Below are 113,523 nucleotides of genomic sequence, written 5' to 3' on the forward strand. Positions count from 1 at the left end.
TTTTCCTTGCAGACCGCGTGCTGGTGCTCACCCCCCGTCCCGCCCGCGTGCAGAATGTGGTAGCGGTGGACCTCGCCCGCCCGCGCCGACGGGATGTGGTGGTCAGCCCTCCGTTCATCCGCCTCAAGGAGCAGGTTCTCGCTTTGATCGCCCAGACAGCATCGGGCCAGAGGGGGAAAGGATGATAGGGTGGTGGCGGGAATGGCTGACCGCCTGGGGCCCCCCCTTGCTATTGGTGGGGGCGTCCCTGGCTGTGTGGGAAGGTCTAACACAGGGGCTGGGGGTTCCCCGATGGCTTTTGCCACCCCCCACGGCCATCGCTCAAGAGTTGGTCAGGCGAGCAGACCTTTTGGCCCGGCACGCGTGGATAACCATCCAGGAGGTGATATTCGGCTTCGGGGTGGCGTTGTGCACAGGGATAGCGTCGGCCGTGGCCATTGCTCACTGGCGGGTTGCGGAGCGGGCGCTGTACCCTTTGGTGGTCGTTTCCCAGACCATCCCTATCATCGCCATCGCCCCCCTTTTGCTCATCTGGGTGGGGTACGACCTGCCCATGAAAGTCATCGTGGTGGCTATCATCTCCTTTTTCCCTATCACCGTGAACACCGTGGATGGCCTGCGCAGTGTGGACCCCGACCTGGTGAACTTGTTACGGACGATGGGGGCCCGGCGCTGGCAGGTGTTCAGCAAGGTGAGCCTTCCCTGGGCGCTCCCCTATCTGTTTTCGGGAGCGAAGGTGGCCGCCACTGTGAGTGTGATTGGGGCTGTCATTGGGGAATGGGTGGGAGCCAGCGCCGGCCTGGGGTGGCTGATGACCCAGGCTGTCCCCCGCTTCCAAACACCTTTGGTGTTCGCCATTTTGGTGGTCTTGGGGGGTATGGGTATCGCCCTTTTCCAAGCCGTGGTGTGGGCCGAACGCTTATGCCTTCCATGGCATTACAGCATGAAGCGTGAGGAGGCGTTGAAATGGCAGTCACTGTGAGGAAAGTTTTTTCTGGGCACAGATGGGGAGTGATGTGCCTTATTGTGGTGCTGGGGATAGCCCTCGCCACAGGATGTCAACGCGCCCCCTCTCTGACCAAGGTGCGTGTCGCTTTGGATTGGTATCCCTGGGCCAACCATGCCGGCCTGTTCCTGGCCCAAGAGAAGGGCTATTTCCGTGAGGAGGGTCTTGAGGTGGAGATATACACCCCCGCCGACCCCTCCACTGTGTTGCAGACCGTCGGGGCCGGGAAAGACGACTTTGGGATCAGTTACCAGCCCGATGTGCTTCTGGCCCGTGCGCAGGGGGTGCCAGTAGTGTCGGTGGCGGCATTGGTTCAACATCCCCTGAACTCGGTGATGGCCCTGCGGGATTCGGGTATTCAACGCCCCCGCCACCTAGAGGGGAAAAAGGTGGGCTATCCGGGCATCCCGCTGAATGTGCCTCTGCTCAAAAGCATGGTGGAGAAGGACGGCGGAGATTTCAGCAAGGTGGAACTGGTGAACATCGGCTTTGACTTGGTGCCCGCCTTGGCAGGGCGTCGGGTGGACGCTATTATCGGGGCCTATTGGGTGCACGAGTCCATCGTGTTGGAACAGCAGGGCTTTCCGGTGAACATTCTGCGGGTGGAGCAGTGGGGTGTGCCCGATTTTTATGAACTGGTGTTGGTTACCAACGAGAAGACCTTGGCAGAACGCCCCGACCTGGTGAAGCGCTTTCTGCGTGCCGTGGTCAAGGGATACCGGGACGCTTCCCAAGACCTCGCGGGGGCTGTCGACACCCTCGCTAAGGCCAGCCCGCAGGTGGATACCAAGGTGGAGCGGGAGGGCATCCGCCTTCTCGCCCCTTTGTGGCAGGATGCCCCCGCCTTCGGCTGGCAGACGGCTGAGCGGTGGACCACTTTCGCCACGTGGATGCAGACAACGGGGCTATTGGAGCGCCCAGTGGACGCCAGCAAGGCCTTTACCAACCGCTTCATCCAAGAGTTAACACGGGAACGCTAGGAGAAAACAGCATGGGCCTCTCCGACACCCTGCGCCAGAACTACCACGCCCTATGGGAGCGCATGGTGGAGCACCCGTTTGTGCAGGAACTGGGGCGGGACACTTTGCCCATGCTCAAGTTCCAACGCTACTTTCTGCAGGATTACCTGTTTCTTAAGTCCTTCGTAACCTTGCTGTCTCTGACGGTTGCCAAAGCCCCCGATTTTCCCACGAAGCGCCGTCTGGCGGGCTTCTTAGCCCAGGTTACCGACGGCGAGGAGGGCCTCTTTCGGCGTGCTTTCCGCCAGTGGGGTATCAGCGAGGCCCAGGTGGAGGCCACCCGTCCTCATCCGAAAGTCGCACCATACTTGGCATTTATGGAGCGCATCGCCTACAATAGCCCCTTTCACTATCAGATGACCCTATTGGCGGTGTCCGAGTGGACGTATTTGGACTGGGCACAACGGGTGGTGCATAGATATGGTTTGCCCAAGACCCCCATATATAGAGAATGGGTGGACTTGCATAGCAATCCCGCATTCACCGAGTTTGTGGGATGGCTCCGCCAGCGCCTGGATGCTTTAGAACCGAGCCTGGCTCCTAATGCGCGTCAGGGTGTGGCGGGCGTCTTCGCGGCGACCTTGCTGCACGAAATTCACTTCTGGGATGCCGCCTATGAGGACGAAAGGGCGTGAGACCCCCAAGGAGGGCCTATGACGCAGCGTGTCCCCGTTGCCATGACTATCGCTGGCTCCGACTCCGGAGGTGGGGCAGGCATTCAGGCCGACCTCAAGACCTTCGCCGCTTTGGGGGTCTACGGCACGTGCGTGATCACTGCCCTGACCGCCCAGAACACCCTACGGGTAACGGCCGTGCACGAGGTGCCCCCCGATTTCGTCGCTGCCCAAATAGATACCGTTGTCTCCGACATCCCTCCGAATGCCGTTAAAACGGGTATGTTAGCCAACGCCGCCATTATCGGCGTGGTGGCGCAGAAGGTGCGCGAATGGCGTCTACCAAACCTGGTAGTGGACCCGGTGATGGTGGCCAAAAGCGGGGACCGCCTTCTGCGCGAGGATGCTATCTCTGCTTTGCAAACGGTTCTGCTTCCCCTGGCGACGGTGGTTACTCCCAATATCCCTGAAGCCGAGGCCCTCACGGGAATGCCCATTGCCACCCTTTCAGAGGCGCGCCAGGCGGCGCAGGCCCTGGTGCAGATGGGGGCAAAAGTGGCCGTGGTGAAGGGCGGGCATCGGCGGGGGCCGGCCATTGATGTGGTCTACGACGGCCGGGAGTTCCATCTCCTACGCGCCCCCCGTGTAGAGACCACGAGCACGCATGGGACGGGATGCACCTTCGCCTCCGCTATCGCGGCGGGGCTGGCTCAGGGGATGCCACCCTTGGAGGCCATCCGCCGGGCAAAACGCTATGTAACCACTGCCATGCGGCGCGCCTTTCCCCTGGGGCGGGGGCACGGCCCCTTGCACCACTTCTATCGCTTGTGGCCCCTGCTCGAGAGGTGAGGTTTAGCCAGGTTGCCTTTGACCAGCCTCCGGGTTGACACACGCCGGCATGGGTTGGCCTTTCAGGCCCGCCAGCAGGTTGGCCACGGCCAGGTTGGCCATAGCCTTGCGGGTGGCGAAGCTGGCACTGGCGATGTGGGGGGTGATGATACAGTTGGGCAGGGTGAGGAGGGGGTCGTTGGGGGGGATAGGTTCCTCCTCCGTTACATCCAAGGCCGCCGCCCAAATGATGCCGTCCCGTAGGGCCTCATACAGCGCTTTCTGATCCACTACCTTGCCCCGTGAAGTGTTCACGAGCACGGCGGTAGGCTTCATAAGGCGCAGTTGGGGAGCACCGATGAGGTGGTAGGTTTGGGGGGTCAGAGGGGTATGCAGGGTTACAAAGTCACATTGTGGCAGGAGCGCTTCTAGGGTGGGCACATACTCCAGACGGTAGCGGGCCTCCTCTTCCGGGGAACGCCGAACAGAGTCGTAGTATAAGATGCGCATCTCAAACCCCTGGGCGCGTTTGGCCACTTCCAGGCCGATCTGCCCCAAACCCACGATGCCCAAAGTAGCCCCGTGCACATCTTGCCCCAGCCACCCCAACGGTTCCCAGGTGCGCCACTTCCCCTGACGCACATCCCTGTCCCCCTGCACCACCAGGCGGGCGGCGGCCATTAGAAGCGCCCAGGCGAAGTCTGCGGTGGTTTTGGTGAGCACACGGGGGGTATGGCCCACCAGAATGCCCCGCCGTGTAGCCTCTGGGATGTCAATGTTGTCATAGCCGACGGCCATATTGCTCACTACCCGCAGGCGGGGCGCACCATCCATCAGTTCCTTGTCGATGCGCTCAGTGAGGAGGGTCAGGAGGCCATCACAGTCCCGCGCCTCCCGAAGAAGGACGGGACGGGGGACAGGGGTGTCGCTGTCCCATACACTCACCTGGCACTCCTGGGCTAGGCGTTGCACGACTTCAGGAAAAAGGCGGCGGGTAACATAGACCTTTGGACGCTGCATACGGGCCTCCCGAGGGGGTTTTCTCAAATCGTAGCGGAAACCCTACTTCAATGCCACTACCAAGGGCGTCTTGACACCTTTGCCGAGGTGTGGTACAAAGGTTCTACATCCACTACATAGACCTGGTCAGGTGCCCCGCACGGGGAGAATAGGGAAGTGCGGTGCGAATCCGCCGCGGTGGCGCCACTGTGAGCGGGGTTTCCCCGGCTGATGGCCACTGTTGCCGAGGCAATGGGAAGGCCTCAGCACATCTCCTTGCCCCGCAAGCCAGGAGACCTGCCTGACCAGAAAAGGTAACCAACCTTCGCTCCAAAGGGGGTTGCCTATGGGTGCTGTTTCGAGTGGTCAGGGGCCCAGCCTCTCCCTTCCTGCGCATGGAGGGGGGCTGAAATGGCCCAGGCCTCTGTAGCCCGGACGGCTGACGGGGCGCCACTGGGTTTGGCGGTGCGGTTGGGGGTGGGTGGAGGGGCACTAGGCCTTATTCTGGTGGGTGTGGGCCTGGCGTCGCTGGCCGTCGGGCCAGTGGCTATTCCCCTCGCCTCTATAGGCGCCATCGCTCTTTCGCCTTTAGGCATAAGCCTGGAGGCCCCCGACCCGACCCACGAAGCCGTCCTGCTGCACCTGCGCCTGCCCCGCATCGTGGTCGGGGCATTGGTAGGGATGGCTTTGGCCGTCTCCGGGGCCACGATGCAAGGGGTTTTCCGCAACCCTTTGGCGGATCCCGGGGTGTTGGGCGTTTCGGCTGGGGCGGCGCTGGGGGCGGTGGTTGCTATCGCCACGGGGCTTGGACAACGGTTCACTTTGGGCTTGCCGTTGTGTGCCTTCACGGGGGCGATGGGGGCTATGCTGGCGGTATATGCCCTCGCTTGGCTGGGGGGCCGCCCATCCCCCACAACCCTTTTGCTGGCGGGGGTGGCCATCAGCGCCTTCCTGGGTGCGCTCCTCTCCTTTGTGCTCATGGCCCTGTCGCCGTATAGCGACGCCTTGCGGGGGGCGCTTTATTGGCTTCTGGGCGGGCTGGAAGGACGGGGCTGGCACCACGTCCGTTTGGCGTTCCCCTTTATCCTCGGGGGCACCGGCGTGATAGTGGGCTTGGCCCGGGAGCTGAACCTGCTCCTGCTGGGCGATGATCAGGCGCGCGCCTTAGGGGTGCGCGTGGGCGTGGTGCGGATGCTCCTTTTGACCCTCGCCTCGCTGGTAACGGGTGTGGCGGTGGCGGTGAGTGGGAGCATAGCCTTTGTGGGACTGGTGGTGCCCCATGCTCTGCGCCTGGTGTTCGGACCCGACAACCGCATCATTTTGCCCCTCAGTGGTTTAGCGGGTGCAGCGTTCCTCGTATTAGCCGATACTATCGCGCGGACGGCGGTTGCTCCCGCCGAGGTGCGGGTAGGGGTTATTACCTCCCTGGTGGGGGCACCCTTTTTCCTGTTCCTTCTGCTTCGGATGAAACACAAAGGCCACATAGGCTAGTCAGGAGGGTGGTATGCGCATCGGCACTGTGCTCGGGATGATGATCCTTCTGGCGGTGTGGATAGGGGCGTGTGCCCGTCCCGCAGCTCCTCCTACACCGACGCCGTCTCCTCCACCACGCCTTACACCGACCCCAATACCGACCCCGACACCGACCCCTATCCCAACTCCAACGCCCAATGCTTGGGTGGGTGTGCGGGGGATTGTGGATCCCACCAACTTCGGCTGGCCGCGGGAGGTAGAGGGCCTGAACGGACGGGTCCGCATCCCCTCCAAGCCCCAAAACATTCATCCCCTTTCGGGTGGTCTAGCGGAAGTCGTGTATTTGCTGGTGCCCCCGGAGAGGGTGCCATCCATTAACCAGGCGGCTCAAGACGCAACCTACTCTAATGTGGCCCACCTTGCCCAAAGAGCGCGAGGGGTCGGGTGGGAGCCGGAGGCTATCATCGCCCAGCGCCCTGAACTGGTGCTGGCCGCCCGCTTTGACCCGGCCAATCTGGTGCAAGCCATTCAGCGGGCGGGGGTGCCCATTGTGCAGGTGCCTCAACGCTATGAAGTGGAGGGTATCTTTGAGGATATCCTTTTCGTGGGGTACGTTCTGGGCGAGGAGGAGCGCGCCCGTCAGGTGGAGCGCCTTCTGCGGGCACGCCTGAAGGCGCTGGAAGACGCCATTCCCGCCGGGGCGCCGCGCCCCCGTGTGTTATCGGTATTCTCTTTCGGAGGTCAGATCTACGCTGCCGCCCGCGGCTCCATCGCCGGAATGATCATCGGTATGGCAGGGGGCATCAATGCCGCTGCCGAAGCGGGCATCACGCCGCCTGGCATCATTAGTGTGGAGAGCATCGTGTCGATGAACCCCGATGTCATCATCATTCCCCAGAAGGCAGAGGATGCGGAAGCCTTCCGTCAGCGCCTTTTGACGGATGCGGCTTTGGCCAATGTGTCCGCTATTCGCCATAAGCGCGTTTATCCCGTGCCGCCCAAGTACTTTGGGACCCTGAGCCCCTTCAACATTCGGGGGGCCGAAGAGGTGGCTAAACTGCTCTGGCCCGATGCGCTAGGCGGACGGGAGTTTCCTCCCCTACCGTTGATGGAGCCCCGCACTGCCCTGCTGGTGCCTTCAGGGAGGTAGGTCGTGGCGATAAACGCTCCTGCGTTGGAAGTGCAGGGGGTGAGCGTCCAAGTTCAGGCTCGCCTGCTCTTGGAGGAGGTGAGCCTGCGGGCGGGGCGCGGGGAGTTCATCGGCCTCGTGGGGCCGAACGGCGCAGGCAAGACGACCCTTCTGCGGACGATTCTGGGCATCTTGCGCGCCCAGAAGGGAGCCATTGTGCTGGACGGTCAGGCCTTGAGCAGTCTGTCCCCCCGTGAGGTGGCGCGCCGGGTGGGCTATCTGCCTCAAGGGATTCCCGACACTTTCTCTTTCACGGCTTTAGAAGTGGTGCTCATGGGGCGCTACCCCCATCTGGGGCCATTCCAGGTGGAAGGGGAACGGGATAGGCAAATAGCCCTGGAGGCTATGCGCCAAACGGAGACCGAGGCCTTTGCCCAGCGTGCTGTAACTACTCTATCGGGGGGGGAGCGCCAGCGGGTGTTCCTTGCACGGGCTTTGGCCCAGCAGGCCCCGCTGCTGTTGCTGGATGAACCTATCGCCAACTTGGACATCCAGCACCAGGTGAAGGTCATGGGGATGGTGCGGGCGATGGCGGAGCACGGGCTGACGGCTATTGCCGCAGTGCACAATCTCGAACTGGCGGCGGCCTATTGCCACCGCCTGGTGGTCCTGCAGCGGGGTCGGGTCGTTGCCGACGGTTGCCCCCAACATATTCTGACGCCAGACCTGCTCCAACGCGTTTTTGGAGTTACAGCCCTGATCTACCAGGACCCCGCAACCCAACGATTAGTGGTAACGCCTACTGACACGATGCGCCCACGGGCGGAAAAGGGCCTGCGGGTGCATGTGGTCTGTGGAGGGGGGAGCGGGGCCCACCTCCTCTACCTGCTATGGCGGGAGGGCTACATGGTAACCGTATGCCCTCTCGGGGAAGGCGATACGGATCGGGTGGTCGCCTCCGCGTTGGGTATCCCTTTTATCCCCATCCCCGCCTTCAGCCCAGTGGACGACCAGGCCCATGAAAGGCATGAGGAGCTTGTTGCCCAAGCGGATGTGGCTGTGCTGTGTAGCGTGCCCTTCGGCCCCAACAACCTCCGTAACTTACAGGCGCTGGGAGGGGCACGACGCTTCATCTCTATAGAGGACGGCCTGTTCGCCACCCGGGATTTTACTGGGGGTGTGGCGGAGCGGGTTTTCCAGAGCCTTACACCCACCGCACGATGTAGGTCCCCTCGGGATGTGCTGACTTTTTTGCAGCAGTGGGAGGGGGCGCCTGCACCCGTAGGGAACGCGGGGGGTGCGTGCTAAAAAGGGGCACCGAGTCCCCTGCGGTGTGCGTGTGCGTATGCCCTAGCGCTTGACCCCCAGTTCGTCCTCCACCTCGCCGATGGCCACATCCAAAACGTGGCAGATAGCATCCACCTCGGACTTGGTGATGCACAGAGGCGGCGAAAGGGAGATGACATCGGTGTAGGGGCGCAGGTAAAGGCCCTCCCGCAGGAACTTGCTGTAGAAGCGGTCGCGCAGGTTGGCCTCCGGGGGCCAGCGCTCTTTGCTCTTACGGTCGCGCACCAGTTCTATACCTGCCAGAAGGCCTTTGCCCCGCACATCGCCGATAATGGGGTGGCGCTCCTTCAGGTCCTCCAGTTGCTCGAGCAGGTAGCGCCCCATGCGTGCCGCGTTCTCCACCAGTTTCTCTTTCTCCAGGATCTCCAGGTTCTTCAGGGCCGCTGCGGCCGCGACAGGGTGACCGCCAAAGGTGAGGATATGGCGGAACTGGGTTTTCTCGGAGCCGATGAAGGGTTCCACGATCTCCTTACGGGCGATGACCGCACCCATCGGGATATAGCCCGAGGTGATGCCCTTAGCCACGGTCATAATATCGGGCTGGATACCCCAGTGCTGGATGCCGAACCATTTGCCCGTGCGCCCGAACCCACAGATGACCTCGTCCACGATGAGGACGACGCCGTACTTATCGCAGATCTCGCGGATGCGGGGCCAGTATTCATCGCCCGGCACGGCGACACCTGGGGGTGCGGCGATAGGCTCCCCGATGAAGGCGGCAACGGTCTCGGGGCCGTGAAAAAGGATGAGGTCCTCCACCGCCTTGGCGCACTTCTCGGCGCATTCGGAGGGGGATTTGGCCCCGAACTCGCAACGATAGGGCAGGGGTTGGGGTGCATACAGCATCCCCGGATAGGCGGGCTCATAATCGGAACGGCCGGCAGCAGCCCCCATCCCGCCTCCCAACCACATGGCAGCACCCGTAGCCCCGTGGTAGGAGTGCTTGCGGGAGATGATCTTGTAGCGCCCCCGTTCGCCCCGCCGCACATGGTAGGCGCGGGCCAGTTTGAGAGCGGTCTCCACGGCTTCGCTTCCCCCGCTTACAAAAAAGCAGCGGGTGAGGTTCGGGGTGATTTGGGCGAGTCTCTCCGCCAGCAAGATGGTGGGCACGGTGGTGGTGCCGGCAGGATGGTATGTGAGTTTGAGCATCTGCTGATAGGCGGCGTCGGCCACCTCTTTGCGCCCGTAGCCGATGTTCTTGAGCCAAAGCCCCGCGAGGCCGTCGATATACTCCTTCCCGGTGATGTCCTTGACCTTAACCCCGTGCCCCTCGACAAAAATGCGTGGTTCCCCCTTTTCGGCCATCTCCGAAGGCTCTCTTAAGTAGATCCACAAATACTCCAAAGCGGTGCGACGCAGATGTTCTGCGTCCATCTGGTACTCGGGAAGGGTTGCAGTTTCTGCAACGGGGCCCCTCCGCGTGGGACGGCGTGCCATACCCCCTCCTTGCGTAGTCTGTGCCGGACTTGTGGCTTATGTTACACTCTCCTTCGCCTTCTGTCCAGGGCATGGTATAGTTTATGGACAGCCCCTTGAAGGGGATCAGAGGGGGCGGGGGGATTGTGCCCACCGTGCACGAGGTGAAAAACGGTTTTCAAGAAGGTCAAGGTGTGTGGGCAGGCGCGGGTGCTCGGAAGGTGGGGGTGGTGGTCTTCCAGCGAAGCGTGGAGGGAGGCCTGCGATATCTGCTTTTGCAACGCCCCGCCCGTAAGGGGGGATGGTGGACACTCATCACCGGCAGTGTGGAGGCGGGGGAGACCTTTGCCCAGGCCGCCTGTCGGGAGACACGGGAGGAGACAGGGATTGAAACCTTCCTTACGATGGTAGACCTTGGCTATACCCACACCTTTCATGCCAGAGGGCGCACATATATAGAGCCGTACTTCGCTCTGGAGGTGCCTGCCCAGAGCACCGTCCGTCTCAGTTTTGAGCATGTGGCGTATCGTTGGGCGACCCTGGAGGAGGCCGTCGGCCTGGTGCACTGGCCTCATTGGGCGGAGGTGCTGCGCCTCACGGCACAGAGAGTTGCGTCAGATTCCTGAAGGTCTATGCGCGTGGATGCCCATACCCACATCCTCCCTCCCTCAGTCCAGAATCTACGGGCCTATTGGGTTGAGCGGGATGCAACCTTCGCCCAGCTGTTTGCTCACCCCCGCGCCCGCATGGCCGGGGTGGAAGACCTCCTCGCAGCCCTGGACAGTGCCGAGATGCATAGGGCGGTGGTGGCAGGAATGGGGTGGACAAACTTGGCTCTTGCTCGCCAGTGCAACGACTATATTTTGGAATCCTATGCCCGTTGGCCCCAGCGCCTTATCCCCTTTATATCGATCAACCCCCTATGGGGTGAGGAGGCTTTGCGGGAGGTGGAGCGGTGTGCTCAGGGTGGGGCACGGGGTGTCGGGGAACTGCACCCCGACCCCCAAGGGTGGTGGGACACGGACGCCGATGCTTATCTGCAAGCGTTAGCGAGTCTCCTGCGCCAGTATCGCCTTATCCTCCTAGTGCACGCTTCGGAGCCGGTGGGCCACCTTTACCCAGGCAAGGGGAAGACCACCCCCGACCGCCTCCTGCACATTCGTCGCGTTTTTACGGGCATCCCTATCGTGTTTGCCCATATGGGGGGCGGATTGCCCTTTTACACCCTGATGCCCGAGGTAGCCCAGGCGCTACAAGACACCTATTTTGATTCCGCTGCGACTCCCTTCCTCTATACCCCGCGTGTGTATCGGAGTGTGGTAGACCTGGTGGGCGTGGAGCGTGTCCTTTTCGCCACCGATTTCCCCTTGTTGGGCTATCCCCGTGCCCTGCGCCACTTGGCGGAAGGGGGCCTTACACCCCAGGAACAGGCTCTCGTGCTCGGCGGTAATGCTTACCGCCTCTTGCATTCCCACGAGAGTAAGTGAGCCCTCATCTCGCCCCAACCCTTGCCGGCCAAGAATGCTATCATCCTTTTTAGGAGAGTAGGGGATGGGTGAGACCTTGCGCCTCTTTGTCGCTCTGGAACTCCCCGAGGCTGTCCAGCAGGCTCTGGCCTCGGTATGGACACCTCTGCGCAGGACGGAAAGGATGGTGAAGTGGGTAGATCCCGAGGGCATCCACGTGACCCTAAAGTTCCTTGGCGATGTGCCCGTTGAACGGCTTCCGATGCTCACCGAGCAGCTGAGCAGGGCTGCCCAGGCGTGTGGACCCCTGGCGTTTCGGGTGTCCAGGGTGGGGGCCTTTCCCTCCCTGGCTGCCCCACGGGTGCTATGGGCGGGCCTGGAAGGGGATCTGGAGTCGCTAGGTCGGCTGCAGCAGGCTGTGGAGCACGGCACCGTCTCGCTCGGTTTCCCCCGGGAGGAGCGTCGCTTCACCCCCCATCTGACCATAGGGCGCGTGCGGGAGGGCCTGCCGCCCCACGAGCGCCGGCGTATCGGGCAGGCCTTCGGACAGGTGGATCTGCCCCCCGACCTTTCCTTCGGCGTGGGGCGCTTGAGCCTAATGCAGAGTACCCTCACCCCCCAGGGGGCCCGTTACCGCTGCCTGAAGACCTGGCTCCTGGGTCAATCCCGCTCCACCTAGGGGCAGGCACAGCCGTATCTTGCTATCATGGTTTTCAGACGCGGAGAGCGCAAGGCGCCGAATGCCTTTATCCACCGCCCTTCTCACCCGTTTAGAGGCTCTGGCACAACGCATGGAGGCGCTGGAGCGGGAACTGGCCACGCCGCACGTGGCTCAAGACCCCCAGCGCCTTTCGGCATTGGCCAAGGAGCGGGCGTCTTTGGAAGAGGTGGTGGGCTTGTACCGCTCCTATCAGCGTGTTCTCAAAGACCTCGGCGAGGCCCGCGCTTTAATGCGGGAGAGCGAGGACGAGGCCTTACGCACCCTGGCCAAGGAGGAGTCCCAGCGCTTGGAGCAGGAGCAGGAGCGCCTGGAGCAGTCTCTGCGCCTTGCTCTTCTGCCTCGCGACCCCAACGACGAGCGGGATGTGTTCGTCGAGATTCGGGCAGGAGCCGGTGGGGAAGAGGCAGCCTTGTTTGCCGCCGATCTGTTCCGTATGTATGAACGCTATGCCCAGAGGAAGGGGTGGAAGGTCAGCGTGGTTGACCGCAACGAGACGGGCTTGGGTGGCTTTAAAGAGATTATCTTTGAAGTGCGGGGCAAAGGGGCCTACAGCCACCTGAAACACGAGTCAGGCGTGCACCGTGTGCAGCGGGTGCCGGTCACCGAAGCCAGTGGACGCATCCACACCTCCACCGTGACGGTGGCTGTGCTCCCCGAGGCGGAGGAGGTGGATGTACACATCAACCCCGAGGACCTGCGCATAGAGACCTTCCGCGCCGGCGGACACGGGGGACAGAATGTGCAAAAGGTTGAGACCGCCGTGCGTATCACCCATATCCCCACGGGCATCGTGGTCTCCTGCCAAGAGGAGCGCTCCCAATACCAGAACCGCCAGCGGGCCTTGCAAATTCTTCGGGCACGGCTTTACGAACTGGAGCGTCGGCGGCGTGAGGAGGAGGTGGCCGCCCAGCGCCGTCTGCAGGTGGGTACGGGCGAGCGCGCCGAAAAAGTGCGCACCTACAACTTTCCCCAGGACAGGGTAACCGATCACCGCGTCGACCTAACGGTGCATAACTTGCAGGCTGTCCTAGATGGGGAGCTAGACCCCCTCATTGACGCCTTGATGGCTCGGGAGCAGGCCCAGCGTTTGGAGCAAGTGTTAGCCTCTGCGCCTGCCCCTCCCGACGGGTGATAATGCCCTATACGACGGTTCGCCAGGCCTGGGCACACCTTCGCCGAGCCCTGGAGGACATCGGCTCACCTGATGCACCACGCGAGGCGGAACTACTCCTAACGGCCTCCTTGGGATGGGATACGGCTCGTCTGCTTGCCCACCCGGACGCTTGGGTGCCACCAGAGGTTCGGGAACGTCTTTTCGCCTGGCTGGCGCGCCGCTGGGCCCGGGAGCCGGTCCCCTACATTCTGGGGGAGTGGGAGTTTTACGGTCAACGCTTGGAGGTCTCGCCAGCGGTCATGGTGCCCCGCCCAGAGACCGAGGCCCTTGTGGAGTCCGCCCTTGCCTGGGCGGGAAAGCATTTCCCTAATGGGCGAGGCCTGCGAGTGGCGGACATCGGCACGGGGTCAGGGGCTATCGTTATAGCCCTGGCTTTGCACCTCCGCCACGCCGTTTTTTACGGAGTAGACGCTTCTGCCCCGGCCTTAGAGGTGGCGCGGCGCAATGCCCGTCGCTGGGGAGTGGAGGAGCGCATCGTGTTCGTCCACGGAGACTTGGCCCAGCCCCTCCCCTGTCCTGTCCATCTCATCACAGCCAACCTCCCTTACATCCCCTCGCCCCGCCTCGCCCATCTGCAGCCAGAGGTGGCTCGCTGGGAGCCGCGCATGGCTTTGGACGGAGGGCCTGATGGTACTGCCCTGCAGCGCCGTCTCCTCACTCTGGTGCAAGAGAAGTTGTGCAGCCCGGGACTTTTGCTCTTGGAGATGGACCCGGAGCAAGCGTTCCTGTTGCAGGAGGAGGCCCAACGCTATCTCCCTGGTGCCATGATTGCTTTTGACACCGATGCTGCTGGCACCTGCCGGGTGCTCCGGGTAGAGAGGGGGAGTTAGCGTTTCTTCCCGGCCGGCTTAATGACCAGCACCGGTACCCCTGCCTGGCGAATGACCGTTTCGGCGACACTTCCGAACACCAGGCGGCTTAGGCCACTACGCCCGTGGGTGGAGATGGCGATCAAATCGGCCTGCCCCTCTCGGGCGGCGGCCACAATTTCCTCCCCCGCATCTCCCCGTCGCACCTGGGTGGAGACCCGGAGACCTTTGCGGCGCAGGCGCTCAGCGGTGTGCTCCAGATACGCTTTGGCCCGCTCTACTTCGGCCTCCATAGCCTTGGTCAGGGCCTCAATGTGGGCGGGGGGGTAGGGGCCGACATCTGGTCCTCCCGCCAGACCCATATTGAGCACCTGGTTCACGAGGGGCACCACCTGCACCAGTGCCACCTCCGCCTGACAGAGAGAGGCGAGGGTCTCGGCGTGAGGAAGGACCTCCTCGGCTAAAGGCGAGCCGTCTAGGGGCACAATAATACGCTTGTATGCTCCCATTATCCCTCCTTGTAATGCCTATGCCCATGTAGGATACCGCATCGTTTCGCGCAACGCGCCGATGCGGAGAGATGCGCCCCGGCAGATTCATCTCGGCCGAGGGGAGTGGCTCCCTTCCGCTTGGGTTCCTGTGTCTTTTTCACTGGGAACTTCCGCGGACACGGAGAGGGGCACTGCAAAACTGAAGGTACAGCCGCGCCCCGGATGGTTGACAACCCATATGCGTCCCCCGTGCAGTTCTACCATCCCTTTGGCGATGCTTAGCCCGAGCCCTGTTCCACTCGTGGATGTTTCGGAGGGTGCAGAGCGGGGGTGCCGATATGCTTCAAACAGATAGGGTAAATCCTCCGCTGGAATGCCCCCACAGGAATCGCTCACGCTGACGACAGCATCGTCCTGCTCGCGTCCCAGGCGAAGGGTGATAGTGCTCCCCGCAGGGGAATACTTGTGGGCGTTGCTCAAAAGGTTCACGAGCACTTGTACGAGGCGTCGGCTGTCTACTATGCCGACCATAGGCTCGGGGGGCATATCTACCACCAGGCGCTGGCGCTTGGCTTCGAGGGAGGGCGTGATGATGTGGACCGCCTCCTGAACCACTTCTTGCAAAACCGTGGGAGATCGCTCCAGGGCCAGCTGTCCACTGCGCACCTTCGCGAACTCCAGCAAATCATTAATCAACTGCTCCAGTGTGCGCACACTCCGCTCCACATTGTTCAGCAGGCGGCTGCGGGCTGGGGAGGTGGGAGTAGGCTCGGTCTCCTTCAGAAGGCCCAAGGCCGCCTTAACACTGGTAACAGGCGTCTTCAACTGGTGGGAGATCATCCCCAGGAAGTCGGTTTTCATCTTGTCCAATTCCTGCAGGCGCTTGACCTGCTCCCGTTCCAGGGCAAACAGGCGGGCATTTTCCAACGAGATGGCGACTTGCTGGGCCACGGTGAAAAGCATGTCCAGTTCCGCCTGGCTGTAGCGCTCCCGGCCTTGGCGCGGCCCCAGGGCCAGCACCCCGGTCAGCCCGCTGGGGGTGCGGAGGGGAATCAGAATGCGCACATCCCACTCCTGCAGTTTTCGCCGTTCCTCTGGGGGCGTGGTGTGCAGGGCAGGGAGGGTATCAATGTGCCGTCGCCAGAGGATGCGCCCCTCGTGTGCCAGCCAGCGCACCACAGGGGAGGTGGCGGAAAGGGACGGCCCTTCCCCCTGCACGGGGGCGAAGTCCCCTTTGGGTGTGGGGAACAACAGCCAGACCCCTTGCGCACGGAGGGCGATGCGAATAATCCGTGTCAGGCTTTCCACCAAGTGGGGGAGGTCCACGATGCTCTGGGAGGTAGCGGCGAAAGTGCGTAGCAGGCGCAGATAGTCATACCGTCGGCCATACAGCCAGCGGTCGGCCACCTCTTGCAAGTAGCGCTGCAAGGGCTGAAAGGCCAGAGCCAGGACAAACAGCAGCAGAATTTGAATGGCGAAGGAGAGCCCCACCTGGCGCGCCAGCCACCGGCTTACTGCCAGTAACACCAGCAGGTATAGGCCGGCCACGGCTGCACTCGTGAGGAGATAAACTGCCCCCCGCTGGGCCGCCACTTGCAGGTCCAGTAAACGGGTGCGCATCACAGCGATGGCGGTAGCAATGCTAAACAGGAAGTATCCCACCATACCCAGGGGTATTGTCATAACCCCTACAGCGGTTAGATAGTCGGTTGCGATGCCGGCTAAAGCAACCACAGCCCCCACACAGAGGTACAGATACCGATTGCGTTCATCCACCGCCTCGGTCTGCTGATAGGCGGAGAGGAGGACCGCCATCCCCGCTACCACCACCAGTTGATGAGCCACCATCCAAGGCACAAAAAGGGGGCCGCCCACAGGCCCCCATCCGGAGGTGTGAAAAACGACGCCCTGCACCACCCAAGGACTGGGGCCCAAAGCGGACAAAACGGCCAAAAGGCCATACAGGGGCCAAACCTGCGCCACACGGGTGATACGCCTTGTGAGCAGGAGCACAAAGTGAAGCCAGGACACCCCAATAATCGGGAAGAAGGCGAAGGCGACCCGTTGCCACAAGAGGGCACTCTCGTTTGAAGGGCTTGCCCGCACAGCGAAAATGAATAGAGACCAAAAAGCCATCGCTCCCAGGAAGAGGGCGAAAAGGTAATATAAACCCGTCTTGCGGGGAGCGCGCAAGACCATGAGGAGGAGAGTGACATTAAGGGCCAGCGTTACAGCCGGGGGGGTTAAGTAGAGAATGCTGCGCAACCACATACGGCCTTACTGCAAGCCGGGTCGCTTGGGCTGCGGGCTCACGAGTTGGCATATGCACACGCCCACTCTCTCCTGCCTGAAGAATGGCTCACACAAACAAGCTACCCCAGGAAAAAAGACGAGTCAAGGTGCTTTGCCACACACAAATCAGCAATTCCGCTCCCCCATTCAGTTTGTGGCGGCAAGGCGGTATTGAGAGGTTAAGAAGGTCCTCCCTCAGGGCGCGGCATATTCTCTCTAGAGCCGTTCTCTGCTGGCTTAATGAACTTGTAGCCCGCCTTCCATTCGGTTACGATCATTCGCGGCTGTTGAGGGTCATCCCCCAATTTTTGGCGCAGGTGCTGGATGTGTACTTTGAGGTAGTTGGAGGCATCCGCATATTCGGGACCCCACACTTTGGTCAGTATCTCCTGATGAGGCACGACCTTGCCCGCATTTTTCACCAGAAGAGCCAAGATATTGAACTCGGTGGGGGTGAGTTTGACTCGTCGTCCCTCTACCCACACCTCTCGGGCAGCAAAGTCCACCTTCACCCCACCCGCTTCGAAGGTGGTCTCCTCTGCGGGAGCAGGGGTAGCGCGGGCGCGACGCAACACCGCCTGCACCCGCGCCATCAGTTCTATGTGGCTGAAAGGTTTGGTAATGTAATCGTCGGCCCCGGATTCCAGGGCTCGGGCGATATCGGTGTCGGCGTCCCGCACGGTTAACATAATGATAGGCACCTGAGAGACAGCCCGGATCTGCCGTAGCACCTGGAAGCCGTCCATAACGGGCAAGCCCACATCCAGGATGACCAAATCGGGCGCTTCTTCTTTCAGCAAGCGCAAACCTGTGGGGCCGTCCGATGCCGAAAGCACCGTGGTCCCCGGCCACCGCAGTTCAAAGCAGAGGGAGACGACCTCTACAACTTCGGGCGTATCGTCTATGACCAGCACCTTCATGGCTGTCATGGTCATTGTAGCACATGAAAACTGCCCTCGCGGGCAGAGTGATGCGAGCGCCCCCCTATCGTATGCCCGAATCTATGGGGATCAGGTGCGGGGATGGAGCAAAGCCATAAGGGTGTTGATATCCGCCAAAGTCTCCACACTATCCACTTTCTGCGCTACTGCCTCGACCTGTTGAGGGGGAAGCACCCCTCGGGCGCAGTCCTGGAACTTCTCCATTAAGTCCCGGTGGGAGAGGGGGCGTTGCGGGGTGCCCCGAGATACCTCGGCCATACGGGACAGAATGCGTCCATCGTTCAGGTGCACCTCCACCCGGGCACGGATGCGGGCAAAGCCCAGGGCCTCCAGTTCCGGGTCCAGGTAAGCCTCCACCTTCGAGAGGAAGTCCTGCACCTCACGACTCTGGACCACCTCATCCCGAAACTCTTGGAGACCTGCCTGCCTCCGCAACACTAAGATGCCCAGCATAAAGGGGATGGAGAACTTGGCTTGCAGGGCGTTCTGGGGGCGGGCATAGCGGAGAGCGGACAATACATTGCTTGTGGTGCCCAGGCGTATCTTGGCCACCTGCTGGGGGCGCAGGTCGTGCTCCAGCACCAAGTCCCGCAAGGTGTCCATGGCCGGGTGCAGGAGGGAGCCACAGGGGTAGGGTTTCACCGAGACGCCCGGGTCCAGGATGGCCCAGGGGCTGCCCAACTTCCCCGTCAGGAACTGGGGATCAGCCCCACCTCCCGCTACCTGAAAATAGCCCCACGGGCCGTCCAGAGCATTGGGGTCGGCGGTGAAGCCCAGGGAGGCCAACCGCGCAGCGATGAGGCCGTTCTGAGCGGCGGCTCCCGCGTGGTAGGGCTTGGTCATGGTGCCGAAGTTGGCACGAATGCCCGAGGCTTTGGAGGCGGCAATGCCCAGGGCCATGCGGGTCTGCTCGGGGTTCAGGCCCAACAGCACCGCCCCCACGGCTGCGGCCCCGAAAGTGCCGAAGGTGCCGGTGGAATGGAACCCTTGCTGGTAGTGGCGAGGGTGGATGGTCTCTGCCAGTTTGCACTCCACCTCGAAGCCAATGCAGAAGGCGTGAAGCACCGCCTGCCCATTGGCCGCCAGTTCCTGCCCTAAAGCCAAGGCTGCGGCCAGTACAGGGACAGTGGGGTGGGTCAGCAACCCATACACCCTGCTGGGATGCGAGGCCAACTGGGTGTCGTCGTAGTCTAGGGCGTGTCCGCTGACGCCGTTGGCCAGGGCAGCCAGTTCGGCGTGGGTGGTCATACTGGTACCGATGACGGTGGAGCGCCCGGGTGTCCCCAGCCCTTGCAGGTACCGTTGGAGGATAAGGGAGCAGGGCTCGGTGGAGCCCGCCACCATCACCGCCAGTCCATCCAACCAGCACCGTTTCGCCTCCTGGCGAACGGCAGTGGGCACCGCCTCCCAAGGGGTGGTGCAGATGAACTGGACCACCTGGCTGGTGAGGGTGCTGTCAGGGGTAGGGGCGTGAGCCATCCAGTGCCTCCCTTTATGGAATTTGCATGGTTCATATAATATACTGGCTTGTAATCCCTTGCGCTGAGGTGCATGCAGTGGAGGGAGGTGTAGAGTGGACAGCCGACCAGGGGGATGGAAGCGTGTGCTCTGGGGAAAACAGGCTCCAGTCGTCTGGGCCGTTGTGGCGTTGGGGGTGCTGGGTGCTCTGCCTGTGGTGGCGGGTCTGACCGTGTTGGCCCAGGTGGGTGGGCCATATGAGGTGCGATCCAGTGTCGTGGGTGCAGGTGGGGGGAACAGCACAGGGGGGCCTTTTTCTCTGCAGGGTACCATTGGCCAAGTGGACGCAGGCCAGATGGTGTCGGGGACTCTAGAGGTGCGCGGCGGATTCTGGCCACGGGTTACTCTCCCTACACCGACGCCCCCACCACCCCCTCCCAAGCCCTCCGGGGCTGACCTGGCTGTCTTCAAGTCTGCCAGCCCCGACCCGGGGCGTGTTGGCCAGAGCCTCACCTATACCATCCTGGTAACCAACGCCGGCCCCGGCGTGGCCACGGGCGTGCTCCTAACCGATACCCTTCCCAGCACGGTCAATCTGGTGTCCATAAGTGCGAGTCAAGGTTCCTGTATCGGCGTAGGGAGTGTAACCTGCAACCTGGGCAACATAGGGGCGGGGTTTAGCGCCTCGGTAACCATTGTGGTGCAGCCTACGGCGGCGGGGAAGGTGAGCAATACCGTGCAGGTGTGGACCTCCACGCCTGATCCCCAGACCAGCAACAACCAGGCGACCATCACCACCACCGTGAACCCCTAGGGGAGGAAAAAAACCTGGGGGTGGGGATAGTGTTCCCACCCCCAGTGCGGCGCATCGGGGAGCGTTCTCTACCCCGCTGGGCTGGGCGCGGTGAAACCCTCCATAGCCAGGAGGCGATTGAGGGCGTTGGCATAGGCGCGGGCGCTGGCCACCAGGATATCGGTGGACGCACCCCTCCCTGTGTACACACGCCCATTGTGTTCCACGCGGACCGTTACATCGCCCATGGCATCTAGGCCCTCCGTGATGGAGCGGACGCTATATTCCACCAGTTTGGGCTTGAGGCCCACCACCTGGGCGATGGCGTTGCACACCGCGTCCACGGGGCCGTTGCCGGTGGAGGTCTGCACCCGCACCGTGCCATCGGGGCCGGTCATGCGCACCGTGGCGGTAGGCACATCGGCGGTGCCGGTGTGCACCTGCACATGATCCAGGGAGAAGGCGACCGTTTCCCCCACCCGCCGATGCTCCGCCATCAGAGCCTCCAAGTCCCGATCGGTTACCTCGGGTTTGCGGTCGGCCAGGGCCTTGAAGTCCTGGAACACCTTGTTCAGCTCCTCCGGCGTGAGTTTGAAGCCCAGGGCCTCCAGGCGCGCCTTGAGGCCGGCCCGTCCACTGAGTTTGCCCAGGACGATCTGGCTGGCCTGGGGCCAACCAATGTCGGCGGGATCCATAATCTCGTAGGTCTGGCGCTCCTTGAGCACTCCGTCCTGGTGGATCCCCGAGGCGTGGCGGAAGGCGTTCAGGCCCACGATGGCCTTGTTGGGCTGAATGGGGAAGCCAGTGACCTCACTCACCAGCCTGCTGGTCGGATAAATCTCCCGCGTGTTGATGCCTGTGGTTACCCCGAAGTAGTCCTTGCGGGTGTGCAAGGCCATGATGATCTCCTCCAGGGAGGCGTTGCCCGCCCGCTCGCCGATGCCGTTGATGCACCCCTCCACCTGGCGCGCCCCGGCCTTGATGGCCGCCAAGGAGTTAGCCACGGCCAGGCCCAGGTCGTTATGGCAGTGGACACTCACCACCGCCTTATGAATGTTGGGCACGCGCTCAAAGACGCTGCGCACCAGTGCGGCGAACTCGGCTGGGATAGCATAGCCCACAGTGTCGGGGATGTTCACGGTGGTCGCCCCGGCCTCTATGACGGCTTCAAAAAGGGCATAGAGGAATTCGGGCTTGGTGCGGGTGGCGTCCTGGGCGGAGAACTGCACATCCGAGCAGTACTTCTTTGCCCGCCTTACAGCCTCCACCGCCATCTGCATGACCTCTTCCCTGTCCTTGCGCAGCATGTGGAGCATGTGAATGTCCGAAGTGGACAGGAACACGTGAATGCGGGGGTGGGCGGCCTCTTTCAACGCCTCCCATGCTTGGTCCACATCCTGGGGGTGGGCGCGGGCTAAAGAGGCGATGATGGGCCTGCGCACCTCTCGGGCAATGGTCTGTACTGCCCTAAAGTCGCCCGGGGAACTGGCGGCGAAGCCCGCCTCGATCACATCCACTCCCAGACGGTCCAACTGTTTGGCGATCTCCACCTTCTCCTCAACGGTCATGCCAGCCCCGGCAGCCTGCTCGCCGTCGCGCAAGGTCGTGTCAAAGATGATGACGCGGTCTACCATGTCTCTCCTCCTGATGTGTGGTGAAGGTCTTGCACAGGGTATGCCTCGTCCGACGCACGGGAGAAGGCAAAACCCAAAAAGGGGAAAGTAAGGGGAGAGGACGGCCTACGGCCGCCCGAGGGCTAGAGGAGAATAGCGCAGTGCGCCCAGGGAAGCCCTGCCATGACCCCCCTGTGGCGGCGAACTGCGCTGGGGACCTCCTGGTGGATGCTATGAACAGCCATCGCTAACTACACTACCATCAACACCGGCATCTGTCAATAGGGGGCCCGGGCTCGCCTGTCCATCCCCCCTCCTGGGGAGGAGGGTGCTCTCCCCCTGGTGGCGAATGAGTGCCACCAAGGCGCTGGCCACATTGGGACCTTGCCCGAGATCTAGAAGTTCCCCGCCAGCCACCGCCGTTCAAAAAGCACCTTGGCCCAGTGCCACCACCAAGCGGGGGGACGGAGGCGGATGTTGGGGAAACCCTCTTGAGTGTAGAAGATGCCCGACACGAAGCCCGCCTTGCCATAGCCCGTCTCCAAAAAGCAGGCCCCGTAGCCGTTGAACTGGGCCTGTTGGCCTCCCGCGATGGCGGACACCAGGTTCCGGGCGACGATTTTCCCCTGGGCGTGGGCGAACACCCCCGCCTTGGGAAGGGCAAAGCCCGTGGGAAGAGGTATGATGGTCACATCGCCCAGCGCATAGACATTCGGATGCTGAGTGCGGAGAGTGCCTTTGTCGACGGGCACCCAGCCCCTCTGATCGGTGAGGCCGGCGGCGCGCACCACCGCCGGCGCCTGATGGGGCGGGATAGCGATAAGCAGGTCGTATTCGGCCTGGGCACCGTTTTCAAAGGTGAGCACCCGCTTGTCGGGGTCCACTTTCGTCCAGCGGTGGCCTGGGACGAAGCGAATATTCCTCTGCTGGAGCATGCCCAGCAAGGCCTGCCCCGCCGCCGGCCCCGCCGCCTGTAAAGGCGTGGGCTCCGGGGTGTAAATGGCCACCGACGAGATGGTGCGCGCTCCCTTCTTGTGCAGCCAATAGTCCATCAGCAGGGCCAGTTCATAGGGCGCAGGGGGGCACTTGTAGGGGACGGACGGGATGACGATCGCCACCTTGCCCCCCGCGAAGGTGCGCACCGCGTCCCGCAGCCGCACGGCTTGGTCTAGCTCATAGAAGCTGTAGGCTGTGGGGAACAGGCCGGGAGCGGCCTCATAGGCCAGCCGTGCTCCCAAACTGACCACCAGGTAATCGTAGCCGATAACTTTTCCATCAGCCTTGACCGCCCCCCCTTTCAAGTCTATCTCCTCTACTGTGGCCTGCACCAGGTCCACACGCTTGTCCACCAGAAGGCGCAGGGGACGGCAAATCTTCTCGGGCTCACGCCATCCGAAGATCAGCCACAGAAGGGAGGGGGCAAAGCAGTGGCGGTCTTTCTGCTCCACCAGCACAATGCGATGCTCCGCAGGGAGCCAGCGGGCCAAGTATTTGGCAGTGGTGAGACCGCCTACACCTCCGCCCAAGATGACAACGGTCTTGCCAGGCATGGCACCTCCTTACAAGCGCACGACACGGATGGTGAAACGGTTGCTGGGCACAAAGGAACAGACATACTGGTGGACGCCGGGGTTCTGGAAACGATAGGTGAGGGTCTGCCCCGGCGGCACTTTGAAGGGGCCAACCCAGTGGGCCACCACATCCTCGTTCCGGAGGACAAGGGTGTCCCGGTAACCGAGCACCAGGGTCAACTCCTCAGGGAACTCCACGTAGACGGGGAAGTCTTCGGTGCGGCGCAGGCGCTCGGCTGTGCCCCTCGGCACCACGATGCGCACCTCGCGCCCCACCTGTTCCAAGGGGATGGTGATGCGGTCGTCGGTGGGTCGGGGGATAGGAGGGGGAGCCGTCCGCTCCAACAAGATGAACACTACCCCCTGCAGCACCAGTGGCAACACCAGAAAGAACCCTATCCCCACCGCCAGGGGGAGCCAGCGGCGCCGGGACCTCCTCTGAGCTTCGGGCGCGCCAACGACAACCTGCTCCATAGCCCCCCTCTGCCCGTGCCTACTGGGCACGCACTTCTACCGCCACATGCAGGGTGCCTGCCTTCTCAAACTTCAAGTCCAGGTGGAACTGATCGCCAGGCTTTAATTCCTTTTTGAGGTTCAGGAGCATGATGTGCTTGCCCCCGGGCTTCAGTTCCAGGGTCCCCCCGGCGGGCACCTCAAAGCGATGAGCGGCGTGCATGCGCGCTATCCCACCCTCCATCATGGTCTCGTGTAGTTCCACCTTGCCTGCAGTTTCTGGGGCCTCCGCACCTATGAGCGCGTCGGGGGCGGTGCCCGTGTTGCGGATGACCATGTAGGCCGCCCCTGCTCCCGCCATCGCAGGCGATGGGCGTGCCCACGCCCCTTCAATGACTATGGTTGTTGGTTTAGGAGTGGGTGTAGGAGCAGCCGCCCGGCACGCCCCTAGCACCACAAGGAGGCCCAACACTGCCAGCACAAGAAGACCATTGCGCACACTACCCCCCTTTGAGCAAGTGACGGATGTCCTGGACGACATAGCGTATCTCGTCCCCTTGCATCCCGAAGAACGGGGGAAAAGCGAGGCGCAAGCGCCCCGCGGGGTCTATCACGAACACAAAGGCGGTATGGGCCACTGTATAGCCCCCCGCCGAGCCGATGTCTTCTTTGTAATAGCGGACGCCATAGGCGTTGGCCACCAAAGCTACCTGCTCGGGTGTTCCCGTCAGGCCGATGTAGCGGGGGTCAAACCCTTTGACATAGGTGCGGAGCCGCTCGGGGGTGTCCCGCTCCGGGTCGACCGACACAAACACGAACTGCACTCGCTGGGCGTCGCCGCCCAGACGCTCTAATACCTGACGGACGGCGACCAAGGTTGCAGGGCACACATCGGGGCAGTGGGTGTAGCCGAAGAACACGAGCACTACTTTGTTACGGAAGTTTGCCAGGTGGAAGGGGTTGCCCTCGGTATCCGTCAGGGCCAGGTCGGGGGCAAGGTGTGGGGGGGTAAAAGTAGCACCGTAAAAGGTATAGGGCGGGGAGGCGCGCACCTGTAGGGCCAGGGCCGTTCCGATTGCCCCCAACACCACGATGGCTGTCCCCACCAGGACGAAGATGCGGGAGCGCATCGTTACCCCCCTCACAAACTATTATATTCCAACACCCCCCGCACAGTAAGGTGGGGATCTGACGCACTGCCCTCCTGCCTAGACCTTGACAGTGAGCACTGCCTGGCATAGCATAGGCCTGGCCCATATCCCCAAGGGTTCCCCCGGGCACGGAGGCGAGGATGAGCACCATCGTGCAAGAGTTCGTGCGCAAACACCCCAAGTCTGCCGAGGCCTATCAGCGCTCTAAAACCATCTTCCCTGGCGGTGTTACCCACGACACCCGTTATCTCACCCCCTTCCCCCTCTTCATCACCCACGCCTCCGGCTCCCGCAAGTGGGACTTGGACGGCAACGAGTATGTGGACTATGTGATGGGGCACGGGGCGCTCATCTTGGGCCATGCCCATCCCAGCCTGGTGCAAGCCGTAACGGAGCAAATCCGTAAGGGCACCCATTTGGGTGGCAACACCTTGGAGGAGATCCGCTGGGCTGAGGCTATCCGCCGTCTCATTCCTTCAGCCCAGAAGGTGCGGTTCCACTCCTCGGGGACCGAGGCGACCATGATGGCGGTGCGCCTGGCCCGCGCCTACACAGGGAAGAAGCGCCTCATCAAGTTCGCCGACCACTTCCACGGGTGGAGCGATGCCCTTTTGCCCTCGGCGGGCACTGCCCCCGGCGGCATCCCCGAGGAGACCTGGGCGACGGTGACCGTGCTCCCTCCCAACGACCTGGCCTTGGTGGAGAAGACCATCCGGGAGAAGGGGGATGTGGCGGCGGTGATTCTGGAGCCGACGGGTGCCCACATGGGGCAGTACCCTGTGCGCCCCGATTTCCTACGGGGCCTGCGGGAGGTTACCACCCGGTATGGGGTGGTGCTTATCTTTGACGAGGTGGTCACGGGCTTCCGCACGGCGAAGAACGGTGCTCAAGGGCGCTTCGGGGTGCTCCCTGACCTTACGACCCTGGCCAAGATCGTGGCAGGGGGGCTCCCCGGGGCGGCCGTGGTGGGTAAAGCGGAGATTCTGGACATGATCCAGCATCGGGGCGACCCCGATTGGGATACCCGTCAACGGGTGGGACACCCCGGCACCTTCAATGCCAACCCCCTGTCGGCCGTTGCAGGAGCCACCTGTTTGGAGCTGCTGGCCTCCCAACCCATCAACGAGCACGCCGAGCGCATGGCCGAACGTTTGAAGCGGGGTATCCGTGCCCTTCTGCAACGGATGGAAGTGCCCGGCTGTGCCTTTGGAGTAGGGGCGTTGGTGGAGTTGACCCTGGGCGTCCCCCACGATTGCCCGGGCGACTTCTGCCCCCTGCCTTTAGACCAGGTCAAACAGGCCACCCGTCCCGCCCTGCGCCAGGCCCTGCGCCGCGCCATGCTCAACAACGGCGCAGACCTTATGGGTGGAGGGCGCTTCATCCTGTCGGGCGTGCATACAGAACAGGACATCGAGATCACCCTGGACGCCCTGGAGCGCTCCTTACGGGCCCTGCGGGCCGAAGGACTGGTGTAAAACGCTGGAGATTGGTTGCCTCGGGACGCCCCCGAACCCCTCCGCTAGGTAGGAATAATCGGAAGAAGAACGTGGGAGGGACGGGAGGTGTCGTGCCAGAGGGTGTTCTCGGCCACGGTCCAGCGCCGTTCCTGCCCTAGGGGGTCGCCCGTATTAGGGTTGACATCAAACCGAGGGAAGTTGCTGGAGGAGATGTCCACCCGAATGCGATGCCCCGCCTTGAACAGGTTGCTGGTGGGGTAGAGGGGGATGACCAGTTCGTAAATCTCCCCTGGACGCATCAGTTCGGCCGGTCCCCGTTTGCCGTTGCGGTATCGGCACCGCAGAATGGTGTCTGTGAGGAGCAGGGCATACCCCTCCGGGTAACTGGCGCTGGGGGGGTAAACATCTATGAGTTTCACGGTTACATCGGTGTCCACGGCTGTGGAGGAGAACCACAGGCGGGCGGTCATGGGCCCTGTTACCTCCACATCCCGCTCCAGGGGTGGGGTCTGGAACACCAGCACATCCGGGCGGGCCGCCAAAGGCAGGTAGGGGGGCTTACAGCCGTAGAACTGGGGGCCCGTGCGTTGGTCATACCCCCCAGCGGGGGTGATCGGCTCCCGCCGCAGACTACCAGGAATCAGGCGTAGGTCTACTCCCGGAGGTAGAGGCTTGAGGTAGTCCAAGGAGGAAAAGTTGCCCCCAATGGTGGGCACAGGGTCGCGGGGATCAAAGCGGTATGTGGTGCAGGCGCGCTCCTCTTGAGGACGATGAGGGGACAATAAGCCATTAGGATGGAAGTAGAAAGGCGTATACCGCGTGCGGGCGAGGGGCCACTCCTTTTCGGCGCGCCATCGTCCCCCGTGCTCCAGGCGCCCCTCCCGTGTCTTCGTCCCGCTCCCGCCACCCATCACGAAGATCTTCACCGGGGGATCGTCCTCGGCCCCGTTGGAGATGCCTTTCACCCACCGGTCCAACCAGCGCAGGCGAAATGCCTCCACGCTGGGTAAAGCAGCCGCCTCGCCAAACTCCACGTCGCCCGCAAAGGAGACCTCCAACGTCCGCTCCCCGTGCGTCCAAGGGCCCATGATGACCTTGATGGGGCCTTTTTTGGCCTGGGCCAGGGCTTGGTAGGCCTCTAGGGTGGCCCGTGTGTAAGAGTCGTACCACCCGCCCGAAAGGTAAACGGGCACATCGGCGAAAGTCTCCAGGTATTCCTCTATGGCGAAGCCGGGTTGTTTCCAAAACTCGTTGTAGTCGCCCTGGGTATAGATGGCGAAGAGCCACTTTTCATAATTGGGCACCAGGGTAAGGGGGGAGAGACCGGGACGCAAGGGCAGGCGCTGAAGCCAGTCGCGGAAGTCGGCACGGGCCAGGGCTTGGTCTACCCATGCCTGGCTCTTGAGCGCCGTGTTGTGGTTGATGGCGGCGTGCCAGAAGGCCCACGCCATAAAGCGCAGTTCAAAGGCACCGTTGTGGCGCACCGAGGAGGTCCAGGCATTCCACCCCCCCATATTCGGGAGCATGCAGGCCAGCCCCGGCGGGCTCTGGGTGGCCAAGCCCATTTGCGTCCAAGCCATATAGGAGGTGCCGAAGGTGCCGATTTTGCCGTTGCACCAGGGCTGGCGCACCAACCAGGCGAGGGTGTCGTAGCCATCGGCCGCCTCCTGGGCCAGGAAGAACAACTCCCCCTCGGAGGCAAAACACCCCCGACAGTCCTGCAGCACCGCCACGTAGCCCTGCTGGGCGTAGAAGACACCGTGCCGTTCCCGTCGGTCTGGGTCGCTCTTGTTATAGGGGGTGCGCTCCACAACCACAGGCCAGGGGCCTGGGAGGGGCTGACCGTTGCGAGCCGGGAAATAGATATCGCAGGCCAGATGCACCCCATCCCGCATGGGCACCCGCACATTCTGGGCGACGAACACCTCATATTGGGGTGGAGGAACGAACTCCGTCATCGTGCCGGCTCCTTTTGCGTTGACGCAGCGATGCTACTGTATCAGGTTGGCATTGTCCAGGCAACGGGGATGCCCACTATGCTACACTGATTGGGGGAGAGAAACATGCCGGCGCGTGTGTTGAACGGTGCCCGCATCGCGGAGGAGATTCGCAACGAGGTAGCTGAGGGGGTGCGCCGTTTCCAGATGGCCCACGGTTTCCCCCCGGGATTGGCGGCGGTACTCATCGGCGACAACCCTGCCTCGGCCATCTATGTGCGCAACAAGCAGAGGGCCTGCCAAGAGGTGGGCATCTACACCGAGACTTTCACTTTGCCCACGATGGCCAGTATCCAGGAGACTCTGGCTCTCATCCAGCGCCTGAACGGTGATGCCCGCTTCCACGGCATCCTCGTCCAACTGCCACTGCCGCCCCATCTGGACGAGCGCAAAGTTTTGGAAGCCATAGACCCGAAAAAGGATATTGACGGCCTGCACCCCTTCAATGCGGGGCGTCTGCTGGCGGGCACGCCGGTGTTTGTGCCCTGCACGCCGGCCGGGATTCAGGAACTCCTCCTGCGGAGTGGATATAGCCCCGAGGGCCAGCACGTGGTCATCTGCGGGCGCAGTAACATCGTGGGCAAGCCCCTGGCTGTCTTGCTGATGCAGAAGACGAAGGGGGCCAACGCCACGGTAACCCTGTGCCACACAGGCACCCGCGACCTGCCCGCCATTACCCGTCAAGCGGATATCTTGGTGGCTGCCATCGGCCAGCCCCGCTTCATCAAGGCTTATATGGTCAAGCCGGGGGCGGTGGTGGTGGATGTGGGCATCAATCGTGTGCCCTCACCGAGCCAGCCGGGGCGGAGCATCCTGGTGGGGGATGTGGACTTTGAGGGGGTGGCGGAGCGCGCCGAGGCGATAACTCCCGTGCCGGGGGGTGTCGGCCCCCTCACCGTTGCTATGCTATTAGTGAACACCCTGAAGGCAGCGCGCTTGGCGGTGCACGGGGAGGTGTAGAACCTGCAATGGCTTCCTTGGAGCCTTTGGCCCGTCTGCTCCTGTTGGCAGGCATCGCTTTAGTGGTATTTGGGGGGCTCCTCTACCTGGTGGCCAAGGGCGGGGTGCCTTTTGTGGGGCGCTTGCCCGGCGACTTTTTCGTGCAGAAGGGGCGGTTCACCTTCTACTTCCCTTTGGCCACCTCCCTTTTGGTGAGCCTCCTATTGACCCTGGTGCTGACCCTGGTGGTTCGGTTTCTGGCCCGCTAATGCGCACCAGCGAATTTGATTACTACCTCCCGCCCCACCTGATTGCCCAGGAGCCTGTGGAGCCCCGTGACCACTCCCGTCTGATGGTGGTGGAGCGGGCGACGGGGCGCATCCGCCATCGGCGTTACTTTTACGAGATCGCCGAGGAACTGGCCCCTGGCGACTTGCTGGTGTTTAACGACACACGGGTAGTGCCGGCCCGCTTGTACGGCAAAAGGGCCGATACTGGGGGGGCGGTGGAGCTGCTCCTGTTACAGCGTCTGGAGCCGGGGCGCTGGCACGCCATCGGCCGCCCGGGACGCCATCTGCGCCCGGGGGCTCTGCTCCTGTTCGGGGAGGGGGAGCACCACGTGCGCGTTACAGTGCAAAAAGATGTGGGGGAGGGAGTGCGGGAGGTGCTCCTGGAGGGGGAGGAGTATCTGGAGCAGGTGGGCCGGGTGCCCTTGCCTCCCTACATCCACAAGCCTTTGACCGACCCCGAGCGCTACCAAACGGTATTCGCCCGTCAGCCGGGGAGTGTGGCGGCCCCCACGGCAGCTCTCCACTTCACTCCTACCCTCATGGAACGGCTCACCAGTAAAGGTGTGCACATCGCTTTTGTAACACTGCACATCGGCCTGGATACCTTCCGCCCGGTCCGCACCGAGAATCCCCGAGAGCACAAGCTGCACGGCGAACCCTTTACCCTTCCCCCTGAAACGGCACAGATTATTGCGAAAACTAAAGAAAACGGACGGCGCGTCGTGGCCGTAGGCACCACCGTCGTGCGGGTGTTGGAGCACGTGGCGACGGCCTACGGCCAGGTGCGCCCGGCCAGCGGGTGGGCAGACCTGTATATTTTACCGGGGTACCAGTTCAAGGTGGTGGATGCCCTCGTGACCAACTTTCACCTCCCTCGCACCACGTTGCTGATGCTGGTATGCGCGTTTGCGGGGCGCGATCTGGTTTTGCGGGCTTACCAGGAGGCGGTGCAGGAGGGGTATCGCTTCTACAGTTTCGGCGACGCCATGTTTTTGGACGGGGCCCCACAGGGTGCACCGCATCCTCTAGAAGGGGAGCACTGTCAGCCCCCGTAACAGCCCCGCTAGAATAAAAAGAGAGAACACCCCCAGGCTGTGGAGGCCTTATGCCCGAGACCATCTCTTACAGCGACTTGCGGCGCGGCACGGTGATTGAACTGGACGGGGAGCCGTATCAAGTGGTGGAATGGAAGCATGTGATTATGCAACAGCGCACCCCCGTTCTCTCCTTGAAACTGCGCCACCTCAAAACGGGACGCGTTTTGGAACGCAACCTCCCCGGCTACACCCGTCTGGTTCTGGCAGAGGTCGAGACCCGCGAATCCCAATACCTCTACTATGATGGGCACAACTATGTTTTTATGGATACCGAGACCTACGACCAATTCCCCCTCACTGCCGACCAGGTGGGAGAGGGTGTCCAATATATGAAGGAGGGTCTTCCCGTCAAAATTGTCTACTACCGGGGCCAGCCCGTTGCCCTGGAGCTTCCGAACTTCGTGGAACTGAAAGTAACTGAGACCTCTCCTGCCTTCAAGGGGGATACGGCCCAATCGGGACGCAAGCCCGCCACCTTGGAAACGGGCGCGGTCGTCAAAGTCCCCATGCACGTGAAGGTTGGGGACATCATCAAAGTGGACACCCGCACGGGTGAATATATCGAGACCGTGTCGTAGGGATTTTTGGACGGGGGAATGGCTTGCCCGTCTATACGGTCTCCCAAGTGGCCCGCTACCTCAAGGACACCTTGCAACGGGACGCTCTGCTCGGCGACTTATGGGTGCAGGGGGAGGTGTCCAACCTCCGCACCACCCCCACAGGCCACACCTTCTTCACTTTGAAAGACGCCACCGCAGCCCTGCGCTGTGTGGCCTTTAACCGCATCCTCGGAAGCCACCTGTTGGAAGACGGGCAGGAGGTGCTGGCTTACGGGCGTATCTCCTTTTACGAAGCGCGGGGTGATGTGAACTTTTATGTGGAAGTGGTTCGGCCTGTGGGAACGGGGGCGTTGGCCCTGGAGTTCGCCCGCCTGAAGAATCGCTTGGAAGCGGAGGGCCTCTTCGCTCGCAAGCGCCCCCTGCCCCCTTTCCCTCGGCGTATCGGCGTGGTTACTTCCCCGATGGGGGCGGTGTGGCACGATATCCAAACCACCATCCGCAAGCGCTACCCCATCGTGGAGCTGGTGCTGGCCCCTTGTCAGGTGCAAGGGGACGGTGCAGCGGACACTATCGTGGAGGCCTTAGAGGCCCTCGCCCGGGAGCCGGGTATAGACCTGGTCATTGTGGCGCGGGGTGGGGGGAGCCTGGAGGAGCTGTGGCCCTTCAACGAGGAGCGGGTGGCACGCGCCATCTTCCGCTGTCCTTTTCCGGTGATCACGGGGATCGGCCACGAGACCGATACCACAATTGCTGACCTGGTGGCAGACGTGCGCGCCCCTACGCCCACCGCCGCCGCCCAACAGGCTGTCCCCGACCGCACCGATTTGCTTCATCGCATAGACGCTTATTGGAAACGGGCGCAAGCCCTTTGGCACCGACGGCTCATCCAGGCCTCTCAGGGCCTGGAAGCCCTTACAGCGCGCCTGGTCCGTTGCGCACCCGATACGCACGCGCCCCGCCAGCAGGTGGACACCCTCCTGCGCCACGCGTACCGCGCTCTGGAGCGGTCGCTACGGTCCCGACGCATGGCTCTGAATGCCCTCATGGCGCGTCTGGAGGCTTTGAACCCTCGGCGCGTTTTGGAGCGGGGCTACGCCGTGGTTACACGTCGCGGGGAGAACCGCCCCATCACCCATCCCCGCCAGGTGGCGTCCGGGGATGCCCTGACAGTGTGGGTAATGGGGGGTGCCTTCGGGGCGCGGGCAGAGGGGTAACCCTGTATGCTATGATGAGCGTGCAAGAAAACAACCATGCCCCAGGAGAAGGCGCGCCCCGAGCCCCGCACCTTTGAGGAGGCCTTCGCCCGTCTGGAACGTATCGTCCAGCGTTTGGAGCAGGGCGACCTCTCTTTAGAGGAGAGCACCCAACTGTACGAGGAGGGAATTTCCCTGGCTCGCTTGTGTAACGAACTGCTCAACCGCGCCGAACTGCGCATCTCCCGCCTGCAAACCTCCTACGGGGAGCAGCTGCGCCTGGCCGAGGATTCCCCCACGCCCAATGACGAGGAGGAGGATGAAGCCCCACCCGATCAAGGCTGACTTCCATATGCACACGCGCTTCTCCCCCGATTCGCAGACCGCCCCCCAGCGTTTGGTGGCACGGTGCCAGGAGCGGGGGCTGAACCTGGTCGCCGTAACCGACCATAATACCATCGCGGGTGCACACGCGGTCGCCCGTATAGCCCCCTTCCCAGTGATCATCGGCGCGGAGGTGAAGACAGCGGATGGCGACCTGATCGGCCTTTTCCTTCAGGAGGAGGTGCCGAAGGGTCTTTCCGCTGTGGAGACGGCCAAGCGCATCAAGGCCCAGGGGGGGCTGGTCTTCCTCCCCCACCCCTACGATACTGTGCGCCGCTCCGTCATGCGCAAAAGTGTTCTGCCTGACCTCCTCCCCCTTGTGGATGCGGTGGAGGGGTTCAACGCGCGCAATGTGTTCAGCGGGGCCAATACTCGTGCCTTGACCCTGGCGCGGGAGCATCGCAAACCCATCGTGGCCGTGAGCGATGCGCATCATCCCCTGGAAATCGGGAAGACCTACACCCTTCTGCCCTTTTATGAGGGGACGCCGGAAAGCCTGCTGATGGCCCTGCGGGAGGCGGTGTTGGTCTGTCGCCCCTCGTCGCCCCTGGTGCATGGCCTGACGGTGTGGAGTAAGGTTCTCCGCCGTTTGGGGGTGGCCTGATGATAGAACTGGGGTGGTTCTCCACGGGGCGCGGAGAGGGCTCCCGCGGCCTCCTGCAATCGGTTGTTGAAGCCATCCAGAGGGGATACTTACAGGCGCACATCCGCTTCGTGTTCTGCAATCGGGAGCCGGGGGAGCACGAGGGCAGCGACAGGTTTATGGCCCTGGTGCGTTCCTATGGTATCCCCCTGCTGACTCTGTCCTCCCGCCGCTTTCGGCGCGAGTGGGGGGCCGCGACTTTTGATGCCGTCCGCGCTGACTATGACCGCGCTGTGTTACGCCTCATAGAGCCGTTCAACCCCCAGTTGGTGGTGCTGGCGGGGTATATGCTCATCGTGGGGCCCGAGCTGTGTCGACGCTATCCTATGCTGAACCTGCACCCCGCCCTCCCTGATGGCCCTCAAGGCACCTGGCAGGAAGTCATCTGGGCTCTTATCGCCCAGAATGCCACGCACAGCGGGGCTATGGTTCACCTGGCCACAGAGGAGGTGGATAGGGGGCCTGTTGTGACGGTGGTGCGCTTTCCCATTCAGGGTGGCAGGTTTGCACCCTTGTGGGAGCAGGTGCGGGGCCTGACGGTGGAGGAGATGCGCCAGCGGTGGGGGGAGGCGTTGCCCCTCTTCCAAGCCATCCGCCAGGAGGGGGTGCGTCGGGAGCGCCCCCTTTTAGTGGAGACTTTGCGTGCTTTCGCTGAAGGCCGTATCCGGCTGGTGAACGGGAGGCCAGTGCGGGCCAATGGGCAACCTCTGCCCTTGTGCTTGGACGAGGCGGTGGAGCGCGCTTTGGCGTCTGGGGTGCAGGGGGGGTAAGGAATCAGCGGCGGCTGGAGCGGGCTACCTCCGTAGCAGTTGCCCCCTCATTAAGGGTCTCCCCACATTTCCCCGATGGAGGTTAGGGGGTGTGGAGTGCCGGCTTTCGCCTTCGGGGGGTGGCCTCAGCCTCTCAGGGCTAGGCGGTTTTCCGCAGTTCCGGGTGGGGGAGCTCCACAAGGGAGCCGTTGGCATCCAGCAGAGTGGGGCGCTTTTTGCCCTGAATCACAGAGCCGTCGATGATGCAACGCCGAACGGTTTTCAGGGAAGGCAGTTCGTACATTACATCCAGGAGCACATCCTCAATAATGGAGCGCAGGCCCCGGGCCCCCGTTTTGCGACGCAGAGCCTCCTCAGCGGCCGCCTCTAGAGCATCGGGGGTGAACACAAGGTCCACCTTGTCCATAGCAAAGAGGCGTTGGTATTGTTTCACAAGAGCGTTTTTGGGCTGGGTGAGGATGCGGACGAGGTCCTGCTTATCCAGGGGGTCGAGGGCTACGATCACGGGCATGCGCCCAATGAACTCGGGAATAAAGCCAAACTCCATCAGGTCTTCGGGGATGGTGTAGCGCAAGATGTTGCCGTCGGGCAGACCCTTCTCCTGGGCGGTCAGGGCCGATTTGAAGCCTATAGAGCGCTTGTCCTTCAGCAGGCGTCGCTCCACGATGCGCTCGAGCCCCTCAAAGGCCCCGCCGCAGATAAACAGGATGTTGTGGGTGCGCACCTGGATGAACTCTTGATGGGGATGTTTACGCCCCCCCGAGGGAGGCACGTTGGCTACGGTGCCCTCCATGATCTTCAGGAGGCCCTGTTGTACCCCTTCCCCCGACACATCTCGGGTGATGGACGGGTTAGGCCCTTTGCGAGCGATTTTGTCCACCTCGTCTAGGTAGGCGATGCCTTGCTCCGCCCGAGCCACATCCCAGTCGGCCGCCATGACCAAACGCAAGAGGATGTGCTCCACATCCTCGCCCACATACCCCGCCTCGGTGATGGAGGTGGCGTCGGCAATGGCGAAGGGCACATCCAGAATTTTGGCCAAGGTCTGGGCTAAGAGGGTCTTGCCACTCCCCGTGGGGCCGATGAGAAGGATGTTGCTCTTCTGCAGTTCCACATCGGAGCCCCCTCCTGCGTCGGTGGAGTGGATGCGCTTGTAGTGGTTATAGACGGCCACGCTGAGCACTTTCTTGGCACGCTCCTGCCCTACCACATACTCGTCCAGTTTCTCGTAAATGAGGCGCGGAGTGAGGGGGGTGTGGGGTGGGACAGAGGGGGGCGTGGGGCGAACCGGGTGGGCCTCGTTGTGGAGCACTTGGGCGCACAGGTGGACACACTCGTCGCAAATAAGCACCTTCCCGGAGCCGGCGATAAGGCGCTTCACCTGGTTCTGCCCCTTCCCGCAGAAGGAGCACGAATAGTCGCTTCGCCCGCTACCACGCGTCGTCACAGGGGATACACCTCGCTAGGGGCGGGAGCACCAGCGCCCACCGGAGACCTGGCTATCCACTACCGAGTAGCCCCATCACCCTTGTGGCCACGGGTGAGCACTTCGTCCACGATGCCGTACTCCACTGCTTGTTCAGCAGTCAAGTAAAAGTCCCGGTCGGTATCCCGTGCCACGCGCTCGTAGGGCTGGCCGGTGTGGCGCGAGATGATTTGGCGAATCTTATCCTGCAGGCGTAGGATTTCGCGGGCGGCGATTTCAATGTCGGCCGCTTGCCCCTGGGCACCCCCCATGGGCTGGTGCATGTGAATAGTCGAGTTGGGTAAGGCGTAGCGCTTGCCTTTGGCCCCCGCACAGAGGAGCACCGTAGCCATGCTGGCTGCCAGTCCCACACAGATGGTGGAAATAGCGGGGCGAATAAGCTGCATGGTGTCATAAATAGCCAGGCCGGCGCTGACAATCCCCCCGGGGGAGTTGATGTAAAGGCTGATGTCCTTGTCTGGATCCTCCCGTTCCAGATAGAGAAGTTGGGCGATGACCAGGTTGGCAACCTGATCGGTTATGGGCGTGCCCAGGAACACGATGCGCTCCCGGAGCAGGAGGGAATAGATGTCAAAGGCGCGCTCGCCCCGTGCCCCGCTCTCAATGACCATGGGGATAACTGCCTGGGGGGGATTGGGCAAGGCGCCTGTGGACGGAGAGGGCGTCCAGATTCGGCTCTGTTGGGGCGTCCGCTCGTGTGCCATAGTGTCCACCTCACTGTGCGTGGGGTGCCGGGCCCCCCTGTGGTGGAGGGGGCTGTTCCGTAGTGGGCTGGCTGGCGATTTGCACCATGCGTTGCAAGGCCTTCCGCCGCGCGATGATGCGGGCAACAGCCTCCCTACCCGCAGGCTCCTGGAGAGCGCGGAAAAGCTCCCTATCTCGGCGCTGATTCGGGCGCGCGAGGCCTTGCAGTTCCGCCTCTACCTCCTGTGGCGTAACCTGGATACCCTCAACCTGGGCGATGCGATCCAGAAGATACCGTTCCTCAACCCTCCGCTTGGCTTCAGGGTAGAGTTCCTCGCGCATCTGATTGAGGGTCTTGCCTTGACTTTGGAGCCAACGTTCCAGGGTTATACCCTGGGCTGACAGGTCCTCCTGATAATGCTCTATGAGGTGCTCCACCTCCTGTTCCAACAGCAAGGGGGGCACTTCCACTTGGGCCTTCTGGCGCAGGGCCTCCAGGACGCGCCGGCGGTAGCGTTCGCGCTGGAGCGTCTCCTTCTCCGCTTGCAGGCGCTCTTTGAGGCGGGCCTTGAGGGCTTCTAGGCTGTCCACAGAAGGATCCACCTGGCGAGCGAAGGCGTCGTCCACGGCGGGCAAAACGGGTGCTTTGATATCCTTGACCAGCACCCGATAGGCGCAAGGCTTTCCCCGCAGACCCGGGTCAGGATAGTCCGCCGGAATCGGGAGGGTAAACTCCCGCACCTCCCCCCTGTTGGCACCTAGCAGTTTCTGCATAAACTCCTGGCCCAGCAGGAAACCGCTTTCGCCCACCACGAAAGGCAAGTCGGCCTCCTGGAACACCTGATGGCCTTCTACCACACCCGTGAGGGAAGCCACAATCATATCTCCCACTTGGCAAGGGCGGGCGACGGACTCCCAGGTGGTGTGGCGACGGCGCAGGGCCTCCAGGAGGCGTTGCACATCCTCGTCGGTGGCGTAGACAGGCTCTAGCGGGATGCGAATGGAGGTGTAATCACCCAGGTCCACCACCGGCTCTAAAGGGATAGTGGCCTTGAGGGTCACGGGGTTGCGGTTGACCACCTCTACATGGGGGGTGCCCCCGAGGGGGAGATCCTGCTCCCGCACTACTCTCTGCGTGACCTCGGGAGTGAGGAGGTCTAGAGCCTCCTCTAGCAGGCCCTCCCGTCCCACCAGGCGCTCCACCAACGGGCGGGGTGCTTTGCCCGGGCGAAATCCCGGGATAGCCAAACGCTGGGCGATACGGCGGTAGGCCCGTTCCAAAAAGGGTTCTACTTCCCGGGGCTCCAGTTCAATGGTGAGGACGGTTTGGCGACGCTCGGAGGTTTCCGGGACGACTTTCATAAGCCCTCCTGGGGTTTCGCGCTCCTGGTAACATTGTAGCACGGTGGGAAAGGAGACTTATCCGGTGGGTGCCTGTTCCGGGACAAGGTCACAGTAGGCCCAGCGTCCCCGCACCACCCGCTGGCCTGGGGTAAACAGCACAGGGTGGCGAAACAGGGGCCCCTGGTAGACGAAGGTGTGGAACTCCCCGTTTTCCCCACAGGGGTCAACACCTGGGGGTAGGTCGGCCAAGAGGTTCTGGTCAAACTCCCGACCCGCGAAGGAGGGTGGCAAGACCTGGGTATCCACGCATACCACAATGGCTTTGAAGCCCAGGCTCAACACCTCCTGGGCTACGAGGGGGGTGGGGCGCTTCCAGAGGGGGAAGAGGGCATGCCAGCCGATCTGGTCTAGCATCCGCTCCCGATAGGCGCGAACATCTTCGAGAAACAGGTCGCCAAAGGCGGCTATCCTCACCCCCTCCTGGGTGAGGGTGTTCAACGCCTGACGCATGGCCCCTTCATAGGTGTCGTTGGAAGCATCCTGGGGGATCCAGACCGGTCGCAGGGGGAGACCTATCGCCTGTGCCTGGGCCTGTAAGAGAGGGAAGCGGATGCCGCTCATGCTCACCCGCTCGTAGCCCTGGGTAAAGGTGGTCAAAAGGCCTACCACCCGGTAGCGGGGGTCACGGAGCAAATAGTACAGGGCGAGGGTGCTGTCCTTCCCCCCACTCCACGACATTATGACCTTCTCAACCATAGGTCTCCTCTCCCCGGTACTGTAATGGGAAAGGGATGGCGCAGGGAAGAGCGGGGAGTCTTGCGTAACAAGGAGAAGGGGTATGGTATAATCTATAGGCAAAAGACAAGCAACCGACGAGGAACAGCGTGGACAAGGGGCGCAAGGCACAGCTGATCAAAGAGTTTCAGACGCATTCTCAAGATACTGGCTCCACCGAGGTGCAAGTGGCGCTGCTCACCGAGCGCATCAACGCTCTCACTGAGCACTTGCGCCAGCACAAGAAGGACTTTCACTCGCGAGTGGGTTTGTTGAAACTGGTGGGCCAGCGCAGGCGTCTGCTGGCCTATTTGGCACGGGAGGATGTGCACCGCTACCGGGCCCTCCTGGCGCGCCTGGGCCTGCGGAAGTAACACCCCCAGCCGGTGTGCTTGTTCCTCGGGAGCGGTGCGGCAGGAGTAGACCCGCATGTCAAGGGAGTATCGTCGTTTCCAGTGCGAGGTGGCGGGACGCCTCCTGACCATTGAGACTGGCCATGTGGCGGAACAAGCCAATGGGGCCGTAACAGTCCGAATGGGGGACACCGTCCTCCTGGTAACAGCGTGTATGTCCCCCGCGTCCCGAGAAGGGACGGACTTCTTCCCCCTGACAGTGGACTACGAGGAGCGCCTGTATGCGGCGGGGAAGATACCAGGGAGTTTCTTCCGCCGCGAGGCGCGCCCCAGTCAGGAGGCCATTCTGGCGGCACGGCTAACCGACCGCGCCATTCGCCCCCTCTTCCCCAAGGGCTTCCGCAACGAGGTGCAGATCATCGCCACAGTGTTGTCCGTGGATATGGAACACCAGCCCGATATCCTGGCGGGCATTGGGGCCTCGGCCGCTTTGGCCATATCCGACATCCCCTTTGACGGCCCCGTGGGCATGTGCCGTGTGGCGGTCATTGGAGACCACGTGGTGCCTTTGCCCTCTTACAGTCAGTTGAAGGAGAGCGTGCTGGACTTGGCGGTGGCCAGTGTGGAGGATGCGGTGGTGATGTTGGAGGCCGGGGCTAAGGAGGTCTCCGAGGATGTTTTCCTGCAGGCGGTGCGCACAGGCCACGAGGTCAATCGGGTTCTCATCGCCTTCATCCAGGAGATGGCCCAGGCAGTGGGCCGGCCCAAGGCCCCCTATATCCCCGCCCCGAGCCCTGACCCTGCCCTGGTGCACGAGATTTTGGCTCGGTTTGAGGCCCAGGTTCGCCACGCAGTGTTTAGCGGAGCCGAAAAGGGGGAGCGCGTAGCCGCCCTGGATGCTTTGCAGAAGGAAGTTAGCACAGCCTTCCAGGAGCGTTTCACTCCTGAGCAGATTGGGTTGGCTTTCCATGAAGCGGTGCGCACCGTCTTCCGCAAGGGGGTTTTGGAGGAGGGGCGCCGCCCCGACGGTCGCGGCCCTCGGGAGTTGCGCCCCATCACCTGCCAGGTGGGCCTCCTCCCCCGCACCCACGGCACGGGTCTGTTCCGGCGGGGCCAGACCCAGGTGCTGACGATCACCACCCTAGGCTCTTTGGGGGAGCGCCAGGAATTGGACACCCTCAGCCCCGAAGAGACGAAGCGCTATATCCACCACTACAACTTCCCCCCCTACTCCACCGGCGAGGTGCGCCGTATCGGTTCCCCAGGGCGTCGGGAAATTGGGCACGGTGCGTTGGCTGAGCGCGCCCTTCTTCCCCTCATCCCCTCTGAGGAGGAATTCCCCTACACCATTCGCCTCGTGTCAGAGGTGATGAGTTCTAACGGCTCCACCTCCATGGCCTCGGTGTGTGGCAGTAGCCTGTCATTGATGGACGCAGGGGTGCCTATCCCACGCCATGTGGCCGGCATCGCTATTGGCCTGGTATCCGACGACAAGGGGCGGTATCAGGTGCTCACGGATATCCAGGGCTTGGAGGACCACGAAGGGGATATGGACTTCAAGGTGGCGGGCACAGAGCGGGGTCTGACGGCGGTGCAGATGGATGTGAAAATTCGGGGCGTGGGTGAGGCCATCCTTCGCCAGGCCCTGGAGCAGGCGCGAGAGGCGCGCGTGATTATCCTGGAGAAGATGACGGCCACTATCGCTCAGCCCCGCCCCACCGTGAGCCCCTATGCCCCCAAGGTGCTGCGGATGACTATCCCCGTGGACAAAATCGGGGCCCTCATCGGCCCTGGCGGGAAGACCATCCGCTCCATTATTGAGCAGACCAAGACGACCATTGATGTGGAGGACGACGGCACGGTGCTCATCGGCTCGCCGGACCCGGAGGCTCTGGAGCGGGCGCGGGCGGTTATCGCCAACATTATCCAAGAGGTGAAGGTGGGGGGCATCTATACGGGGAGGGTAACACGCCTGGCCCCCTTCGGGGCGTTCGTAGAGATCTTCCCGGGCAAAGAGGGGCTGGTGCCTGTGGCCGAACTGAGCGAACGGCGCATCTCACGCCCCGAGGAGGAGGTGAAGGTGGGTGACGAGATAACAGTGGTGGTAACGGAGATAGACCGTTTGGGGCGCATCAACCTCTCCCGTAAGGCGCTGTTCCGTCCCCCCGATACCCCTGCGGAGCCCCCTCCCCGCCCTGCCCCGCCTTCTCCGCGGCGTCCCTCCCCTCCCCCACGCCCCGCGGGGGGCCCCCCCAGCCGCCCCAGTCCCCCCGCTCCCCGCATCACACCCCCATCCCCACCGAGACGGGATGGCGGATGGCGTCCCGGCCCCCGGAGGGGACCATGAGTAGCCAGCCAGCGCCCCTACGCGTCATTGTGCACGGCGTGTCGGGGCGTATGGGGCAAGAGGTGCTCCGCGCTTTGGCGCGCACGCCTGACCTCCTCCCTGTGGGGGGTGTGCACCGAAGGGCCTCGGCTGATACTCTCCCATTGCCCGAAGGCAGGGGAGTTATCCTTCTGGCTCCCACGTTGGAGGCCTTGCTGGGGCGGGTGCACGCCCATGTAGTGGTGGACTTCACCACGGCCGAGGCATGCCTTCAGGCGGCGCGGGTGGCGCTGGGGCGGGGCCTGCACTTCGTTACGGGCACAACAGGCCTTACCCAAGACCATCTGGGGGAGATGGACCGCCTGGCGCGGCAGCACGGGGTGGGGGTGATTGTGGCACCCAACTTCGCCGTGGGGGCGGTGCTTCTTATTCATCTGTCCCGCCTGGTGGGGAGATATTTTGACTACGCCGATGTGATTGAGGCCCACCACGAGGCCAAGATTGACGCCCCCTCGGGCACCGCTTTGGCCATCGCCCGCGCATTGGCAGAGGGGCGGGGTTCCCCCTTTACCCGCCCCACACCCGAGAAGGAGCCCTTGCCGGGGAGCCGCGGAGCAGACCTGCACGGAGTAGGTATTCACGCCCTGCGGATGCAAGGGCGGCTGGCCCACCACGAGGTCATTTTGGGCACGGCCGGGCAGACGCTCTCCCTGCGCCACGACACCATCAGCAGGGAGTGCTATATACCAGGGGTGCTTTTGGCCCTGCGCCGAGTGCATGCATATAAAGGGCTTGTCTACGGCCTTGACAAGGTGATGGGGCTACCCTAGCATAGGCCCCAAGAGGAGGACAAGGGCCTTGCACAGTCTTCTTTGGCACCTTCTCGGCAAGCCCCGCTAGGCGGGGCGAAGGCAGACACTGTTCGTCCGTCCACTCTGACCTTATGGGTATGGAGGTGCCTCTGTGCAAGCCTGTAACATCGCTGTCCTGGGCGCAACCGGAGCCGTTGGGCGCGTCTTCCTCTCCCTCCTAGAACAGCGACGTTTTCCTGTCCGCTCCCTGCGCCTGTTCGCCTCGGCCCGCTCCGCCGGCCAGCGGGTGCGCGTCCTGGGGCAGGAGTGCATTGTGGAGGAGCCTACCCCCCAGGCCCTTCAGGGGGTGGACATTGTGTTCATCTCCGCTTCGGGGGAGGTGAGCCGCCGCTGGGCACCTCTCGCTGTCCAGGCAGGAGCGCTAGTAATTGACGATTCCTCCGTCTTCCGCATGGACCCTCACGTGCCCTTGGTCATCCCGGAGGTGAACGCTGACGACCTGGCCTCTCATCGGGGTATTATTTCCATCCCCAACTGCTCCACCACGGCGCTGGTGATGGCCATCTATCCCATCCATCGTGTCAACCCCATTCAGCGCATCGTTGTGGACACCTATCAGTCGGTCTCCGGGACGGGGCGGGCGGCCATGGAGGAACTGCGGGAGCAGACCCGCGCCCTCTTGAACGGCGAAGAGCATCCTCCCCGGGTGTATCCCCAGCGCATCGCTTTCAACCTGTTCCCCCACATTGACGCCTTTTTGGATAACGGCTATACCAAAGAGGAGTGGAAGATGGTGGAGGAGACGCGCAAGATTATGCACGCCCCAGATCTGCGCATCTCCGCCACCTGTGTGCGGGTGCCTGTGTTCCTGTGCCACAGTGAAGCGGTGCACCTGGAGTTGACCTACCCCATGTCCCCCGAGGAGGCGCGGGAGGTGCTCTCCGCTTTCCCCGGGGTAGAAGTGCTGGATGAGCCGAAGGCGGGGCGCTACCCCACACCCCTTCTCGGCGAGGGGCGCGACCCTGTTTATGTGGGGCGCATCCGGCGGGATGCCTCCCATCCACGGGGGCTAGCCCTGTGGGTGGTGTCTGACAACCTCCGCAAGGGGGCGGCTTTGAATGCCCTGCAGATCGCCGAAACGGTGCTCCAGCGCAACCTGCTCCCCACCGCAGGAAGGAGGTAGTGGCATGGGTGAGACCATCGGCAGGCTCCTGACAGCAATGGTAACCCCCTTTGACGACCAGGGAAGGGTAGATTATGCCCAGGCCAAGCGCCTGGCCCTTGCCCTGCTGGACTCCGGGAGCGATGGCGTGGTGGTAACGGGCACCACTGGTGAGTCCCCTACCCTCTCCCACGAGGAGAAGGTGCGCTTGTGGGCGGAGGTGAAGGCTGCGGTGGGCAAACGGGGACAGGTGGTGGCCGGGGCGGGCAACTACAGCACCGCCGAAAGCGTGGAGTTGGCTAAAGAGGCCGAACGGTGTGGGGTAGATGCGGTAATGGCCGTGGTGCCCTACTACAACAAGCCCCCCCAGGAAGGCCTCTATCAGCACTTCAAGGCCATCGCCAACGCCACCCATCTCCCCCTCATCCTCTACAATGTGCCCAGCCGCACCAGCCTGAACATGACGGCAGAGACCACCCTCCGCCTCAGCCACATCGACTCCATCATCGGTATCAAAGAGGCGTCCTCGGATATGGACCAGATCGCCCGCATCATAGACGGGGCCCGCCCTGGCTTCCGTGTATGGAGTGGAAACGACAACGAGACCTTCTACATCATGGCTATGGGGGGCTACGGAGTGATAAGTGTGGCCTCTCACTTGGTGGGGCGACAAATTCGGTCCATGATGGGCCAGTTGCTAGAGGGTAATCTGGAGCGGGCCGCCGCTGAGCACCGCCGTCTGCATCCCCTGTTCAAGGTGCTCTTCATCACCGCCAACCCCATCCCCGTCAAGTGGTGTTTGAACCGCGTCGGGTTCCGTGTGGGCAAGCCCCGCCTGCCCCTGGTGGAGCCCGACGAGAAGACCGCCCAGCAGATTGAGGCGGTGCTAAAGCGTTACACCATAGACTTGCCCATACCCGCCCAGGTTTAGACGCCTCCTACTGGCGAGTCCCTGAAAAAGCACCCAGTATAAAGGGTGCGCAAAGTGTTTCGCGCGTGCCAATGAATGGGCCTGGCCCCGGGCAACGGTAGGGGGAGGGGGACGACGCGCCTGGAGAGCGGTGCACTTCTCACCTGGTGGGGAGCATGAAGAGGTGTGTGCGTGTTCCACCCGTATCCCCCGCACAGACCCCATTGGTAGAACCCTCGAACCCTAGTTGGAGGCCACTTGGCATTGGGGGTGGAGTCGGGGTAAACTGGCTTTCAGAATACGGCACGAGGTGAAGACCGATTGGCTGTCTTGCCCATTCGTCGGCTGCCCGATCCGGTTCTCCGCCAGAAGGCCCAGCCCGTCCAGCGGATAGATGATGCCCTCCGTCGGCTTATCGCAGATATGGTGGACACCATGCGCGCCGCCCGTGGGGTGGGTCTGGCGGCCAACCAGGTGGGCATCCTGCTCCAGGTTGCCGTGATTGAAATACCTGAGGAAGGCTTCGTGCGGGTGCTCATCAATCCCCGTGTGGTGGAGCGGGAAGGTGTGCGGGAGTTGGAGGAGGGGTGCCTCAGCGTGCCGGGCTATCGGGGTCGGGTGAACCGCTCAGTGCGGGTGGTGGTGAAAGCCCAGGATGAGAATGGTAAGGCCGTGCGCATCGTCGCCGAGGACAACCTGCTGGCGCAGGCTCTGGAGCATGAGACCGACCATTTGAACGGCGTCCTGTACTTGGACCGCCTGGTGCGCAAGGATGCCATCTGGCGCATCCCCGAGGCCGAGGCAGAGGCCCCACCCCCTCAACCCGCCCGTCCCCGTGCCTAACTTGGGCAACACTCCCGTGGCCCTTTTGCGACGGCTTCAAGAGTGGTTCGGTTCTCGTCCCCAGGTAGGGGTCTATCTGGTGGGGGGCTTCCTGCGGGATGTGCTCCTCGGCCGGCCCAGCCACGATCTAGACCTTGCCATTCAGGGTGATGCGGTAGGCCTTGCCCGATGCCTGGCGGCTGACTTGGGAGCCACCTTTGTTCTTCTAGACGAGGCTAACGGCGTCGCTCGGCTGGTTTGGCACGGGGACGGCGCACGCTGGGAGATAGATCTGGCGCGTCTGCAGGGGGAGAGCGTGATTGCCGACCTGGGGCGTCGGGACTTCACGGTGGACGCAATGGCCGTTCCCCTTTCTGCCGCCCAGGGGGAGCCGTCCCAATGGCCCGTCTTGGACCCCTTTGGCGGGCGGGGCGATCTGCAGCGCCGTCGCCTGCGCCTGGTTGCCCCTTCGGCCTTTCAGGATGACCCTGTGCGCCTTTGGCGTGCGGTGCGCTTGAGCGCCCAGTTGGGTTTCACCTTGGACGAGCAGACTGTTGATGCGGCGCAAGCCCACGCGGCCCTGGTGGTGACGGTTGCCCCCGAACGGGTTCGCGACGAGTTTTTGAAGGTTATGGCGTTGCCCGGCTCCACCGACCACCTTCTCCTGGCCGACCGTTTGGGGGTGCTGTGCCAGACTATCCCCGAACTGGGGGAAGGGAAGGGTGTCGCCCAGCCTCCCGAGCACGCCTACGATGTGTTCCACCATAACTTGGCGACGCCGGGCCAACTGGAACGGGTGCTTTCCCCGTCCGCGCGTGCCCACGACCCTGTGGTGTCCGTCGTCCCTTGGCAGGAGGGTCTGGATGGCTACTTCGCCGAGGAGGTGGGCGACGGCCACACCCGTGCTACCCTTCTCAAGGTCGCCTGCCTTCTCCACGACATCGCTAAGCCGGCGTGCAAAAGCGTAGAGCCAACGGGGCGCATCCGATTCCTCGGCCATCAGACCCTCGGGGCGGAGATGGCCGAGGGAATCCTCCGTCGGCTGCGCTGTAGTGGGAAAGGCATTGCCCTGGTGCGTACCGCTGTGCAGCACCATTTGCGCCCCAGCCACCTGGCTCCTAAGGGGCAGATGCCTTCGCCCCGTGCCGTGTATCGTTATTTCCGGGACACGGGAACGGAGGGGATCGGCATCCTTTACCTGGCCATGGCCGACTTTTTGGCCGCTCGCGGGCCAAACCTGGTTTGGGACGACTGGAACGCTTATTGCGCAACGATAGGCTATGCCCTTCAGGAGGGCACCCGCCAGCCGCTGCAAACCCTTCCCAAACTGGTGGATGGCTACGATATCATGGCGGTGTTCGGCTTATCGCCGGGGCCGCACTTGCGTCCCCTGTTGGAGGCGGTGCGGGAGGCCCAGGCGACGGGAACTGTGCGCACCCGCCAGGAGGCCCTGGCCCTGGTCGCCCGCCTGCTGGAGACGGGCGTGCCATCCACCCGTAGGGACGACTCCCCTGCACGCGAGGAGGACACGTGAATCGCCAAGACCTGCGCCGTCTTATCATTGTGCTGATTGTCCTAGCCCTCTCTGCGGTGGTGGTGGCCGTTCCCCGCTGGGACTTGCGGCTTGGGGGGTGGCGCTTTGAACGCGGGGGAGAGGGCCCCTTGGGGCTGCGTCTGGGGCTGGACCTGCAGGGAGGGGTGCAACTGATCTACGAGGCCGATGTGCCGGCTCCCACCCCTGACCAGATGGAAGGGGTGGTCCGAACTATTGAGCGACGGGTCAACGCCTTCGGGGTCACGGAACCCGTCATCCAGCAGATGGGAAGCAACCGCGTGCTCGTGCAGTTGCCCGGCCTCAAGGAGGTAGAGGAGGCCAAGCGCCTCATCGGAGAGACAGCCAAACTGGAGTTCAAATGGCGCCACTTCAATCCCGACGGTTCCTGGGAAGACCGGGAGGTGGGCCTCACGGGGGATGACCTAGCCCGCGCCTACGCTGGCCCCCATCCCAATGTGCCCGGCCTGTGGGTGGTCAACATTGAGTTTAACAGTCGAGGGGCAGGCATTTTTGAAGACCTGACCCGCAGAATAGTTGGCACCAACGACCAGATCGCTATCTTCCTGGACAACCAAGAATTGGTGTCGCCCGTGGCGCGGAGCGTGATTGTGGGGGGGAGAGCCTACATAGAAGGTCGGGACTTCACGCCCCAACGGGCCCGCACCATCGCCATTCAGTTGGAATCGGGCCGCCTGCCCGTGCCCGTGAAAATTGTGCAGGAGCAGACGGTGGACGCCACCCTGGGGCGGGACGCCCTGGAGAAAAGCCTGGTGGCGGGCTATATTGGCACGGCTTTGGTGGCGTTATTTATGCTCCTATACTACCGCGTCCCCGGGTTGATCGCGGTGGTGGCGCTAGCCATCTACGGTGTGGTGGCCCTGGCCATCTTCAAAGTTATTCCCGTCACTATGACCTTGGCGGGAATTGCGGGGTTCATCCTGTCCATCGGGATGGCGGTGGACGCTAATGTGTTGGTGTTTGAGCGAATGAAGGAGGAGTTACGGGCGGGGCGGACCCTGCTGGCAGCCATTGAGGCCGGCTTCAACCGGGCGTGGCCCTCCATACGGGATAGTAACATCTCCACCTTTATCACCTGCGCCATCCTCTACTGGTTCGGGAGCCGGCTGGCGGCGAGTTTAGTGGTGGGGTTCGCTGTAACCCTGTTCATTGGGGTGGCGGTAAGTATGTTTAGCGCCCTGTTCACCAGCCGTACCCTGTTACGCCTGGTGGCACTGACCCCCATAGGCAGGGTGAAGCGCGCCTTCGTCCCATTGGCGGAGCCTGCCGCGCCACAAGGCATAGAGCCTGCAAGCAGGAGGGCGTAGCGTGGATTTCGTCAGCAAGCGCTGGTGGTATTTCGGATTCTCCGCTCTGGTCATTTTGGCGGGCATTGTGTCCATGCTGATACCCCCGGCCTTCCGAGTGGGCATAGAGTTTACGGGAGGCTCGGCCCTGTCCATCACTTTTGATCAGCCCGTCAGCCAGTCGTCGCTCCGGGATGTGCTGACCGCGTTGGGACACCCAGAGGCGGTGATTCAACGCACCGGTGAGCGCTCCTTCCTGGTACGGACAGCTTTCTTGAAAGAAGGTCGTCCTGCCCAGGGCGACCAGCCTGCCGTCCCCTCCGAGTCGGAAACCATCCGTCAGGCCTTGGCGGAACGCTTGGCTCCCATAACTGCCATGGAGATAGCGTCGGTGTCCCCCATTGTAGCGGGGGAGACGGTGCAACGGGCCATTATCGCCGTGGCGGTGGCAGCGGTGGTCATCCTGTTTTACATCTGGTTCGCCTTCCGCCGGGTGCAGAAGGCGTGGCGCATGGGCGTGGCGGCGGTCATCGCCCTCATTCACGATGTCCTGGTAACCCTGGGGCTGTTCTCGCTTTTGGGCAAGTTCTTCAATGTGGAAGTGAACGCCATGTTCATCACGGCGGCTCTCACTGTGGTGGGCTACAGCGTGCACGACACCATCGTGGTGTTTGACCGCATCCGGGAGAACGCCAGCAAGGGGGTGGCGAGAGATTTGGAGGGAGTGGTGAACTTCAGTATCGCCGAGACCCTAGGGCGTTCGCTGAACACTAGCCTGACCACTCTGCTGGCCTTGCTGGCCCTCCTGTTGCTCGGCGGGCCGACCATACGCTCCTTCCTGCTGGCCATGGCCATTGGAATTATTACGGGGACCTATTCCTCCATTTTCACCGCTGCCCAAATTCTGGTGGCCTGGGAGCGGGGGGAGTGGCGGGGTCCCTTTAGGGCGCGGCGGGGGGTGGCTGTGGCGGCTAAGCCTAGTGGGGCGTAGGGACTCTATTCAGGCACGAGCACGACCCGCCCCAGGGGGTGCTCCTGGGTGAGCAGGCGGTAAGCCTCCAGAACCCCCTCCACGCTGAGGGGAAGGGTGCGGGCGATGACGGGGCGAATGCGCCCCCCCTGGACAAGGCGAGCAGCATCGGCCACCTGCGCACGGGAGACCCCCGCTACGCCGATGATGCGGGCGTCTTTGAAGATAACCTCTGCCGGCGACAGGGAGATGCTTCCGCCCCGCAGTTCCCCTACCAGCACCAACCGTCCGAACTGTGCCAGGGCCCTCCAACATGCGGCGAAGGCGTCCGCCCCGATGATGTTCAGCACAACCGAGCACCCCTCGTCCTCTGTGAAGGCGAGCGCCAGGTCGCCGAAGGCCAAGTCGGGGGTTACCAGCACCTGGTCGGCCCCTAGCGTGCGCAGGGCCTCCTCCTTCTGAGGGGATGTGGTTTGGGCTAGCACACGGGCTCCCAGGGCACGGGCAAGTTGCACGGCGTGGGTGCCCACTCCCCCGCCTGCAGCGGTAACCAGAACAGTTTCGCCAGCGCGCAGGCCCGCCGCATCCCGTAAGGCGTGGAGGGCCACCCCTATAGGGCAGGCCAGCAGACAGGCCCCGATCACGTCGGCCTCGGGGCTCAAACGCACCAGGGCTAGTTCGGAGAGTTTGACATAATCGGCGAAGCCCCCGTCGCCCCCGTGTCCGATTCCGGTGCCCCGCAGACAGCGGTGTTCTTTCCCTGTGGTGCAGGGGAGGCACCATCCACACGGCTCCGTGAGCAGGGAGACCACCTTGTCCCCAGGGACAAGGGAGAACACCAGTTGCCCCACCTCTTCCACAGTGCCGGCGATTTCATGGCCCAGCACCACCCGTGGCTTGACCCCTCGTCGTAGGACACCCCGCATGACCAAGATGTCGTGATAGCACACGCCACATGCCGCCACTTTCACCAGCACATCGTGGGGGCCCAAACTGGGGCGTGGAAAGGTGTGTAGGGCCAGGCGGGGCGGATGACCCGGGGCTTCCAGCACAAGGGCTTTCACGGGACTCTCCTGCGGAATGGATGGGAGGTGCTCTCCCCCCTTATGGCACACTATCATGCAGGAGCAGACCGTTGCACGCAAGGGAGGAGGGCTATGCGCATCGGGGCGCATGTTTCGGCGGCGGGCGGTGTAGACAAGGCTGTTGACCGTGCCCAGGAGATGGGCGCAGAGTGTTTGCAACTGTTCGCAGGGGGCGGACCCCAGTCCTGGCGTTTCACCCACCCTGGCCCCGCCGCCTGCCAAGCCTTTCGCCAAAAGAGCCAGCAGACGGGCATTGCCCCCAACTTCATGCACGGCATTTACCTGATCAACCTGGGCACCCCCGACCCGTCCCTGGTAGCCAAATCGGTGGAGGCGCTGGTGCAAGGCATGGACTTGGCGGCAGATTTGGGCATAGCCGGGGTCATCTTCCACCTCGGGAGCCACAAGGGTGCGGGGCAGGATGCCGTCTTCCAGCAGGTGGTGCAAGCCATCCAGCAGGTGCTGGCCCGCGCCAAGCCGGGGCCGTGGCTCGTGATGGAGAACAGCGCAGGAATGGGCCAGCACATCGGCTCCTCGTTTGCAGAACTGGGGCGCATATTGCGGGCGGTGGACAGCCCCCGCCTCAAAATCTGCCTGGATACCCAGCACTGCTGGGCAGCCGGCTATAATGTAGCCTCACGCGAGGGGCTGGAGAAAACGCTGGACGAATTTGACCGCGCGATCGGCCTGCGGCACCTGGTGGCAGTGCACGCCAACGATTCCAAAGTGCCCCTCGGCTCCGGGGTGGATCGCCACGAGAACATTGGGGATGGGCTGATTGGGGCTCAGGGCTTTGTGACCATCCTCTCCCACCCCGCCTTACGAGATGTGCCATTTTACCTTGAGGTGCCGGGGCCCGATGGAAAAGGCCCAGATCGTACCCAGGTAGAGCGATTGAAAGCCCTGCGCGCCCAAGCAGGGGTCCCAGCCTAGCCCATGCCCGTGCGCCTCTCCCGCCGCGCCTTCCGCCGCTTAGTGCAGCAAGCCATAGCCGCCCTTCCGCCCCCTGTCCTGGCCTACCTGGACAATGTGGACATCCTGGTGCAAGACTGGCCCACTCCCCAACAACTGCGTTCCGTGGGCGCAGACAGCCCCTATGACCTTCTGGGGCTGTATGAGGGCATTCCGCAGACGGAGCGGGGCTTTTACACCCTGGTCTTGCCCGACCGTATCACCCTGTTCCAACGCCCGATAGAGGCCGTGTGCACCACCATTGAGGAGATGGCTCACCAGGTGCGCACCACCATCCTCCACGAGCTGGCCCACCACTATGGTTGGAAAGACGCCGATATGCAACGCTTGGGGTTGGCGTAGGGCTGTTGCCCTGATTGTCTCCTTGCTAGACTAAAGCCAGAACGGGCTTTTACCGATGGGATAGTGGTCGGATACGATGGTGGTGCGGGCACTGTATGACCTTCAACAGATAGATACGGCCCTGGAGGCCTTGCAACGCTCCCTTGCCTCCTTGGAGGCGCGGCTGCGGGACACATCGGCCGTAGACACCGCGCGGGAAAGTGTGGAGCAAGCCCGCCAACAGGAAGCGACCCTGCGCAGTCGCCAACGCGACTTAGAGTTGACCTTGAAAGGGTTGGAGGATAAGGTCCGCGACATCGAGGGGCGCTTGTTCAGCGGGCGCGTGACCAACCCTAAGGAACTTCTGGCGATGCAGGAGGAGATGCGCTTGCTGAAGGAGCGCATTCGGACGACGGAGGACGCCCTCCTAAAAGCGATGGAGGAAGTGGAGCACGCCAGCCGAGCAGTGCAAATGGCCCAGGAGGCATTGTCTGCGGCCGAGGCCCACTGGCGCACCCAACGCCAGCAGTGGGAGCAGGAATACCAGCGCTCTCGCCACGCCTGGCAGGCCCTACAGCAACGTCGGGAGGCACTGACCCAGACGATCGACCCCTCATCCCTGGCGATGTATGTCAGCCTGCGGGGGAGTAAAAACGGCATCGCTGTGGCACGCGTGGAGCGGGGCATTTGTCGCGCGTGTGGGGTTGCAGTGCCGCAGGGGACCCTGGCGCGGGCGCGGGCGGGCGAAGAGATGGTGCGCTGTCCCTCCTGTGGGCGCCTACTCTATGCGGAGTGAGGTGCGCGCTGGCAAAAAATCACAGCGTATGCTATGCTTGGAAGAGGCAAGGGGGCCGGGCGACCGCTCCTCCGCAATGGAGGGGAGGAAAGTCCGAGCACCGCCGGGCAGGGTGCTGGGTAACACCCAGGCGGGGCGACCCGACGGAAAGTGCCACAGAAACCACACCGCCAGCGGCCGGCGGGTATTCGCCGGTGCGGGCAAGGGTGAAATCGGGGGGTAAGAGCCCCCGGCCGTCCGTGGCGACACGGCGGCGGGCAAACCCCACCCGGTGCAAGGCCCAATAGGGGGAAAGGGTGCCCGGCCCAGTCCCCGGGTAGGCCGCTAGAGCCGTCCAGCAATGGACGGCCCAGAGGGATGGTCGCCCCTGGCACTGTTGTGCCAGGACAGAACTCGGCTTATAGGCCCCCTTGCCTTTCAGATCAGCGACCGGCTCTGGCCCCCGTCAACGGTATAACACGCCCCCGTAATCAGATCTGCCCGCTCCGAGCAGAGGAAGGCCACTAGCGCTCCCACCGGCTCCGGCCACCCGAACTTCCCCATAGGCAGGTTGCGGGCGATGAACTCCTGCACCACCTGGGGTGGGCTGTTTTTGACGAAGCGGTCCCACGACCCGCCCGGGAACAAGATGGACCCCGGCGCAACACTATTACACAACACCCCATACGGAGCCAGGGTCGTGGCCAAGTGTTTGGTGAATGCAATGAGCGCCGCCTTGGCCACCATATAGGAGGGTGCTCCCCCATACTCCCGCCCCCAAATGGAGGCGATCGTAACGATGCGTCCCCAACGCCGTTCCTTCATCCCCGGCAGAACGAGACGGCACAGGCGCACCGCCGCCAAAAGATTGAGGTTCAGGGTGTCCAGCCAGTCCTGATCCGTGGCGGTGTCAAAGTCCCTGCCCCCGCGGGTGCCCCCGGCGTTGTGCACCAGGATGTCCACCCTCCCAAAGGCCTCCAGCGTTTTGTCGTAAAACTGTTGACATCCCTCCGCCGTCATGACATCGGCCTGTATCCCTAGCGTTTGGAGGCCGGCGCGGCGGAACTCGTCCTGGGCTTGGTGAATGCCCTCAATGCCGCGTGCACAAAATGCCACTTTACAGCCCTCCCGAGCCAAGGCCCACACGCACTCTCTGCCCAAGCCGCGGCTCCCCCCGGTAACCATTGCCACCCGTCCGGCGATGCCCAAATCCATATGATGCCTCCTGTCAGAGAGCATTGCGCAAGCAGGTATGGTAGCATGCCCGCAGAGGAGGCGATATATGCCCATCCCCACCGTTATAGACACTGATCCAGGAACCGACGACGCCTTGGCCCTATTTATGGCGCTGCGTTCCCCAGCCTTATCCGTGGAAGGGGTAACCACTGTGGGAGGGAACGCCTCCCTGCGCCATACCACTGCCAACGCTGTGCGCCTGGTAAACGCCTTCGGCGTTCCGGCTATGCCTGTAGCTGCGGGTGCCGCGCGCCCGCTGCGGGGGCGGTTCTCCTACGCCTACCATTTCCACGGCCACAACGGTCTGACCATATCCCTTCCACCTTCCCGCCGGCCGATATGCTCCCTGACCGCATCGGAGTTTCTCGTCTCCAAAGGCTATAGCTTCGCTGGACATCTGCTCATAGTAGCGTTGGGGCCACTGACCAACTTGGCCCGCGCCCTACGGGCGGAAAAGCGGTTCAAGGAGATGGTGAACAAGCTGGTGATTATGGGCGGGGCCTTGGACGGGCAAGGCAACACCACCCCGTATGCCGAGTTCAACATTTACAACGATCCCGAGGCGGCAGCTGCGGTGTTGGCCAGTGGCATCCCGACGACGCTGGTAGGGTTGGAGGTGTGCCGGCTGGTCTACCTGACACGCCAAGATCTGCCCCGTTTCCAGGATGGGGATGCCTCCGCCCGCCTGCTGGGGCGCATGCTGGAGGAATGGTTCCGCCTGCACCCCGAGCGGGAGCGGTATGAGTTGTGCGACCCCTTGGCTCTGGCAGTGGCCCTCGAGCCGGGGATCGCCACCCTGGAAGGCAGAACGGTGCAGGTGATTACCGACGACGGCCCCCAACGGGGACGCACCGTTGTGCACGGGCCGGGGCCTGTGCAAGTGGTAACCCGTGTGGACATTCCCGCCTTCTTCCACTTGTTCTGGCAGCTGATGGGGATCCCCACATAGGAGGATGTGGATGCCGTGGCAACCGATGGATCCGGCGCGCGTGCGGGCCATCTTCGCCTCCATTGTGCCCCGCTATGACCTGATGAATACCGTCATGACTTTCGGCACTCATAAGGTGCTCAAGCGGTTGATGGCCCGTATCGCTGTGCAGGGGTCGAGGGTGTCTGGCTTGGCTTTAGATGTGGGATGTGGGACAGGGGATGTGGCCCTCTATCTGCTCAAACGCAACCGCACTCTGCGGGTGGTGGGGGTGGATCCCGTCCGTCCCATGCTGGAAAGGGCTGTGCAGAAGGCCCAGCGCGCAGGGGTAGCCCAGCGCTTTATGCCCCTGCTGGGTGATGGGATGGCCTTGCCCTTTTCCGATGGCGTGTTCGGTGCCTGTGCGTGTGCTTTCGTTCTGCGCAACACTGCGGATCCCCTGGCCGTCTTGCGGGAGATGAAGCGGGTTCTGGCCCCTGGGGGCTATCTCGTTGTCTTGGAGTTGTGCGGGCACGAAAGCAGCATCGCCGAACGGGTGTTCGGCTTCTATGTGCGGCGTGTGGTACCCCTCTTAGGACGCCTCGTTACAGGTAACCCCGAGGCCTATGCTTATCTGGCCTTCTCCACCGAGGGCTTCCCCACCCCTCGGGGTTTGGCCCGCTGGGTGCAGGAGATCGGAGTGGGGCCGGTGCGCTTGTGGCAGCCCAGCCCTAGCATCGCCCTCATCTGGGCACGGCGCATGGAGGGGGCGACCTAGCATAGCACGCCTATGTGGGCAGGTTTGGGGGGTGGTCTATGCCTCTCGTGGTCATTCCGGATAACATCGGGTATCCCAAAGACCTCCCCGCTCACCTGACCGAAGGGCTGGGGGAGGTGCGCCATTATAACGACCTCCCCACGCCGGAGGAGTTCATTCGTCGCGCTCGGGAGGCCGATGCCTTGATCTGGGCGTGGGTGAAACTAACTCCTGCCCTCCTGGATGCCCTCCCCCGACTGCGAGTGGCTTCCTACATGGGCGTCGGCGTGGGGAACTACATAGACCTGGACCACGCTACGCGGCGGGGAATTACGGTGTGCAACACGCCTCACTACGGTGACGACGCCGTAGCTGAGTTTACCTTCGCCCTGATCCTGGCATTGGCCCGCAAGGTTGTGGAGGCCGATCGGAGCCTACGGGAGGGGCGATGGGAGCAGGAGGCCCTGGCGGGCTTGGGCCTACGGGGGAAAACCCTGGGGATTGTGGGGCTCGGAGGTGTGGGGAGCCAGGTGGCCCGCCTGGGACGCGCCTTCGGCATGCGCGTGCTCTGTTTCACGGCGCGTCCTTCCCCCCAGCGGGCGCAGGAGCACGAGGTAGAGTTCGTTTCCTTACAAACGCTTTTGCGAGAGGCCGATGTGGTAACCCTCCACTGTGCCCTGACGCCCCAGACCCGGGGCCTCATCGGAACCAGAGAACTGGCTATGATGAAGCCCACTGCCTTCCTGGTGAACATGGCCCGCGCCGAGGTGGTGGATACTGACGCTCTAGCTACAGCCTTGCGGGAGGGGCGTATTGCAGGGGCGGCGATTGATGTGTGGGAGGAGGAGCCACCTCCCCGCAAGCACCCTTTGCTTCTTGCCCCCCGCACCCTGCTGACGCCCCACCTGGGGTGGAACGCCGACACGGCCAAATGGCGCATGCTGGAAATCGCTTTGGGGAACATCCGCGCTTTTTTCGCGGGGCGTCCACAGAACGTGGTCAACCAACCCCAGCAATAAAGCCGCAGAGAGCTGACCCTGGGAAAGCCTCTTCCCCTCTTGACAGAAAAGGGCCTCATTTTTATGCTTTGTATAACTCGTATACGAGGGGGGATTATGCGCAAAGCAGTGCGCAGCGCGGGCTTGTTGGCGCTTTTAGCTTTTGTTGGTCTGCTGGTTTGGGGGTGCGCACGGGCTGCACCCACCCCTGCACAGCAAGGCGCCGGCGGGCAGGCCCCTGCCGCTCCGCAAGCACCCGCCGCCCAGCCAGCCGCCCAGCAGGTTTTCCACCTGAAGATGCAGAGCAGCTGGCCGGCCACTTTGGCCGTCCACGAGCAGGCCGTTTGGTTCGCCCAGCAGGTGGAAAAGTTAAGCGGGGGACGCCTGAAGATTGAGATGCTCCCTGCGGGGGCGATTGTGGGGGCCTTTGAAGTGGCCGACGCCACTAGCAAGGGGGTGATTGACGGTGCCCACACCTGGCCTGGCTACTGGGCGGGGAAACATCCCGCGGGGAATGCCCTCTCCCACGGCGTCCAGTTCGGGATGGACTTCATTGACTTCTACGGCTGGTATTGGGAGGGAGGGGGCTGGGAGCTACTGAACGAGTACTACCAGCAGGTGCTCAAACTGAACATCGTCTCTTTCCCCATCCTCACCGCGGGTCCCCAGGCGTTGGGCTGGTTCCCTAAGGAGATCAAGAACATGGACGACCTGCGGGGCCTGAAGTATCGCATCCCTGGGATGGGTGCAGAGATCATGCAAAAAGCTGGGGTCAGTGTGGTTACCCTGCCGGGTGGGGAAATTATCCCCGCCCTGGAGCGGAAGGTCATTGACGCCGGCGAGTGGATAGGATGCTTGGAGGACCAGCGCTTGGGCTTTCACAACATCCTGAAGATTCACTACTCTCCGGGCGTCCATGAGATCGTAACGGTGGGGGATGTGATCTTCAACAAGGATGTCTGGGACAAACTCCCGGCGGATCTCCAGGAAATTGTGAAAATCTCGGCACAGCACCTGTATTTCCGCTGGTGGGTGCGTTTCCACAAACAGAACGCCGAAGCCTGCGAGGCGTTGATGCGGCAAGGGGTGCGCATTATGCGCACGCCCCCCGATGTCTACACGCAACTGCTGAAGATCTGGGACGAGATCACTGAGGCCCAGGCGGCCAAAGACCCCTTCTATCGTAAGGTGGTGGAGTCCCAGAAGAAGTATGCTGCGCTGGTCGTCCCCTATCGCCTCTCCTATTGGCCCTCCTATGAACTGGTGGGCAACTACTACTGGAGGGACAAGGTCTATATGCGGTAGTCTGCGGGGGGGCTGACATCTGGTGCAAGGGGGCTGGCCCATGTTTGCCAGCCCCCTTGCGAAAACGGCTTGGGACAGGCTAACTTGTTCCCGCGATGTCTCAATTTCCACACCTCCTATGACCGCTTCCACACCTCCTATGACCGCGAGGTGCACCTATGGAGAGGCTCCTGCGGGTAACAAAGGTAATTGACACCATCGGGGAATGGATAGGAAAGACCTTCGCCTGGTTGATTATCCCCCTGGTGGGGGTGATGACCTATGAAGTCATTTCGCGCAAGTTCTTCGGCTCTCCGACGGTGTGGTCCTATGACATCACTTATATGCTCTATGGGAGCATCTTCATGCTGGGGGCGGGCTACACGCTTCTGAAAAAAGGGCATATCCGCACAGATATTTTCTATAACCGTTTCCCTGTGCGTGTGCAGGGGACTATTGACGCGGTTCTCTACCTGCTGTTCTTCTTCCCGGGTATGGCCTTCTTCCTGTGGGCGGGGTGGGACGAGGCGTGGCATGCCTTCACCATTCGCGAGAAGTCGGATGCGAGCCCGTGGCGACCGCCTTTGTATCCCTACAAGTTTGTGATCCCCGCAACGGCGGCTCTGCTCATCGTCCAGGGCGTCTCTGAGTTTCTCAAGAGCGTCTATGCCATGCTGAAGGGGCGATGGCCATGAGCGACGCATATCTGGGCTTGGTGTTGCTGGGCACCCTTTTAGTGGGAATCTTTGTGGGATTCCCTATCGCTTTCACCCTCGTCATTTTGGCCGTGGTCTTCGGGTTTATAGGCTTTGGGTCCCGGGTTTTTGACCTGATGGTGTTTCAGGCGGTGGGGTTGATGAAGGAGGAGACCCTGGCAGCCGTCCCCTTGTTCGTATTCATGGGGTATGTGCTGGAGCGGGCGGGTCTGATGGAGCGCCTGTTTCGGGCGTTCCAGTTGATCCTGGCCCCGGTGCGGGGCTCACTTTACTTGGGCGTGCTTCTGACGGCGACGGTGTTTGCTACCGCCACCGGAATTATCGGGGCATCGGTCACCGTCATGGGGCTTATGGCGGCCCCCTCTATGATCAAGAGCCGCTACAACCCGGCATTAGCGGCAGGGGTCATTACGGCCGGGGGGACGCTAGGCATCCTGATACCCCCCAGCGTGATGCTGGTGTTGATGGGGCCGGTGATGGGGGTCTCCATTGTCAAACTTTTCGCCGCAGCATTTATCCCCGGCCTGGTGCTTTCGGGTTTGTATATGGCATATGCCCTTGTGCGGAGTTACCTGAACCCTAATCTTGGGCCTCCCTTGCCCCCAGAGGAGAGGGTGTCTTTTTGGAAGGGGATGCAGGAGTTACTGATCGGGGTTATCCCTTTGGCGGTGCTGATGTTTGCCGCCTTGGGGAGCATTATTCTGGGCTGGGCAACCCCTACTGAGGCCGCCGCCATGGGGGCCTTTGGTGCCCTTTTGTTGACGGTGGTTTATCGGCGGCTGAATCTGGCTCTCTTACGGCGGGCCGCCTTCCAAACGATTCAAACCTCTAGTTTGGTCTTGTTCCTTGCCGTTGCGTCCAATATTTATGGTGCTGTGTTCTCCCGCCTGGGGACCTCTACCCTTATTACCGAAACCCTTCTAAAGTTGCCCCTGCCCCCTATGGGGATGCTTCTTCTGCTCATGTTGGTCATCTTCCTGCTGGGCTGGCCGTTAGAGTGGCCGGCCATCATCTTGATCTTCCTCCCCATTTTCCTCCCGTTGGTCCAAGAGTTACAGTTTGATATGGTATGGTTCGCCACCCTCGTGGCCGTGAACTTGCAGACCGCTTTCCTCTCGCCGCCCGTGGCGATGGCAGCCTACTATCTGAAGGCTGTCGTTCCCCAGTGGAGCCTCACAGATATCTACAGAGGGATGCTGGAGTTTATGGTCTGGCAAGTCGTCGGGCTTCTGCTTGTGCTGTTCTTCCCCGCTTTGGCCCTCTGGTTGCCCAGTGTGCTGTATAAGTAGCAGGGAGAGAAGTGCAGGAAAAGCACTGCACCTCATAAGGGTCGGGCAGTAACAGCAGGCGAGAGTCAGAGGACAGCCTAACAGCCTGCCCGACCCTCACCCTTGAAACGGGCCGAAGAAGTGGGGGCTTCCCCCGTTGGCCTCGCCCCCCAAAAAGGGCGAACAAGCGCCAGCGCTGCGCGGTGCGCCCCCCGTCCAGGCCATAGAGGGCACCCACCACACCCCTTCACCTCTGAGCCCCTTGACAGGGAAGGCCGAGCGTGTTATACAGGCCGTGAAAAATTACCCTATTAAGGAAAGGGGGTATTGTGAAGCGCAGTATTTGGTTGGTCTTTGCCCTCGTGGCCGTGCTGGTGGGTATCCTTGGGATAGCACTGGCGTGTCAGCGTCCTCAACCCACACCCACGCCGTCTCAACCGGCGGCCCCTGGTGTGGCCCAGCCCGCAGCACCCCCAGGTGCACCAGCGCCGCAGGTGATCACCTGGAAGATCCAGACCGCCTTCCCAGCCACGAGCCTCGCCCACATAAGCTTTGTGGAATTGGGTAAGAAGATTGAGGCCATGAGCGGGGGGAGGTTCAAATGGGAGGTCTTGCCGAGTGGAGCCATCGTGCCCCCCTTTGAAGCGGCCGATGCGGCGTCTAAGGGGGTTCTGGACGGCGCTGGGTATGTCCCGGCGTACTTTGTGGGTAAGCACGCCGGGGCGAGCCTGTTCGGAACCGGCCCCTCCTTCGGGATGGATGCCAACGACCTGCTAGCCTGGGAATATTACGGGGGCGGGTGGGAGCTCTACCAGGAACTTCTGCAGAAGGAGATGCAGTTGAACCTGGTGGGATTCCACTTCGGTCCCATTCCCACCCAGCCCTTCGGATGGTTTCGGAAGCCCATCCGCTCGGTGGAAGACTTGAAGGGGTTGAAATACCGCACCGTGGGGTTGGCGGCTGAACTCTTCACCAACATGGGCGCTTCAGTGGTCAGCCTCCCGGGCGCTGAAATCATCCCCGCCCTGGAGCGGGCGTCATTGACGCCGCCGAGTGGAACAACACCACCGACGACAAGACCCTCGGCTTCCCCCAAGTAACCAAATACTACTATCTCCAGAGTTTCCACCAGCCGGTGGAGTACCTGGAACTCCTCATCAACAAAGACAAGTGGGATGCCCTGCCCCCGGACCTGAAGGGACTTGTGCGCTACGCCGTTATGGCCGATATGCAGTGGCGCTGGATAGATCTGAACAGTAAAGACCTGGTGGAGATTCAGCGATTGGGCGTGCAGGTGTTCCAGACTCCCCCAGAAATCCTGAGGGCCCAACTGGATGCCTGGGACAAGATCATCGATAAATACACCCACGACCCGCGCGTGGGGCCCTTCTTTAAGAAGGTTCTGGACTCCCAAAAGGCGTGGGCGAGCCGGGTGGTGCCCTGGAAAGTGCGCATCTACGTGCCCAACATCTACGCCTATGAGAAATACTGGGCGAAGTAGACGCACTCTATTCCCCATACGGATGGGGGCCAAGGGGAGCAGGGGTTACCTGTCCCCCTTGATGTGCTTCCAACCTGCAGACAAAGGCGTCCACGCGACGCTACCATAGGTCAAGTCCATATGCGCGCAGGGACAGGGCAATGAGTCGTCCGCTCTCCCTTCCTGATGTCGCCAGGGGGCTAGGCACACGCCTCATAGGGACTGCTATCTACCTTTTCCCCCGTATCACCTCCACGATGGACGCCGCCTATCGTTTGGCCCAGGTCGGGGCACCGGAGGGGGTGGTGGTGCTGGCCGAGGAGCAGACGGCAGGGCGGGGGCGGTTCCAGCGTGCGTGGGTATCTCCACCAGGGCACAATTTGTACCTGTCCATTATCCTGCGTCCGCCGGCGGAGGCTCTGCGCCGTGTGAACATGGCCTGTAGTTTGGCGGTAGTGGATACGGTGCAAAAGGTCGCGGGGCTCACGCCCCGCGTCAAATGGCCCAACGATGTGCGCCTAGGGGGGAAAAAGGTGTGTGGCATCCTCATAGAGGGGCGTTGGGAAGACCCCCAAACGGGTTGGGTGGTGGCGGGTATTGGCCTGAACGTGAACGCCACCTTCATAGGCACGCCCCTGGCCGACATCGCCACCAGTTTGGCCCAGGAGGTGGGCCATCCATTGGACAGGGGAGAAGTGCTCCGCCGGCTCCTCCAAGCCCTGGACAGCCGCTACCAGCAGGCATTGGACCGCTTTCCCCTCTGGAAGGAGTGGAATCACTACCTAGAGGGATTGGGCAAGCCTGTGGCGGTGCAGTGGGGCGGGGATACCGTGGAAGGGATGGCCCAGGGCGTTACTCCTGACGGCGACCTGGTCGTCCTACAGGACAACGGCACCACGGTTGTCCTGCCAGCCGGGGAAGTTACGACGCGCGTGAGCGCCCACTCTGCGTAACCTTTGCGCAAGGAGGGGATATGTTGGAAGCCGTAAGCCTGGATGGGCGTGTGGCCATCGTCACGGGGGGAGGGACGGGGTTGGGGAGGGCGATTGTGCGCCAATTGGCTAAAGCGGGGGCCGATGTGGCCATCGCTGCCCGGCGCCCAGGGCCGATAGAGGAGGCGGCCGCCGAGGTGCGCGCCATAGGGCGGAGGGCGTTGGCCATCCCTACCGATGTGTCCGACTCTGCGCAGGTGAACCGCTTGGTAGACACGGTGCTGAAGGAGTGGGGGCAGATAGACATCCTGGTCAACAACGCCGGCTTGGTGGGCCTGCCTCGCAAGCCTATTTGGGAGATTACCGATGAGGAGTGGAACTACGGACTGGCGGTCAACCTGAGTGGAGCCTTTTACTGCTCCCGTGCCGTGGCCAAGCATATGGTGGAACGGGGTAGGGGCTCCATTATTATGATTACTTCCGCTTTTGGGTTGCGGGGGCCTCGGGATGGCTATGTCTACACGGTAAGTAAAGGGGCGATGGTTCCCCTGGTGCGTAGTCTGGCCATCAGCCTGGGGCGCTATGGGGTGCGCACGAACGGAATCGCCCCCGGGGGTATCCCCACCGAAGGGACCCAAAGCCATCTGGAATACATCGCCCGTCCCGAGTTCGTCCCCGTTGGGCACTTGGGCAAACCCGAAGATATCGGCCACATCGCCGCCTTTTTAGCCTCGGATGCCGCGTCCTACATCAACGGCGAGATTATTCTTGTGGAGGGGGCGGGGCTGGCCGGCGGGTATGCCCCCACCGGCTACGCCCCCGTTATCCCCCTCAAGGAGTAGGAGGCACCTATGCCCATCCCCCCGGAGTGGAACCTGACAGGTCGGAAAGCCCTGGTGGTTACCAACGGCCTAGGCTGGACACCCACTTTAGTTCAGGCCCTGCAGGAGGCGGGAGCCCAGGTCGGCGTGGTGGCCCACACCGCCGAGGGCTTGAGGGGAATGCAGGGGCTGGCCCTGAGCCTGCGGGCCGATGTTACCGACCCCGTCCAGGTGCGCCAGGCAGTAGCCCGAATGCACCAGCACATGGGACGCATAGACATCTTGGTGCACAATACTCAGGTCGTTTTGGGCAAACCCTTCCTGGACACCACGATCCAAGAGTTTGACCGGGTGTTCCAGTTCAATGTGCGCGCGGCGTGGCTGGTGTGCCAGGAGGTGGCGCGGGTGATGCTGGCCCAGCGCTATGGGCGCATGGTGCTCATCGCCTCCGGCTTGGCGGAGCGGGGGAACTGGAACCTCTCCGCCTACTGCGCCAGTATGGCTGCCCTCACCAATCTGGTGCACACCCTGGCGCTGGAACTGGGGCGGAGCAACATCCGCGTCAACGGCATCGGGCCGGGGTGGATGTCGCTGGAAGAGAAGCCCCTGGAGGAACAGCAGAAGGAACTGTTGGTGCGCTACCTCCCTATCCGCCGTTACGGACACCCGCGCGACCTAGTGGGCCTGCTGGTGTATATGTGCAGTGAGGCCTGTGATTACTTGACTGGCCACACTGTCTACATTGACGGCGGAGCGATGATACACCCCTAGCCCGTGCGCTGGCTGTCTCCACCCCCCTGCCGCCCCTGTAAGAAAGCGCTGATGAGGTCAATGGGCAGAGGGAACACCACAGTGCTGGTGCGCTCCGTGGAGATTTCGGTGAGGGTCTGCAGGTAGCGCAACTGAAGGGCTGCGGGCTCCTGTTGCATGACGCGGGCAGCAGCAGCCAGGCGCTCGGCGGCGGCATATTCCCCTTCGGCGTGGATGATTTTGGCCCGGCGCTCCCTCTCCGCCTCGGCCTGGCGGGCCAGGGCGCGGCGCATCTCCGCCGGTATCTCCACATCCTTCACCTCTACCGCGCTCACCTTCACGCCCCAGGGGTCAGTGTGCTCATCAATGATGCGCTGCAGGCGCTGATTGATGTTCTCCCGATGGGTGAGGAGTTCATCCAGTTCCGATTGGCCCACCACACTGCGCAGGGTCGTCTGAGCGATGAGGGAGGTGGCGCGCACGAAGTCCATGATTTTCACCACTGCCTTGGCCGGATCCACCACGCGAAAGTAGATGACCGCGTCCACCCGCGTGCTGACATTATCTTTGGTAATGCACTCCTGAGGGGGCACATCAATGGTCAAGGTGCGCAGGTCCACCTTCACCATCCGCTCCACATAGGGGATCATGAAGAAGATGCCCGGCCCCCGTGCTCCCACCAGACGGCCCAAGCGGAAGATCACACCCCGCTCGTATTCCTGCACCACCCGCACCGACGCCGGGGCGAGCACCAGAATGAGGACGACGATGATACCCAGAACGATCACCCACTGCATTAGTCCCTCCTTTGGAGCCTGCGGACACGGAGGGTGAGACCATCTCTCCCCTCCACGACAACCGGTTCCCCCTCCTCAATACGCCCATTCAGGCTGACGGCTTGCCACCGCTCCCCTTCTACCATAACGGTGCCGTAGGGGTCAAGGGGCGTGCGGGCCACACCCCTTTGGCCCGTGAGCCCCTCACCCCCCGTGACGGGTTGGCGGCGCAAGCGGTCCTGCACAACGGTGCGCACAACGACGATGAAAAAGGCGGCGATTGCCAGCGCTACACTGGAGACGAGCCAAGGATTAACCCGTAGGTTAGGCGGGGCCGCGCTGGACATCAGCAGAAGCCCGCCCAAGATCAAAGCGATAGCCCCCCCGATTCCTAAAGCGCCATAGCTGGTAACAAACACTTCCGCCACAAATAGGATAAAAGCCAGCACGATGAGGAGCACCCCCGCCCAGTTGATGGGCAAAGTGCCCAAGGAAAAAAGGGCCAGGAGGAGCAGGATGGCCCCCACCACCCCCGGAACAATGGAGCCAGGGTTGGCAAACTCAAAAAACAACGCCAGCAAAGCCAGGCTCAACAGAATGAAGGCGATGTTAGGGTTGCTGATGACGACCAGAAACTGTTCAATCAAGGACATGTCCACATAAACCACCTGGGCATGGGCAGTCTGCAGGGTCGCCTCACCCATGAGCAGGGACACGCGCCGCCCATGCACTTGCTGGAGGAGGGTAGGCAAGTCAGGCGCCACCTCCTCCACGATCCTCAACGCCTTGGCCTCATCTGCGGGAACAGAGGCACTCTCACGCACCGCCTTCTCCGCCCATTCCGCATTGCGCCCCCGCAGCTGGGCAAGGCTGCGGATGTAGGCGACCGCATCGTTGAGGATCTTCTCCTGCATAGGTGAACGGCTGTCGGCCTGCTGGTCTGTCCCCCCGAGGGGGACAGGGGTGGCTGCACCGATCTCAGTGCCGGGGGCCATGGCGGCGATGTGCGCCGAAAGGGTAATAAAAGTGCCCGCCGAGGCAGCCCGAGCCCCTGCCGGCGCCACGTACACAATGACAGGCACCCGAGCGTTGATAATGCGTTGGATAATCTCGCGCATGCTTTCGTCCAGGCCCCCTGGGGTGTCCAGCATGATGACGGCGGCGGTGGCGCTGCGGCGCTCCGCTTCGTCCAGACCCCGCTCTATGTAGCGTGTCAGGGCAGGGTTGATAGTGCCCTTCACCCTCAGCACGACCACCTGGGGGGTCGCCGCCATAAGGGGCAGTGCCAGAAGGAAAACCAGCAGGGTGGCTAACAGAAAGGCCAGACCGAAACGCGCTACCACCCGCCACCCCTGAAGGACATGCTCCCTTCTATTATACAGGAGCCACACCCGCAATGCTTCCCCCTGAGGAAGCCTCCTTTGCCCTTGACGCTTTTTCGTACCGCCCTCTACACTAGAGGCGTGGGGCGGGTAGCTCAGAGGCCCAGAGCACTGCGTTGACATCGCAGGGGTCATAGGTTCGAATCCTATCCCGCCCACCATTGCTCTCAGCGGAGCATCGGCGTTGGGAACCGTCTGCTAACTGCCCACCACCTTTGGTGTGTTCCCCCTAACGGGGGACAACAGACTCCCTTCCTTCCATCTATGCCCTCCGCTCTCCTTTGCTGTGTGTGCTCCTATCTCTGTTCGCAGGAGAATGTTTATGATCGTATCCCATAAAACCCGTGTGCCCCCTGAAGTGGCAGACCTGCGCGCCCGCCTGCGCCACTCGGCGGCTCATATTATGGCCGACGCCGTTTTAACCCTGTTCCCCGAGGCCAAACTGACTATCGGACCCCCCACTGAGGACGGTTTTTACTATGACTTTGATGTCCCCCACCCGTTCACTCAAGATGATTTGGCACGGATTGAACAGGTGATGCGCCAACGGGTAGAGGCCGACTTGCCCTTCGTGCGCCACGAGGTCTCACGGGAAGAGGCCCGACGCCGCTTCGCCTCCAACCCCTACAAACTAGAGATCATCGAGAGCATCCCCGAGGGGGAACCCATCACCCTCTACAGCCATGGTTCCTTTGTGGACCTCTGTCGGGGTTCACATGTGGAGCGCACAGGGCAAGTACGCTATTTCAAACTGCTCACTGTGGCAGGGGCCTACTGGCGCGGGGACGAGCGTAATCCTATGCTCCAGCGTATCTACGGAACGGCCTTTGAGAGCCAGGAGGCTCTGGAGGACTTCCTGCGCCGACGGGAAGAGGCCCTAAAGCGCGATCACCGCAAACTGGGGAAGGAACTGGACCTGTTCTCCATCCACGACGAGGTGGGGCCGGGGCTAATCCTTTGGCATCCGAAGGGGGCTGTGGTGCGCTCCCTGATTGAAGACCTTTGGCGCCGCGTGCATCTGCAGGCGGGGTATCACCTGGCCTATACCCCTCACCTGGGGCGGGCGCGCCTGTGGGAGACCAGCGGCCACCTCGCCTTCTACAAGGAGAATATGTACCCCCCGATGGAGATGGAGGGGGAGCAGTACTATGCCAAGCCCATGAACTGCCCCTTCCACATTATGATTTACCGCTCGGCTTTGCGCAGTTATCGGGATCTCCCGTTGCGTATTGGGGAGCTGGGCACAGTCTACCGTTATGAGCGGGGAGGGGTGCTGCACGGCCTGATGCGCGTGCGGGGGTTCACCCAGGACGATGCCCACATCTTCTGCCGCCCTGACCAAGTGGAGCAGGAGGTTATGGGGGTGCTGGATCTCACCTTCTCCCTGCTGGAGATTTTCGGCTTCCGCGAGGTGGAGGTAGTGCTCTCCACGCGGCCGGCCAAGGCCGTGGGCGACGTCCAGATGTGGGAGGTGGCTACCCAGTCCCTCCGCCACGCCCTGGAGAAGCGGGGCCTGGAATATGACGTGGACGAGGGCGGGGGTGCCTTCTACGGCCCCAAGATAGACATCAAAATTCGGGATGCCCTGGAACGGGCTTGGCAATGCACCACCGTTCAGTTTGACTTCAACTTGCCGGAGCGCTTTGACCTCACCTACCAAGGGCCTGATGGTCAGAGGCACCGCCCCTATATGGTGCACCGTGCTATCCTCGGCTCGTTGGAGCGGTTCTTGGGAGTGCTCATTGAGCATTACGGGGGGGCCTTCCCGGTGTGGCTGGCTCCCGTGCAGGCGGTCATCATCCCTATCGCCGACCGGCACGTGCACTATGCCCAGCAGGTCGCCCAGGCGTTGCGGGAAAAGGGCATCCGCGTGCACCTGGACGACCGCGGCGAGCGCATGCAGGCCAAGATACGGGACGCCCAACTGCACAAGGTGCCCTATATGCTCATCGTTGGGGATAGGGAGGCCTCCACGGGGGCGGTGGCGGTGCGCCTGCGCAGCGGGGAGGACCTGGGGCCTGTGCCCTTGGCCATCTTGACGGAGCGTATCCACAGGGAAGTGACAGAGCACCGCTAGCGTTGCAGGCGTGCTATTATAGGATATGTGCCCCTCTTCACAAAGGGGGCAGAGGAGGCGAGCGTGGCCAACTTACGCGTCCCAGGCCCAACCCCATGCCCAGAGGATGTGCTGGCAGCCGTCGGGAGGCAGATGATCAACCACCGGGGACCCGAGTTCAAGGACCTCATCACCCGCATCCACCAACGGCTCCAGCAGGTGTTCCAGACCACAAACGACGTCCTCATCTTCACCGCCTCGGGCACCGGGGCGATGGAAGCCTGTCTGGTCAATACCCTTTCCCCAGGGGATCAGGTGCTGTGCGTGAGCATCGGGGAGTTTGGGGAGCGCTTCATTCAGATCGCCGAAGCCTATGGGATGCAGGTGGTGAAGGTCGCCTTCCCCTACGGGCAGGCGGCGGATCCTGACCAAGTGCGGAAGGCCCTCAAGGCTCACCCCCAGGTCAAGGCGGTGTGCATCACCCACAACGAGACCTCCACGGGCGTTACTAACGACCTGCAAACCCTAGCCCAGGTGGTCAAAGAGGCCGACAAACTCCTGATCGTGGACGCCATCTCCAGTCTGGGGTGCATCCCCTTGCCTGTGGATGCGTGGGGATGCGATGTGGTTGCCACCGCCTCCCAGAAGGGGTTTATGGTTCCGCCCGGCTTGGCTTTCGTTTCGGTTAGCCCACGGGCGTGGGAGGCTTATAAGACGGCCAAAGCGCCCCGTTTCTATCTGGATTTTGGGAAGCACAAGTCGTACTACGAGCGGGGCCAGACACCCTGGACGCCTGCGGTCTCCATCTTCTACGGGCTGGATGTCAGCCTGGCCTTTATGCTCCAACAGGGGATGGAGAATATTTACGCCCATCACGCCCGTATGGGGGCTTTGACCCGACAAGGGGCGCGGGCATTGGGCCTTTCCCTACTGGTGGCTGACGAGCGCTACGCCTCCAACACCGTTACTGCTATCAAGGTGCCAGAGGGCGTTGACGGTCGCCGCCTCGAAGCCACGCTGCGGGAGAAGTTTGGGGTGGTGGTGGCGGGCGGGCAAGGGCCTCTGGCGGGCAAGATCATCCGCATCGGCCATATGGGGTATGTGCGGGAGTCCGACATCCGGGAGTGCCTGGATGCTGTGGGCAAGGCTTTGCTGTCCCTGGGCTACCGTGTGCCCACAGTGACGCGCGCGGTGTAAAGATGCCTCGGTTGCGTATTCTCGTGGCTGATCCCTTACATCCCCAGGGCGTGGAGTTTCTGCGCTCCCAGCCCGATGTGGAGGTGGTGCTGCGCCAGAAGGACGCTCCGGCCGAGGCGTTCATACACCATCTGCGGGAGGCGCACGCCCTCATCGTCCGCAGTGAGACGAAGGTTACATCGGACCTGTTTGCCCAGGCCCCCAATCTTGTGGTGGTTGGACGCGCCGGGGTGGGGGTGGACAACATTGATGTGGAGGAGGCTACCCGCCGTGGGGTGGCGGTGGTCAACGCTCCCACGGGGAACATCATCGCTGCAGCCGAGCACACCATCGCCCTTTTGCTGGCGGTGGCACGCCGCATCCCCCAGGCGCACGCCTCCCTTCAGCGGGGCGAGTGGAAGCGCTCCCAGTTCATTGGCACCCAGGTGCGGGACAAAACCTTGGGCATCATCGGTTTGGGGCGCGTGGGCTCCCAGGTGGCCCAGCGGGCCCGAGGTTTGCAGATGCGCCTTCTCGCCTATGACCCCTTCGTCTCGGCCGACTTTGCCCAAAGGCTTGGCGTCACCCTGGTGCCCCTAGAGCGCCTCCTGCAGGAGGCGGACTTCGTTACCATTCACGCCCCCTTGACCCCCGCCACCCGCCACCTCATAGGCACAGGGCAACTGGCTTTAATGAAGCCAGGAGCCTACCTCATCAATGTGGCGCGGGGCGACCTAGTGGACGAGGAGGCGCTCCTGCGGAGCCTCAACGAGGGGCGCTTGGCAGGGGCGGCGCTGGACGTGTTCTCCCAAGAGCCGCCGCCCGCTGATCATCCCCTTCTGCGCCATCCCCGTGTGGTGGTCACCCCCCATCTCGGGGCCTCCACCGAGGAGGCTCAGGCGGAGGTGGCACAAGAGGTGGCGGAGCAGGTGCTGGCGGTGCTCCGTGGGCAGCCCTCGGCATATACCATCAACGCCCCCATGGTGGTGCCCGAGTCCCAAAAGGTCTTGGCCCCCTATCTGCCCGTAGCGACCACCCTCGGGCGCATCGCCATTCAACTCCTGGACGGGCAACTGCAACGGGTCGTGTTACGCTATCAGGGGGAGATCGCCCAGCATGACACCACCATCTTGAAGGCAGCCGCTTTGGTGGGGCTCCTGCAACCCACCACCGACCAACGGGTGAACCTGGTCAATGCCCAATCGGTGGCGACCCGCCGTGGCCTCGTGGTGGCCGAGGAGAAGGGCCCTGCACCTGAACATTACGCCAGCCTGTTGGGGGTGGAACTGGAGGCTACCGGCGGGCGGGTGTCCCTAGTGGGCACCGCTATGCGCGGGGAGGTGCACATCGTCCAAGTGAAGGGGTACTGGCTGGATTTGGTGCCCTCTGCTCCCTACCTGCTTTTCATTGACCACCACGACCGCCCCGGGCTTATCGGTGCGGTGGGGAGCATCACGGGGCGCCACGATATCAACATTAGTTTCATGGAGGTGGGGCGCTTTGAGCCGCGGGGGCGAGCCATGATGGTGCTGGGGCTGGACGACCCTATGCCCCCCGAAGTGTTGGCCCAGGTGCGTGCCCTGCCTTATATCTATAGCGCCCGCCTGGTGCATACGGCCTAGTATCCCCCCGCATCCCTAGCTGTGCCCGTGCCGGCACAAGGGCCTTCGGCCCCTTTTGCGTTTTCTGGGACTGGTGCTATGATGAGGCCCAGGGAGGAGCCCCCCCACGGGCAAGGAGGAAGCCAGCCGTGCCTGCCAAAGAGCCCGAAGTTACCTATAGCGTGACCGTGCGGGCGGAATATCCCAACCGCCCCGGCATGCTGGGGCGTATTACCACCGCCATCGGCGAAGTCGGGGGCGACATCGGGGCGGTCGACCTCATTCACTCCAGCCGTTCGGTAATGGTGCGGGACTTCACCGTCAACGCCCGGGACACCGCCCACGCCCAACAGATCGTCAAGGCCATTCGCCGGGTGCCGGGGGTGAAAGTCATCCACGCCTCCGATAGGGTCTTCCTCACCCACCTAGGGGGCAAGATCGGTGTCTACAGCAAGGTGCCGCTCAAGACCCGCACCGACCTTTCCCTGGCGTATACCCCCGGAGTGGGGCGTGTGAGCATGGCCATCCACGATGACCCGCAGAGTGTGTGGACGCTCACCAGCAAGGCCAACACGGTGGCGGTGGTTACTGATGGCACCGCTGTGCTGGGTCTCGGGGATGTGGGGCCGGCCGCCGCCCTCCCGGTGATGGAGGGGAAGGCCCTGCTGTTCAAGGAACTGGGGGGTGTGGACGCCTGGCCTCTTTGCCTAGCCACCAAAGATGTGGATGAAATCGTGCGGACGGTGAAGATTGTTGCCACCGGGTTCGGGGGAATCAACCTGGAGGACATCGCCGCCCCCCGCTGTTTTGAAATCGAGGAGCGCCTAGTCAAGGAGCTGGACATCCCGGTGATGCACGACGACCAGCATGCTACCGCCGTGGCGGTCTTAGCGGGCCTCACCAATGCCTGTAAACTCCTGAAGCGCACTCTTCAAGACCAACGCACCGTCATCCTGGGGGCAGGGGCCAGTGCCATCGCCACCGCTTGGCTCTTGCTAAAGGCGGGGATGAAGGACATCACCCTGTGCGACCGCCAGGGCATCCTCTACGCCGGGCGTCGGGAACATATGAACCCTTACAAGGAGGCCATCGCCCGGCAGACCAATCCCCGGGGCCTGAAAGGCGATTTGATGACGGCGGTGGAAGGGGCGGATGTGTTCATCGGCCTATCCGGCCCCGGCCTGCTCACCCCGGAACACTTGAAGCGCATGAACCCTAAGCCTATCGTGTTCGCCATGGCCAACCCGGTGCCTGAAATTTTCCCTGAGGAGGCGGCACCCTACGCAGCCATCATCGGCACAGGGCGCTCGGATTATCCCAATCAAATCAACAATGCCCTCGTATTCCCGGGGATGTTCCGAGGGGTGCTGGACGTGCGGGCACGGCAGATCACCGACGAGATGAAACTGGCGGCTGCCGAGGCCATCGCCAGCGTGATTCCTCCCCGGGAACTCAATGAGGAATATATTGTTCCCAGCGTGTTTGACCGTCGGGTGGTGCCGGCCATCGCCAAAGCGGTGGCGCAGGCGGCCTATAAAAGCGGGGTCGCCCAGCGCTCCCGGCGGCGCTTGCACATGACGCGGGTGTAGACCCCAGGTCGGCTATGACCACACCTCCACGCTATCCCGAAATCACCTACAGCATCACCGTGCGGGCGGAATACCCCAACCGCCCCGGTATGTTGGGCACTATCGGCGTCCAGGTGGGGGCGGTAGGGGGCGACATGGGGGCCGTGGACCTGGTGTATTCCAGCCGCGATATCATCGTGCGGGACTTTACCATCAACGCCCGAGACACGGCCCACGCCCAGGAGATTGTGAAAGCCATAAAGGGTGTGCCAGGGGTCAAAGTCCTGCAAGTGTCCGACCCTGTCTTTCTGGCCCACCTGGGAGGGAAGATCGCCGTCGCCAGCAAGGTGCCGGTGCAGACCCGCACCGACTTGGCCAAGGTCTATACCCCGGGGGTGGCGCGGGTCTCGCTGGCCATTCGCGACGACCCCAAGGCGGTGTGGACGCTCACCAGCAAGGCCAATACGGTAGCCATCGTAACCGATGGAAGTCGGGTACTGGGGTTGGGGGATGTAGGCCCTGCTGCCGCCCTGCCCGTGATGGAGGGCAAAGCCCTGCTCTTCAAGGAACTGGGGGGCGTGGATGCCTGGCCCCTCTGCCTTCAAGCCCGGGAGGTGGAGGAGGTGGTCCGCATTGTCAAGGCCATCTCCACCGGCTTCGGGGGTATCAACCTAGAGGACATCGCCACGCCCCGCTGCTTTGACATTGAGGACCGCCTCAAGGAGGAACTGGACATCCCCGTCATCCACGACGACCAGCACGCCACGGCGGTGGCGATTTTGGCTGGCTTGCTCAACGCCTTACGGCTGGTTCAGAAAAGTCTGGACACGGCACGTATCGTGGTGTGTGGAGTAGGGGCAGCCGGCTCCGCTTGTATCCGCCTGTTGGTGCAAGCGGGGGCCAAGAATATCATCCCTTACGACAAGGAAGGTATCCTGCACAAGGGGATGTTGACCCCCGACACCCACCGGGTGCGCCGGTGGGTTATCGAGCATACCAATCCCGACAACCTCCAGGGAGACCTGATGCGGGCCGTAGAGGGGGCGGACGTGTTCATTGGGTTGTCGGCTCCGGGAGTGCTGACCAGTGGGCACCTGAAGCGGATGGCCCCCAAGCCCATCGTTTTCGCTTTGGCCAATCCGGTGCCCGAAATCTTCCCCGAAGAGGCGTCCCCCTATGCTGCCATCATCGCCACCGGGCGGTCCGATTACCCCAATCAAATCAACAATGCTTTAGTGTTCCCCGGGATGTTCCGCGGGGTTCTGGATGTGCGGGCACGGCAAATTACGGATGAAATGAAACTGGCGGCCGCCGAAGCCCTGGCGAGTGTGATACCGCCGCGGGAGTTGAACCCAGAATACATTATCCCCAGCGTGTTTAATAAGCAGGTCGTGCGCGCCGTGGCTAAAGCGGTCGGTCAAGCGGCCTATCGGAGCGGGGTCGCCCAGCGCTCCCGCCGGCGGTACCATTTCACACGGCTGTAGGGACTACAGTTCTATCTCCTTCAGGTCGGGGGCGAGGTGCAGGGGGGCATCGGTAAGGGCCTGCACCTCTTGGGGCGTCCAGCCGGGAGCAATTTCCTTCAGCAAGAGGCCTGTTCCCCTGATCACCTCTATCACAGCCAGGTCGGTAACGATGAGGCTCACACACTCCTTGGCGGTGATGGGGTAGGTGCACTCCCGCAGGATTTTGGGGCGCCCCTGCTTATCGGTGTGCTCCATAGCCACGATCACCTTTTTGGCGCCCACGGCCAAGTCCATCGCCCCACCCACATTGCCAATGCCGCGCGCAGGGTAGAACCAGTTGGCCAGGTCGCCCCGCTGGGAGACTTGCAAAGCGCCCAGCACGGTGATGTCTATATGTCCACCCCGCATCATGGCGAAGGCGTCGGCCGAGTGGAAAAAGGCCATGCCCGGCACCCTTTTGAGGAACTGGCCGCCGGCGTTGATCAGGTCAATATCCTCCTCGCCGGGGTCGGCCAAGGGGCCATAGCCTAGCACTCCACTCTCCGATTGGTAGAGGATCTCCCGTCCCTCGGGCACATATTGGGAAACCAGGGTGGGGATGCCGATCCCCAGGTTGACCACCGCCCCGTCGGGCAGTTCCTTGGCCACGCGCATGGCGATGCCGTCGCGGTCGAGGCGTTGTTTGGTGCCCATACTGGTGCCTCACCTGCTAGAAAGGTTACCTTGCCCCGCCCGTTGCTGGCGAAGCCTTTCATAGGTCTCCGCAAGGATAGGAGTTTCATCTTGGGGGCGTACCACGATGCGCTTGACATAAACCGCCGGCGTGTGCACATGGTCAGGGTCTAGCACCCCCGGCTCCACCACCTCGTCCACCTCGGCGATGGTGATGCGGGCGGCGGTGGCCATCACGGCGTTGAAGTTGCGGGAGGTGCCCCTATATACCAGGTTGCCCAAGCGATCCGCCCGCCACGCACGGATGAAGGCGTAGTCCGCCGTCAGGGCCGTCTCCAGCACGTACTCCCGCCCGTTGAACACCCGCTTTTCCTTCCCCTGCTCCAACAGCGTCCCCACCCCCGTGGGGGTGTAAAAGGCGGCGATACCCGCACCCCCCGCCCGGATGCGCTCCACCAAAGTCCCCTGGGGCACCGTCTCGATCTCCAGTTTCCCCTCCCTCCAGGCCCGCTCAGCAGCTGACATTACCGACGGGTTGGCGGTTACGGGGAAGGAGGCGATAACCTTCCGCACCTGCCCATTCTCAATCAGGATGGAGTGGTCAATGTAGCGTTTGCTTCCTGGCATCCCGAAGCCGGCGGCCATGGCGATGCCTGCCGTGTTGGAGATGATGGTCAAGTTTTTGGCCCCGTGCTCCCAGAGGGCCAGGATGAGGAAGTGGGGCATCCCTCCCGGCCCGCCGAAGCCGTCTAGGAAAAGAGTAGCCCCATCAGGGATATCGGCCACCGCCTCCCGAAAGGTGGGGACAACCTTGCGAATAGGCACTTACAGCACCTCCGTGCACGGGACCTGCGCTGTATATATCATACCCATCACCTCCAGGAAAAGGGACAGGCGTTTCTGCTACGATAGAAAGAAAGCCCAGGGAAGGGAGAGGAAGCCCATGCCGACCCGAGACGGGAAGTACGCCCCCCTGCGCCGTCTTTTGGAGTTGTATCCCGACATCCGTCTTACCTTGACCTTTGAGGAGGTGGAACAGGGGCGGCCCGAGTGGCGGGAAACTGCGTATGGTTTCCGAGGGGTCGGGCCTTTGCCCCCGTCCAGCCGTCATTACCGCCAGTGGTGGGCCAACACGCGGAGCCATGTCCAAGCGCGCGCGTGGTTAGACGCGGGCTGGCGCGTCGTGGCGGTTGATGGAGAACGGCAAAGGGTAACTTTTGAACGGGTGCTCACAGAGCCTCGCTGGGAACCGCAGATTATTGAGCCCAAATGGCAAGCACGTTGGGAGCAAGCTGGTCTTCATCGTGTCCCCGACAGGGATGCCCGCCCCAAGTGGTACGAATTGACCATGTACCCCTACCCATCGGGCGACTTGCACATTGGCCACTGGTATGCCATGGCTCCTTCCGACACCCATGCCCGCTTCCGGCGCATGCAGGGCTATCGGGTGCTCCATCCGATGGGCTTTGATGCCTTTGGCCTCCCCGCCGAGAATGCGGCCATCCGCCATGGCATTCATCCCTTCACCTGGACTATGCAGAACATAGAGCGCATGCGCAAGCAGTTGCGCTCCATCGGGGCCATCTATGACTGGGAACGGGAGGTGAATACCTGCGTCCCTGAGTATTACAAATGGAACCAATGGTTGTTCTTACAGTTCTATAAGCATGGGTTGGCCTACCGCTCGCGCGCTCCAGTGGTGTGGTGTCCCTCCTGTCAGACGGTTTTGGCCAACGAGCAGGTGGTCAATGGCCGTTGCGAGCGGTGCGCCACCCCCATCACGCGCCGCGAGATGGAACAGTGGTTCCTGCGCATTACGAAGTATGCCGATGAACTCTTGGACTTCTCGGGGCTGGTAGACTGGCCCGAGCGCATCCTAACCATGCAGAGGAACTGGATCGGGCGCTCCGAGGGGGTGGAGGTGGATTTCTCCATCGCCCACCTGGGCCTCCCCGAGAAGCACATCCGCGTGTTCACCACCCGCATTGATACCATCTACGGCGTGACTTTCCTGGTGCTTGCCCCCGAGCACCCCTTGGTGCCCCTTCTCACTACCCCTGAGCGGCGCGCCCAGGTGGAGGCCTATGTGGAGAACGCCCGCAGGCAGTCGGACATTGAGCGCCTCTCCACCGAGCGGGAGAAGACAGGAATATTCCTGGGGACGTATTGCATCAACCCCTATAACGGCCAGCGGGTGCCCATCTTCACCGCCGATTATGCTGTAGCGTGGTATGCCACGGGAGCGGTCATGGGCGTCCCCGCGCATGACCAGCGGGATTTTGAGTTCGCCCGCAGGTTCGGTCTGCCCATCACTGTAGTGGTGGCTCCCGAGGGGTGGGACGGCAAGCCTTTGGAGCGCGTGTGGGAAGGGCCAGGGGTGATGGTCAACTCTGGCCCCTTTACAGGAATGCCCAACGACCGCGCCAAGCAGGCCATGGCCGATTACGCCGAGCGCCAGGGCTTCGGCAAGCGGGCCGTCGTCTACCGCATGCGGGACTGGCTCATCAGTCGCCAGCGTTATTGGGGCACTCCCATCCCCATCGTGTATTGCTCCGCCTGCGGCATTGTCCCCGTCCCCGAGAAGGACTTGCCCGTCCTTTTGCCCCTGGACGCCCAGTTCAAACCCACCGGGGAATCGCCTTTGCTGTATCACGAGAACTTCCTGCGCACCACCTGCCCCCAGTGTCAGCGCCCCGCTCGCCGGGAAAGCGATACTATGGACACCTTCGTGGATTCCTCCTGGTACTTCCTGCGCTATATCAGCCCCAAGGATACTGACCGCCCCTGGGACCCCGACTTGGTGCGCCACTGGCTCCCCGTGGATCAATACACGGGCGGTGCCGAGCACGCCGTCATGCACCTGCTCTACGCCCGTTTCTTCGTGAAGGCCCTGCGAGATATGGGGCTTCTGCACTTCAGCGAGCCCTTCCTGCGCCTGTATAACCAGGGCGTTATCACCTACCTGGGCGAGAAAATGAGCAAATCCCGCGGGAATGTGGTGCCTCCTGATCCCTATGTGGAACGCCTGGGAGCCGACACGGTTCGGGTATACCTGATGTTCCTGGGACCGTGGGAGAAGGGGGGCGACTGGTCAGTCTCGGGCATCAATGGAGCCACTCGTTGGCTCAACCGCGTGTGGGACCTGTTGCGCCGTCCGCCCAGTGCCCTGGCGGGCAAGCCCGTCCGTGAAACCTCCCAGCGTATCTTCACTCGCAAACTCCATCAAACCATTAAGAAGGTCTATCACGACCTGGACGGTTTCCAGTTCAACACGGCTATTGCCGCTCTTATGGACTTCACCAATGCCCTGCAGGAGGCATGGGAAAGGGCAGATATCGGGCCCGACCTGTGGCACGAGGCCGTGGAGAAAACCATACTGATGTTGGCCCCCATTGTGCCCCACTTGGCTGAAGAGTTATGGGAACAGACGGGCCACGCTTTCAGTGTGCACACCCAGTCTTTCCCCCAGTGGGACGAGACTTTAGCCGCAGCCGAGACGGTTACTCTGGTGGTGCAGGTGGACGGCAAGGTGCGAGATAGGATTCCGGTGCCCGCTGACCTGCCCGAGGAGGAGGCCAAACGGCGGGCGTTACAAAGCCCTCACGTGCAACGCCACCTGAACGGGCGCAGAGTGCAGCGGATCGTATTTGTTCCCGGGCGGATGCTGGTGAACATCGTGACCCAGTAGGCCCGTCGCCTTACCCAGAAGCCGCCTGGGGGGAAGGGGTAGGGCGGCGCGCCGCCAGGAAGCACAGGGAACCGATCACCGTTACCACGGCGACCACCACGAAGGCCAGGCGGTAGCCCACCCTGTCGGCCACATAGCCCACGAACAGGGGGCCGGCGATGGTGCCCAGGGTGGTGATAAGGTTCATAGACCCGGAGATGGTGGCAAAGGCACGCCGCCCGAAGTAATCGCCTCGGATGGCGGTGGTGAACGGCGCCCGTGCCCCCCACGCCACCCCGTGCAACACGCCAAACAGCATCGCTACGGCTAAACTGTGGGTAACGGCTAACACCAGCAGTGCTACCCCCTGTCCTGCTGTGAGCACGGTTAGGGCGATGCGTTTATCCACGCGATCCCCCACGAGCCCCCCGGCCAGTTGGGCAGGGATGCCCACCGCGGTGCTCACAGTTACCACCGTGGCCGCCACCGCCAGGGGCAGGTCCACCTCGTTGTAGAGAAACGGCACCAGGTGCACCACCACCGCATTTGTGGGGATCAGGGCGACCGAGTGACCCAGAGAGATGGCCCAAAAGGCACGGGTGCGCACCGCCTGGCGAAGGGAGAAATCGGGTTCTGCGGGAGGGGGAGGTTGCCCCCGAGCGGTCGGAGGATGGGGCGCTCCATCAGGCAAAAGGCCGAAATCCTCGGGACGGCGGCGCACCAGAAGGGCCATCGGCACCCCTACAATCAGGAGGAATATGCCGGCCCCCACGCTGGTGGTGCGCCATCCCCAGCGCTCCAGGGCGAGGGCCAGGAGGGGCACCAACAATCCACCCACGCTCAGCCCGATGCCTAACAACGAGGCGGCCGTCGCCCGCCGACGAATGAACCAGTTGTTCACCGCCGCCGAAAGGGTTAACCATCCCGCCAGACTGAAGCCTAACGCCAACACCAGAAAACTGGCATAAAACCAGGCGGGGGTGTTTGTCAAACTGAACAGGCCATACCCCACCGTGCACAGAGCCAACCCGACGATAAGCATCCGTCGGGGACCGAGCCGGTCAATAAAAAAGCCCTCCACAGGCCCCAACAACCCCCCTTCTAACCGGGCAAAAGAGTAGGCACCTGACAGCATGGTGCGGCTCCACCCGAACTCCCGTTGCAGGGCCACGAAAAAAGTGCCGAACCCATGGAAGAACAATGCTCCTACAAGGGCCTGGAACCCCGCCCCCACAAGGGCAACCCACCAACCATAGAAAATGCGCGGGGCCCGCACAACCCTGCTCAGAGCGGTGATCGGGTGGTGGGCCATGTTCTCACCCTTCCTGTGCGCCCGTCCTACCCAAGGGGGTGCACTATGCTACCATAGAAGCACAAGGCTCCCGTGAGCGGTGCTAGGTATGGAGTATAAAGACATCCTTTACGAAAGGGAAGGGGGTATCGCCACCATCACCCTCAATCGCCCCGAGACCCTCAACGCCACCACACCCCGCATGCAGGAGGAGATCGCCCACGCATTGGGCGTCGCTGCCGAGGACGCCTCGGTGCGCGTGGTCATCCTCACGGGGATGGGCAGGGCCTTCTGCGCCGGAGCCAACCCCCGCACCTTGGCCGAACGGCAATCTTCGGGGGCATTTCCCCCCACCGTGCACCGAGTGGCCAAGGCCTTGTGGCAATTCCCGAAGCCTGTTATCGGTGCCATCAACGGGCCGGCCGTGGGCGGGGGAATGGACCTAGCCTCCCTCTGTGACATCCGCCTCGCCTCCGACAGGGCGCGGTTCGGCATGGCCTATGTGCGCATGGGCACCATCCCTGCCGAGGGGGGATTGTGGCTTCTGCCGCGGCATATCGGCTTGTCCAACGCCTTGGACCTGATCTGGACGGGCCGTTTAATCGATGCCCAGGAGGCCTTCCGCCTCGGCTATGTGCAGGCGGTGTTTGTTCACCAGGAGTTCCCCCAGCGCGTGCGGGAGTATGCCCAGAGATTGGCCACGGGGCCGACGGTGGCCATCAACACGGCCAAGGTCTTGGCTTACCGTTTCCTGGCTGTAACAGACTTTACGGAGGCCCTGCATCAGACGGCGGAAGCCGCCGCAGTGGTCAACGCCACGGAGGACGCCAAAGAGGGGCCCAGGGCCTGGCTGGAGCGCCGCGAACCCCGCTTCCAGGGACGATAAATAGGAGGAACCGTGATGGCGCGCCGAAAGCGTCAACCCGAGGGAGGCCGTTCACGCCGTGCCCTTGTGCTGGGGGGCGCAGTGGGGCTGGGGCTGGTATTGGTGGCGGTGCTGGTACTCGTGGCCCGCATCGCCCAGTCCCCTCGCCGCGCACCCCTCTTGACAACCCCCTTCCCCCAGGTTACCCCGGTTCCCAATGCCGTATCCCTGACGGTGTTTTTCGACTTTCAATGCCCGTACTGCGGGCAGTTCGCTCGGGAGAGCGAACCAAAGTTGCGTCAAGAGTATATTCAACGGGGGCTGGTCAATCTGCGCGCTGTGCACTTCCCCATCCTGGGGAACGAGTCTTGGCTGGCCGCCCAGGCCACTGAATGCGCCCGGGAGCAGGGGCGCTTCTGGGAATATTACGATGCCCTGTTCCACAAGCAGGCTGGGGAAAATCGGGGTACCTACTCCCCACGTAACCTCAAAGCCTGGGCAAGGGAGGTGGGCTTAGACGGTGCCCAGTTTGATGCCTGCCTGGACAGCGGGCGCACCTTGTCCAAAGTGGAGCAGGACTTTCAAGAGGGAAGGCGCTTGGGGGTCAACTCCACCCCCACCTTTATCGTGGACGGACAGATGATTCGGGGGCTGATGCCATGGGAACGGTTTCGTCTCGTTCTGGACGACGCATTGCGTCGCCGCGGCCTGTCGCCGTAAAGCAGCGGCTCTCTATGGACTGGGGCCGTTGGCTACAGGCCTGTTTGGCGGGGCAGGGTATTGGGGTTGCAGGTTATCTGACCATTGTCCACTACCTGGGCACCACCCCGGTGTGTGTGGCGTCGGAGGGCTGTGCCGTTGTGCAGAACAGCCCCTATGCCACCTTGTGGGGGGTGCCGGTGGCCCTGTTGGGCCTGCTGGTGTATGTGGTGTTGGGCGTTGTGCCGTTGGTTGAGGGGCGGATGCCCGCCGTCCAGCGGGTGGGGACTGTGGGGAGTTTCATCTTAGCCCTGGGTGGGCTGGGCTTCTCGGCCTACCTAACTTGGCTGGAACTTTTTGTCATTAAGGCGATCTGTACTTGGTGCGTGTATTCGGCGGTGCTTCTCGCCTTGCTGACCCCGATAACCTTTTGGCGGGCGTGGAAGGCATGGGCGTGAATGTCTGACGCCCGTTGAGAAGCATCCCTCCGAGCCCACGCCACGAAGGGGAGCTGAACACCTATGGTAGATGTGCGCCCGTTCCAAGGCTTACGCTATCGTCCCTCGGCGGTGGATGATCTCTCGCGGGTGATCAGCCCACCCTATGATGTAGTGCGGGTGGACCAGCGAGGGGTTCTGTACCAACGCAGTCCCTACAACATCATCCGCCTGGAATACGGCCTCATCTTCCCCGACGATACCCCCGAGGACAATGTATATACGCGCGCCGCTTCCCTGTATCGGCGGTGGCTCTCCGAGGGGGTGCTGGGCCGGGAAAGTTCCCCCGCTTTGTATGTCCTGCAGGAAGTTTTCCCCTATGGGGGACGACAACGCACACGGCGAGGACTGCTGGGAGCGGTGCGCCTGGAACCCTATGAGCGCCGGGTGGTTTTCCCCCACGAGCACACCTCTCCCGGCCCCAAGCAGGACCGCCTCCGCCTTCTGCAGGCCACGCAGGCTAGTTTCAGCCCCATTCTTGCCCTTTACCGCCCCAATAACCGTGTGCAACAGATTTTAGATGAGGTAACGGCCACCGCTCCCGAGGTGGAGGCCCAGGGCTGGGACGCCACCACCTATCGCCTGTGGGTGGTTACCGATAGAGTCCTACAGAGGGCGCTGCGCACTACTTTGGAGAATCAGCCCGTCTACTTGGCTGACGGGCACCATCGCTACGAGACAGCCCTAGCCTACGAGGCTATGTGTCAAGCCTCTACTTCCTCCCACCCCGACGACGCCTTCCACTTCGTGCCCATGTGTCTGGTCAGCATGGATGACCCCGGTCTGGTGGTGGAGGCCTTTCACCGCCTTGTCGGCCCTTTGACGGACGAGGAGCGCCGGTCGTTGCAGATGCACCAGGAGCGGATGTTCACACCCTCCGAGGCCTCCTGGCCCCTCACCCTGGACACTGTTCGGGCTATCCTGGACAGCATGCCCGGCGGGGACGTGGCCATCGCTTGTGCCGATAGAGAGGAGGGGAGAATACGCCTCCTGCACCTACGGCCAGGTGTTTTAACTGACCGTGCCCCCCACCCCGCCCTCTTGAAATGCGACACATGGGTCTTACATGAGGGTTTGCTGAGGCCAGCCTTGGGCAAGGAGGACGCCCTTCCCCAAGGCAAGGTGACTTTCGTGCACAGCCTAGAGGAGGTGTGGCACCACCTGAATCGGGGGGAGGCCTCCTTGGCGTATCTTCTGCGCCCCATACCCTGGGCAGTATTTGTGGCCGTGGTGGAGGCCGGTTTGCGCCTACCTCCCAAAAGCACCTATTTTTATCCCAAACTGCCAGCGGGGCTGGTCATCTATCCCGTCGTGGGGAGGCTCCCCCCACCCTAAGCGAGCGCAGGACAATGATACCCCGCAGGCACACCAGGGTTTCCGGTGTCGCCTTAGGGAGATGGCTCGTGGGGCTGGGCGATGGTACGGGCGGCTTGCTGGCTCCTCTCGGCGATGAAGGCCTCCAGTCGGTGGACCTCGGCGGACAGGGTGATGTCGGTGTCGCCAGCACGCAGGCGGGCCTGAAGTTCGGCCAGTTGGCCCTTAGCCTCTTCTATGGAAAGAGTCAACTGCAAGGCGTGCAACTCCTCCTGGGCCTGCTGCTTGAGGCGCACGATACGGGCAAGGGTTTTTTCCGCCGTTTCCAGGCGCTCCTCCACCTCCCCGATGCTGGCCAGGGACAGGTCTAGGGAAGTGGCCCCATATAAGGCGCGGCGGGAAAGGCGGCGCACCTGCACGCGGAACTGCTGGCAGGCTGCTCGGAGGGCCTCCTCCCGTCCCTGCAAGTCTGCGATCAGGAGCCGCAGATGGGCTATGGCTCGGTGAATCTCTTGCGCACCCATGGCCACCACCTCTACCCTCTATTATTTTACGCGGTGTCCAAGAGCACCTGGCGAGGTTCACAGGCCGAACTGGTCTATCAGGAGCAGGGCACGAGCAAGGACCGACACCCCTACGGCCACGTGGTCATAGTCGGTCCACTCCTCCGGGCAATGGCTGAGGCCGTTACGGGAAGGAACAAAGAGCATTCCCACGGGGATGACAGCGGCCAAGCGCGCCGAGTCGTGGGACGCACGGCTCACTATGGGCGCCCACCGCACACCCGTCTCCTGGCAGGCCTGTTCCAAGCGCTGGCGCACCCTCGGGGGAATGGTGACGGGTTCGTCGCAGTGCGTCCAGGCGAACTCCGTCTCCACTCCCCGACGCCGACCTATGGCGTGAATCTCCTTTTCCAAGCTGGTGCGAGCTAGGGTCAGGTCCTCCGCCGATGTGGAACGCACCTCCAGGTGCATGTCCACTCGCCCTGGGATGACATTGACCATGTTGGGATGTACCTGCAGGAAGCCCACAGTGCCCACCATCTCGGCATAGGAGCGCGCCAGGCGCTCCACACAGAGAACCAGTTCGGCAGCGGCACAGAGGGCATCGGCGCGCTCGTCCATAGGAGTGGCTCCGGCGTGGTCAGCCCTCCCTCGGAAGCGGGCCACGGCGCGACAGGGAGCGGCGATAGCGGTTACCACGCCGACCTGTAACCCCTGGCGCTCCATTACCGCCCCCTGCTCAATGTGCAGTTCCAGGTGGCACAGCACACGGGCGGGGTCTAAGCGGGCCTCGGCCAGGCGGTCGGGATCGCCCCCGATACCCCTGAGGAGGTCCACCAGGCGTCGTCCGTCGGGAAAGGTGGCCGTGTGCACCTGGGCGATATCCAGTTGCCCCGCCATGGCACGGCTCCCAAAGGGGGAGAAGCCATAGGCCGTGGGCTCCTCACAGGTGAAGACCACCACCTCCAGGGGATGGCGGGTGCGTATCCCCCCTCGGTTGAACAGACGCACCACCTCCAACGCCCCCACGACGCCCACCATACCGTCAAAGCGCCCACCGGCACGCACGGTGTCTATGTGGGAGCCGGTCATCAGCACAGGGAGGTGAGGTTGTTGGCCCTCTCGCCGTCCGATGATGTTGGCGGCAGGGTCTATGCGCACGGTCAGACCCAACGCCTGCATCTGCTCCACGACCCACTGGCGCGCCTGCCGGTCCTCGGCGCTGAAGGCCAAACGGGTATAGGGCAGGTCGGGCTGGGTGAAGCGGGCCAAGGCCATAAGGTCGCGCTCCAGGCGTTGAGGCGAGGCCTCTAGGTAGGGGAGAGCCATTGTAGCCTCCTCACGGCGACCCAGGAGGGCGATGTAGCGCTATCCCTGCTTCCCATCCCCAGGAAGGCGCACGGCCAGAGGGCGCATCACGCGGGTAACATCCTCTACGCCCTCCAATCCCAACACCAGGTCGATGGTTTTGAGCAGGGCAGAACGGGACAGCACCAGGCGAGCATTGTCGGAAAACTTGTCCAGAATTTCCTGGCGGGAGAGGGGGTGTTGGGGATCGCCCTTGATAAAGTCTCCCGGATGGCGTAAAACACGACCATCCTTGAGGTACACGGTTACGGGTGTGCCCTGGTGGAGGATGTCGCCCGTTTCGGCCACCACCTTCCACTCCACCCGGCGCATCATCTCTTGAATGCGGGGGTCGCGCACCACTGCATCGGTGAAGGTGTCGCGCACCACGTGGCCCAGCACGAGGGCGGCTGCAACATTGAAGTGTAAACTGAACTTGCCTTGGTAGCCTGTCTGGGGAATGGTGTATTGCAAGACGAGGGGCAAAACGGGCCCCGATTCCACCACCACCCTGTCCACCTGCTCCCAGGTGAAGGGGGTCTGCTGGCGCAGGGCATACAAGGCGTCCAGCACCCGATGGTTACCTCCACAGCAGGGGTATTTCTTAAGGGTGATGCCAGGATGCAGGATGTGAAAGGGGCTACCCAGGTTTGTGATGGCCTTTTCCGCGTCCCAGCGCCCCTTGCCGGCGAAGGCGTCCATGAAGCCGTAGGGAGCCTCCAACACATCAGCGCGGGCCGTGAAGCCTTCGCGCGCCAAAAGCGCCGCCATCACTCCCCCCCACGCAGCGTGGCCGGGGTGCAGGGGCTTGGTCATGGTGCCGAAGTTATCTTTGAGGCCAGCGGACAGGGAAGCAGCGATGCCCAGGGCCATCTGGGTCTGGGCGGGCGGGAGGTGTAACAGACGGGCACAAGCAGCAGCCGCACCCACCGTGCCGTAGATACTGGTGGAGTGGAAACCCTGGCTGTACAGTTCCTGGCCGGCGGCCGCCAGTTTCCCCTCCACCTCCAGGCCGGCGATGAAGGCAGTGAGCACCTCCTTGCCCGAGGCGTGCAGGTGCTCCCCCAAGCCCAGCACAGCGGGAAGCACCGGCACAGTGGGATGTCCCACACTCATACCCATGTCGTCATAGTCCAAGGCGTGGCCCATAGCTCCATTCGCCAGGGCGGCCTGGGCGGCGGAGGTCTTCCACGGGGCACCGATGACAGTGGCCTCAGGTTTGCCCCCCATCTGACGAACAACGCTTTTGACGATCCGCCCGACGCCGTCCACAGAGCCTGCCAGGGCAACACCCAGGCAGTCCAGAATAACTTCCTTGCCTATGCGCAAAGCCTCGGGGGGAATGTCCTCGTAGGAAAGGGTGGAAACGAAACGGGCGAGGGTTTCGGTTACCGCCGGCATTGTCATCTCCTGACTATGCACTCAGGGGCATGGTGGCCGTTGGGGAGCGACCTGTCAAGAAGGGAAGGCCGCACACCAGGTGCAGATCGTAGGCATATGTCAGTGCCTTTCACCCCTGGCACGCACATGTGCATAATAGCTAACCTACGACGTGAGGTATCTTATGGTGCACGGCATTATCGCCATCCACGGTATAGGCGAGGGGCAAAGGCGCGGAGAGTTTCTGGCGGAACTGGTGAACGCTGTTGCCGACTTTCTGGAGGAGGCTGGGGGGAAGGTGGAACGGCGCTTCCAGGTGGGGGAACGCGCCACAGCCTATCTAAGGGTTACAGCCCCTGAGGGGGTGGAGGAGTTTGAGTTTGTGGAGGCCTACTGGGCTGACGCCTTTCCACCGCCAAGGGCCACGGCAGTGTTGGGCTGGCTGTGGCCCCAGGTGCGTGCGCAGGTGTCCCTTTTATGGGCTGGCCTCCGCGATGCGGCCAACGATGCCACTTTTGACCCCACAGGCCGTGGCGCTCCTGCGGTGAGAAACCACACCCCCACCTTTTCCTGGGGGACACGCCTTGCCCATGTGGCGTGGCTGGTTACCCTGGCCATCCTGTTGCTGGTGGCCGGGGTGGTGTTCCTACCAGTGCTAGCGCTTTTGCAAGTCCTGATGTTGCTTCCCCTTCCGTCTGCCCTAGGGCCGATGGGCCTACTGGGGAAAACGATCGCCCCTGTCCTCGCCATAGAGCCTTTCCTCATCCGTGTGGTGGGCGACACCTATCGGTATGTGAACGATGGTGCCTGGGCAGCCAACATCCGCGGCATCGTGGAGCGGTGCCTGGTGGAGATGGTCGTCCGCCCAGAGGTAAGCGACATCACCATTGTGGCCCATTCCCAGGGATGCGCCATCGCCTATGACGCTTTGGCCGAGGGGAGTCCCGTGGGACAGGCACTTCGCCTCCACCCCAAGCGCCTCACCCTGGTCACTCTGGGGAGCGGTATTAATCGCATCTTTGCCTTGGCCCACAACTCCAGTTCCTACGCCCGTCGGCGCTTCTCCCTGCCTCTAGATTCAGCTGTGAGGGGAGCGGGCCAGGTTCTCGCTTTAGAGGACCTGCGCCGACGTTTCTATTGGGTAGACCTCTACGCCCGTTTGGACCCCGTTCCCGCGGGGCCGGTGTCCGACTCCATCCTTCGGCAAGCGGGACTGGACCCTGGCCAGGTGAAACGGCGGCGCGTGATTAACACCGACAACCCCGTGAGCGACCATTCCCTGTGTTCCTACTTGGGCAACCGGGACTTGGTCTTACCCCGGGTGGTGCGTGCCCTGTATGGGGGCGATGACCGTTGGAAAGAGGTAACTAGCGTCCGCCCTGAGCAGGTGCGCTGGCGCACCCGTGCAGTGGCCTTTATCCACCTGCCTTGGGTGATATGGGTCTGGGGGGTGATGGCCCTGGCCCTCATCCTGGTGTTCTGGGAAGGGGGTCGGGAGGGATTGGTGGGCGCGGTGGGGCCTAAGGTGCAGGCGCTGCCCGGGCTGGGGCAGGTATTGGAACGCCTGAAGACCGAAAGCCTGCAAGCGGCGTTCGCGGCTGTACTTGTGGCTGGGGCTTTAGGGGGTGTTGCTATCTTGGTAAGCCAGGTCCTGCGGATGACCGTAGCTCGGGGGCGCTTGTAGACCTGCCGCAGGGATTTGTGAGCGCTCTCACTTGCACGGCCTTCCCCCCTGTGCTATAGTATCTGCAAACGAGGGGGAGGGCTCATCGGATGACCGACCCGCTCCTGGCTGACTACTACCGCCAATACGGCCTCATCGTGATCTTCACTGGCCTGGCGGTGTTCGTCCCAGCCAGCATGCTCCTCCTTTCTTGGCTTCTGTATCGCTTGCGCATTCGCCCCTACAAGCCCACACCCACCAAACTGGACACCTACGAGTGCGGGATGCAGACTGTTGGGGGGCGGTGGGAGCGCTTCAATTTCCGCTATTACTTATATGCTCTGTTGTTCGTCATCTTTGATGTGGAGGCGGTGTTCTTATTCCCTTGGGCGGTGGAGTTCCAACGCCTGGGGCTATTTGCCCTGGTGGAGATGCTGGTCTTCCTGGGGATTTTGACCGTGGGATGGGCTTACGCCTGGCGGAAAGGGGCTCTGCAATGGTAACCGCGCCGAAGCAGGAACCGACAGTCCGTGCGCCCCTGTATACCCAGACGGGCGACCTGGACCGCCGCGAGGGCGAGGAAATCAACCTCCTCAAAGCGACCCATACCCAGCCCTTCCCTGACCCTCTCATCCAGGTGCCCCAGGATCTGCAACGCAATGTTCTGGTAACCACTGTGGATGCTCTGCTGAACTGGGGGCGCAAGTCGGCGGTGTGGCCTGTGGCCTTTGGGCTGGCGTGTTGCGCCTTTGAGATGATGGCCAGCGCCATGTCCCGTTTTGACATCGCCCGTTTCGGGATGGAGGCCTTCCGGGCGTCGCCCCGCCAAGCGGATCTCATGATTGTCGCCGGCACCGTGACGTGGAAGATGGCCCCCGCCATTAAACGCATCTACGAACAGATGGCGGAACCCAAATGGGTGATCTCGATGGGGGCGTGTGCCACCTGTGGAGGGCCGTACTACAACATCTACAGCGTGGTGCCGGGGGTCAACCACCTGGTGCCTGTGGACGTGTATGTGCCTGGATGCCCGCCTCGTCCCGACGCCCTCCTGTACGGCATTATGCAACTGCACGAGAAAATCCGTCGCTATAGTATCGCAGGCAAGAAAGCAGGGTTCTAGATGACCAAGCCCCTCCTGGCTTCCGAAGTTGGGAAGAAGGTAGAGGAGGGGGTGCCGGGGTCGGTGGTGCGCGCTCAAGGGGACACCCTTTGGGTGCACCCCGAGCGTCTCCTAGAGGTCTGCCGTCTGCTGAAGGAGACGCCCGGCTTGGAGTTGACCTACCTGGTGGCCATCACCGGGGTAGACTATATTGAATACTTTGAAGTGGTCTACCACCTGGTGTCCATCCGCCACAACCACTCCCTGGTGCTCAAGGTGCAGGTTTATGGGCGGGATGAGCCTACCGTTCCTTCCGTCGTGTCGGTCTGGCAGGGGGCCGATTACCAGGAGCGGGAGGTGTATGACCTGATGGGGGTGCGTTTTGCTGGACACCCCAACCTGAAGCGCATCCTGACATGGGAGGGCTTTCCGGGACACCCTCTGCGTAAAGACCATCTCGGGGCATAGCCATGACGCTGCAGGGCGAGCCGGTCATTATCAACATAGGCCCCCAGCACCCCAGCACCCACGGGGTGTTCCGCCTACGGGTGCTCTTTGATGGGGAGGTAGTGCAAGACCTGGAGCCGGTGTTCGGCTACTTGCACCGGGGCACCGAGAAACTGGCCGAGGAGCGGGCCTATACCCAGATCGTTACCCTTACCGACCGCCTGGACTATGTATCCTCTATGACCAACAACCACGCCTATGTGCTGGCGGTGGAGAAACTGGCGCGCATCCGCCCCACTGAACGGGGAATGTATCTGCGGGTTATTGCCGCGGAACTGTCCCGCCTGGCTAGCCACCTGGTAGCCACGGGCTTCTTTCTGCAAGACTTAGGAGCCTTCGCCACGCCCTTGATGTATTGTTTCCGTGAGCGGGAGCGCATCCTGGACCTGATGGAGATGTTGTGTGGAGCGCGCATCACCTTCAGTTATATGCGTCCTGGTGGTGTATTCCAGGATGCTCCGCCAGACTTCTGGCCCGCCATCCAGCAGTTCCTGAGTGAGATGCCCCACTACCTGGACGAGTTGGAGCACCTGCTGACAGAAAACGAGGTTATTCTGGCTCGCACCAAGGGGGTGGGCATTTTGCCGGCGCAGGTGGCCATCAACTGTTCCGTGAGCGGGCCGGTGCTCCGCGCTAGCGGTGTGCAGTGGGACATCCGGAAAGTGGACCCCTACGATGTGTATGACCGCTTGGAGTTCGACATTCCGGTGGGAACTCACGGTGACTGTTACGACCGCATGATGGTGCGCTTGCAGGAGATGCGCCAGAGCCTGCGCATCCTGGGGCAGGCGGTGCGGGATATCCCCTCTGGCCCCGCCCGTGCCCCCGTGCCCTTCTTCCTCCGCCCCCCGCCCGGGGAGGCCTATGCCCATGTGGAATCCCCGAAGGGGGAACTGGGTTTCTACCTGGTGAGCGACGGGGGGATATCACCCTACCGTTGTAAGATTCGCTCCCCCTCCTTTATCAACTTGACGCCCCTGCGGGAGTTGCTGCGGGGGTGGAAAATGGCTGACCTGATAGTGATTTTCGGGAGCATTGACATCAATATGGGGGAGGTGGATCGCTAATGGGGCCGTGGCTCGCCCAGAACAGCATCTACCGTAACATTTACGCTTTTTTGGACGGTGTGCTGCCCGCCCCGTTGGGGTGGCTGGCCTATTTTCTGGCGGGGTTCACCATTATGTTTCTGCTGATCAACGGGGTACTCCTGCTGGCGGCGGGGATGGTATACGCGGAGCGCCGCCTGCTAGGACGGTTCCAGGCACGCTTGGGGCCCAATCGTGTCGGCCCCTTCGGCATTCTCCAGCCCTTCGCCGATATCATCAAACTGATTCTGAAGGAAGATGTGGTGCCCCGAGGGGCGGATGTGCTCCTGTTCACCGCTGCCCCCGTGATGATGGCCGCCCCTTTGTTCCTCATCACGGCGGTTATTCCCTTTGGGCAGAACTCCTACCTGGCCAACCTGAATATAGGGGTGCTCTACCTGGTGGCGGTAACGGGTATCTCCACGTTGGCCATCTTCTTGGGGGGGTGGGCAACGGGCAATAAGTACGCAATGTTCGGGGCCATGCGCGCCGTTGCCCAACTGATCAGTTATGAGGTGCCCCTGGTGTTGGCGCTGGTGGGGCTGGTGCTTTTGGCGGGGTCTCTGTCCCTGGTGCAGGTGGTGGAGGCGCAACGCCTGCCCTTCCTCCTGCTCCAGCCTTTGGGGTTTTTCGTGTTCTTCGCCGCCACCAGCGCCGAGTTGAACCGCACCCCCTTTGACCTTATGGAGGCCGAATCGGAGATCATCGCCGGCTACCACATTGAATACACGGGGATGCGCTTCGGGCTGTTCCAGTTGGCGGAGTTCGGGGGGGTGGTGGTCTCCTCGGCCCTTATGGCCACCCTGTTCCTGCGAGGGTGGGAGAACCCCTTCGTGCCGCAGGGCTGGCCACAGGTGCTCCCCTCGCACCTGTGGTTCCTGCTCAAGACCCTGCTGTTTGTGTTTCTGTTCATCTGGGTGCGGGCCACCTGGCCCCGCCTGCGCATTGACCAGGTGATGGGCTTCGCCTGGAAGGTGCTTATGCCTCTGGCCCTCATCAACCTAGTGGTAACGGGGATGGAAGTGTGGCTGTGGCCCCAGCCTACTACCGCCCAGTTGTGGGGGATGGTGGTGATCAACTGGGCGGTGGCCGGGGCGTGTCTGGTGGTCTTTAGCACCCTGATGGAGCGGTGGGGGAAGCGACCTACCGCCTCGGTGGTGCCGGTGCGTCTTTCGGCGGAGGTGCGGTAATGCCGTATGGGCTTGGCCTCCTCAAGGGGATGCTGGTAACTCTGACCAACTTTCGGCGCAAGCCCTTCACCATCCAATACCCTGAGGAGCGGGTGCCCCAACACCCCCGCTTCCGCGGCGAGGACTTCGTCTGGTATGAGGAGCGGTGCACGGGGTGTGCCTCCTGCGCCAAGTTTTGTCCCCTGGGCATCATCCGCATTGTGACGCGCCCCAGTGGGATGCAGACCCAGGAGGGAGAGAAGTACGCTTTAGAGGTGTTTGACATTGACTTGGCCCGGTGCATGTTCTGCGGGCTGTGTGTGGAGGCGTGCCCGTACGACGCCCTGCATATGGGGAGTGGGTTTGAACGAGCGCGCTACACCCGCAAAGATTTGGTGATGACGATAGACGAATTGCGCCGCGCCCCGAAGCGGCCGAGCACCTGGTTCCGCCCCCAGTTGGAGGGCAAGGGCTACAATCCCCATACCGACCGTCCTCTGGAATGGCACGAGGTGGGACGCCACCAGGCTCCCTCTCTGGCCGATATGCAGGGGCGCTGGGTGGAGGAGCGGTAATGCCCACCGGCGGTGAGACATCCCCCTTCTTCGCCCTAGTGTGGTGGAGCACGGCGATAGGGACGGTGGTGGCTGCGTGGCTGATGGTGTTTATGCGGGATCTGCTCAAGGCGGCAGTGGCGATGGTGGTGGTGTTCTTGGCAGTGGCGGGATTTCTGGTCATGCTGAACGCCGAGTTCCTGGCAGTGGTGCAGGTGCTCATTTATGTGGGGGCGGTGTCCATCCTGGTGGTGTTTGCTGTCTTGCTCACCAGGGATATCGTGCAGGCTAACGCTCCCCATCGCTACCAGGGATGGGTGTTCCTCCTGTCGGGTTTGGTGCTTGTCCTGCTGGTGTTCGTCGTGTTGGCGACGCCGTGGCACCTTCTATCGAATGTTCCCCTCCCCTCCGAGACGCAGGATGCCCTGGTTGAAGTGGCAGTGAACCCCACCCCTTCTTTAGGACGATTACTGGTGCGGGAGTTTGTCCTGCCCTTTGAGGCGGTATCGGTCGTCTTGCTGGCTGCCTTGATTGGAGCCTTGGTCATCGCACGGGAGCGGTAACCATGCTTGCACCGATTGGCCTGACCCACTACCTTGTGTTGTCGGCTGTTCTGTTCTGCATAGGCATGTTTGGTGTTTTGTCCCTGCGCAATCTCATCGCCATGCTCATGGGCCTTGAGGTGATGTTCAATGCGGTGCTGTTGGCGGGGGTGGCGGTGTCCAAATATATCACACCCCTGGCCTTGCGTGGAGCAGCTGTAGCCCCAGAAGGAGTGCCAGCGGTTCTGACGGGGCAGGTGTTCGGAGTGTTTATTATTACGGTCGCTGCAGCCGAGGCAGCCCTCGTCTTGGCCCTTATTCTGGCGGTGTACCGGGAGCGGGAGACGGCGGACGCCACGCGGTTGGATACGATGAAGAACTAGGACGCAGGAATCGGAGATGGCCACTTTGTGGGATACGGTCCGGTAACCACAGCATCGGGCAACAGAGAGGGGTGTGCAGATGTCGTGGGTACCCTTTAAACGGGTGCCAAACCTCATGGCCGCCGAGATGTGGAAGAACACCCTGGAGGCGGAAGGCCTCCCGACCCGTATCCTGCCTGAGGGGGATATCACCCACTGGAGGGAGCACTGCCCCTTCGTGGTGTATGTGCCCAAAGGGCGGGAGCATGTGGCCGAGGAGATACTAAGGAAGTTGTGAGATGAGCGAGACACTGGCCTGGCTGATTTTCTTTCTGCCGATCGCCTCGTTTGTTCTCATTGGGCTGGGGGTGCGCCCCCTATTCCCCCGCCAGGGGATGCTCGCCGGCTACCTGACGGTGCTGGCAGTGGGGGGGTCTTTCCTCTTGAGCCTGGTGGCCCTACGGGCCACTGTGGGGCACGAGGAGCCCATCGGCTGGCCCAGCCATGTATGGCTTACCATCGGCGATTTCACCTTGCGGGTGGGCATTCGCATGGATGCCCTCACAGCCGTGATGCTGGTGGTGGTCAGCGGGGTCAGCCTGGCCGTGCAGGTCTACTCCCTGGGCTATATGAAGGGCGACCCCGGCATGGTGCGCTACTTCGCCTATATGTCCCTTTTTACTGCCTCCATGCTGGGGTTGGTGTTGTCGTCCAACCTGATTTTGGTGTATGTGTTCTGGGAACTGGTGGGGTTGTGCTCGTACCTGCTGATCGGCTTCTGGTATGAGCGCCCTGCTGCCGCAGCGGCGGCCAAGAAAGCCTTCATTGTTACACGTATTGGCGACCTGGGCTTTTTGTTAGCGCTCTTGTACCTGTTCACGCAGCGGCAGGCTTTTCTGGCCCGGGGACTGGATCCCTTTGACATCGGGCACCTGCACAACGCCGTGGCGGGGGGCTTGCTGTCCGGGACCGCCCTGACGTGGCTAGGGCTGGGTATCTTCGCGGGGGCAGTGGGCAAGTCGGCCCAGTTCCCCCTGCATGTCTGGCTCCCCGATGCCATGGAAGGCCCCACCCCCGTCAGCGCTCTGATTCACGCTGCGACCATGGTGGCCGCGGGTGTCTTCCTGGTGGCGCGGGTGTTCCCTGTGTTTGAAGCCTCCCCAGCCCTGATGGACACCGTCGCCCTCATCGGCGCGTTCACCACTATCCTGGCTGCTACGATGGGGATGGTGATGAACGATATCAAGCGGGTCATCGCCTACTCCACTATTAGTCAACTGGGGCTGATGATGCTGGCGCTGGGGGTGGGGGCCTACTCGGCGGCGGTGTTCCACCTATTCAATCACGCCTTCTTCAAGGCTTTGCTGTTCCTGGGGGCGGGGAGTGTCAACCACGCCACCGGCACCTTTGATATGCGCCTGATGGGCGGTTTGCGCCGATATATGCCCTGGACCTACGTTACCTTTTTGGTGGCCTCGTTGAGCCTGGCGGGTGTGTTCCCTCTGTCGGGCTTCTGGAGCAAGGACGAAATCCTGGCGGAGGCGCTTACAAAGGGGGACGGGGTGGCTCTGCTGGTGGGTATCTTGGCCCTGGTGGGGGTGTTCCTCACAGCCTTTTACGCCTTCCGCGCCCTGTTCCTGACCTTCCACGGCCCGTTTCGCGGCGGGGCGGAGGCGGAGGCTTCTGTATCCCACCATAACGGCCACTCACCCGGCCATAGCCGCGTGCATCTGGGCGAATCGCCTCTCGTGATGCTGGTGCCCATGCTCCTTTTGGGGGTTTTGGCCATCGCGTCGGGTGTTGTGGCCAATCCTCCCACGGCGCTGGGGCCAGTGCCCGCCCATTGGTTTGGCCACTTTGTGGTCAAGCCCGGCGCCCACGCCGAAAAGGTGTCCTTCAACTTGGGCATAGCGCTTGTGTCCACGCTACTGGCCCTGGGGGGCATTGGGCTGGCTTGGCTGATGTACGGAGTGAGGCGTCTGCCTGCAGAGCGCGTGACGGTGCGTCCCGTTTATCAGGTGGTGGCCCGCAAGTATTATATGGACGACCTGTATGAAGGCGTTCTGGCTGGTAGGCTGTTTTACCGTTTTCTCTGCGGAGTGGCGGATTGGTTGGATCGGGTCGTAGTGGACGGGGTGGTGGAGGGCGTGGGATGGCTGGGGCGCAGCCTGGGGCGACCCCTGGCTTGGCTACAAAGTGGCCAGCTGCAAGCCTACGCCAGCGCGATCACCCTGGGCATTGTGCTGATCATCATCGCCTATATGGTGTGGAGGTAAGGCGTGCTCACGGCAACGGTCTTCCTCCCCCTGGTCGGGGCACTGGCGATAGCCCTGTTCCTCTCCCAACCCCGACAGGTGCGGTGGTTCGCCGCCGCCGTAGGGATTGCGGACTTCGTATTAGCCACGCTGGTGTTCGCCGGCTATGACCGCCAGGCGGGCGGCCTGCAGTGGGTGGAGCGCATAACGGGGTGGGTGCCCTCTTTGAAGGTGGAGTATTACCTGGGGGTGGACGGCCTGAGCGCCACGCTGGTCCTCTTGACGGGCCTGCTCGGGCTGGCGGCTATCTTCGCTTCGTGGAGTATCCAGGAGCGGGTGAAGGAGTACTTTGCCTGGCTCCTTGTGCTCCAGACGGCGGTCATGGGCGTGTTCACCTCTTTGGACTTTGTGTTGTTCTTCCTGTTTTGGGAATTGGAATTGATACCCATGTATTTCCTCATCGCCATTTGGGGGAGTGGACGGAGGGAGTATTCGGCTGTCAAGTTCCTGGTGTTCACCCTGACGGGCAGTGCGTTCATGTTGGTGGGGTTGTTGGTGGTGTTCTTCTCCACAGGCACCTTCAATATGGCTGACCTGGCTGGCCTGACAGGGCCTGGTCTAGACCCCCAGGAGTTGCTTCTGCCGGCGCGTGTGGTGTGGGCGTTGTTCTTCATCGCCTTTGCGGTGAAACTCCCGATATGGCCCCTGCACACCTGGCTTCCCGATGCCCACACCGATGCTCCCACTGCGGTGAGCGTGATGCTGGCGGGCGTGCTCCTGAAGATGGGGGGGTATGGGCTGATACGGGTGAACGCCTCTATGTTCCCCCAGGTTACCCAGGAGGCTGCTTTTCTGCTGGCAGTGCTGGGGGTGGTGAACATCGTCTACGGGGCTATGGTGGTGTTCCGCCAGCAAGATATGAAGCGCCTGATCGCCTACAGCAGTATCAGCCATATGGGGCTGGTGGTTCTGGGCATCGCCTCCTTGCGAGGGGTGGAGGGGCAGGTTTCCCCCCTGGGGTTGACGGGGGCGGCGTTGCAGATGTTCACCCACGGGACCATCACAGGCCTCCTGTTCGTCATGGTGGGCCTGATGTATGAGCGGACGCATACCCGTTACATCCCCGACCTGGGGGGCTTGGCCCGTAAGATGCCGTTTATCGCCACTATCTTTGTGGCGGGAGCCCTCGCTAGCCTTGGGCTCCCCAGCACAAGTGGATTTGTGGCGGAACTGACCACGCTGATGGGCACATTCCCCGTGTGGGGTCTTCTGACGGCTCTGGGAGCCCTGGGTATCGTGTTGGCTGCGGGCTACCTGCTGTGGCTCCTGCAAAGGAGCTTATTCGGCCCCCTGCCGGAGCGTTGGCACCATCACCCCCTCTCCGATGCCACGGGGGTGGAGAAGGTGGCCCCTCTTCTGCTGACCACAGCCATTTTTGTGGTGGGCCTTTTCCCGGCAGTGGTTGCCGATACCCTGACGGTGGGGATAGAGGCCATTATCCAAGGGCGATTTACATAACACGGCACAGTGCGAGGCGAGAGAGGCGATGACGCTCCACGATTTGTATCTGCTGTGGCCTCCGATGGCCCTTGTGGGAACAGGCCTGCTCGTCATCGGGTTAGACCTTCTGCTGCGTGATAAGCGCTCTCTCCCGGTAGTGGCGTTGGCGGGGCTGGGAGTCGCCCTGGCGGGCGGCCTGACTTTGTGGGGCACGGTGCAGGACGCTGGGCCACAAGTGGGTATCTTTGGTACCTTGCGGGTGGACTCTTTCAGCCTGTTTTTCACCTTTTTGTTCATTGCGGCCACGGCCCTGGTAGTATTGGCCTCACAGCCGGTGGTGCACCAGATGGGACGCTGGCACGGGGAATATTACGCCCTGGTGCTCTTCGCCTCCAGTGGGATGATGCTCCTGGCCTCGGCTGCGGAGTTCATAACCTTGTATATCGCCCTGGAACTGACAGCCTTGCCGGTGGCTGCTTTGGCGGCTTTCAGTCCGGATCGGCGCTCCCGTGAGGCGGGGGTGAAGTTCCTCGTGCTGAGTGCCTTCTCGTCCGCACTCCTGCTGTATGGGATGGTGCTGGTATATGCCTTCACAGGTTCGACGCGCCTGGATGCTATCGCCGCAGCGGTGGTGGCGACACCGCTAGACACGGGGGTTCCCCTGGGGTCTTGGGCACTTTTGGGGGGAGCGGTGCTCATGGCGGCGGGGTTCGGCTTCAAAATCTCCTCTGTGCCCTTCCAAATGTGGGTGCCCGATGTATACGAAGGTGCCCCGACGCCCATCACCGCCTATCTGTCGGTGGCCTCTAAAGCGGCGGGGTTTGCCGCTTTGCTACGGGTGTTCTCCACTGTTTTTGGGGCGGCGCCCCTGCAGGAGCAGTGGGCACTGCTATTTGCAGGTTTGGCGGCCGCCTCCATGACTGTGGGTAACCTGGTGGCCATGCTCCAGAACAACGTGAAGCGCTTGTTGGCCTATTCTACCATTGCCCATGCGGGGTACATTTTGGTAGGAGTGGCGGCGGTATCGGCCCGTGCCCCGGAACAGGCCAGCACCGGCCCGGCAGGGGTGCTGTTTTACCTCGCAGGCTACACATTGACCAACCTGGCGGTGTTCTTCGGGGTAATCGCCATAACCACCAAGGTGGGGGGCGAGACCATTGACGACCTTGCTGGTCTGTGGCGGCGCTCCCCCTGGGTTGCTCTGGCGCTGACCTTTAGTCTGGTGTCCCTGTTAGGCATTCCGCCCACCATAGGCTTTTGGGCCAAACTCTATATCTTCGGGGCGGCTGTCCAGACGGGGCTGGCGTGGCTGGCGGTCGTGGGTGTCGTCAACAGCGTTCTATCGGCCTACTATTACTTGCGGGTGGTGCGGGCGATGTTCCTGGTGCCTCCGAAGGAGGCCACACCCCTCCCCACCAGCCCGTCGGTAGGGGCTGCCCTGGCTGTCAGTGCTGCTGCAGTCCTGTTCTATGGTATCCTTCCCTTCCCCCTCCTGCGCCTGGCGGAGATAGCGGCCAGGGTAGGAGGGATATAGCCGTGTGGAGCGCGGGCGCAAGGTATGCTGGGCGCAGGTGTATCGGATAGGCACAGCGCCATGGAGCGCCGGCTGGTCGGCATCGTGTTCAATGGACGGTTGAATGAGGCCCGCTCCCTGGCTCAGCGTATCGCCCAGGCCGTGGGGCCAGATGCCTGGCTCGCCCCTACTGAAGGACTGGACTCCTCTGCCCGCCTTATGGGGCGCTCGCGGCTGGTCATCACCGTCGGCGGGGATGGCACTATCTTGCGCACCGCGCGGCTCGCCGCCCCCTCGGCCGTGCCCATTGTGGGGGTCAATATGGGGAGGGTGGGGTTTATGACAGAACTCTCCCCCCAAGAGGTGTTGGAGCGGCTCCCCGCCTACTTAGAGGGTAAAGGGTGGATAGAGGAGCGCACCATGCTGGAGGCACGGGTGGTGGGTAGTGGGCACTCCCCGGAAGAGGAGGGCATCCCTACTTTTCACGGTCTCAACGATGCCGTGGTAGCCAGGGGCACTGTCTCCCGGCTGATTCATTTGGGTGTTCGGGTGGACGGAGAGGATGTGGCTACCTATGCGGCGGATGGGATTATCGTGGCCTCCCCCACGGGGAGCACAGGGTACGCTCTTGCTGTGGGCGGCCCCATTCTGGACCCGCGCTTAGATTGCCTTCTCCTCAAACCCCTGGCTGCCCACTTGGGGATGAACACAGCCCTTGTGTTGCCGGGACAGGTGAAAGTGGACATAACGGTGCAATCGGAACACCCCGTGGTGCTCAGCGTGGATGGCTTCCAAGACCTGATGCTAGCAGATGGGGATACGGTGCGGGTCGCCCGCAGTTCCTATCGGGCCCGTTTTTTGCGGGCGCATCCCCCGAGCCACTTTTACCGCGGGCTATTCGTGCGCCTGGGCATTCAGCCTCGGCCCAGTACACCCCTTTTTTCCCTACCGAATGAGGATGCAAGGAGCCCTCATGACCATTGAGCGCATTCTGGAGAGCCAGCGCATTTACAACGGACGGGTGGTCTCCCTTCGGGTAGATACAGTGCGCCTGGAGCCCAAAGGCACGCGGGCGATGCGTGAGGTGGTGGAACACGCCCCAGGCATTACCATCGTGCCGGTGGATGCTCAAGGATCGGTCATTCTGGTGCGTCAGTTCCGCACTCCCGCTCAGCAGGTGCTCCTGGAATGTCCTGCGGGAACGATGGAGCCGGGGGAGACCCCCGAGCAGGCGGTGCATCGGGAACTGCTGGAGGAGACAGGCTACCGCGCCCAGAGCCTGGTGCGTTTGGGCGGGTTCTGGATGAGCCCGGGATTTTGCACTGAGTACATGCACGCCTACTTGGCGTTAGGGTTGGAACCTGGCCCCGCCCAACAGGAGGCGGACGAAGATATCCAGGTGGAACGGGCGCCCGTAGATCGCATCCCCGACCTGGTGCGGACGGGGCAGGTGCAAGACGCCAAAAGCATCGCCGCTCTGCTTCTTGCCTACTATCTCCACAGGGAATGGTTACAGCGATAGCCGAAGTTGTCAGAGCGTGTGATGCTTTGCTATTCTGGCAGGAGAAGCAGGGAGAAGAAGCCATGCAGGAATACCACGTGTTGGTGATAGGCGCCGGACTGGCGGGGATGCGCGCCGCCTTAGAGGCCCACAAGCAAGGGGCACGGGTCGCCTTGATGAGCAAAGTGCATCCCGTCCGCAGCCACTCCAATGCCGCCCAGGGAGGCATCAACGCCGCCCTCACTGATAGGGGCGACCGCTGGGAAGACCACGCCTACGATACGGTGAAGGGGAGCGATTGGCTCGGCGACCAGGATGCTATTGAGGTGATGTGTAAGGAGGCCGGGCAGGAACTAATCAGCCTGGAGCACATGGGGGTGATCTTCAACCGCGATGAGCAGGGACGCCTGGGCACCCGCGCCTTCGGTGGTCAGCGCCGCGCCCGCACCTTCTTCGTCGCCGACATCACCGGCCAGGCCATCCTCCACGTGATGTACGAGCAAATCCTTAAGTCGGGGATCGCCCTGTTTGAGGAATGGTTCTGCACCGACCTGGTTGTGGAGAACGGGCGGTGTGTGGGATGCGTGGCGATGGAAATCCGCACGGGCCGTGTAGCCTTTATCCCCGCCCGCACCGTCATCCTGGCCACCGGCGGCTTGGGGCGCGTCTTTGAACCATCGACCAATGCCCTCATCTGCACCGGGGATGGCATGGCCTTGGCCTACCGCGCGGGGGTCCCCCTGATGGATATGGAGATGGTGCAATACCATCCCACCACCCTGAAGGGCAGCGGGGTGCTCATCACCGAGGGGGCCCGGGGCGAGGGGGCCTACCTGCTCAATAAGGATGGGGAGCGCTTCATGGCCCGCTACGCTCCCACCATGATGGAGTTGGCTTCGCGCGATGTGGTCTCCCGCGCCGAGATGACCGAAATCGCCGAAGGGCGCGGCGTGGATGGCTGTGTTCTCTTGGACTGCCGCCACCTGGGGGAGAAGAAGATCCGCGAGCGCCTGTCGCAGATCTATGAGATCGGCCTGGACTTCGCTGGCGTTGACATAACGAAAGAGCCCATCCCCATCCGCCCGGGGATGCACTACCAAATGGGGGGTATCAAAACCGACATCTGGGGGCGCTGTTGGGACCCCCAAGGGAAGTGGCAAGGGGTGGAGGGGCTATTCGCCGCCGGGGAGTGTGCGTGCGTCTCGGTGCACGGGGGCAACCGCCTGGGGGCCAACTCCCTCTTGGACACGGTGGTGTTCGGACGACGCGCCGGCGCCACGGCCGCCCAGTGGGCCCAGGACAAACCCCTCCCCACTCTCAACGACGCCCACTGGGTTCAGAAGACCGAAACCCGCATCCGCACCCTGCTGGCACGCGAGAACAACGGCGATACGGTAGCCCGTATCCGGTGGGAGATGGGTACCACTATGGACCAGTTCCTGGGGGTGTTTCGCGAGCAGGAGGGGATGGAGCAAGCCTTGCGCACCCTCCGCCAGTTGCGCCAGCGCTACAACAAGGTCAGCGTGCGGGATAAAGGGCGAACCTTCAACACCGCCCTTATCTTCGCCCTGGAACTGGATTATATGCTGGAGTGCGCAGAAGCCATCGTCCGCAGCGGCTTGGAGCGTAAGGAGAGCCGCGGTGCCCACTACCGGCGGGACTTCCCCAAGAGGGACGACGCCAACTGGCTCAAGCATATCTTGCTGTATTGGCGCGGGGAGAATGATCCACCCACGATCACCTATCTCCCCGTTACTATCACCCAGTGGCCCCCAGAGAAGCGGGTGTATTAGAGGGTGTCTGCTTACCCTGTAAGGAGAAGCCATGCGCATCACCATAAAAGTCCGTCGGTTCAATCCCGAGGCCCCTAAACCCCAGCCCTATTGGCAAGACTACACCCTGGAAGTGACGAAGACATCGACTGTCCTTGATGCCCTCATTCGCATTCGCGAGGAGGTGGACGAGTCCCTGGCCCTGCGGTGCTCCTGCCGCAGTGCCATCTGTGGCTCCTGCGCTATGCGCATCAACGGGCACGCCAGCCTGGCCTGCAAGACCAAAGTGAGCGCCGTCGTTGACGCGCACAACACCCTCACGGTGGAACCCATGGGCAACCTGCCCGTGATTAAAGACCTGGTGGTAGATATGACGCCCCATTGGCACAAGGTGCGGGCAGTGGAGCCCTGGCTGCAGCCGGTGGGGCCGGAGCCACAAGGCGAATACTTGGCCCCTAACGAGGCCATGCTCCACCTGGCGGGAGTGATGAACTGCATCATGTGCGGGGCGTGCGTCTCGGACTGCACAGTGCTGGAGGTGGACTCCAACTTCCTCGGGCCAGCCGCCCTGGCTAAGGCCTACCGCTTCGTCGCCGACCCCCGCGACGGCATGACGAAGGAGCGCCTGGCGAAGTATAACGCCTACGGTGGTATCTGGGACTGCACCCGCTGTTACGAGTGTGTGCAGGTGTGCCCCAAGGGGGTTGCCCCTATGGACCGCATCATGGCCATGCGGGAGCGGGCTATCGGTATGGGCCTCAAGGATACCTATGGTGCCCGCCACACCTTGGCCTTTGAAGAGCTGGTAGAGCACAGTGGGCGGTTGGACGAACTGCGCCTGCCTTTGAAGACCTTCGGCTACACCAACATCCCCAAACTGGTCGGGCTTTTGCCTATCGCCCTGCGGGCCTTGCCCAAGCAGAAGGCCCCTTCGCCCTTCCACAAGCCCATCCCCGAGGTGAAGAGTTTTCAGACCACCTTCCGCAAGGCTCGTCAGGCCGCCGAGACGGAGCGCCAAGCCCCCACCAGCCAGGCTCACCACGGATAAGGAGGCTGTCGTGAAGTTCGCCTTCTACCCAGGTTGTGTCTCCCGCGGAGGGTGCCCGGAACTGTATCCCTCGGCGGTGGCAGTGGCGCAGAAGGTTGGGCTGGACCTGCAGGAACTCACCGGTGCCTCCTGCACAGGGGCAGGGGTGCTGCAAGAAAGCAACCTTTTCCTGGGAGACTGCCTGAACGCCCGCACCTTCGCCATGGCGGAAAGGTTGGGCCTGCCGATTTTGACCATCTGCTCCACCTGCCAGGGGGTTATGGCTCAGGCCCGCTATCGCCTCCAGGATGAGGGCTACCGCCAGAAGGTCAACGCCGTCCTCGCCGACGAGGGGCTCGTCTATAAGGGCACCGTAGAGGTGAAGCACCTCCTCTGGGTGCTGGTGGAGGACATCGGCCTGGAGAAGATACGGAGCATGGTGGTCCGCCCCCTCACGGGCTTGCGGGTGGCCCCCTTTTACGGGTGCTACATCGTCCGCCCCTCCAAGGTTTTGGGGTATGACGAGCACGCCGAGCGCCTCCAGGCCCTGGAGCGCCTGATTGAAGCCCTGGGCGGGGAGCCGGTGGACTTCCCCGGCAAGACGCGCTGCTGCGGCTTCCCCATCCTGACCATCAACGAGCGCAACTCGGTGGCTATGGTGGCCAAGCATACCTGGGATGCCAAGGAACGGGGGGCTGATGCCATGGTTACCCCGTGCCCCCTGTGCCACCTCAATCTGGACGGCTACCAGGTGAAGGCTATGGGCTACTTGAAGGACCGAATTGACTTGCCCATCCTGCATCTGCCGCAACTGGTGGGGCTGGCCCTGGGTATTGACCCGAAGACTCTGCGGTTGGGCCGGCACCTGATTGCGGTGGCACCTGTTTTGGACAAGTTGGGGAAGGTAGCGGTGAAGGCATAAGGAGGGGGGCACCAGGATGTTCCGTATCAATATGGATCCCGACATCATTGCGGTGGGGGGATTCGTGCTCTCGTGGCACGGATTGCTTAGTTTTCTGGGGGTGGCGTTGGCAGTGTGGTTGGTAGGACGCTGGGCACCGAAGCGGGGCATCTCCACCGACGCCGTCTACGCCACGGCCATCTGGGCCATCATTGGGGGGATTATCGGGGCACGCCTGATCCATGTGATAGACGAGTGGCGCTTCTACATGGCCAACCCGGTGCAAATCCTCGCTATCTGGAACGGGGGGATTGGCATCTGGGGGGCCATTCTGGGGGGATTTGTGGGCGGAGCCATTTACGCCCGCCTCAACCGCATCCCCGTGGGGCGCTTGGCCGATATCACCGCCCCCGCCCTGCTCCTGGCCCATACCGTGGGCCGTGTGGGGTGTGTGATCGCGGGCGACCACGTCCCCAAACCCACCACCATGCCCTGGGGTGTGGTGTGGGCACACCCTGACACGATCACCAACCAATACTATGGTGGGCAACCCGTGCCCGCCCACCCGGCCGTGGTGTACGAGATGATCTGGAATATGCTGGTGTTCGCCCTGCTGTGGTGGGTGGTGCGCGACCGCCTCAAGCCGGAGGGTATGGTGTTTACCCTCTACCTTGCCCTGACGGCCATAGGGCGCTTCTTCATCTACTTTTACCGCATCGATCGGGAGTGGTTTGCAGGATTGGGGCAGGCGCAAATCATTTCCTTGCTGGTCCTGGCGGTAACAGTCCCCCTATTGGCGCTGCGGGCACGCTGGAGCCCCTCCGCGTCCCTTCCTGAAGCCCAGGTGGCCCCCCCTCGCCCGCAGAGGGGGAAAGCACAGGCCTAGGCGGAAGGACGCAAGTCGCGCACCAGTAGGCGAAGGCCTCGGCTGCCCTCGGACACGCCCAGGTCCGGCGTAAAGACTACATCGCACACAGCAGGCACCCCCTGCCCCCACACACGCCCTAAACGAAACCCCACCGCATCCCACATCGCTCTGCCCTGGCGAAAGCGCAGGAGCAAGTGCTGCCCGTCATCGCCTGCCAGACGCCACGCCACCACCTCCACTCCCCGCGCTAGGAACAGAGGCTCGGGATTGCCCGGGCCGAAGGGTGCCATGCCACCCAGGGTGTGATAGGCCACGCCCAGCATATCGGTGAAGGTGGCTTCGGCGTCGATGACCAGCGTGGGTGTGGGGGCGGAACCACCCATTTGGGCGTGGGCGGCCCGGGCCAGCACATCCTGCACGGTGGGCACGGCATCCGTGGCACATTCAAATCCTCCGGCACCGGCGTGGCCTCCGAAGCGGTCCAACCATTGCGCCCCTGCCTCCAACACCTTTCCAATATGCACCTCGGGGATGCTCCGGGCGCTGGCACGGACACGATCGCCCCACTGGGAAGCCACCACCGCAGGCCTGTAGAAGGCCTCCACTAACGCTGCGGCCACCAGGCCGTTCACCCCAGGCACGAACTCCTCCCCCCTGATGAAGAGAAGGGGCGGAAGCGGTTGACCCCGTAAACGCTCCAGGGCCAAACCCAGCAGGGCATCGGTAAGGCGCTGGCGCTGGTCGTTGAGCCGCTCCACCTGCTGGGCTAGGGGGATAGCCTCTTGGGCGGTGGGGGCCAGAAGCAGATGAAGACTGAGGGCAGCACTGGCCAGGCGGCCGGCGGCGTTGAGACGGGGAGCGAGGACGAAAGAGACCGTCTCGGCCGAAACCTCGTCCGGACGCACCCGTGCCGCCGCGCACAGGGCGAGCAGGCCGGGGCGGTGAGTTTGGCGCAGGTGCGCCAGCCCCTCCCGCACAATGGCGCGGTTCTCCCCTGTAAGAAGGCCCATATCAGCGATGGTCCCCAAAGCCGCCAGTTCAAGAAGGCCCGCCGGCAGAGGGCGTTGGAGGGTGTGGTAGAGGGCCTGGGCCAGTTTCAGGGCGAGCCCCGCTCCCGTGAGGTGCACAAAGGGGTAGCGAGACCCTTCCAGCCAGGGCGAGACGAGGGCAACAGCCTGGGGGAGGGTCTTGGGGGGCAGGTGATGGTCGGTGATGATCAGGTCCAGCCCAAGGGGACGGGCCTCAACACTAGGGATAGCCCCCGTTATGCCTGTGTCCACAGTGATGACAAGGGTTGCCCCCTGCTGGTGCAAAGCCTGTAGGGCCTGACGGTTCAGCCCATGCCCCTCCGTCAGCCTGTCGGGAAGGTAGGTCAACACCCGCGCCCCCAGCCCTTGTAGGGCGTCCACCAGCAGGGCGGTTGCCGTTACGCCGTCGGTGTCAAAGTCACCGTAGATAGCGATAGTCTCCCCGCTTAGCAAGGCCCGCAGGATGCGGTGCACCGCCCGGTCCATCTGGGGGAGTAGGAAAGGGTCGTGGCTGACCCCACGGGGAGGGGAGAGAAAGGTAGCCACCGCCGAGGGGGTGCGCAGGCCCCGATGCCAAAGGGATGCCGCCACTGGCAGGGGGAGGCCCAGGGATCGCGCAAAATGCAAGGGGGGCGGCGGTAAAACTTGCCACCGCCGTTGCGGGTAAGTGGGAAGCAAACGGCTCACGGCTCCCATTGGCGAAAGATGAGGGTTGAGTTATGCCCCCCGAAGCCGAAGGCGTTACTCATGGCCACGCGCACGCGTCCCCGTCGGGGCGTCCAGGGGGTATAGTCTAAGTCGCACTCCGGGTCTGGTGTATCCAGGTTGATGGTAGGCGGGATGGCCCCCCGCAAGATGCTCATGACCGTGATCACCGCCTCCAATGCCCCCGCCGCTCCCAACAGATGCCCCGTCATGGACTTGGTGGAGCTGATGGGAATGCGATAGGCCTCTTCGCCGAACACGGTCTTGATGGCCTGGGTCTCGTATTTGTCGTTGAGGGGCGTAGAAGTGCCGTGGGCGTTGATGTAGTCCACATCCTGCGGTTGCAGGCCAGCCCGCCGCAACGCCAGGGCCATAGCCCTTGCCCCGCCTTCGCCGCCCGGGGAGGGCTGGGTGATGTGGTAGGCATCGGCGGTGGCGGCATAGCCGACCAGTTCTCCTAAGGGCCGGGCGCCGCGCGCCAAAGCATGCTCCAAACGCTCCAGAACCAGGATGGCCGCCCCCTCCCCGATAACAAAGCCGTCCCTCTGGGCATCAAAGGGGCGGGAGGCCCGTTCGGGCTCATGGTTGCGGCGGGAGAGGGCCTGGCACGCATTAAATCCGGCGATGGCGATGGGGCAGATGGGCGCCTCGGCCCCACCTGCAAGGGCCAGATCCACTTCGCCGCGACGGATGAGTTCGTAGGCCTGCCCGATGGCGTCTGACCCGCTGGCACAAGCGGAGACGATGCCGAAGTTGGGGCCTTTTAGCCCAAAGGCGATGGAGACTTGGCCGGCAGCCATATCGGTGAGCATCATAGGAACAAGGAAAGGGCTGACCCGCTGCGGCCCTTTCTCGTGGAGGACAGCGAACTGCTGGGAGAGGGTGAGGATGCCGCCCACTCCCGTGCCAATGATGGTGGCGCATCGCTCGGGATGCGCCAGACGCCCATCCAGTCCGGCTTGGCGCAGGGCCTCCTGGGCGGCGGCGATTGCGAACTGGGCAAAGCGGTCGGTGCGGCGGGCCTCCTTCCGATCCATGTAGTTTTCCGGTGCAAAGCCTTTGACCTCGGCGGCGATCTGGGTGTCAAACGGGGTAGGATCAAAGGCCGTGATGCGGGCCACCCCTGACTTTCCCGCCAAGAGGGCTTGCCAGGTAGCCTCCACTGATAGGCCTAGCGGGGAAATCACCCCCATTCCCGTTACAACGACGCGCACACGCTCCACGGGATATCCTCCCTAAACGCACTATACTTTGGCGGAAGGGTTTGATGGGGACTCTGCCCAGGTAATGCGGCTTTTCAGCCAGGACGCCGGGGAACGGACAAGGGCCGCGAAGTTGCCTGGAGGGCTGGGCTTGTCCACCAGAGTGGGCAAGGCGGTGGAGGGGTTACGCATGGCATCCTGTAGCCATTGCACCGCCAGTTCCAAGTGGGGGCGCCCCATACGATAGCAAGGCACCAGGGCGATGTTGCGGCGGACAGCCTCAAGGAGCAAAATGCTGAAGTTAGTGTCGTGGGGACGCCGCCCTGGGGGAGCCGGAGCCAGCAGGAGAACAACGGCCCCATTAAAGTGTATCCTGCCCAGCAGGGATGCCACGACAGAGAGGTCGCCGCTGGTGTCCACTAGGGCATCGGCTGGTTCTAACTGCTCCACCGCTGAGTTGTCCTGCTTGTGGGTAGCCCATGGGGTAATCCCTGCCCTAGTGAGGAGGTCCGTAAGCGCCTGGGGCAAAGGCTGGGTGGGGTAAAGGGTAACCTGTGCGCCGAGCGAGCGCAGATAAAGGGCTGTAACAAGGGTGAGGACAGAAGAGCCCGCCACCAACAGGTGCTTGTCGCCGGCCCATCGGGGCTGGTCCCAGCGATGCTCAAAATGCGAGCAGGAGGGGAGGGTGCGCCTCTGAACGGTGGTAAGATAATGGGCACCCTTAATGGCCAGGGCAAGGGGTTCCGCCAGAAGGGCGATGTCGGCGATAGCCGGGCTAATGACGATGAGGTGCTCCTCACGGTCGAGGGTCCACTGACAAGCCCAGCCGTGGGCCCGATGCAAGCCCGGCTCGGCATAGAGGTTCGTCCCACACTCGTCAGGGTATCCTTGAGCACATGGGGCACACACTCCACAGGAGCGCCTCAGCGTGGGGATGACCCAGTCGCCCACCTTGAGGGTGCGCACCTCGCGCCCCGCGGCCGTTACTCGGCCCACCATCTCGTGGCCCACCACCCATCGCTCGGGGTCGGGGGATAGGCCTTCGTGGCGCACGAGGAGGGAGTGGTCAAAAGGGCACACCCCTACCTGCTCCACCTGCACCTGCACTTGGCGCGCCCGGGGAGGGCGCGGCACCGGCGCCTCCACTAGGTGGGGTGTCCAACGGGCGCGCGCAGGGAAGATCACCAGGGCACGCATACTCCTCCCCCGCACCTGCTCATAGGGTAACCGCAGACGCTGCGGCTTTCAATGGAAGGGTGGGAGCCATTGGAGAGGCTTTTGAAGAGAAAGCCGCCCCCTATTTACCGGGGGGAGGAATACGCTGATACACCCCCCGCCAGGTGACTTGCAAAAGGGGACTAAATCGCCCCCCAGCTATCCAACGGGGCCGATGCATTTCCGCCATTTCGCGCACGGCCAAGAGGGGGTCTGGTGCATCGGTCTCGTAAAGGGCCAGATAGCGGTCCTGCCCAGGCTGGGGGAGAACGGCTTCAAAGCGGTAGGCGGTGTGAAACAGCCCCGTGGACAGGATATCTGGCACATGGATGGTGTTATACCACTCGTTGAACTCCCGCTCTTGGGCGGAGTTGGCGCAGTGGCTCTGGACAGCGTAGAGGCCCGTTATCGGAGCGCGGCCTGTCTTGGCGGTGGTGAAGGAGGGGCCAATGCGTCTCCACATCCAACGGGCCACCACCTGGAGAGCGGGGTGCATGCGCCCCTGAGCTATCCACTGGGGGGTGAACCGCTCCATAATCTCGTGGGGAATTTTCTCTAACAGGTTCTCTTGCTCCACCTCGTAGATGGCCAGGTAGCGGGCGTCGCGCTGAAGAGGGTCGGCATTGCGATAGCGGGTGGGGTGGGTAACCAGGCGGGTAGCCAGCATATCCGCCAGATGAACGCTGTCATACCAGCGGTTGAACTCCTCCTCCTTGAGGGGATCGGTGCAGTTGGCGGTTACAAAGCGGATGCCCGCAGGATAGCGTCCCTCCATAGCTCTGCCTCCGTGACGGTTGACGCTCTCCGCTTACTGTAGGGATGGGGTGCAGGGCTGTCAAGATAGGATGGAGTGTATACTAGGGGTGTCCGACCCAACCCGCCCCGGGGGTGTGTATGAGGGAACGCCAAACCCTTCTGCCGGTGTCGTTCGGACCTTTGCAGGGAGTGCGCATCCTGTCCACGGGCACCTGGATCGCCCAACCCTTCGCCGCTACCCTTGCAGCCGAAATGGGGGCAGAGGTGGTGCAGATTGAACGCCCCGGAGAAGGGGATGAGGCGTGTCGCGTCCAGCCCGACGGGCTCCTGCTCCCCACACGCCAAGGGGGACGAGTGGGGTGCATCTTCTTGCAGGACCGGCGGTGCGTCTTCTACGTCACCCTCAACTTCGCCCACCCCAAAGGGCGCGACCTCTTCCTACGCCTGGTGCCCCATTTTGACATCTGGATGGAGAGTTCCCGCCCCGGCACTTACGCTAAATACGGGTTAGATGATGCCACAGTTTTGCGCCAGAACCCCCGTTTAGTCATTGTCCATGTGTCTGGCTTTGGGCAGAACGGGCATCCGGACTATATTGGACGCCCTTCATATGACCTCATCGGGCAGGCCTTCGGAGGGCTGATGCACCTGACCGGCCCCCCACCTCCGGAACCCCCCACGCGTGCTGCTCCGTGGACCGGAGACTATATCACCGCCCTCTTCGCCTTGTGGTCGGCCCTGGCGGGCTATATTTATGCCCGACGCACAGGGGTAGGGCAATCCATTGACCTAGCTCAATATGAAGCCGTCCACCGTTGCCTGGCGGGCACGATGGTGGCCTACTTTCAGGGGGGTGGCATCCGCCAGCGCAGGGGCAACCGCGCCGGAGAACTGCAGCCCTACGACGCTTTCCACGCTGCCGATGGGATGGTCGTCATTGCCGTGGCCAACTACTCCCTTTTCACCAAACTGTGCCGTGTGATAGGGCTACACAAGGATGAGCAATGGATGCGCACCGCCCATCATCACCCCGACTCGGAAATAGGGATGGAGTTCGATGCTCACCTGCGCGCATGGGTGATTCAGCGCCCGGCCCTGGAGGTGGAACGCATCCTCAACGCCCAGGGCATCCCCTGCTGCCGGATTATGAACGCCCAGGATATGGCCGAGGACCCCCACTACCAAGCCCGGGGCGTGCACATAACCTGGGAGGACCTGCAGGTGGGGCCAATTCGGGGCATTGGGGTGGTGCCCCACTTTAGCAAGACACCGGGGAGAGTGTGGAGGGGCACCGCACCCACGGGCTACGACAACACTACTGTCTACGGGAGGTTGCTAGGCCTTTCGCCCCAAGACATCGAGGCGCTCCAGAAGGAAGGGGTAGTGTAACACCCACGCCCGTATCGGGTGGCTGCCCGGCCAGGATTCGAACCTGGGTCAAGGGATCCAAAGTCCCCTGTGCTACCGCTGCACCACCGGGCATTGCCCACACCCTAAAGTATTATACGCTACTGGGGTTCGGTTTCCCAAGGGCATCCAGGGGTGGCGGGGTAGTGCCCCCGTTTCCGACGCGCTATGCTAGAAAACGAGGGAAGCTATGCGCTTTGAACGTGGAGACCCCGAACGGCCCAAAGGGCACGCTGTTTTGTACTTCCATACGGGCGAAGGGCGCTATTTGGCGACCTATCTTGTGGTTCTCCCTGTGGATGTGGATTTTACGCGGTATATGCCCCCCTACTTAGCAGCCCATATGGGCGGTGCCAGCGCCCTCGACCTCTCCTGCTTCGCTTTTCCGCCAGTGCCCGAAGCCGTATCCAGCCTCGAGGCGCTCCAGCAGATGGCCCAGCAGAGGGACGACGACCTCCTCTTCGGCGGAAGCATCGCCACCGGCGATACTCTGGCCATGGTCGCCCAAGTAGCCGAGGCGGTGCAGGCCTATGCTCGGGCCTACCATCGCTGGCGGCAACAATGGCCCGAACCGGCCCCCGCTTCTGCAGCGCCCATGACACCTGAAGGTGCTTCATCCGACGTGGGGGTGCCAGAGGTGCTCTATGGCTTTATGGAGGAGCGGGAGCGTTTGGCCGAACTGGCGCGCTTGGTGGGCAAACTGCGCTTCGCTGTGGAGGGGGGCGACCAGAAGGGGATGGCCGAGGCGGAGGCGGAGGTGCGAACCTTGGCTCGCTACCTAGACGACCGCTACGCCATCAGCCGTTTGCTGGAGGCGGTGAAAGATCCCTCCCCCCGCGGGGCGCGGTTAGCCCAGTGGTACCTGGAGCGGGGGTGGAAACTGGCCGAGCAGGATTGGGAGGCGGTGAAGGCCCTGGAAGCACGTATCGCCGCCGAGGAGGGGCATCCATTCCCGCCTTGACAGAGTGCCGCTGCTGTCCCTAGCCTAAAGGTGTGGGCCCGTAGCTCAGCGGTCAGAGCGGCCGGCTCATAACCGGCGGGTCCTAGGTTCGAATCCTAGCGGGCCCATTATTACATCGTCTGCTTCAGCCAGGGCATCATCTCCCGCAAGCGCTTGCCCACCTGCTCAATGGGGTGGGCGCTTTCCTCCTCCCGCATGCGCAGGAAGCGTTTGCGTCCCTCGTCGTTCTCGGCGATCCACTCCCGAGCGAAGGTGCCGTCCTGCACCTCCTTCAAGATGCGCTCCATCTGCTGGCGCACGTGCTGGTCAATCACCCGGGGGCCGCGGGTATAGTCCCCGAACTCGGCCGTGTCGGATACCGAATAGCGCATCCAGGAGAGACCACCTTGGTAAATCAAGTCCACGATCAGTTTCAACTCGTGCAGACACTCGAAGTAGGCCACCTCGGGCTGATAGCCCGCCTTCACCAGGGTCTCGAACCCCGCCTTGATAAGGTTGCTCACCCCTCCACACAGCACAGCCTGCTCCCCGAACAGGTCGGTTTCCGTCTCCTCTTTAAAGGTGGTCTCGATGACGCCGGCGCGTGTGCACCCGATGGCTTTGGCGTAGGCCAAAGCGACGGGCTTGGCCTGCCCCGAGGCATCCTGGTGCACCGCCACCAGCCCCGGCACCCCCAAACCCCGGGTGAACAGGTCGCGCATGCGATGCCCCGGGGATTTCGGAGCCACCATAGCCACATCCACAATGGGGGGCGGGATGATTTGCTTATAGTGGATGTTGAAACCGTGGGCGAACATCAGGGTCTGGCCTCGGCGCAGGTGGGGGGCGATGGCCTCCTTGTAGACTTTCGGCTGGGCCATATCAGGGATCAGCATGACCAGGATGTCGGCCTTCTGGGCCACCTGGGCCACTTCGTAGACCTTCAGCCCCGCCTCCTCTGCCTTGCGCCAGGATTGACTGCCCGGATATAAGCCCACGATGACCTGCTGGCCGTTGTCCCGGGCGTTGAGGGCATGGGCATGCCCCTGAGAGCCGAAGCCCAACACGCCAATAGTCTTCCCTCGCAACAGAGCCAGGTCGGCGTCGGGTTCGTAATATATGCGCGCCATGTGCACCCCTTCCTTATCAGGCACTTTCACCCCGCTCTCGCGCCCCTCCCTCCGCCTCTGCGGGCATTCCCCGCATCATGGCCAGACGGCCGCTGCGCATGACCTCGCGGATGCCGAAGGAGCGCAGAAGACGGATAAGGGACTCAATCTTGTCCTCGTCCCCCGTGACCTCTATTATGAGGGACTCGGGTGCCACATCCACGATATTCGCACGGAAGATGTCCACCAGCTGAATGATCTCACTGCGGGTTTGGGGGGTGGCTCGCACCTTGATGAGGGCCAGCTCCCGCGCCACGATGTTCTCGCGCGTGATGTCCGAGACCTTTACCACATCCACCAGTTTGCGCAGTTGCTTGGTAACTTGCTCGGCGACCTCATCGTCCCCATAGACCACGAAGGTCATGCGGGAGAGGCCCTCCTGCTCCGAATGACCCACCGACAGGGAGGCGATGTTGAAGTTCCGCCGCCGAATAACACCCGACACACGGCTCAAAACCCCTGGCTGGTCGCGCACCAGGGCGACAATGGTGTGATAGGTGGGAGAGGAGCCGTCAGAAGGGCTCATAGCATACGCTCGGCTTGTGGAGAGCGCAGGCGGGGATCTTCTATCAGTTCCTTCACACTCATCCCAGGGGGAATGAAGGGATAGACGTTTTCCTCCTGCTCCACCAGGAAGTCCACCAGCACGGGGCCGGGATGCTCGCACGCCTCCTCAATCGCTGTGCGCACCTGCTTCCGATCTGTTACGCGCAAGGCGCGGATACCGTACGCCTCGGCCAGCTTCACGAAGTCAGGGTTGCACTCGTAGCAGGACGCCACATAGGAGCGTTGATAGAACACCTGCTGCCACTGGCGCACCATGCCCAGGGAGCGGTTGTTAATAATGGCGAACTTGATGGGGAGGCGGTTCTCCACCACCGTGGCCAGTTCGCACATAGTCATCTGGAACCCTCCATCCCCGGCGATGGACCAGACCATTTTGTCGGGGCGTCCAATTTGCGCCCCGATGGCCGAGGGCACTTCATAGCCCATAGCCCCCAGCCCTCCCGAGGTGAGGAACAGGTTGGGCTCCACGAACTTATAGAACTGGGCAGCCCACATCTGATGCTGGCCAACCCCCGTGGTGATGATAGCCCGTCCCCCCGTGATGTCCGATAGGTGCTCAATAATTTCCTGGGGAAGCAGACCCTTGCTGTCGGGCACCCGCAAGGGGTGCTCCCGCTTCAACTGCTCAATGCGTGCCAGCCACTGGGGGTAGGAGGAGTGGGGCACTATGGGAAGCAGTTGGCGCAAGACGTGGCGCACATCACCCACAATGGGCACGTCCGCCTTGCGGTTCTTGCCAATTTCGGCGGGATCTATGTCCACATGAATGACCTTTGCCCCCCGAGCGAAGGCCTCAAGGTTGCCCGTTACCCTGTCATCAAAGCGCATGCCCAGGGCGATGAGCAAATCGGCTTCGTCAATGGCCAGGGAGGCGTAGGCAGCCCCATGCATCCCCGGCATCCCCACATACAGCACATGGTCTGCAGGGAATGCACTGATACCCAGCAGAGTGGTAATGACCGGGATTCCCGTCTTCTCTGCGAAGGCACGCAGTTCATCCCAGGCGCGGGAGATGAGCACACCGTGCCCCGCCAGAATGAGGGGCCGACGGGCCT

The 113,523-nt window shown here is 62.6% G+C and carries 108 protein-coding genes, 3 tRNA genes, 1 other RNA gene, 1 pseudogene and 1 riboswitch (2 of these 114 cut by a window edge); of the genes and pseudogenes, 79 read left to right on the forward strand and 34 right to left on the reverse strand.

The window, feature by feature from the left end; genetic code table 11:
* The 5 genes in view from NZ951_00625 to thiD are tightly spaced (at most 18 nt apart) and all read left to right on the forward strand, a layout consistent with a single transcriptional unit that may run on beyond the window.
* On the forward strand, positions 1-185 hold the 3' portion of the coding sequence (locus NZ951_00625) for an ABC transporter ATP-binding protein (protein ID MCS7206435.1). Its footprint begins 589 nt before the window's first position; only the last 185 of its 774 coding nucleotides appear in the window; its start codon lies beyond the left edge, outside the window; its stop codon occupies positions 183-185.
* Positions 182-982 (forward strand): ABC transporter permease, encoded by an 801-nt coding sequence (locus tag NZ951_00630; GenBank protein MCS7206436.1) that lies wholly within the window; start codon positions 182-184, stop codon positions 980-982. The genes NZ951_00625 and NZ951_00630 overlap by 4 nt, the downstream gene beginning before the upstream one ends.
* Complete coding sequence (locus tag NZ951_00635) at positions 967-1,986, forward strand: ABC transporter substrate-binding protein (GenBank protein MCS7206437.1); 1,020 nt, start codon at positions 967-969, stop codon at positions 1,984-1,986. Before NZ951_00630 ends, NZ951_00635 begins: the two co-directional genes overlap by 16 nt.
* 11 nt (positions 1,987-1,997) lie before the next feature.
* On the forward strand, positions 1,998-2,660 hold the full coding sequence (locus NZ951_00640; GenBank protein ID MCS7206438.1) for a TenA family protein: 663 nt from the start codon (positions 1,998-2,000) through the stop codon (positions 2,658-2,660).
* An 18-nt stretch (positions 2,661-2,678) separates the two neighbouring features.
* Positions 2,679-3,488 carry a bifunctional hydroxymethylpyrimidine kinase/phosphomethylpyrimidine kinase gene (gene thiD, locus NZ951_00645; protein ID MCS7206439.1) on the forward strand — a complete coding sequence of 270 codons (810 nt, stop codon included), beginning with the start codon at positions 2,679-2,681 and terminating at the stop codon, positions 3,486-3,488.
* A 3-nt stretch (positions 3,489-3,491) separates the two neighbouring features.
* Here the strand turns inward: thiD and NZ951_00650 are convergent, their stop codons facing one another.
* The gene (locus NZ951_00650; protein ID MCS7206440.1) at positions 3,492-4,487 is read right to left on the reverse strand and encodes a D-glycerate dehydrogenase; all 996 of its coding nucleotides are present in this window, start codon (positions 4,485-4,487) and stop codon (positions 3,492-3,494) included.
* Positions 4,488-4,598: 111 nt separating this feature from the next.
* Positions 4,599-4,786: riboswitch (cobalamin riboswitch) on the forward strand.
* Positions 4,787-4,877: 91 nt separating this feature from the next.
* Between NZ951_00650 and NZ951_00655 the strand changes: the two genes are divergently transcribed.
* The 3 genes from NZ951_00655 to NZ951_00665 are packed head-to-tail and all read left to right on the forward strand — an operon-like array spanning position 4,878 to position 8,376.
* Entirely contained in the window at positions 4,878-5,957 is a 1,080-nt protein-coding gene (locus tag NZ951_00655; protein ID MCS7206441.1) for an iron ABC transporter permease, read from the forward strand.
* Between the two features lie 13 nt (positions 5,958-5,970).
* Positions 5,971-7,089 carry an ABC transporter substrate-binding protein gene (locus NZ951_00660; protein MCS7206442.1) on the forward strand — a complete coding sequence of 373 codons (1,119 nt, stop codon included), beginning with the start codon at positions 5,971-5,973 and terminating at the stop codon, positions 7,087-7,089.
* A 3-nt stretch (positions 7,090-7,092) separates the two neighbouring features.
* The gene (locus tag NZ951_00665; GenBank protein ID MCS7206443.1) at positions 7,093-8,376 is read left to right on the forward strand and encodes an ABC transporter ATP-binding protein; all 1,284 of its coding nucleotides are present in this window, start codon (positions 7,093-7,095) and stop codon (positions 8,374-8,376) included.
* 42 nt (positions 8,377-8,418) lie between these two features.
* On the opposite strand, the gene NZ951_00670 is transcribed toward NZ951_00665, so the two are convergent.
* Entirely contained in the window at positions 8,419-9,852 is a 1,434-nt protein-coding gene (locus NZ951_00670; protein ID MCS7206444.1) for an aspartate aminotransferase family protein, read from the reverse strand.
* Positions 9,853-9,935: 83 nt separating this feature from the next.
* On the opposite strand from NZ951_00670, the gene NZ951_00675 reads away from it, so the two are divergent.
* From NZ951_00675 to prmC, 5 genes are all read left to right on the forward strand, one after another.
* Positions 9,936-10,457: an NUDIX domain-containing protein gene (locus tag NZ951_00675; protein MCS7206445.1), complete on the forward strand. Its 522-nt coding sequence runs from the start codon at positions 9,936-9,938 to the stop codon at positions 10,455-10,457.
* A 6-nt stretch (positions 10,458-10,463) separates the two neighbouring features.
* Positions 10,464-11,318, forward strand: a complete 855-nt coding sequence (locus NZ951_00680; protein MCS7206446.1) for an amidohydrolase — start codon at positions 10,464-10,466, stop codon at positions 11,316-11,318.
* A gap of 64 nt (positions 11,319-11,382) precedes the next feature.
* Positions 11,383-11,976 (forward strand): RNA 2',3'-cyclic phosphodiesterase, encoded by a 594-nt coding sequence (gene thpR, locus NZ951_00685; protein ID MCS7206447.1) that lies wholly within the window; start codon positions 11,383-11,385, stop codon positions 11,974-11,976.
* A gap of 61 nt (positions 11,977-12,037) precedes the next feature.
* Positions 12,038-13,150, forward strand: a complete 1,113-nt coding sequence (gene prfA, locus NZ951_00690; protein MCS7206448.1) for a peptide chain release factor 1 — start codon at positions 12,038-12,040, stop codon at positions 13,148-13,150.
* A 2-nt stretch (positions 13,151-13,152) separates the two neighbouring features.
* Positions 13,153-14,022 (forward strand): peptide chain release factor N(5)-glutamine methyltransferase, encoded by an 870-nt coding sequence (gene prmC, locus NZ951_00695; protein ID MCS7206449.1) that lies wholly within the window; start codon positions 13,153-13,155, stop codon positions 14,020-14,022.
* Here the strand turns inward: prmC and NZ951_00700 are convergent.
* From NZ951_00700 to NZ951_00715, 4 genes are all read right to left on the reverse strand, one after another.
* Positions 14,019-14,510 carry a universal stress protein gene (locus NZ951_00700; protein ID MCS7206450.1) on the reverse strand — a complete coding sequence of 164 codons (492 nt, stop codon included), beginning with the start codon at positions 14,508-14,510 and terminating at the stop codon, positions 14,019-14,021. The two genes, prmC and NZ951_00700, sit on opposite strands and share 4 nt — an antisense overlap.
* Positions 14,511-14,597: 87 nt before the next feature.
* A complete protein-coding gene (locus tag NZ951_00705) occupies positions 14,598-16,763 on the reverse strand; it encodes an ATP-binding protein (GenBank protein ID MCS7206451.1) in 2,166 nt (721 codons plus the stop codon).
* A gap of 200 nt (positions 16,764-16,963) precedes the next feature.
* Entirely contained in the window at positions 16,964-17,719 is a 756-nt protein-coding gene (locus NZ951_00710; protein MCS7206452.1) for a response regulator transcription factor, read from the reverse strand.
* A 75-nt stretch (positions 17,720-17,794) separates the two neighbouring features.
* Positions 17,795-19,204, reverse strand: a complete 1,410-nt coding sequence (locus tag NZ951_00715) for an MmgE/PrpD family protein (protein MCS7206453.1) — start codon at positions 19,202-19,204, stop codon at positions 17,795-17,797.
* A 124-nt stretch (positions 19,205-19,328) separates the two neighbouring features.
* Between NZ951_00715 and NZ951_00720 the strand changes: the two genes are divergently transcribed.
* Entirely contained in the window at positions 19,329-19,997 is a 669-nt protein-coding gene (locus tag NZ951_00720; GenBank protein MCS7206454.1) for a DUF11 domain-containing protein, read from the forward strand.
* Positions 19,998-20,065: 68 nt separating this feature from the next.
* Here NZ951_00720 and NZ951_00725 read toward each other — a convergent pair whose 3' ends face one another.
* From NZ951_00725 to NZ951_00745, 5 genes are all read right to left on the reverse strand, one after another.
* Positions 20,066-21,610, reverse strand: coding sequence for a 2-isopropylmalate synthase (locus tag NZ951_00725; GenBank protein ID MCS7206455.1), 1,545 nt, complete (start codon positions 21,608-21,610; stop codon positions 20,066-20,068).
* A gap of 374 nt (positions 21,611-21,984) precedes the next feature.
* A complete protein-coding gene (locus NZ951_00730; GenBank protein MCS7206456.1) occupies positions 21,985-23,139 on the reverse strand; it encodes an NAD(P)/FAD-dependent oxidoreductase in 1,155 nt (384 codons plus the stop codon).
* 9 nt (positions 23,140-23,148) lie between these two features.
* A complete protein-coding gene (locus NZ951_00735; protein MCS7206457.1) occupies positions 23,149-23,634 on the reverse strand; it encodes a hypothetical protein in 486 nt (161 codons plus the stop codon).
* 19 nt (positions 23,635-23,653) lie between these two features.
* Positions 23,654-24,112 (reverse strand): copper chaperone PCu(A)C, encoded by a 459-nt coding sequence (locus NZ951_00740; protein MCS7206458.1) that lies wholly within the window; start codon positions 24,110-24,112, stop codon positions 23,654-23,656.
* A 1-nt stretch (position 24,113) separates the two neighbouring features.
* Positions 24,114-24,743, reverse strand: a complete 630-nt coding sequence (locus NZ951_00745; GenBank protein ID MCS7206459.1) for an SCO family protein — start codon at positions 24,741-24,743, stop codon at positions 24,114-24,116.
* Positions 24,744-24,904: 161 nt separating this feature from the next.
* On the opposite strand from NZ951_00745, the gene NZ951_00750 reads away from it, so the two are divergent.
* On the forward strand, positions 24,905-26,239 hold the full coding sequence (locus NZ951_00750; protein ID MCS7206460.1) for an aspartate aminotransferase family protein: 1,335 nt from the start codon (positions 24,905-24,907) through the stop codon (positions 26,237-26,239).
* Between the two features lie 44 nt (positions 26,240-26,283).
* Here the strand turns inward: NZ951_00750 and NZ951_00755 are convergent, their stop codons facing one another.
* On the reverse strand, positions 26,284-28,179 hold the full coding sequence (locus tag NZ951_00755) for a CocE/NonD family hydrolase (GenBank protein MCS7206461.1): 1,896 nt from the start codon (positions 28,177-28,179) through the stop codon (positions 26,284-26,286).
* A gap of 105 nt (positions 28,180-28,284) precedes the next feature.
* Between NZ951_00755 and folD the strand changes: the two genes are divergently transcribed.
* From folD to NZ951_00795, 8 genes are read left to right on the forward strand one after another with little or no spacing between them, the layout of a single operon-like run.
* Complete coding sequence (gene folD, locus NZ951_00760) at positions 28,285-29,178, forward strand: bifunctional methylenetetrahydrofolate dehydrogenase/methenyltetrahydrofolate cyclohydrolase FolD (GenBank protein MCS7206462.1); 894 nt, start codon at positions 28,285-28,287, stop codon at positions 29,176-29,178.
* An 8-nt stretch (positions 29,179-29,186) separates the two neighbouring features.
* The gene (locus NZ951_00765; protein ID MCS7206463.1) at positions 29,187-29,426 is read left to right on the forward strand and encodes a DUF2905 domain-containing protein; all 240 of its coding nucleotides are present in this window, start codon (positions 29,187-29,189) and stop codon (positions 29,424-29,426) included.
* Positions 29,426-30,502, forward strand: coding sequence for a tRNA preQ1(34) S-adenosylmethionine ribosyltransferase-isomerase QueA (queA, locus tag NZ951_00770; protein ID MCS7206464.1), 1,077 nt, complete (start codon positions 29,426-29,428; stop codon positions 30,500-30,502). Before NZ951_00765 ends, queA begins: the two co-directional genes overlap by 1 nt.
* 50 nt (positions 30,503-30,552) lie before the next feature.
* Positions 30,553-31,122 (forward strand): elongation factor P, encoded by a 570-nt coding sequence (gene efp / locus NZ951_00775; protein ID MCS7206465.1) that lies wholly within the window; start codon positions 30,553-30,555, stop codon positions 31,120-31,122.
* 23 nt (positions 31,123-31,145) lie between these two features.
* Positions 31,146-32,318, forward strand: coding sequence for an exodeoxyribonuclease VII large subunit (gene xseA / locus NZ951_00780; protein ID MCS7206466.1), 1,173 nt, complete (start codon positions 31,146-31,148; stop codon positions 32,316-32,318).
* 36 nt (positions 32,319-32,354) lie between these two features.
* Positions 32,355-32,642 (forward strand): exodeoxyribonuclease VII small subunit, encoded by a 288-nt coding sequence (xseB, locus tag NZ951_00785; protein ID MCS7206467.1) that lies wholly within the window; start codon positions 32,355-32,357, stop codon positions 32,640-32,642.
* Positions 32,617-33,285, forward strand: coding sequence for a PHP domain-containing protein (locus NZ951_00790; GenBank protein ID MCS7206468.1), 669 nt, complete (start codon positions 32,617-32,619; stop codon positions 33,283-33,285). Before xseB ends, NZ951_00790 begins: the two co-directional genes overlap by 26 nt.
* On the forward strand, positions 33,285-34,094 hold the full coding sequence (locus NZ951_00795; GenBank protein MCS7206469.1) for a hypothetical protein: 810 nt from the start codon (positions 33,285-33,287) through the stop codon (positions 34,092-34,094). The genes NZ951_00790 and NZ951_00795 overlap by 1 nt, the downstream gene beginning before the upstream one ends.
* Before the next feature lie 139 nt (positions 34,095-34,233).
* On the opposite strand, the gene clpX is transcribed toward NZ951_00795, so the two are convergent.
* The 4 genes from clpX to NZ951_00815 are packed head-to-tail and all read right to left on the reverse strand — an operon-like array spanning position 34,234 to position 38,364.
* Positions 34,234-35,541 (reverse strand): ATP-dependent Clp protease ATP-binding subunit ClpX, encoded by a 1,308-nt coding sequence (gene clpX / locus NZ951_00800; GenBank protein MCS7206470.1) that lies wholly within the window; start codon positions 35,539-35,541, stop codon positions 34,234-34,236.
* A gap of 59 nt (positions 35,542-35,600) precedes the next feature.
* Positions 35,601-36,284, reverse strand: coding sequence for an ATP-dependent Clp endopeptidase proteolytic subunit ClpP (clpP, locus tag NZ951_00805; GenBank protein MCS7206471.1), 684 nt, complete (start codon positions 36,282-36,284; stop codon positions 35,601-35,603).
* Between the two features lie 10 nt (positions 36,285-36,294).
* On the reverse strand, positions 36,295-37,626 hold the full coding sequence (gene tig, locus NZ951_00810) for a trigger factor (GenBank protein MCS7206472.1): 1,332 nt from the start codon (positions 37,624-37,626) through the stop codon (positions 36,295-36,297).
* A gap of 57 nt (positions 37,627-37,683) precedes the next feature.
* Positions 37,684-38,364 carry an adenine nucleotide alpha hydrolase gene (locus NZ951_00815; protein MCS7206473.1) on the reverse strand — a complete coding sequence of 227 codons (681 nt, stop codon included), beginning with the start codon at positions 38,362-38,364 and terminating at the stop codon, positions 37,684-37,686.
* 128 nt (positions 38,365-38,492) lie between these two features.
* Between NZ951_00815 and rpsO the strand changes: the two genes are divergently transcribed.
* From rpsO to secF, 9 genes are all read left to right on the forward strand, one after another.
* A complete protein-coding gene (gene rpsO / locus NZ951_00820) occupies positions 38,493-38,756 on the forward strand; it encodes a 30S ribosomal protein S15 (GenBank protein ID MCS7206474.1) in 264 nt (87 codons plus the stop codon).
* A 55-nt stretch (positions 38,757-38,811) separates the two neighbouring features.
* The gene (locus tag NZ951_00825) at positions 38,812-41,082 is read left to right on the forward strand and encodes a polyribonucleotide nucleotidyltransferase (GenBank protein MCS7206475.1); all 2,271 of its coding nucleotides are present in this window, start codon (positions 38,812-38,814) and stop codon (positions 41,080-41,082) included.
* Complete coding sequence (gene dapB / locus NZ951_00830) at positions 41,079-41,891, forward strand: 4-hydroxy-tetrahydrodipicolinate reductase (protein ID MCS7206476.1); 813 nt, start codon at positions 41,079-41,081, stop codon at positions 41,889-41,891. Before NZ951_00825 ends, dapB begins: the two co-directional genes overlap by 4 nt.
* A gap of 133 nt (positions 41,892-42,024) precedes the next feature.
* On the forward strand, positions 42,025-43,056 hold the full coding sequence (locus tag NZ951_00835; protein ID MCS7206477.1) for an aspartate-semialdehyde dehydrogenase: 1,032 nt from the start codon (positions 42,025-42,027) through the stop codon (positions 43,054-43,056).
* 4 nt (positions 43,057-43,060) lie between these two features.
* Positions 43,061-43,966: a 4-hydroxy-tetrahydrodipicolinate synthase gene (gene dapA, locus NZ951_00840; protein MCS7206478.1), complete on the forward strand. Its 906-nt coding sequence runs from the start codon at positions 43,061-43,063 to the stop codon at positions 43,964-43,966.
* 300 nt (positions 43,967-44,266) lie between these two features.
* Positions 44,267-44,788 carry a peptide deformylase gene (gene def / locus NZ951_00845; GenBank protein MCS7206479.1) on the forward strand — a complete coding sequence of 174 codons (522 nt, stop codon included), beginning with the start codon at positions 44,267-44,269 and terminating at the stop codon, positions 44,786-44,788.
* A gap of 1 nt (position 44,789) precedes the next feature.
* Positions 44,790-46,301, forward strand: coding sequence for an HD domain-containing protein (locus NZ951_00850; GenBank protein ID MCS7206480.1), 1,512 nt, complete (start codon positions 44,790-44,792; stop codon positions 46,299-46,301).
* The gene (gene secD / locus NZ951_00855) at positions 46,298-47,647 is read left to right on the forward strand and encodes a protein translocase subunit SecD (GenBank protein ID MCS7206481.1); all 1,350 of its coding nucleotides are present in this window, start codon (positions 46,298-46,300) and stop codon (positions 47,645-47,647) included. Before NZ951_00850 ends, secD begins: the two co-directional genes overlap by 4 nt.
* A 1-nt stretch (position 47,648) precedes the next feature.
* Positions 47,649-48,617, forward strand: coding sequence for a protein translocase subunit SecF (gene secF / locus NZ951_00860; protein MCS7206482.1), 969 nt, complete (start codon positions 47,649-47,651; stop codon positions 48,615-48,617).
* A 5-nt stretch (positions 48,618-48,622) separates the two neighbouring features.
* On the opposite strand, the gene NZ951_00865 is transcribed toward secF, so the two are convergent.
* A complete protein-coding gene (locus NZ951_00865) occupies positions 48,623-49,660 on the reverse strand; it encodes an alcohol dehydrogenase catalytic domain-containing protein (GenBank protein MCS7206483.1) in 1,038 nt (345 codons plus the stop codon).
* Positions 49,661-49,753: 93 nt separating this feature from the next.
* Between NZ951_00865 and NZ951_00870 the strand changes: the two genes are divergently transcribed.
* From NZ951_00870 to rnpB, 4 genes are all read left to right on the forward strand, one after another.
* Positions 49,754-50,614 (forward strand): deoxyribonuclease IV, encoded by an 861-nt coding sequence (locus tag NZ951_00870; GenBank protein MCS7206484.1) that lies wholly within the window; start codon positions 49,754-49,756, stop codon positions 50,612-50,614.
* A gap of 3 nt (positions 50,615-50,617) precedes the next feature.
* Positions 50,618-50,995, forward strand: coding sequence for a metallopeptidase family protein (locus NZ951_00875; GenBank protein MCS7206485.1), 378 nt, complete (start codon positions 50,618-50,620; stop codon positions 50,993-50,995).
* 76 nt (positions 50,996-51,071) lie between these two features.
* Entirely contained in the window at positions 51,072-51,770 is a 699-nt protein-coding gene (locus NZ951_00880; protein ID MCS7206486.1) for a C4-type zinc ribbon domain-containing protein, read from the forward strand.
* 47 nt (positions 51,771-51,817) lie between these two features.
* Positions 51,818-52,187, forward strand: an RNA gene (gene rnpB, locus NZ951_00885) — RNase P RNA component class A.
* Here the strand turns inward: rnpB and NZ951_00890 are convergent.
* Positions 52,188-52,964 carry an SDR family oxidoreductase gene (locus tag NZ951_00890; GenBank protein MCS7206487.1) on the reverse strand — a complete coding sequence of 259 codons (777 nt, stop codon included), beginning with the start codon at positions 52,962-52,964 and terminating at the stop codon, positions 52,188-52,190.
* A 67-nt stretch (positions 52,965-53,031) separates the two neighbouring features.
* On the opposite strand from NZ951_00890, the gene NZ951_00895 reads away from it, so the two are divergent.
* The 10 genes and pseudogenes from NZ951_00895 (at position 53,032) to NZ951_00940 (ending at position 62,919) form a co-directional block, all read left to right on the forward strand.
* Entirely contained in the window at positions 53,032-53,934 is a 903-nt protein-coding gene (locus tag NZ951_00895; protein MCS7206488.1) for a nucleoside hydrolase, read from the forward strand.
* Positions 53,935-53,944: 10 nt separating this feature from the next.
* Positions 53,945-54,670, forward strand: coding sequence for a ubiquinone/menaquinone biosynthesis methyltransferase (locus NZ951_00900; GenBank protein MCS7206489.1), 726 nt, complete (start codon positions 53,945-53,947; stop codon positions 54,668-54,670).
* Between the two features lie 38 nt (positions 54,671-54,708).
* Positions 54,709-55,668, forward strand: a complete 960-nt coding sequence (locus NZ951_00905) for a glycerate dehydrogenase (GenBank protein ID MCS7206490.1) — start codon at positions 54,709-54,711, stop codon at positions 55,666-55,668.
* Positions 55,669-55,764: 96 nt separating this feature from the next.
* Entirely contained in the window at positions 55,765-56,952 is a 1,188-nt protein-coding gene (locus tag NZ951_00910; protein ID MCS7206491.1) for a TRAP transporter substrate-binding protein, read from the forward strand.
* A 158-nt stretch (positions 56,953-57,110) separates the two neighbouring features.
* Complete coding sequence (locus NZ951_00915; GenBank protein MCS7206492.1) at positions 57,111-57,626, forward strand: TRAP transporter small permease subunit; 516 nt, start codon at positions 57,111-57,113, stop codon at positions 57,624-57,626.
* The gene (locus tag NZ951_00920) at positions 57,623-58,936 is read left to right on the forward strand and encodes a TRAP transporter large permease subunit (GenBank protein ID MCS7206493.1); all 1,314 of its coding nucleotides are present in this window, start codon (positions 57,623-57,625) and stop codon (positions 58,934-58,936) included. The genes NZ951_00915 and NZ951_00920 overlap by 4 nt, the downstream gene beginning before the upstream one ends.
* 560 nt (positions 58,937-59,496) lie before the next feature.
* A pseudogene (locus tag NZ951_00925) lies at positions 59,497-60,416 on the forward strand (TRAP transporter substrate-binding protein).
* Positions 60,417-60,556: 140 nt separating this feature from the next.
* Entirely contained in the window at positions 60,557-61,348 is a 792-nt protein-coding gene (locus NZ951_00930) for a biotin--[acetyl-CoA-carboxylase] ligase (protein MCS7206494.1), read from the forward strand.
* Between the two features lie 20 nt (positions 61,349-61,368).
* Positions 61,369-62,169: an SDR family oxidoreductase gene (locus tag NZ951_00935; protein ID MCS7206495.1), complete on the forward strand. Its 801-nt coding sequence runs from the start codon at positions 61,369-61,371 to the stop codon at positions 62,167-62,169.
* A gap of 9 nt (positions 62,170-62,178) precedes the next feature.
* Positions 62,179-62,919, forward strand: a complete 741-nt coding sequence (locus NZ951_00940) for an SDR family oxidoreductase (protein ID MCS7206496.1) — start codon at positions 62,179-62,181, stop codon at positions 62,917-62,919.
* Here NZ951_00940 and NZ951_00945 read toward each other — a convergent pair.
* Together NZ951_00945 and NZ951_00950 are read right to left on the reverse strand one after the other, a co-directional pair.
* A complete protein-coding gene (locus tag NZ951_00945; protein MCS7206497.1) occupies positions 62,916-63,695 on the reverse strand; it encodes a slipin family protein in 780 nt (259 codons plus the stop codon). The genes NZ951_00940 and NZ951_00945 overlap by 4 nt on opposite strands.
* Complete coding sequence (locus NZ951_00950; GenBank protein ID MCS7206498.1) at positions 63,695-65,017, reverse strand: nodulation protein NfeD; 1,323 nt, start codon at positions 65,015-65,017, stop codon at positions 63,695-63,697. Before NZ951_00950 ends, NZ951_00945 begins: the two co-directional genes overlap by 1 nt.
* 123 nt (positions 65,018-65,140) lie before the next feature.
* On the opposite strand from NZ951_00950, the gene NZ951_00955 reads away from it, so the two are divergent.
* The 6 genes from NZ951_00955 (at position 65,141) to NZ951_00980 (ending at position 72,941) form a co-directional block, all read left to right on the forward strand.
* Positions 65,141-65,217, forward strand: a tRNA-Val gene (locus tag NZ951_00955).
* A 161-nt stretch (positions 65,218-65,378) separates the two neighbouring features.
* Entirely contained in the window at positions 65,379-67,133 is a 1,755-nt protein-coding gene (thrS, locus tag NZ951_00960) for a threonine--tRNA ligase (protein ID MCS7206499.1), read from the forward strand.
* Between the two features lie 63 nt (positions 67,134-67,196).
* On the forward strand, positions 67,197-68,309 hold the full coding sequence (locus tag NZ951_00965; protein MCS7206500.1) for an alanine--glyoxylate aminotransferase family protein: 1,113 nt from the start codon (positions 67,197-67,199) through the stop codon (positions 68,307-68,309).
* Between the two features lie 2 nt (positions 68,310-68,311).
* Positions 68,312-69,910 (forward strand): phosphoglycerate dehydrogenase, encoded by a 1,599-nt coding sequence (gene serA, locus NZ951_00970; GenBank protein MCS7206501.1) that lies wholly within the window; start codon positions 68,312-68,314, stop codon positions 69,908-69,910.
* 128 nt (positions 69,911-70,038) lie between these two features.
* A complete protein-coding gene (locus tag NZ951_00975; GenBank protein ID MCS7206502.1) occupies positions 70,039-71,478 on the forward strand; it encodes an ACT domain-containing protein in 1,440 nt (479 codons plus the stop codon).
* Between the two features lie 14 nt (positions 71,479-71,492).
* Positions 71,493-72,941, forward strand: coding sequence for an NAD-dependent malic enzyme (locus NZ951_00980; protein ID MCS7206503.1), 1,449 nt, complete (start codon positions 71,493-71,495; stop codon positions 72,939-72,941).
* A gap of 3 nt (positions 72,942-72,944) precedes the next feature.
* On the opposite strand, the gene NZ951_00985 is transcribed toward NZ951_00980, so the two are convergent.
* Positions 72,945-73,616 carry a 3-oxoacid CoA-transferase subunit B gene (locus tag NZ951_00985; GenBank protein ID MCS7206504.1) on the reverse strand — a complete coding sequence of 224 codons (672 nt, stop codon included), beginning with the start codon at positions 73,614-73,616 and terminating at the stop codon, positions 72,945-72,947.
* A gap of 9 nt (positions 73,617-73,625) precedes the next feature.
* Positions 73,626-74,420, reverse strand: coding sequence for a 3-oxoacid CoA-transferase subunit A (locus NZ951_00990; GenBank protein MCS7206505.1), 795 nt, complete (start codon positions 74,418-74,420; stop codon positions 73,626-73,628).
* A 118-nt stretch (positions 74,421-74,538) separates the two neighbouring features.
* Here NZ951_00990 and leuS point away from each other — a divergent pair, with 118 nt between their 5' ends.
* Positions 74,539-77,283 (forward strand): leucine--tRNA ligase, encoded by a 2,745-nt coding sequence (leuS, locus tag NZ951_00995; GenBank protein MCS7206506.1) that lies wholly within the window; start codon positions 74,539-74,541, stop codon positions 77,281-77,283.
* 10 nt (positions 77,284-77,293) lie between these two features.
* Here leuS and NZ951_01000 read toward each other — a convergent pair whose 3' ends face one another.
* Complete coding sequence (locus NZ951_01000; protein ID MCS7206507.1) at positions 77,294-78,574, reverse strand: MFS transporter; 1,281 nt, start codon at positions 78,572-78,574, stop codon at positions 77,294-77,296.
* A gap of 88 nt (positions 78,575-78,662) precedes the next feature.
* Between NZ951_01000 and NZ951_01005 the strand changes: the two genes are divergently transcribed.
* The 4 genes from NZ951_01005 (at position 78,663) to NZ951_01020 (ending at position 81,949) form a co-directional block, all read left to right on the forward strand.
* Complete coding sequence (locus NZ951_01005) at positions 78,663-79,439, forward strand: enoyl-CoA hydratase/isomerase family protein (GenBank protein ID MCS7206508.1); 777 nt, start codon at positions 78,663-78,665, stop codon at positions 79,437-79,439.
* 15 nt (positions 79,440-79,454) lie between these two features.
* The gene (locus tag NZ951_01010; GenBank protein ID MCS7206509.1) at positions 79,455-80,138 is read left to right on the forward strand and encodes a DsbA family protein; all 684 of its coding nucleotides are present in this window, start codon (positions 79,455-79,457) and stop codon (positions 80,136-80,138) included.
* Between the two features lie 14 nt (positions 80,139-80,152).
* Entirely contained in the window at positions 80,153-80,575 is a 423-nt protein-coding gene (locus NZ951_01015; GenBank protein MCS7206510.1) for a vitamin K epoxide reductase family protein, read from the forward strand.
* Positions 80,576-80,638: 63 nt separating this feature from the next.
* A complete protein-coding gene (locus NZ951_01020) occupies positions 80,639-81,949 on the forward strand; it encodes a DUF1015 domain-containing protein (GenBank protein MCS7206511.1) in 1,311 nt (436 codons plus the stop codon).
* A gap of 53 nt (positions 81,950-82,002) precedes the next feature.
* Here NZ951_01020 and NZ951_01025 read toward each other — a convergent pair whose 3' ends face one another.
* Genes NZ951_01025 through NZ951_01035 form a run of 3 tightly spaced genes read right to left on the reverse strand, consistent with a single transcriptional unit; the run spans position 82,003 to position 85,179 of the window.
* A complete protein-coding gene (locus NZ951_01025) occupies positions 82,003-82,452 on the reverse strand; it encodes a hypothetical protein (GenBank protein MCS7206512.1) in 450 nt (149 codons plus the stop codon).
* Positions 82,453-82,509: 57 nt separating this feature from the next.
* Positions 82,510-83,760 carry a Zn-dependent hydrolase gene (locus tag NZ951_01030; GenBank protein MCS7206513.1) on the reverse strand — a complete coding sequence of 417 codons (1,251 nt, stop codon included), beginning with the start codon at positions 83,758-83,760 and terminating at the stop codon, positions 82,510-82,512.
* A 39-nt stretch (positions 83,761-83,799) separates the two neighbouring features.
* Complete coding sequence (locus NZ951_01035; protein ID MCS7206514.1) at positions 83,800-85,179, reverse strand: MmgE/PrpD family protein; 1,380 nt, start codon at positions 85,177-85,179, stop codon at positions 83,800-83,802.
* A gap of 163 nt (positions 85,180-85,342) precedes the next feature.
* On the opposite strand from NZ951_01035, the gene NZ951_01040 reads away from it, so the two are divergent.
* The 19 genes from NZ951_01040 (at position 85,343) to lgt (ending at position 103,497) form a co-directional block, all read left to right on the forward strand.
* Positions 85,343-86,842, forward strand: a complete 1,500-nt coding sequence (locus NZ951_01040; GenBank protein ID MCS7206515.1) for a hypothetical protein — start codon at positions 85,343-85,345, stop codon at positions 86,840-86,842.
* An 89-nt stretch (positions 86,843-86,931) separates the two neighbouring features.
* Positions 86,932-87,324, forward strand: coding sequence for an NADH-quinone oxidoreductase subunit A (locus NZ951_01045; GenBank protein ID MCS7206516.1), 393 nt, complete (start codon positions 86,932-86,934; stop codon positions 87,322-87,324).
* Complete coding sequence (locus NZ951_01050) at positions 87,318-87,944, forward strand: NADH-quinone oxidoreductase subunit B (protein ID MCS7206517.1); 627 nt, start codon at positions 87,318-87,320, stop codon at positions 87,942-87,944. The genes NZ951_01045 and NZ951_01050 overlap by 7 nt, the downstream gene beginning before the upstream one ends.
* The gene (locus NZ951_01055) at positions 87,945-88,391 is read left to right on the forward strand and encodes an NADH-quinone oxidoreductase subunit C (protein MCS7206518.1); all 447 of its coding nucleotides are present in this window, start codon (positions 87,945-87,947) and stop codon (positions 88,389-88,391) included.
* Between the two features lie 2 nt (positions 88,392-88,393).
* Positions 88,394-89,497, forward strand: a complete 1,104-nt coding sequence (locus NZ951_01060) for an NADH-quinone oxidoreductase subunit D (GenBank protein MCS7206519.1) — start codon at positions 88,394-88,396, stop codon at positions 89,495-89,497.
* Positions 89,497-90,705: an NADH-quinone oxidoreductase subunit NuoH gene (gene nuoH / locus NZ951_01065; GenBank protein ID MCS7206520.1), complete on the forward strand. Its 1,209-nt coding sequence runs from the start codon at positions 89,497-89,499 to the stop codon at positions 90,703-90,705. Before NZ951_01060 ends, nuoH begins: the two co-directional genes overlap by 1 nt.
* Positions 90,705-91,259 (forward strand): NADH-quinone oxidoreductase subunit I, encoded by a 555-nt coding sequence (locus NZ951_01070; protein MCS7206521.1) that lies wholly within the window; start codon positions 90,705-90,707, stop codon positions 91,257-91,259. Before nuoH ends, NZ951_01070 begins: the two co-directional genes overlap by 1 nt.
* The gene (locus tag NZ951_01075) at positions 91,259-91,801 is read left to right on the forward strand and encodes an NADH-quinone oxidoreductase subunit J (protein ID MCS7206522.1); all 543 of its coding nucleotides are present in this window, start codon (positions 91,259-91,261) and stop codon (positions 91,799-91,801) included. The genes NZ951_01070 and NZ951_01075 overlap by 1 nt, the downstream gene beginning before the upstream one ends.
* Positions 91,802-91,803: 2 nt before the next feature.
* Positions 91,804-92,163 carry an NADH-quinone oxidoreductase subunit NuoK gene (gene nuoK, locus NZ951_01080; protein ID MCS7206523.1) on the forward strand — a complete coding sequence of 120 codons (360 nt, stop codon included), beginning with the start codon at positions 91,804-91,806 and terminating at the stop codon, positions 92,161-92,163.
* A gap of 79 nt (positions 92,164-92,242) precedes the next feature.
* Positions 92,243-92,440 carry a hypothetical protein gene (locus NZ951_01085; protein MCS7206524.1) on the forward strand — a complete coding sequence of 66 codons (198 nt, stop codon included), beginning with the start codon at positions 92,243-92,245 and terminating at the stop codon, positions 92,438-92,440.
* A 1-nt stretch (position 92,441) separates the two neighbouring features.
* The gene (nuoL, locus tag NZ951_01090) at positions 92,442-94,418 is read left to right on the forward strand and encodes an NADH-quinone oxidoreductase subunit L (protein MCS7206525.1); all 1,977 of its coding nucleotides are present in this window, start codon (positions 92,442-92,444) and stop codon (positions 94,416-94,418) included.
* Positions 94,419-94,421: 3 nt separating this feature from the next.
* On the forward strand, positions 94,422-95,915 hold the full coding sequence (locus tag NZ951_01095; protein ID MCS7206526.1) for an NADH-quinone oxidoreductase subunit M: 1,494 nt from the start codon (positions 94,422-94,424) through the stop codon (positions 95,913-95,915).
* A 28-nt stretch (positions 95,916-95,943) separates the two neighbouring features.
* Positions 95,944-97,431, forward strand: a complete 1,488-nt coding sequence (locus tag NZ951_01100) for an NADH-quinone oxidoreductase subunit N (GenBank protein ID MCS7206527.1) — start codon at positions 95,944-95,946, stop codon at positions 97,429-97,431.
* A gap of 60 nt (positions 97,432-97,491) precedes the next feature.
* Positions 97,492-98,394, forward strand: coding sequence for an NAD(+)/NADH kinase (locus NZ951_01105; GenBank protein ID MCS7206528.1), 903 nt, complete (start codon positions 97,492-97,494; stop codon positions 98,392-98,394).
* The gene (locus NZ951_01110; GenBank protein MCS7206529.1) at positions 98,384-98,932 is read left to right on the forward strand and encodes an NUDIX hydrolase; all 549 of its coding nucleotides are present in this window, start codon (positions 98,384-98,386) and stop codon (positions 98,930-98,932) included. Before NZ951_01105 ends, NZ951_01110 begins: the two co-directional genes overlap by 11 nt.
* Positions 98,933-98,994: 62 nt before the next feature.
* A complete protein-coding gene (locus NZ951_01115) occupies positions 98,995-100,704 on the forward strand; it encodes an FAD-binding protein (GenBank protein MCS7206530.1) in 1,710 nt (569 codons plus the stop codon).
* 31 nt (positions 100,705-100,735) lie between these two features.
* Positions 100,736-101,731: a succinate dehydrogenase iron-sulfur subunit gene (gene sdhB, locus NZ951_01120; GenBank protein ID MCS7206531.1), complete on the forward strand. Its 996-nt coding sequence runs from the start codon at positions 100,736-100,738 to the stop codon at positions 101,729-101,731.
* A 10-nt stretch (positions 101,732-101,741) separates the two neighbouring features.
* Positions 101,742-102,632: a CoB--CoM heterodisulfide reductase iron-sulfur subunit B family protein gene (locus NZ951_01125; GenBank protein MCS7206532.1), complete on the forward strand. Its 891-nt coding sequence runs from the start codon at positions 101,742-101,744 to the stop codon at positions 102,630-102,632.
* Positions 102,633-102,648: 16 nt separating this feature from the next.
* The gene (lgt, locus tag NZ951_01130) at positions 102,649-103,497 is read left to right on the forward strand and encodes a prolipoprotein diacylglyceryl transferase (protein ID MCS7206533.1); all 849 of its coding nucleotides are present in this window, start codon (positions 102,649-102,651) and stop codon (positions 103,495-103,497) included.
* Here lgt and recJ read toward each other — a convergent pair.
* From recJ to NZ951_01150, 4 genes are all read right to left on the reverse strand, one after another.
* Positions 103,494-105,194 carry a single-stranded-DNA-specific exonuclease RecJ gene (gene recJ / locus NZ951_01135; protein ID MCS7206534.1) on the reverse strand — a complete coding sequence of 567 codons (1,701 nt, stop codon included), beginning with the start codon at positions 105,192-105,194 and terminating at the stop codon, positions 103,494-103,496. The genes lgt and recJ overlap by 4 nt on opposite strands.
* Positions 105,191-106,435: a beta-ketoacyl-ACP synthase II gene (gene fabF, locus NZ951_01140; GenBank protein ID MCS7206535.1), complete on the reverse strand. Its 1,245-nt coding sequence runs from the start codon at positions 106,433-106,435 to the stop codon at positions 105,191-105,193. The genes recJ and fabF overlap by 4 nt, the downstream gene beginning before the upstream one ends.
* Positions 106,436-106,456: 21 nt before the next feature.
* On the reverse strand, positions 106,457-107,611 hold the full coding sequence (locus NZ951_01145; GenBank protein MCS7206536.1) for an alcohol dehydrogenase catalytic domain-containing protein: 1,155 nt from the start codon (positions 107,609-107,611) through the stop codon (positions 106,457-106,459).
* Positions 107,612-107,711: 100 nt separating this feature from the next.
* Positions 107,712-108,404 carry a DUF4286 family protein gene (locus NZ951_01150; GenBank protein MCS7206537.1) on the reverse strand — a complete coding sequence of 231 codons (693 nt, stop codon included), beginning with the start codon at positions 108,402-108,404 and terminating at the stop codon, positions 107,712-107,714.
* Positions 108,405-108,523: 119 nt separating this feature from the next.
* Here NZ951_01150 and NZ951_01155 point away from each other — a divergent pair, with 119 nt between their 5' ends.
* Positions 108,524-109,774 (forward strand): CoA transferase, encoded by a 1,251-nt coding sequence (locus NZ951_01155; protein MCS7206538.1) that lies wholly within the window; start codon positions 108,524-108,526, stop codon positions 109,772-109,774.
* A gap of 19 nt (positions 109,775-109,793) precedes the next feature.
* Here the strand turns inward: NZ951_01155 and NZ951_01160 are convergent.
* Positions 109,794-109,867: transfer RNA gene (locus NZ951_01160), tRNA-Gln, on the reverse strand.
* 115 nt (positions 109,868-109,982) lie between these two features.
* Between NZ951_01160 and NZ951_01165 the strand changes: the two genes are divergently transcribed.
* Positions 109,983-110,753 carry a hypothetical protein gene (locus NZ951_01165; GenBank protein MCS7206539.1) on the forward strand — a complete coding sequence of 257 codons (771 nt, stop codon included), beginning with the start codon at positions 109,983-109,985 and terminating at the stop codon, positions 110,751-110,753.
* A gap of 34 nt (positions 110,754-110,787) precedes the next feature.
* Positions 110,788-110,860, forward strand: a tRNA-Ile gene (locus NZ951_01170).
* A gap of 3 nt (positions 110,861-110,863) precedes the next feature.
* On the opposite strand, the gene ilvC is transcribed toward NZ951_01170, so the two are convergent.
* The 3 genes in view from ilvC to ilvB are tightly spaced (at most 16 nt apart) and all read right to left on the reverse strand, a layout consistent with a single transcriptional unit that may run on beyond the window.
* Entirely contained in the window at positions 110,864-111,862 is a 999-nt protein-coding gene (gene ilvC / locus NZ951_01175) for a ketol-acid reductoisomerase (protein MCS7206540.1), read from the reverse strand.
* Positions 111,863-111,878: 16 nt separating this feature from the next.
* Positions 111,879-112,427 carry an acetolactate synthase small subunit gene (ilvN, locus tag NZ951_01180; GenBank protein ID MCS7206541.1) on the reverse strand — a complete coding sequence of 183 codons (549 nt, stop codon included), beginning with the start codon at positions 112,425-112,427 and terminating at the stop codon, positions 111,879-111,881.
* Positions 112,424-113,523 carry the 3' portion of a biosynthetic-type acetolactate synthase large subunit gene (ilvB, locus tag NZ951_01185; GenBank protein ID MCS7206542.1) on the reverse strand. 604 nt of this gene lie beyond the right edge of the window, so 1,100 of the gene's 1,704 nt are visible here — the last part of the coding sequence; the start codon falls outside the window, past its right edge; it ends in the stop codon at positions 112,424-112,426. Before ilvB ends, ilvN begins: the two co-directional genes overlap by 4 nt.

The sequence above is a fragment of the Dehalococcoidia bacterium genome (assembly GCA_025060295.1).
In the GTDB taxonomy this organism is placed as follows: domain Bacteria; phylum Chloroflexota; class Dehalococcoidia; order Lucifugimonadales; family HRBIN23; genus HRBIN23.

What these genes read in the sequence shown, in the direction of transcription:
- NZ951_00930 (MCS7206494.1), top strand. Translation starts at nt 60,557, where the DNA reads ATGAGTCGTCCGCTCTCCCTTCCTGATGTCGCCAGGGGGCTAGGCACA.
- NZ951_01005 (MCS7206508.1), top strand. Translation starts at nt 78,663, where the DNA reads ATGGAGTATAAAGACATCCTTTACGAAAGGGAAGGGGGTATCGCCACC.
- NZ951_00680 (MCS7206446.1), top strand. Translation starts at nt 10,464, where the DNA reads ATGCGCGTGGATGCCCATACCCACATCCTCCCTCCCTCAGTCCAGAAT.
- sdhB (MCS7206531.1), top strand. Translation starts at nt 100,736, where the DNA reads ATGCGCATCACCATAAAAGTCCGTCGGTTCAATCCCGAGGCCCCTAAA.
- NZ951_01025 (MCS7206512.1), bottom strand. Translation starts at nt 82,452, where the DNA reads ATGGGTGCGCAAGAGATTCACCGAGCCATAGCCCATCTGCGGCTCCTG.
- NZ951_01020 (MCS7206511.1), top strand. Translation starts at nt 80,639, where the DNA reads ATGGTAGATGTGCGCCCGTTCCAAGGCTTACGCTATCGTCCCTCGGCG.
- NZ951_00815 (MCS7206473.1), bottom strand. Translation starts at nt 38,364, where the DNA reads ATGGTTGAGAAGGTCATAATGTCGTGGAGTGGGGGGAAGGACAGCACC.
- NZ951_00825 (MCS7206475.1), top strand. Translation starts at nt 38,812, where the DNA reads ATGTCAAGGGAGTATCGTCGTTTCCAGTGCGAGGTGGCGGGACGCCTC.
- folD (MCS7206462.1), top strand. Translation starts at nt 28,285, where the DNA reads ATGCCGGCGCGTGTGTTGAACGGTGCCCGCATCGCGGAGGAGATTCGC.
- NZ951_00705 (MCS7206451.1), bottom strand. Translation starts at nt 16,763, where the DNA reads ATGTGGTTGCGCAGCATTCTCTACTTAACCCCCCCGGCTGTAACGCTG.
- NZ951_01155 (MCS7206538.1), top strand. Translation starts at nt 108,524, where the DNA reads ATGAGGGAACGCCAAACCCTTCTGCCGGTGTCGTTCGGACCTTTGCAG.
- NZ951_01145 (MCS7206536.1), bottom strand. Translation starts at nt 107,611, where the DNA reads ATGCGTGCCCTGGTGATCTTCCCTGCGCGCGCCCGTTGGACACCCCAC.
- NZ951_00980 (MCS7206503.1), top strand. Translation starts at nt 71,493, where the DNA reads ATGACCACACCTCCACGCTATCCCGAAATCACCTACAGCATCACCGTG.
- NZ951_01030 (MCS7206513.1), bottom strand. Translation starts at nt 83,760, where the DNA reads ATGGCTCTCCCCTACCTAGAGGCCTCGCCTCAACGCCTGGAGCGCGAC.
- efp (MCS7206465.1), top strand. Translation starts at nt 30,553, where the DNA reads ATGCCCGAGACCATCTCTTACAGCGACTTGCGGCGCGGCACGGTGATT.
- NZ951_00910 (MCS7206491.1), top strand. Translation starts at nt 55,765, where the DNA reads ATGCGCAAAGCAGTGCGCAGCGCGGGCTTGTTGGCGCTTTTAGCTTTT.
- NZ951_01035 (MCS7206514.1), bottom strand. Translation starts at nt 85,179, where the DNA reads ATGCCGGCGGTAACCGAAACCCTCGCCCGTTTCGTTTCCACCCTTTCC.
- NZ951_01040 (MCS7206515.1), top strand. Translation starts at nt 85,343, where the DNA reads ATGGTGCACGGCATTATCGCCATCCACGGTATAGGCGAGGGGCAAAGG.
- NZ951_00765 (MCS7206463.1), top strand. Translation starts at nt 29,187, where the DNA reads ATGGCTTCCTTGGAGCCTTTGGCCCGTCTGCTCCTGTTGGCAGGCATC.
- NZ951_00905 (MCS7206490.1), top strand. Translation starts at nt 54,709, where the DNA reads ATGCCTCTCGTGGTCATTCCGGATAACATCGGGTATCCCAAAGACCTC.
- NZ951_01115 (MCS7206530.1), top strand. Translation starts at nt 98,995, where the DNA reads ATGCAGGAATACCACGTGTTGGTGATAGGCGCCGGACTGGCGGGGATG.
- clpP (MCS7206471.1), bottom strand. Translation starts at nt 36,284, where the DNA reads ATGGCACACGAGCGGACGCCCCAACAGAGCCGAATCTGGACGCCCTCT.
- NZ951_01010 (MCS7206509.1), top strand. Translation starts at nt 79,455, where the DNA reads ATGGCGCGCCGAAAGCGTCAACCCGAGGGAGGCCGTTCACGCCGTGCC.
- NZ951_00750 (MCS7206460.1), top strand. Translation starts at nt 24,905, where the DNA reads ATGAGCACCATCGTGCAAGAGTTCGTGCGCAAACACCCCAAGTCTGCC.
- NZ951_01110 (MCS7206529.1), top strand. Translation starts at nt 98,384, where the DNA reads ATGACCATTGAGCGCATTCTGGAGAGCCAGCGCATTTACAACGGACGG.
- NZ951_01000 (MCS7206507.1), bottom strand. Translation starts at nt 78,574, where the DNA reads ATGGCCCACCACCCGATCACCGCTCTGAGCAGGGTTGTGCGGGCCCCG.
- NZ951_00795 (MCS7206469.1), top strand. Translation starts at nt 33,285, where the DNA reads ATGATAGAACTGGGGTGGTTCTCCACGGGGCGCGGAGAGGGCTCCCGC.
- NZ951_00730 (MCS7206456.1), bottom strand. Translation starts at nt 23,139, where the DNA reads ATGCCTGGCAAGACCGTTGTCATCTTGGGCGGAGGTGTAGGCGGTCTC.
- NZ951_00790 (MCS7206468.1), top strand. Translation starts at nt 32,617, where the DNA reads ATGAAGCCCCACCCGATCAAGGCTGACTTCCATATGCACACGCGCTTC.
- lgt (MCS7206533.1), top strand. Translation starts at nt 102,649, where the DNA reads ATGTTCCGTATCAATATGGATCCCGACATCATTGCGGTGGGGGGATTC.
- dapA (MCS7206478.1), top strand. Translation starts at nt 43,061, where the DNA reads ATGGGTGAGACCATCGGCAGGCTCCTGACAGCAATGGTAACCCCCTTT.
- NZ951_00660 (MCS7206442.1), top strand. Translation starts at nt 5,971, where the DNA reads ATGCGCATCGGCACTGTGCTCGGGATGATGATCCTTCTGGCGGTGTGG.
- NZ951_00670 (MCS7206444.1), bottom strand. Translation starts at nt 9,852, where the DNA reads ATGGCACGCCGTCCCACGCGGAGGGGCCCCGTTGCAGAAACTGCAACC.
- ilvN (MCS7206541.1), bottom strand. Translation starts at nt 112,427, where the DNA reads ATGAGCCCTTCTGACGGCTCCTCTCCCACCTATCACACCATTGTCGCC.
- NZ951_00700 (MCS7206450.1), bottom strand. Translation starts at nt 14,510, where the DNA reads ATGGGAGCATACAAGCGTATTATTGTGCCCCTAGACGGCTCGCCTTTA.
- NZ951_00875 (MCS7206485.1), top strand. Translation starts at nt 50,618, where the DNA reads ATGCCCGTGCGCCTCTCCCGCCGCGCCTTCCGCCGCTTAGTGCAGCAA.
- NZ951_00735 (MCS7206457.1), bottom strand. Translation starts at nt 23,634, where the DNA reads ATGGAGCAGGTTGTCGTTGGCGCGCCCGAAGCTCAGAGGAGGTCCCGG.
- nuoH (MCS7206520.1), top strand. Translation starts at nt 89,497, where the DNA reads ATGGGGCCGTGGCTCGCCCAGAACAGCATCTACCGTAACATTTACGCT.
- NZ951_00915 (MCS7206492.1), top strand. Translation starts at nt 57,111, where the DNA reads ATGGAGAGGCTCCTGCGGGTAACAAAGGTAATTGACACCATCGGGGAA.
- serA (MCS7206501.1), top strand. Translation starts at nt 68,312, where the DNA reads ATGCCTCGGTTGCGTATTCTCGTGGCTGATCCCTTACATCCCCAGGGC.
- NZ951_00940 (MCS7206496.1), top strand. Translation starts at nt 62,179, where the DNA reads ATGCCCATCCCCCCGGAGTGGAACCTGACAGGTCGGAAAGCCCTGGTG.
- ilvC (MCS7206540.1), bottom strand. Translation starts at nt 111,862, where the DNA reads ATGGCGCGCATATATTACGAACCCGACGCCGACCTGGCTCTGTTGCGA.
- NZ951_01045 (MCS7206516.1), top strand. Translation starts at nt 86,932, where the DNA reads ATGACCGACCCGCTCCTGGCTGACTACTACCGCCAATACGGCCTCATC.
- NZ951_00755 (MCS7206461.1), bottom strand. Translation starts at nt 28,179, where the DNA reads ATGACGGAGTTCGTTCCTCCACCCCAATATGAGGTGTTCGTCGCCCAG.
- thiD (MCS7206439.1), top strand. Translation starts at nt 2,679, where the DNA reads ATGACGCAGCGTGTCCCCGTTGCCATGACTATCGCTGGCTCCGACTCC.
- xseB (MCS7206467.1), top strand. Translation starts at nt 32,355, where the DNA reads ATGCCCCAGGAGAAGGCGCGCCCCGAGCCCCGCACCTTTGAGGAGGCC.
- NZ951_00675 (MCS7206445.1), top strand. Translation starts at nt 9,936, where the DNA reads ATGGACAGCCCCTTGAAGGGGATCAGAGGGGGCGGGGGGATTGTGCCC.
- NZ951_01165 (MCS7206539.1), top strand. Translation starts at nt 109,983, where the DNA reads ATGCGCTTTGAACGTGGAGACCCCGAACGGCCCAAAGGGCACGCTGTT.
- NZ951_00630 (MCS7206436.1), top strand. Translation starts at nt 182, where the DNA reads ATGATAGGGTGGTGGCGGGAATGGCTGACCGCCTGGGGCCCCCCCTTG.
- NZ951_01105 (MCS7206528.1), top strand. Translation starts at nt 97,492, where the DNA reads ATGGAGCGCCGGCTGGTCGGCATCGTGTTCAATGGACGGTTGAATGAG.
- NZ951_00870 (MCS7206484.1), top strand. Translation starts at nt 49,754, where the DNA reads ATGCGCATCGGGGCGCATGTTTCGGCGGCGGGCGGTGTAGACAAGGCT.
- prfA (MCS7206448.1), top strand. Translation starts at nt 12,038, where the DNA reads ATGCCTTTATCCACCGCCCTTCTCACCCGTTTAGAGGCTCTGGCACAA.
- NZ951_00715 (MCS7206453.1), bottom strand. Translation starts at nt 19,204, where the DNA reads ATGGCTCACGCCCCTACCCCTGACAGCACCCTCACCAGCCAGGTGGTC.
- nuoL (MCS7206525.1), top strand. Translation starts at nt 92,442, where the DNA reads ATGAGCGAGACACTGGCCTGGCTGATTTTCTTTCTGCCGATCGCCTCG.
- NZ951_00880 (MCS7206486.1), top strand. Translation starts at nt 51,072, where the DNA reads ATGGTGGTGCGGGCACTGTATGACCTTCAACAGATAGATACGGCCCTG.
- NZ951_00890 (MCS7206487.1), bottom strand. Translation starts at nt 52,964, where the DNA reads ATGGATTTGGGCATCGCCGGACGGGTGGCAATGGTTACCGGGGGGAGC.
- NZ951_01150 (MCS7206537.1), bottom strand. Translation starts at nt 108,404, where the DNA reads ATGGAGGGACGCTATCCTGCGGGCATCCGCTTTGTAACCGCCAACTGC.
- NZ951_00635 (MCS7206437.1), top strand. Translation starts at nt 967, where the DNA reads ATGGCAGTCACTGTGAGGAAAGTTTTTTCTGGGCACAGATGGGGAGTG.
- NZ951_00920 (MCS7206493.1), top strand. Translation starts at nt 57,623, where the DNA reads ATGAGCGACGCATATCTGGGCTTGGTGTTGCTGGGCACCCTTTTAGTG.
- NZ951_00725 (MCS7206455.1), bottom strand. Translation starts at nt 21,610, where the DNA reads ATGGTAGACCGCGTCATCATCTTTGACACGACCTTGCGCGACGGCGAG.
- NZ951_00655 (MCS7206441.1), top strand. Translation starts at nt 4,878, where the DNA reads ATGGCCCAGGCCTCTGTAGCCCGGACGGCTGACGGGGCGCCACTGGGT.
- NZ951_00900 (MCS7206489.1), top strand. Translation starts at nt 53,945, where the DNA reads ATGCCGTGGCAACCGATGGATCCGGCGCGCGTGCGGGCCATCTTCGCC.
- dapB (MCS7206476.1), top strand. Translation starts at nt 41,079, where the DNA reads ATGAGTAGCCAGCCAGCGCCCCTACGCGTCATTGTGCACGGCGTGTCG.
- NZ951_00935 (MCS7206495.1), top strand. Translation starts at nt 61,369, where the DNA reads ATGTTGGAAGCCGTAAGCCTGGATGGGCGTGTGGCCATCGTCACGGGG.
- thrS (MCS7206499.1), top strand. Translation starts at nt 65,379, where the DNA reads ATGATCGTATCCCATAAAACCCGTGTGCCCCCTGAAGTGGCAGACCTG.
- leuS (MCS7206506.1), top strand. Translation starts at nt 74,539, where the DNA reads ATGCCGACCCGAGACGGGAAGTACGCCCCCCTGCGCCGTCTTTTGGAG.
- prmC (MCS7206449.1), top strand. Translation starts at nt 13,153, where the DNA reads ATGCCCTATACGACGGTTCGCCAGGCCTGGGCACACCTTCGCCGAGCC.
- NZ951_00945 (MCS7206497.1), bottom strand. Translation starts at nt 63,695, where the DNA reads ATGCAGTGGGTGATCGTTCTGGGTATCATCGTCGTCCTCATTCTGGTG.
- queA (MCS7206464.1), top strand. Translation starts at nt 29,426, where the DNA reads ATGCGCACCAGCGAATTTGATTACTACCTCCCGCCCCACCTGATTGCC.
- nuoK (MCS7206523.1), top strand. Translation starts at nt 91,804, where the DNA reads ATGCTTGCACCGATTGGCCTGACCCACTACCTTGTGTTGTCGGCTGTT.
- NZ951_00985 (MCS7206504.1), bottom strand. Translation starts at nt 73,616, where the DNA reads ATGGGCACCAAACAACGCCTCGACCGCGACGGCATCGCCATGCGCGTG.
- NZ951_01100 (MCS7206527.1), top strand. Translation starts at nt 95,944, where the DNA reads ATGACGCTCCACGATTTGTATCTGCTGTGGCCTCCGATGGCCCTTGTG.
- NZ951_01055 (MCS7206518.1), top strand. Translation starts at nt 87,945, where the DNA reads ATGACCAAGCCCCTCCTGGCTTCCGAAGTTGGGAAGAAGGTAGAGGAG.
- NZ951_01015 (MCS7206510.1), top strand. Translation starts at nt 80,153, where the DNA reads ATGGACTGGGGCCGTTGGCTACAGGCCTGTTTGGCGGGGCAGGGTATT.
- NZ951_01085 (MCS7206524.1), top strand. Translation starts at nt 92,243, where the DNA reads ATGTCGTGGGTACCCTTTAAACGGGTGCCAAACCTCATGGCCGCCGAG.
- NZ951_00640 (MCS7206438.1), top strand. Translation starts at nt 1,998, where the DNA reads ATGGGCCTCTCCGACACCCTGCGCCAGAACTACCACGCCCTATGGGAG.
- NZ951_00650 (MCS7206440.1), bottom strand. Translation starts at nt 4,487, where the DNA reads ATGCAGCGTCCAAAGGTCTATGTTACCCGCCGCCTTTTTCCTGAAGTC.
- NZ951_01070 (MCS7206521.1), top strand. Translation starts at nt 90,705, where the DNA reads ATGCCGTATGGGCTTGGCCTCCTCAAGGGGATGCTGGTAACTCTGACC.
- tig (MCS7206472.1), bottom strand. Translation starts at nt 37,626, where the DNA reads ATGAAAGTCGTCCCGGAAACCTCCGAGCGTCGCCAAACCGTCCTCACC.
- NZ951_01050 (MCS7206517.1), top strand. Translation starts at nt 87,318, where the DNA reads ATGGTAACCGCGCCGAAGCAGGAACCGACAGTCCGTGCGCCCCTGTAT.
- NZ951_01075 (MCS7206522.1), top strand. Translation starts at nt 91,259, where the DNA reads ATGCCCACCGGCGGTGAGACATCCCCCTTCTTCGCCCTAGTGTGGTGG.
- NZ951_00710 (MCS7206452.1), bottom strand. Translation starts at nt 17,719, where the DNA reads ATGACCATGACAGCCATGAAGGTGCTGGTCATAGACGATACGCCCGAA.
- NZ951_00895 (MCS7206488.1), top strand. Translation starts at nt 53,032, where the DNA reads ATGCCCATCCCCACCGTTATAGACACTGATCCAGGAACCGACGACGCC.
- NZ951_01060 (MCS7206519.1), top strand. Translation starts at nt 88,394, where the DNA reads ATGACGCTGCAGGGCGAGCCGGTCATTATCAACATAGGCCCCCAGCAC.
- NZ951_00745 (MCS7206459.1), bottom strand. Translation starts at nt 24,743, where the DNA reads ATGCGCTCCCGCATCTTCGTCCTGGTGGGGACAGCCATCGTGGTGTTG.
- thpR (MCS7206447.1), top strand. Translation starts at nt 11,383, where the DNA reads ATGGGTGAGACCTTGCGCCTCTTTGTCGCTCTGGAACTCCCCGAGGCT.